Genomic DNA, 111,171 nt, shown 5'->3' with positions numbered 1-111,171 from the left:
CGGCCGTGCGGGTGTTGAGCCAGTACGAGAACAAGCCGGTGTACGTCGTGAGCAGCACCTTCGACGGCGGTTCCTGCTCCAACGGAGGGGCGCTGAGCAGCATCGGCGTGTCGTGGACGGTGCTGAACAGCCTGCTGAGGAACAACGAGGCCATCGGCAACGGCGCCAACCCGGCCAAGTCGGGCACGCCAGGCGGCGGCAGCGGCGGCGCGATCTACTGCGACGGCAACGAGTTCGCCGTCCGCATCGCCGGCACGATCATCGAGAACAACAGGGCCAACGAGGGCGGGGGCGCGATCTTCTTCGTGAGCAACAACCGCACCGGCACCATGAAGATCGAGAACTCGACCCTGCGCCGCAACCCCAGCGGCAAGTTCGAGACCCCCGGCCACCCCGGCATCTTCTTCCTGGGCGCCAACCTCTCGGCGCGGTGATCAAGAGGTTTGCGTCACCAGAGGGGCGGAATCTGACGCGAACCTCTTGATCACCGGGGCCGTCAGTAGGGGTTGCCCTGGCCTGGCGGGTTGCCGGCCAGGAGGCCGGTGGGGCGGCCGGGTTGGTGCGGGGCGGCGGAGAGGGGCGGGCTGGGGGTGTGTTCGCCACCGGCCATACCGGCGAACAGCTCCTTCAGCGCGGTCAACGCGTCGATCTTGGGTGTCCAGCCCAACTCGGTCTCCGCCCGCTCGCTGGACATCAGCGGCGCGTTCAGACCCAGCTCGACCCAGCCCGCGTCGACCGGTTGCAGCCGCGCCCGCCACGTCAGCGCCGCCGCCACCCGCAGCACCGGCGCCGCGACCGGCACGGTCCAACCATGGAAGTGCCGAGCCACCAGCTCCGGGGTCAGCACCGGGTCCGCGGCGACGTTGAAAGCGCCGCGCGCATCACCCAGAACCGCCCTGGCGTACGCGTCAGCCACGTCGTCGGCATGCACCGCCTGCATGCGTAGCCGCCGGTTGGTGGGTACGAGAGGAATCCGACCGAAGCGCAGCAGCCGTACCGGCGCGAACGGGCCGAGGAAATAGCGGGTGATCTCCACGCCGGCGTCCCGCTGAAAGATCAGCCCGGGTCGCAGCCTCACCACCCGCAGGGCCGGGTGCTCCCGCTCCAACCCGTCCAGCAGCGTCTCGACCTCGGCCTTGTGCTCGCTGTACGACGAGCCGGACACTCCGGTGGCCGGCCACCGCTCGCTGATCGGATGGTCCTTCGGCCCGGGCGCGTACGTGCCGACCGACGACGCGTACACCAGCGCCGGCACCCCGGCCCGCGCCACCGCGTCGAACACCGCCCGGCTGCCGTCGACGTTGGTCCGGCGCAGGATCCGCTGATCATGGCTGGGTTGGATCTGCCAGGCCAGGTGCACCACCGCGTCCGCGCCCGCGAAGATCTCGGCCAACTGGGCCGGAGCAGCCGGCGCGCCGATGTCGCAGGAGTGCCACTCCACCTGGTCGTACGGCGTGCCGGCATCCGGGCCAGGCAGCCGCCGGGCCACCCCGGCCAGCTCCACCCCACGCTCCCGGCGCAGCCGCCGCAGCACCGCCGTACCGACGTTGCCGCTCGCCCCCACCACCACGATCCGCATGTCCGACCCCGTACCCGCCCAGCAGGCCCTCAACCGCCGTCCCACCCGGCGCGGGGCGGTTTGATCGATGCGGTTTCGCGGATGCCGGGGTGTTCCGGCCACCCGGATGCCCCGACTTCCCGCAAGCCGAGTCAATCAAGGGCGAGGGAAGTCCGCGCTTCTTCTTACCGCGTCGGCCGGAGGTGGCCGCCAAACAGCGCGGGGCAGATCCAGCCCACGGCATTCGCCTCGGTGAGCACGTCGGTGCCCGAGTAGTCGAAGCGCACGTGCGGGAAGCGACGCAGCCGGGCCCCGGCCATGCGCGTTGGCCGCCGCTTGACCCACTCCGCCGCTCGCCCGCTTGATCCACTCCACATCGCCGACCTGGGGCCATCCCCTACCCCGGACACCGCCAGACCGCCGATCTGGTGTTGATCACGTCGCTGGCGAGGCATCGACGGCCGGCCGGAAGCCGAGAGCCGGCATCGTTGACTGTCAGGTAACCTGAGCGCGCGGGCCGCTAGCTCAATGGCAGAGCTGTGGACTTTTAATCCATAGGTTCAGGGTTCGAGTCCCTGGCGGCCCACCTTTCACCCCTTCTGAGCTGCAAAAACGCCAGCCAAAGATCATCGGGCACAACCAGGGCACAACCTAGTTCCGATCTTGGCCGGTGGAGGGTTCCCGCCGCTGGCCGTCTGCCTGCCGCAGGAGGTTGCCCACCAGGCCGCGCGGGCGGTCCTTCTTCGGCAGCCAGTGGACGTAGGTTTCCAGCGTGATCCGCAGGTTGGCGTGCCGTAGCGCCTTCTGCACCTCCTGGGGCTCGACGCCGTTGCTCATCAGCGTGGTGGCGAAAAAGTGGCGCAGGGAATGGAATGTTCCCTCCTTCGGCCAACCGGCGGCTTCGCGCCAGTCCGCCCACAGCTCCGACCAGTAGGTGTCAGTTAGCAGCTTCCCTCGGGACGAGGTGAACAGGACGGCCACCGGTCGAGTCCGCCGCTCCCCCGTGGTGATGTCGGGAAGCTCGAACTCGACAGGGCCGACCTCGTTAATGTGTGCCGTCAGTTCCTCGGCGACCACCGCGTCCAGGTCGACGGTGCCGATGGAACCGCTCTTGGGTGTCGAGAGGTAGAAGCCGCCGAAGTGCTCCGGCGAGTGCCGCAACTGCTGGACGACGTGCAGCTCTCCACGGTCGAAGTCGGCGCAGCACGGGCCGTCTTCCATACCCAGCACCTCGCCAAGTCGAAGCCCTTCCCCCGCCCCCAGCCAGATAGCGGCCCGGTAGCGGCGCGGGACCACCTCAGCGAGCTTGAGCACCTGATCACTGGTCGGAACCCACTTCGGTGCCCGCGAAAGACCACGCAGGATCTGGGCCAGTTTCACGCCGTTACAGGGATTGTCGGGGATCACCTTGTCGACAACAGCGGCGTTCATGATGGTCTTGAACAAGCCGAAGTACAGACTGACCGACGACTTCGGCGTGCCGTCATCGAGTAGCCGGCTCAGCCACGCCAGCACGTCGGTCAAGTTGACAGAGCGGATGGCCTTCTCGCCGAAGACGGGCAGGAGATGCTTTCGCAGGTTCTGCGGAATGCGCCGCCGCGTCTCGGTTGCCCAACCGGATTCCCGGGCTTCCCTCCACCGCTGCGCGTACTCGGCGAAGGTCAGTCGAGCTGCTTCCCGCTTCACCTGAACCTCGGGCGCTGCCCCTGAACGGCACTCCAGGTCGAAGGTCTCCGCGTCGCGCTTGAGATGGAACAGCTTCTCGCGGCCTTCGTTGTCGGCATCGGTGTAGCGAACCCGCCAGCGCTTGCCTCGGCCGTGCCGCTTCGAGGGGATGAACTTCTTGGTGTCCGGGTTGCGTTCTTTCAGGTACCACAGGTCATCGATTGCCATGTCAAGCCGCCCGATCTTCGAGCCACGCCCGGACGTCGGCCGGGTTGTAGCGCAGGTGACGGCCAACTTTGGAGGCACGTGGGCCGGTCCGGCGGTGCCGCCATTGGTAGAGCGTGCCGACGGGAATGCGGAGGAACGCGGCCGTCTCTGTGATCGACCACAGTTCCGGCGACGAGGTAGGGGTGGGTGCGGTCATCGTGGCTCCTTTCGGGTGATGGTGATGTAGGTGCGGCTTTCGCCGCTGTAGCCGGCGGGTCGGGTGCTGGTGCGGCAGGTGACCCGGTCGCGGCCGTAGTGGGCGGTGAGCTGGGCCGCGATGGTGGCGGCGTGGGTGGTGACGGTGGCGGTCGGGCCGATGAGTCGGACCGCGACCAGGGGGCGGGGACGTGTGGGCACGGGTGCTCCTTCCAGGTCGTGCGGGTGGGGGTGTTGCTTGCGCTGTGGAGTTGTCAAGGAACGGCTTCACTGGCGTTGACACGTACGTGTCAAGCGGCCAGGGGTTGGACCGCGCGGGCGGCGGTGAGTTCGTCGGCCAGGGCGTCGATGCCGGCGAGGTGTTGTGCGCGGGCCATGGCGGCGGCGGTGTTGGCGAGTAGGGCGTCTCCGGTGGTTATCCAGCCGGTGGCTTGGTAGCCGAGTTCGTAGATGACCCGTTCGGTCTGCTCGTCGTCCCAGGTGTGCGGGTGGCCTTCCGTGCGTCGCCAGATGGTCCGTTGGAGACGGAGGAAGCCGAGGGTGACGGAGAAGGCGCGGCTCTTGGTGGCTATGTGGCCGCCGTAGCCGAACTGGTGCGCCCACCGCCGAAGCCGCGCGTAGTCGGGGTGCTCCCCGAGGTCCCAGCACGCCCGGATGAGCCGCCCGAGGTGCGTGCCCGGGTCACCGTGAATCTCGACGGACAGGTCGTCGACGCGGCGCAGGCTCAGGCCGGTTACCTCGGTGCTCTTGGTGACGTACTTGGCGATGTACCCGGTGATCTGGGCGAGGTTGACCTCAGTGCCGGGCGCGTTGACGTGCTTGAGGTCCAGACCCTTGTCACCCCACGCGATGCGCCAACCCTGGTTGCCGTTGGCGGGGTGCGGCGCGGAGGTGTAGGCGGTCTTCACGAACGCAGCCCGGACGGCGGTCTCGAACATGTCCCGGGTGATGACGCGGGGCGGCGGAACGATGGCTTCGGGGCAGTCGGGGTTGTAGCCGTCGAGGCGGATCAGGGCGTGGTAGTGGACGACGCCGCGTACCTGGAATTCGTAGACCTTGATGTAGCGGCGGCGCAGGTCCACGCCGTGAGCCCGGCCGAGGCGGCGAAGCTCCCGGTCGGCTTGTTGGATGGTGCGGCGCCACAGCTCGGGTGCTTCGTGGTTCCAGACGACTTGGCGGGTGTGGTCGTAGCAGTTCAGGCACAACGGTTGCCCGAGGTGGGTGTCTGCGGCCTTATGGCGCTGCCCGCAGCGCAGCTCGACACCGTGGGGGCAGGTGCGGCCGAAGGGGTGGCAGACCGAGGCCCGGCAGGTGCAGCCGTCCTTCTTGCGGCAGTCCGCGGAGTGCACCTTCACGACCCGGTGATGCACCGGCCCGAACGACGGCGCGGTAGCGGTCAGGAAAATCGCGATGTGCTCGTTGAGCGGCGGGAGTCCCCATCGGTCGCCCTGGAGGCCGGCTCTGATGAGGTGGTAGGTGTCGCGGCGGTACAGCTCGGCGCAGGACGGGCACACGGCGGCGCGGCGGTTGCCGCAGGGGGTGTAGATCGCGCCGTCGGGCATGTCCTCGGTGTCGACGGTGGCCATACGGTTGCCATCGGCGTCGTTGACGTGGATCTGCCCGGCGAGGCGGATCGGGTGCTTGCAGGCTGAGGCGGCGCGGACGTGGCCCAGCCATTCGGGGTAGTTGGGGTCTTGGGCGCGGGCGCGGCCGGAGGCGACGGTGCGGGGGTCGTGGCCGCGTACCCACCCGTCGGCGGTGGGGTTGCGGGGGCCGGTGGTGGGGGTAGCCCAGGGCCAGTAGCCGGCGGACTCAGCGGAGGCTCCCGTGCCCGAAACCGTGGTGGTTTCGGGCGCGAGAGGCAACGTCGAGGACGTCACGCGGTGGCTCCCACAGCGGTGCCGTTGTCTGCCTTGTCGTTGGTGCTCGGTTGGGTGTTGAGGGCCGTCAGGATGTCGGCGGCCGTGGCGGTGGGGACGCGCAGTCGCACAGCGAGTTGACCGGGGGTGATCGGTTCACCGTGGGCCTTCTCGTGGGCGCTGGCGACGATCCGGGCTCCGGAGAGCAGCGCGGGCGCGGGGCCGGCAGTTACCGCAGGCGCGGTGGGTGCCGGGTTCGGGTCCTTGTCGGTGGTGTCCGGGGTGGGCTCGACCGTCGTCGGGGTTGTGGTGTCCTCGCCAGAGGTGGGCAGGGTTGTGGGTTCGTGGACAGGTGCGGTGATCTCGGGTGCGGGGTGGGTGGCCGGGGTCGCGGCGGCCGGGCGGACCGTCGGCGAGGCGGGGATGTCGGGTGACGATGCCTCGGCGAGGGTGGCCGGCGCAGGTGCCGGGACGGTTTCGGTGGGCCGGGTTTTGCGGTTTCCGGTGGCGAGTAGCGCGGCGGTGGCCATGAGCATCAGGCCATCGACGGCGAGGGGACCGAACCAGACGACGAGGGTTTCCTCGTTGTAGTGGTCGAGCAGTCCGGACAGGTGCCGGTAGGACACGAACGCGGCGACCAGGGCGACGGGCGGCAGCCCGACCCAGCGCAGCACGTTCCAACCCCAGCCCGTGGGCCAGGGCGTGCGGGCAAGGATCTCGATGGCGATGAACAGGAACAGTGGCCAGACGATCGCGGAGATGACCGCGCCGGGCTCCGGCGACCAATCGGCCGGGGCGTCGGTCGGGGCGATGAACGAGTGAGCGATGTTCGCGGCGACGGAGACAGTGCCGCCGGACAGTGCGCCGATGTAGGCGTAGACGCGGCCGTTCTTGGAGGTGGTCATGACGCCGCCTGTGGGGCGGGCGCGGGGGCAGGGTCGGCGAAGAGGGAGAAGCTGAGGACGACTGCCTCGACGTAGCCGGTGCTGCGCAGGTCGTTCGTGATTTTGGTGATGTCGGCCATGGAGCGGATGTGCCGGTTGCAGGGCCATTCGACGGACATGAAGCCGATGCCCTGAGGGGCCTTGTAGGTGAACGAGATCATGTAGCGGTGCATGGGGTGTCCCCTTTCAGAGGCAAGCGATGAGGAGGGCGGAGACCCAGAGGCAGGCGTAGTGAAGGGATTGGTCGGCGAGGTACATGCCGCAGACCGGGGTCTGTCGGTCGGCGAAGGCGGCGGAGCCGGTGGCGTGCAGGATCAGGCGGACCGTCCAGCGGCGGTCCAGGAGCGCGTGGGTGATGGCCGAGAAGGCCAGGCCGGCGGTGAGTCCGAGAGCGGACACCGGCAGGTCGAGCAGGGCGACGGTGACGGCGAGCATGACCGCGACCGTGAGGTGGTAGGTGCTCACGTGGATCAGGAGGTGACGCCAGCCGGCCCAGCCGGGCTCGGCTTTGTGCGAGGCGTCAGCGTCGGTTTGCACGATGTGGTCGGCGAGTTGGTGCGCCGGGATCAGGACGGCGGTGATGACCGCGAAGACGAGGGCGGGGTTCATCGGGTGACCTCCGGGGTGCAGTCGAGGCAGGAGCCGGTACGGCGGGGGATGTAGTAGGGCTTGACCTGCGCGCAGTCAGGGCAGGTGCGCCGGGCGGTGAGCGCCTTGTCGATGGCCGCGCGTTGGGCGGCGGTGGCGGTGCGCTTGGGCATCGCCAGGTCGAGGCGGAACAGGTAGGCGACGCGCTTTCCGCGACGCCACATGATTTGCGCGGCGGGGTCCTGGCCGCCGGGGCGCAGGTTGCGGGTACGCAGTTGCCGGCGGGTCAGGAGCCCGTCGGGGGCGAACTTGAAGGGGTAGGTTGGCAGGCCGTAGCGCTCGCCGGTCGGGTCGTAGAACACCATCGGGTCCTCCGAGTCGTCGGCGTCGTCCTGGTCGTGGTCGTCGTCACCGCCGGGGTGGCCGGTGGTGAAGGTGGGGTGCTCGTAGGTGTCGCGGTCGATGTCCTCGGGCAGGAACGCCGCCTGGCAGACCGCGCAGACGATCGGCCCCTCTTCAAAGGCCGTGGTGGAGATCCGCAGCTTGCGGGGGCACTCGCACTCGCACGAGACGCCGTTGTTGTTGTTCGTGCGGGTTTTGCCTTCCCCGGTCGGTTCGGGGTGGCGGTAGAACCGCAGTGCCTCAGTGAGGCCGGCGATGGTGGCCTTGTAGCGGGCGCGGGTGAGGTCGGTCAGGGTGCAGGGCGAGTAGCCGAGCTTGTCGTCCTTGCTCGTGGACAGGCCGAGTTCGGCGGCGAGGGTGGCAAACTTCTTGTTGTGCCAGCGGCCCTGCCGGGACGTGTCTTGGATGCCTCGCACGTCAGCGAGGGCATGGGTTGCTTCGTGCAGGAGCGTGGTGAACACGGCTTCCGGTTCGCGGGAGAGCCCTTCACCGGAGATGAGGATTTCGGGCAACTGCTGCTCGCCGGCCTGCCAGCGCAGGGCGGCGAAGTGGCCCCACTTCATGCCCTGACTGGGCTTGGTGGGTGAGCCGGAGCCGACCACGAGAACAGCGGCCGGGACCTCGGAGTGCTGGTCGCGGATGGCCGACCAGGCGGCTTCCAGTGCGGCGACGAGTGCGGCGGTGGAGACGGGGTTTTGACACGTACGTGTCAGGTCGGGGGTGTGGGCGGCGGTGCTCATGCGGCGGCCCTCCGGATGGTGTGCTTGCGGTAGGCGATGGCGGCGGCGCACAGCGCCTCGATGACGTCGGCCGGTTTGCGGCCAGGTGCGGTCTCCCAGGCGAAGACCGAGGTGTGCAGGCCGGCGTGACCGACCGCGATGAGGTAGGTGTTGAACCACTCGACGGCAGCCGAGTAGGTGCGCTGGTCGGCGTCGGTGATGCCGGTCAGGTACCAGCGGGGGCGGCCGAACACGGCGGCGCGGATCGCGCCGAGGATCGACGCCGGGTAGGTGCCGGTGCGGTGACAGGCGCACTTAGCGGGGCAGGCGTCGTGCGTGTCGTAGAGGCCGGTCGGGGTCCAGCCGTAGCGGCCCAGGTAGAGGGCGGCGCGATCAAGGACGGCGTGAACGTTGCCGGTCGGCAGAGCGGTGACGGTGCTCATCGGGCGGCCCGCCAGGCCAGGAAGCCAGCGCGGGTGGGGTTCTTCTCAGCCCACACGCAGGCGTCGGCGTAGGTTTCGAGGTCGTCCTCGGTGGCGTGGGTCCAGTCGTAGTCATCGGCGGCGTCGCACAGGACGTCGAGGACATCGGCGAGGATGTGGCCGGCGTGGTCGTTGAAGTCGGCGATGATCTCCCTGTCGGAAGCGCACAGCGCGCCGTAGTAGTCGTGCTCGGGTACGTGACCGTCGCGCCACAGGTAGTAGTCGGCCAGGTGCCGCAGGGCGGGATCGCAGTCCCCGTCATTCCCGTTCAGGATCGGCGTGTGGTCGCCGTAGACGGCCATTCCGATTGCGCCGGTGATGCAGGCCGGCGGAAACGCGGTTTCGGTGGTGCGGTCGTAGTGGACGCTCTTGGTCCAACCTCGGAGTTCGAGGTAGCGGGCGGCGCAGCGCAGGATGTCGGCCGGGGTCAGGTCGGCCAGCGCGGCGGTGGTGGTGGGCTGTTTTTGGGTAGGGTTCATGGCGGCCACGTCCTTTCGTGGGCGGTGGTTGGGTCGACAGACCGGGCAGCTTTCCTAGGGCCTTGGCCGGTCTGTCGGCCGTCTTCTATCGGTGGTGCAGGTGGAGCCGAAGGATCACCCGCTGCCTGCCGTCACTGACAAGAGCGGGTGCGGAGCGGAACACCAGGACGCCCGCGTGTCGGGCGATGACGGTCAGAGCGGCGATGTCCTCGCCAGTCCCGACGAGCACGAGGTCCAGGACCCGAGTCGGGGTAGCGGTCGTGGTGCTCATGCCGCTGTCCGCAGGTCAGCGGCGGCGGCGAGGCCGGAGCGGCGGCGGGTCCAGGTGGCGTAGTCGGCGACGCGGATGATGTCTTCGTCGGTCATGTAGGCGGCCTTGACACGGGTGGGGATGCCGCCTTCGGCGATGAGGTAGCCCTCGCCCTGGTTGTTCGGGTCGATGCTGTTGGACGAGAAGCCGCGGGCGTACCAGCCGTGCCCGAGCACGATGTCGGAGGACACGTCGTTGGTGCAGCGGCCAGCGAACCGCCACGCGAACAGGTCCCGCAGCGACGGCGGAATGATGTCCGACGACGGGCGCTGCGTCGCGGCGGCAACGATGATGCCGACGGCGCGACCCCGGGCCACGATGTCGCGCAGCAGCGCGGCGAACAGATCCTGGTCCTTCTTGTCGCCAGCGGTGGCGGAGAAGTAGGCGATCTCATCGCAGGCCACCAGGATCTGACCGAACAGATCGTTGGGGCCGATCTTCCGGCGACGTCGGGCCAGCAGGAACGAGTACCGGTTGTCCATCACCACCTGCACGCGGCGAAGAGTCCGGATGGCGTGGTCCATGTCCGGGCCGACGAACACGTCGGCGGCGTCCTTCCACAAGCCCAGCTCGACCTGCTTGCCATCCAGCAAGCACAGCCGCACGTCCGGGCACAGGGCCGCGTGACCGACGATCGTGTTCAACAGCGAGGACTTGCCCGCGCCGGGCTCACCGCCGATGAGGATGTTGCGGTAGATCATCGGCAGGTAGGCCGGGTGACCGAACTCGTCGATGCCGAGGAAGACCGGGTCGAAGATGGACAGGCCCGCGCCGACCGGCACCGTCTGCGGCGCGTCCGAGGGCGGGGGCAGTTCGATGGTGTCCGTGAGGTCCATGGCAGGGCTCCCGGGGTCGGTTGACACCTACGTGTCAAAGGCGGGTGGGGAGGGGAGAGCGCGGGTGGTGTGGTCCGTGAGGGTCCGTGTCCCCGCGCTGTCCCTCGATGTCGTCGCGCCGTTCGGAGGCTTGTGGCGTCACCCGAGTTCGGGTGCTCCGATCGGCAGGTTGGTCAGCGTCGGTGAGTGATGCAGACGGTGTTGCCGCAGTCTCCGCAGGTCGCGGTGAGTCGGCGGCCGTCGTCGGTGATGTCGCGCCAGTTGTGCTCGTTGCCGCAGGCAGGGCACCAGAGGCGGGAGTCTCCGGAGGTGATGCCGCCGGAGCGGCCGATAGCCAGACCCATGACGGTGAGTCCTTTCAGGCGTAGTCGGAGGGGTCGAACCCGTTCGGGCTCGTTGTGGTGGTGTTGTTGCGCGGCTTGCGCTGGCGGGGAGTGTCGGCCGGCGGGGTGGCCGGCTGGTCGGGCACGTCGGGCAGGTCGAGGCCGACAGGCGGCATGCCCGGGGAGGTGGGAGCGTTGGCCGGGACGTCGGTGGGGACGTAGTCCGGCAGCGGCGACACGATGGTGTGCGCCAGGGGTTCGCGGCGGGTGATGTCGATGCGGATCAGCGCCGCATACTTGCGGGAGGCGCGCATGACGCGGACCTCGTTGGCCCAGCACGCCACGGCGAGCTTCTGCACCTGGCCGTCCTGCTCCAAATCCCGGAGGGACAGACCGGGACGCAGCCACACCCAGACCCGCTCGCCGGCCGGGGTCGGCTTAGCGGGCAGGATCAGCGGTAGCGAGCCGTGCCGGTTGGTGGCGATGAACGCCGCGAAGCACAACCGCAGCCGGTGCCGCACGATCAGGCACCAGACCCAGGCCATGACCCGACGGCGTATCGGTGCGATCGCGGCGGGAACGCCGACGACCAGGGCGACGATGAGCAGCGAACCCCACAACGGGGCGGACTGCATCAGCGTCGTCCAGCCGTAGACGCTGGCCAGGCCGAGCGCGATTTCCGGCAGCCAGTGCCAGAAGACCCGCAGGACCGGCCACGCCACGATCAGCGCGAACACCACCGCGCCGAACACCGCGCCGATGATGACGCCGAGCAGCGCGCCCAGGATCGGGTGCAGGTAGTAGGAGGCCACCGTGGCGGCCAGGAGGCCGACCACACCGAGGGTGACCCAGAACGCGATGACGGCCCGACGACGGTACGAGCGGGCGATCGGCGCCTCTATGACAGTGACTTGACCCCCACGGTTCGACCAGCCGAACGGGGACCTCTGGCTAGACTTGGACACGACAAGTCCTCCCTAGGTAGGGACCTTGTTGGACAGGACGCGGGGTCGCAGACGACGCCAATCAACGGCGACCCCGTGTCCACCTCTTTCGCATCGGTTAGAACCGATCATCGGATCGCCTCTAGACGGCGGCGGTCTCCATCGCAGTCAGCGCCGACGCCCGGAACGCGACACCGGAGCGGACCTTGCCGTCCCGGTCGTTGACCCAGGGCAGCGCCTCCAGGTCCATCGGCACCACCGGCTGACGAACGGCCACCGCCGGCATCACCGGGCTGACCACCGTCACGTTGATGACCTCCGCGCTTCCCTCCGACAGGGCGTAAAGCTGCACCGCCCACATCGGCTGCTTCGTCTCCCGGTCGAACTTCTGCTGACCCGTCTGGTCCAGCTTCGGAACCGGGTTCACCGCGACCTCGTACGACACCCGCGAGGTGTCCAGCAGCAGACGTCCCATGACTGACTCCCTTCAACTAGGGCTCGCTCACCTTGAGCGATTGCCGGTGTTCGATGGGATCAGCCTAGCCCGTACAAAAGTACGTGTCTAGTACTTGAGTACGGGTCATCCATCAGAATCTTGGTACGAAGAAGGGCGCCCCGTTGTGGGACGCCCTTCGGTGCAGTTCGGAACGTGTGACGGTAGCTAGGCCACTCCTACGCGGTGCGCCAAGGCTGCGAGTCGGTCAGAAGGGGTGGGCTCCATCCGTAGAAGGTCGGAAACCATCGTCTCGACCACCGGGTGTCCCTTGACCTGCTCCGGGGTCAGCGCCTCGGCCTGCTCAAGCGCATCGACCGCCTCAGAGACCCTGCGGCGCTGAGTCCAGGCTTGTGCCACGTACATGAGAAGCCGAGCCTGCCGCTCAGACGATAGGACGGACGGGTCGATCCGCTCCGCCGTCCGGAGCGCAGACCCGGCGTCGCCGAGTTCGACTGCCACCGCGACCTCGTGTAGCTGGACATTGGTGGGGCCGAACTCGGTCTCGTAATCGTTGCGGTCGACCCCTAGGAGCTGAGCTGCCTCTCGCGCAACGCCAAGATACTCGTGAGCCCTCTGGTCGTCTCCCATCCGCGCAGAAGCCACAGCCAGTTGCAGATTCAGCGCGCCAAACAGCGACACGGCCGCCGGCTTGTCCGCCGATGCCTCGGACTCAAGCGCTACCGCAGACGACGATGCAGCGCTTATAACCTGCTCGAATTGCCGTCCGCCCTGAAACACCAGGGCGAGGCGGAACGTTCCAGCGGCGACCAATAGCGGGTCTCCGACCTGCTCGGCAACGAGCAACGCCCGATCGGTTGCGACCCAGGCCGCTTCATGCTGACCAAGCTTCGACAGTGCGGCTGAGAGGGCGTGGTACACCGACGCTAGCTCGGTGAGGTACGTCTTCCGCGCCTCACCTTTGGCGGATCGTGTTGCTCTTTCCAGATCCGGCAGGAGGCCCCGCAGCAGCTCGGCCAGGTCCTCGTAACGGGCGGCATGCGCGTATGTCCAGCACAGATCGGCCCGCTCGGCTGTCTGCGGCAGGGGAAGCTCTCGGTCCTTGCCCAGAATCGCGGCCATGAGGTAGCTGGTGCTTAGCACCGAACGTAGGGCGGCAGCCGCCGAGGGAACCTCGGCGCTCTCCGGGTCCGCAGTGCCCGGGGCTAGTTCGGCCATTGGGATGCCGAGCGCACCCGCAATCCGCTCCAAGATGGAGACCCGATCGATCGAACGTACCCCACGCTCGACCTGCGAAAGCCAAGCCTCAGACCGGCCGATCATCTCGGCGAACTCACGCTGAGAAAGCCCACGCTTCTGCCGCCGCGTAGCAATAAGTCGACCTTGCTCGTTGCTGTCAGGCATTCAGTGAACCGAGGCCCTTGCTAGGTCCGGGCATTAGGAACTCAACCCGCGCGTCATGCGTGTACGGTTCGCGCTCCTTGTGGAAGCGGATCACGTGAGGCTGCACCTCGTGCGCCTCGAATGCTTCTCGGTCGGCGTAGCACTCATAGAAGACTCGGGCGAGCGGTGCGCCCTCGACAGAATGCGTGGCGTAGATCAGCGTCCCCGGTTCTTGAGCACGGATCTGAATCCCAGTCTCGGCGACAAGCGCGTCAAACGCTTGAGCGCTCTCCTCGTCTCTGAGATCGAATCGCACCACTAGTGCAAACATGTAGCCAACCTTCCTGGTCCACCAAGAGTCACGACTTGTGTACGCAACTCTAGCCGTACTCTTTTTCGGCCACCCGTATTCTATTACGGGTTGGTGCGCCTGGGTAGCCGCAGATGGGATGAGATCTGCCCCAAGTGATACCTCTGTGAGAACTTTCTGTACGGGATCAAGGCGGCCCGCTTCGCAGGCCGCTCGCGCCGCCGACCAGGGGCCGACCCAACCGGGCCGCCGATCGGGGACCCCGCGCCTCTTAGCGCAAGCGCACGAGGCGCACCCCGAACGGTTGCAGCCCCGCCGGCGGCGCGAGATACGAAGAAGCCCCGGGCCGCCATAGTGATTGGCAGATCCGGGGCTTCGATGCTGAAGGCGACGACCAGGGCGTGCCTCCGGCGGGGCGCTCAGGCACTCCAGGATGGTTGGCGCGCCATCCCGACAACCTTCGTCCGGGCAGAGCCGAGTAGATGGGGCCTGCCTGGTCAAGGTCGTTCAGACAGTGGGGTGCTCCACCTTGACCAGGCAGGCCCCACCCACTCCACGATGTGCGGACGAAGGCTGACGGGATGGCTTGGAGGCGTCAGTGCCGATCAAACGTAAGTCGAGACGGTCCACGCAGCCTTCGCCAACCACCGTGGTTTATCCCGCTCCGAATTTGCGCCAGCAACACGAGTGCAAATGCGATCCATTGCACGAACTTTGCTGCCAGGATCACCGACTCTGAGATCGTTGCGTCTCCGCTCACCCGAAAACTAACGGTCGAGGGAACATGATACAAGCCCGGCTGACCAGGCACTGGTTGGGCTTTACCGGTTGGAACCTCGGCACAAGTGACCTCTGCGTCTGGCCCGAGCAACAGTCGAGCGAATTCAATTTCGATAAGAGAGCATGCCGTGGCCTGCACTACGCCGTGGTCCTGCTCGATCTCTACATTGATTGACCTGCTGTCCCAGGCGATGGTCAGGCTATCGGAAATGAACCTTGCTACGTTTGCCAAGTAGGTCGGCAAACGCAGTGCATCTGTTTGCAGGGAGCGCTCAAGCGCGAAACTACCTCGCCAGATCGACAGAGCCTTCATTAGCTTGACAAGCTTCAGTCCGTCGAAGTGTTGGAGTTCCGCCATCCATTCTTCCTCGTAGCGGCTCACGTCGCCCTCCGGTAGGCGGCGGGCGGCGGCTCTAATAACTTTGGGAGAAGCCCAAGCGCTCAGGTCGAGGAGTTCGGCGACAACCAACGATGCGATCGCGCCGAGAGCAATGCCAGCCCAAAACGCGGAGTTCATGCTGCTCCCGTCGCCGTTCCCCATGACCGGGGAGTGATGCGCCGGAGTGAGCGATCCAAAGCAGCCCGCGCAGAAGCCGCGCCATCCGCGCTCAACTGGTAGTAGCGGCGGCGAGGGCGTCCCGGTTCAACCGCCTCGTAGTCTTCCCAAGCTGACTCAAGCCACCCAATTTGCTCCAACCGAGCCAGAATCGGGTACAGCGAGCCAGTAGCGATGCCGGCCTCACGTGCGACCTCCAGGCCATAGCGGCGCTGGGAAGCTTCTTCAAGGAACACGCGCAACACCGCCTGGGTTGCGAGCGTCATACGTGGTTCTCTGGTCATGTCGAAAGTCTACACATGTAGTTCAAGGTAGCCGTAGGCGACAGCTCGCACCGTGCTTGCTCACGGGTTCGAGCCGGGGCCGAGGGATGTGAGGCGGCCCGCGTAAGCGAGATCATCGGGCACAGCTCGGGCACAACTGACGCCAGCAAGTGCCGTCAACCGCTGTAAGGCAACGGAAGACTTGACCCAGGTCAGGCCACCGATCTGCCCAATCTGACATGGTCCACAGACCGCCGGAGGGGTTCAGGGTTCGAGTCCCTGGCGGCCCACTCTTCGGCAGGTCAATAAGCCCTGGCAGCTGTCACCTCGCCTACCGCTCAGACTCACCTGAGGTACAGTTTTCTGTACTTGCTACGGAGGTGGTCATGCGGACCGTCAACTTCACCCAGCTACGGCAGAACCTGGCCGCCGAACTCGACAGGGTCATCAACGACGCGGAGGAAGTGGTGGTGACCCGGTCCGGGCACGAGCCCGTGGTGATCGTGCCGCTGGCCGAGTACGAGTCGATGAAGGAAACCGAATACCTCCTGCGCAACCCGAGCAACGCCGCCGCGTTGCGCCGATCGATGGCGGAGTTGGAGAAGGGTGACGCGGCCGAGCGGGATCTGATCGACCCGGCCACCGTGCGGGACGTCGCGTGAGGCTGGTCTTCACCGCGACGGCGTGGAGCCAGTACCTCAGCCACACCGACCGCAAGCTGGTTAAGCGCATCAACGACCTGATCGCGGACGTGATGCGCAACGAATACGAGGGCATCGGCAAGCCAGAACCCCTGCGGGGCGAGCTGTCCGGCTTCTGGTCCCGCCGGATCGATCGTGAACACCGACTGGTGTACCGGATCAGCAAGGACGACGTCGAGATCATCGCCTGCCGGTACCACTACGGAGACCGGTAGCGGCGCGGAAGCTGGGCCCTCAGCAGACGCACTCGAACGACAGGTCGCTGCTCGCCGGGACCGCGATCCAGGCCGACCGGACGGGGGCGTAGCGATGCGCCTGCGTCCGGGTGTCCGCCAGCGCAGCGGCCCGACGGGAGGGAACCTGAACCCCGTGTCGTGGGCGTCGAGCCGGTCACGGTCGATCAGATCGGCCTCGTTCTCGAAGACCATCTCCAGGTCCAGTTGCCGCAGCTCGGGCTGCCAGTGCGGGTCGTCGCGGTCAACCGACATCAGCGATAGCCAATTGTCGGGTGAACGTCAGGATCAGGCGCTTGTCGGTCCAAGACCGTCGGCCCCACTAGACGATGAGGCCATCGGCATCGAAATCCGGAGTCGGATCGACGCCGTCGACGGTCAGTTGCAGGAACTCGGCAAGGGCAGCCCAGGGCCGCCTCGACATCGGCCACAGCGTTCGGCTCGGCGCCGCGCCGTCAGGATCTGCCCGAACTCGTCAAGGCTTGTCCGCCAAGGAATGTGCACGCGGCCAGCATCCCCTGACGGCAGCGCCCAATTTCATCAGCGCCACCGGGGCTTGTTGATCACGGTCTGAACGGTGGCGTTCGGCCCCATCGACACGACACCGGACTTGGTGACCGTGTTGCCATCCTTCGTGACGGCCTCGCTGTCCTTCGAGGGCTGCCGACGTAGCGCGTTCAACGCCGTGAAGCCGGCGACGAGCAGGGCGAGCAGGAAGGCTCCGATGCCCGCGAACTGGTCGGCACGATTCAATCCTTGGGACACGAAGAAGATACCCGCGGCGACCAGCGCCACCACAAAGGCCACCGCAACCAGCAGTTTCATCGGAACCTCTCTTCCTCACAGGGAGACGGGACCTGGCCCAGACGGACGGGTGCGCCGCAGGCCCGTGTCGGTACTCGGATCGAGCGGCTGGTGACGCTGCTGCTGAGGCTGGCTCAGCCGCAGCAGGGGATCGAGGCAGGAACCTCTCTGTGGCGTTGGATGGTTCCGCGGCGCTGGCGGCTTCGACTTCTCAGGCGGCCGATTGCTGCTCGCCGCCACGGCCCGGTTGAAGCGACTGAGGTTGGTGAGCCTCTGCCGGCCGCGCTCCACCGTGCTGGTGGCGGTCAGCGTGTTGCCATAGCCGACCATCACGGCGCTTGCCAGGCGGACACGAGTGCCGCCGAGGGAGTGTGACACCGAGGTGCTGACGGAGGGGAAGTTCCTCGCGTTGCGCAGCAGGTTCAGGTCCTCGACCATGCCGAGCGCCTTCAGGAGTGGTTCTGCCATGGTGTCGCCGTCGGGGCGCGTCGCCAGGGCCGCGATGAGGCCCGGTTGCAGCAACAGCAGTTCAGCGAGGGGGATCACCGTCTCGCGGAGGTGGTACTCCGTTGTGGTGTGCACGGTCGAGCTGGCTCCCATCGCGACGACGCCGGCACGTGCCGTGTCCGTGGAGACGGGGGCGGGCAGACGGTGGCGATAGTGCTGCGGCTCCACGGGACGGTGCGGGTCGATGATGCGCTTCAGCTCGTTGAGCAGCCGTGTGGTGTTGTCGGGCGACGGGTCGTGCATCGCGCGTACGAAGGCTGCCATCGCCTTCGCGTCCGTGTAGAGGCTGCTGCAGTCGAGCGACACCCGCCGTACGTGGTAGTGATCCTTGGCCTCAAGCTTGCAGTCGTTGGCCGTGACGACGGTGGCGGAGTCGGCGAGCGTCACGTGCCCCTTGCTGAACGCGGTGAGCACTCCGGCGACGTTCACGTGACCGTGCGCGGGCGGTACGACGTGGAGCCACATCGGGGGTTGCGAAGCGTTCGCGTCGGGGGCGACGAGCCTCGCTCCCAGCTCGGATGCGAGTGAGTCCATCAACGGCTCGAGCCGGCACAGCCACTCGGTCGGGATGTCGGCGTCGTCCAGCAGGGCGACGAAGACGCGCGCCACGGCAAGGAGCGGGACGGCTGGGGCGGGCTTGCCCTCCTCCCGGTAGGACTCGACGAGGTCGTTCAGCTCGACGGCCGCCGCATGGGCCTGGTCCAGACCGACCGTCTCGTTCCGAAGGTCATGGGTCAGCCCGAGTAGCGTCGCCTGCGCCGAGGCACCGCCGTCGTCGTTGTCATCCCGCACAGGTTCGTCCGAAGAGGAATGGTCGAGATCATTCCCGGAGAAGCCGTACCACGCCCCGCGTACCGGCCGGTCCGAGCCGAATTCGCGCCTCATGACCACATAGTGTCACCCTGCAACCACTGATCGCCATGGCCTCGCCCGCCGTCACTCGCGTCGGGCGGCTCCGCGCATCGCGTACGCCATAACGCCTGTCACCGCCAGGACGGCCGCGACCACGGCCGCCGGCCGGCTGGTGTGGGGTTGGCCCGGCCAGGTGGCGAGCGCGCCCCACGTGCTCGGCTGGGGGAACATCGCGGCGCCGATCGCCCAGCCCACGGGGAGGAACCAGGCGCGGGACGCGCCCGCGACCGTCGCGCAGAGCGCGGTCAGACCCAGCAGGCCGGCGGAGTCGCGGATCACCAGCGCGGTCGGGGCGAAGCGTGCGCCGGTGGGTTGGCTGGCGAGCAGGACGACGAGTACGACCGCCAGCGCGGCCAGCAGGTGCACGGCTCTCCGCCACGGCCAGCGCAGTGCGGCCGTGCGTTCCAGGTCCTCGTCCGGGGCGGCCAGTGTGGTCGACAGGGCCGCCACCATCAGCGTGACCGTCAGTACGACGAGCAGGAGGATGACGTCACGCTCGGTGGACAGGGTCAGCCACAGCGCCCAGATCAGGGCGGCGGCGCCGACGGATGAGGCCAGTGCCAGGGGTACGCGTCGTGCGCGTAGGTGCAGGATCACCGCGACAGCAGTCCGGTGGGGTCCTGACAGGCGCGGATCGCGTCGCGTACTGCGGTCACGCGGGAGACAGCCTCCGGCGCGGGCAGCTTCTGAAGATCCCGCCACAGGGTGACCGCCTCGGCGTTGAGCTGCGGGTCCTCCTCGATCATCTCGGGGATGACGCCGACGTTGGAGACCGGCTCGCGGCCGAGCAGGTGGTAGGCGGCGGCCCGTTCGACCGCGGCGTTGCGCTCGCAGTCCGGGTCGCCGTACCCGACCCCCAGGCCGAAGACCATCTCAGGGACCACGGCGGCGGGATGGGCCAGACCGCCGTGGTCGTCGATCCGGACATCGATCATGACGACGTCGGCGTCGCGGCGGGGCACGTCCCCGATGATGAAGGCCCGGGTGTCCTCGTGCGCCTGCGTGGGGACGTTCGGCATCTTGGCGAGGGCGGCCAGGCCCTGGCGGGCGAGCGGGGTCAGCGCGTCCAGCACGTTCGCGTTGACCCGGGTGACGCAGACCTTCGGCGCGTCGTCGGTGCAGACGAGTTCGCGGGCCACGGGGTCGATCGGTGCGATGAGGCTGGCGTCGTCGCGGGGGACGAGCGCCGCCGCGACGCCAAAGCCGAGCAGCACCGGCAGGACGGCGGCCGTCGCGGCCCGCGGACCTTGCGCGACCAACAGGAGTACGCCGGCCAGCGCGAGCCCACCCATGAAGATGGCGAGCACGGCGGTGACCCGCGGGTCGATGGTCTGGAACGAATAGAACGGGGTGCTGCCGTACGCGGGCGACAGGATCGCGCCCATCCAGTCCGGCCGCATGATCGCGGTGAAGAAAACCAGCAGCACACCGGCCACGGCGAGCACGGGCGCGGTTACCAGCGCGGGTAGCAGCCGCCCGATGCCCAGGCCGAGCCAGGCCGCCGCGACCAGGGTGAACGCCCCGACCAGCGTGATGGCGACGACGTCCGGCGGGAAGTACGCGGCGGTGGACGCGATCCGCAGGCCACCCGCACCGACCACCAGCAGGAACGCGAGCCCCAGCGCGGCACCCATCGCGACGAGCACCGGAAGCATCCGGCGGGCGCGGGACCGGGGTGTGGTGGCGAACAGTTCCCCGACCTTGGCCCGGTGCTCGCGGCGGCCCTGCCACGCTCCGGCGGCGAGGGCGATCGGCCAGAGCAGGAGCAGGTACTCCTTGACGGTGAGCGTGAGGGACATCCACCCCTCCGACCAGCGGCCCGGGGCGAGGTAGAGGGCGGCGACGCCGACCGCCAGGGCGAGCAGTGCGGCGCCGGCCGCGGCGGAGCGCCGGAGTTCGATCCGAAGGACGCTCATCGGTTGGCCTCCTCGTGCCGGCGGAGCAGCGCCGAGTAGCCGCGTTCGGCGGGGCTGTCGCCGGGGTGGCGCTCGTCGCCCTCGGCGGCGAGGGCTGCGGGCGTGCCCTGCCACACCAACCGACCCTCGTTGATCAGCACCACCTCGGTACAGGCGGCGACCACGTCCTCGACGAGGTGGGTGGAGACCAGCACGCAGGCGTCCGTGCCCAGGTCGCGCAGCAGCTCGCGCAGGTCCAGGCGCTGCTCGGGGTCCAGGCCGACGGTCGGCTCGTCCAGCAGCAGCACCCGCGGGTCGTTGACGATGGCCTGGGCGACGCCGGCCCGGCGCAGCATCCCGCCGGAGAGTGTGCGGAGCTTGGCGTCGGCCTTGGCGCTGAGCCCGACGCGGTCGATCGCGCGCTGCGTGGCCGCCGGGATGTCGGGCTTCGGCATCTCCTTCAGCCAGGCCAGGTAGGACACGAACTCGCGCACGGTGAACCGCGGGTAGTAGCCGAAGTGCTGCGGCAGGTAGCCCAGCGCGCGCCGGGCCTGGCGTAGGTCGGCGCGACCATCCACCGAACTGCCGAGCAGGGTGAGCCGGCCTCCGGACGGCTTGAGCACGGTGGCCAGCGCACGCATCAACGTCGTCTTGCCCGCGCCGTTGCGCCCCAGCAGGCCGTGGACGCCGGCGCCCAGGCTCAGGTCGAGCCCGTCGACGGCCAGGTGCCGACCGGCCCGCACCTTCAGTGCCTCCGTGTGGATGGCCCAGGGGTGGATGGTGGTGGCCGTTTCGGCCATGCTCACCGCTCGCATGGTTGTTCCCTTCAGAACGAGGCTTCAGAACGAGGTGAAGCGCCGGAAGCTGTCGGCGCGCAGGAGGGTCAGGGCGGCCAGCACGACCGTGACGATGGCCCACCCACCGATGGCCGGGGGTTCCAGGAGCACCGGCAACTCGGCCGTGGCGAGGCTGGGCGCGACCACGGCGGCGGCCCAGGCGGCCATCAGCCCGATCGCGGCGCGGCGGACGCCGACGAGGGAGCCGAGCAGCAGCGTGGCGGCGGTGAAGGCCAGGCACGGCAGCAGCATCAGCGCGGGGTTCACCCGGCTGGCCCCGTACGCGGCGAGCACGGCGAGCACCGGGATGACGAGGACGAGCACCGCCGTCGTACGACGCAGGAGCATCGTCAGACCGGCCGACGGGGTGCCGATGACCAGTTCCCAGGCCGGATCGCCGCGCCTGCTCCAGGCCGCCGCGACCCCGGGCAGCGGCGCGAGGGGTGCGAGCAGCAGCACGATCGACGGCAACTCGGACAGGAAGTACGTGAGCAAGGCTGCCGTGCCGAGCACGCCGGCGGTCATGGCGACCCAGGGCAGCAGCGCTGCCACGAACCAGCGCTGCCGCAGCGGCGTACGGAGGAAAGCCCCGGACCGTGGGGCGGGACCGGCGGCGATCGCGCGGTCGACGACTGCCGCGACCTCGGCGACCAGGGCGCGCGACTCGGCCGTGGTGCTGCCGGCGAGGCGCGCCCGACAGTCGGCGCAGCTCTCCAGGTGCACCTCGATCGACCAGACGGTCGCCTCGTCGAGGGCGGCATCGCCGTCGGCGTAGCGGTCGATGTCGTTGAGGGTGGGATGCGTGGTCATGACAGTGCCTCCCGCAGGACGATCCGGGCGCGGCGGATCCGGGACTTGACGGTGTTCTCGGGTACGCCCAGCAGCACGGACGTCTCGCGGACGGTGAAGCCGTCCAGGACGGTGGCGCGCAGCACCGCGCGTACCTCGGGCGGCAGCACGGCGAGGGCCTGTTCGAGTTCCTGCCCGACCCGACCGGCGAGCGCCTCGTCCTCGGCGGCGGGTACGACCGTCTCGACAGGATGCACCTGCGGCACCCGGGCCTGCCGCGAACGACGACGGAACGCGTCCACCAGGCGGTGTGCGGCGATGGTCCACAGCCAGCCGACGGCACTGCCGCTTACCTGGTCGCCGGTGAAGCTGCCGGCCGCGCGCCAGACCGCGAGGTAGGTCTCCTGGAGGACGTCGGCGACCACGTCCGGGTCCGCGCACCGGCGTCGCAGGCGCACCTCCAACCAGGGCGCGGTACGCCGGTAGAGCTCGTCGAAGGCCCGCCGGTCGCCGCGGGCCACCCGGCGGACGAGTTCCTGCTCGTCCGCCGCGTCCAGGCTTCGTCTCACGACAGGTAAGACGACCGCACCTTCGCGATCGGGTTCCACCCCACTGTGACCGTCGTCACTATCATCTGGTCACTCGGCCGCCAATGCCGTTGCGCACCCCTCGGGTCGGCTGGTTAGGTTGGCGGCATGTCCAGCTCGTACGCGTTCCCGACGGCGTCTCCCGACGTCCTGTTCGGCGCGCTGCGACGCCGGCGGTCCGACGACCGCCCGCGCTGAGCATCCCTCACCTGCGACCGGCGGATCGAGCCGCCGGTCGACACCGATCGTCCTCGGTCCGCCCCCTTCCGTTGATCCGCGAGCGGCGGATCCGAACGAGATCGGCGTACCCATGGATCTGGAACAGCTGCTGACCGACCGGCTGACGCCGGCGTTCGCGACGGTGGCCGGCGTACCGGTGAACCCGATCGTGCGGCGGTCTCCGCGCGCGGACTTCCAGTCCGACGCGGCGCTCGCGCTGGCGCGGCGGCTCGGCCGGCCGCCGCGTGCCGTCGCCGCCGAGGTCTTGGAACACGCCGACCTGGCCGACGTGTGCAGCGTCGCGGAGGTGTCCGGCCCCGGGTTTCTCAACCTGACCATCGCGGACGAGGCCCTGGCCGGGCTGGTCCACGCGATCGCCGCCGACCCGCGCCTGGGTGTGCCGCTGGCCGCCGACCCGGAGACGGTGGTGGTCGACTACTCGGCGCCGAACGTGGCGAAGGAGATGCACGTCGGCCATCTGCGCTCGACGGTGATCGGCGACGCGGCGGCCCGGCTGCTGGAGTGGCTGGGGCACCGGGTGCTGCGGGCCAACCACCTGGGCGACTGGGGGACCCCGTTCGGAATGCTGATCGAGCACCTGGTGGACCTCGGCGAGATGGGAACAGCGCAGGAGCTCTCCGTGGGGGATCTGGACGCGTTCTACAAGGCGGCGCGGACCACCTTCAACGCCGACGAGGCGTTCCGGGAGCGGGCCCGGCGGCGGGTGGTCGCGCTCCAGGGCGGTGATCCGGCGACGCTGCGGCTGTGGCGGCTGCTGGTGGAGCAGTCGGAGCGGTACTTCATGACCGTGTACGACCTGCTCGACGTCACCCTCACCAAGCGGGACTTCCACGGTGAGAGCAGCTACAACGACCTGCTCGGCCCGGCGGTGGAGGACCTGGATCGGCTCGGCCTGCTGCGGGAGAGCGAGGGTGCGTCCTGCGTGTTCCCGCCCGGCTCGGTCGGGCGGGACGGCGAGCCGCTGCCGCTGATCGTGCGCAAGTCCGACGGCGGGTACGGCTATGCGGCGACCGACCTCGCCGCGATCCGGCAACGGACCGGCACGCTGGGCGCGACCCGGCTGCTCTACGTGGTCGGGCTGCCGCAGCGGCGGCATTTCGAGATGGTGTACGCCGTCGCCGCGCAGGCCGGCTGGCTGGTCCCGCCGGCCCGCGCCGAGCATGTCGGGTTCGGGTCGATCCTCGGCTCGGACGGGCGGATGCTGCGCAGCCGGGCCGGTGGCTCGGTGAAGCTGGTGGGCCTGCTGGAGGAGGCGATCCTCCGGGCCACCGCGCTGACCCGGGAACGGAACCCGGAGCTGGGCGAGGCCGAGGCGGCGGCGGTGGGCCGGGCGGTCGGCATCGGCGCGGTCAAGTACGCCGACCTGTCGAGCGATCGACACCGGGACTACGTGCTCGACTGGGAGCGGATGCTGTCGCTGGACGGCAACACGGCGCCCTACCTCCAGTACGCGTACTCGCGGATCCGGTCCATCTTCCGGCGGATCGGGACGGCCGCCCCGCTGGACACCGCGATCTCGCTGGCCGAGCCGGCGGAGCGGGCGCTCGCCTTCGAACTTGTCGGCTTCGGCCGGGTGGTCGGCGAGGTGGCGGAGAACCTGGAGTTCCATCACCTGGCCGGCTACCTGTACCGGCTGGCCGCGGCCTTCAGCGCGTTCTACGAGCAGTGTCCGGTGCTGCGGGCCGACGGACCGGTCCGGGACAGTCGACTGGTGCTCTGCGACCTGACCGCCCGGGTGCTCGGGCAGGGCCTGCACCTGCTCGGCATCCGAACCCCCGAACGGATGTGAACGTGCAGGGTCGGTCTGATGCGGCCACGTCATGCCTTCGGTGCCGCGCCGGCCCCCCGGGATCGGCGATTGGTCGTCGACGGGAGTTGCCAACGCCGCTCGGAACCTGGCGCAGACGGCTCACGTGGCTATCCTCTTCAGGTGCTGGTCCGTGTGGAGATCGTTGACACGGGTCCAGCACTTCGAAGGGACTAGCGACATGCCCCGTGTGGTACCGGCAGTTATCCGCGCACTCGACGTCCTCGAACTGTTCCTGGACTGCCCCCAACTGTCGGCCCGCCAGGTGATGGAGCGGCTCGACCTGCCGCGTACCACCGTCCACGAGCTGCTCGTGACACTCGAGGCTCGCTCGTACCTGATCTCCGTGCCAGGTCAACCCGTGCAGTACCGGCTGGGGATGCCGCTGTTCCAGCTGGGCGCGGCATTCGCGGGTCGGCTTGATCTGGTACGCGAGGCGCAGGGTGTCGCGCGGGACGTGGCCGCCGCGTGCGACGAGGCGGTTCACGTGGCGGTCCTGGACGGCGCCGACGTCGTCTACCTCGTCAAGTTCGACAGCATCCACCCCGTCCGGATGGTGTCCGGCGTCGGGCTGCGGCTGCCGGCCCACTGCACGGCGGTCGGCAAGGTGCTGCTGTCGGCCCTCGATCCGGAGGACCTGGACGCGGTCCTGTTGAAGGATCCCCTGCCGGGCATGACGCCGGACAGCATCACCGACCCGGGCCTCCTGCGGGAGCATCTCGACCAGGTCCGGGCGGAGGGCGTCGCGGTCGACGTCGGCGAGTCGGACAGCGCGATGCGGTGCGTCGCGGCGGCGATCCGTGATCACTCCGGTGCCGTCATCGCCGCGATGAGCCTGTCCGCTCCGATCATCCGCTGGACGCCGCAGGTGCAGGTGGAGTGGACCGGGCTGGTCCGCGAGGGCGCGGCCGCGCTGTCGGCACGCATGGGTTACCGGGCCCAGTCCCGCTAGCAAACCTCCCGCTTTTGGTTCGAAACACCATCGAAACATTGACATCGGTGACCGGGCTGCTCTAGCGTCGCACCACTCGATGCGGTATATCGAACCTAGTTCGAAATCTCGAACGGCGGTGGTCCCGTGGCACGACCGAACCGGAACATCAGCGCCACTGTCTCGGCCCTGTCGCCGATCACCTCGACCACGTCGCGCCATCCGAGGTGCGGCACCCGACAGATCTCGGGTGGCTCGGACGGAGCGTGCGCGAGCGGACGTCCCACATCGGCGGGCAGACCCGCTCGCCGCCATGGCGACCGACGAACGAACTGATCTCGACAGGCGACCCTCCGTGGTCGCCACCACAGAAGCCCAACTGGAAACACGACGATCGCGGCGTTCGCCGGGTGCGCCTTCGGCGTGCAGCCGTACGCGGCGAGATGAAGGAGGCGGGTGTCCATGGAGGACAAATCGGGTTGGTCTCGACGCGGCGTACTGGGGATGGGGGTGGGAGTGCTCGGCGCGGCAGGTCTGGCCGCGTGTGGGGGCACCTCCGAATCGCCGACCAAGGTGCAGGCCGAGGTTCCGCAGGAGCTGATCGACGCCGCCGCGTCGATGAAGGGCTCCTCGATGGGGATGTTGTCGCAGAAGCTGTACTCGACGGCGGCGAACGACGCCCTCGACAGCTCGATCAAGAAGTTCGCCGACACCACCGGCACCAAGATCGAGAACAGTCTGGTCCAGGCCGACGCGGGTGACGTGGTCGCCAAGATCGACGCCGAGGTCAAGGGCGGGGTGGCACGTGACCTGGCGTTCATGACCGACTCCCGGTTCGTCGCGCAGTTCCAGGCGCTGGGCGACCTGGAGGACGTCACCGACGTCGTCCAGGCGCTCACCGCCAAGTACGGCGAACCGTGCGCGGAGGCCAAGAACTTCTGCGTCTTCGACGGCAAGTGGTTCGCGATCCCCTACCACTTCATCGGGATCGGGTCGTTCCTGCGCAAGGACTGGATGCAGGAGAAGGGCATCACGCCCAAGGACATCTACAGCTGGGAGGAACTGCGGGACGTCTGCCTGGCGATCTCCGATCCCGGCAAGCGCCGATTCGGCTGGGGCATGACGATCAACCGGTCCGGTGACGCCAACGGCATGATCGAGGCGCTGATCAACGCGTACGGCGGGTCGATCGCCTCCAACGACGGCAGGAAGGTCACGTTCGAGTCACCGGAGACGGTGCAGGCGGTGACCTTCCTGGGCGACATCTACACCAATTCCAAGTACAAGCCGATGCTGCCGCCGGGGATCGCGAGCTGGACCGACACCAGCAACAACGAGAACTGGCTCGCCGGCATCCTCGGCTACACCCGCAACCAGTTCAGCGTCTACGCGGACTCGCGGACCAAGAAGAACCCGGTGCACGCCAACACCCACGTGTTCTCCGACTGCATCGGACCGGCCACCAACAATCCGCTGCTGCTCGGCCAGTCGCAGGGCTTCGTCGTCTTCAAGGGTGCCAAGAACCCCGCGCTCGCCAAGCTTCTGGCGCAGTACCTGGTCAGCGCGCCCGCACTGCTCGGGGTGGCGAAGGAGGCGCCCGGCCTGGTGATGCCCGCCTGGGAGAAGGTCTGGGACGCGGATCCGTTCTTCACCAGCGGCGACCCGGCGTTCCCCATGCTGCGCAAGATCACGCAGTTGCAGCTGCCGTTGAACACGAAGAACGGCCTGACCTTCCCGCAGAAGGCCAGCGCCGGCCAGCAGGCCGTCGGGTCGGCCTACGTCCTCACCGACATGATGCAGCAGGTCGTACAGGGCACCGCGCCCGCGCAGGCCGTGAAGGCCGCCCACACGAAGATGGTGCAGATCTTCAACCAGCAGGGGCTGCCGCAGTGAGGACGCTCCGTCCCGCACGGGTCCCGGCGGCGAGGGCGTCCTCGCCGCCGGGATCCGGCTCCCTCACGGCGACCCAGCGCCGGCTGGGTCGTGACTGGCGAATGGCGGCGCTGTTCCTGACGCCGATGGCCGTGCTGGTCGGCGGCCTCGTTCTCGTACCGATCGCCCGGTCGATCGTCACCAGCACCACCGAACGACACGGGCAGGAGTCCGTGTTCGTCGGCCTGGACAACTACCTGCACCTCATCGGCGACGACCAGTTCCACACGGGCGTGGTGAACTCGTTCGTCTTCACCGCGTACGCCGAGATCTTCAAGGTCGTGCTCGGGCTGGCCGCGGCCCTGCTGCTGCACCACCGACGCCGCGGGCGGGCGGTGCTGGCGGGGTTGCTCCTGGTGCCGTGGGTGGTGCCGACGGTGGTGACGGCCTTCAGCTGGCGGTCGCTGCTCGACCCCATCTTCGGCAGCGTCAACAACCTGCTCACCGCCAGCGGGATCGGGCCACTGCTGGTCGACCTGCACCTGGTCGACAGTTGGCCGGCGGGCTGGCTGTCCGACCCGTCGCTGGCGATGCCGTCGGTGATCATGGTGAACGTCTGGAAGGGGGTGCCCTTCTTCACCGTGTGCTTCCTCGCCGGGTTGAAGGCCATCCCGGCCGACCTGTACGAGGCGGCGACCATCGACGGGGCCTCGGCGTGGCAGCGGTTCGCCAACGTGACACTGCCCGGCCTGCGCCACGTGATCACCGTGACGGTGACCCTGTCGTCGATCTGGACGTTCAACAACTTCGACCTCGTCTGGCTGCTGACCCAGGGTGGTCCGGGCGACGTGACCGCGCCGTACGTGCTCGTCGCGTACTCGAAGGCGATTCTGCAGTTGCAGTACGGCGCGGGCGCGGCGGTCACGCTCGTCATGCTGCCGGTCATCGGCGGGCTGGTGTTCTTCCTGGTCCGGCTGTTGCGCCAGGATTCGGGGGCGAAGCTGCCCCGGGCACGACGCACGGCGCTGCGGGTCGGTACGCGGGTGCGCAGGGCCCTGCCGTGGGTGATCACTGCGGTGGTCACCGGCCTGCTGTTCTGGGCGTCGCCGGAGATCTTCTGGAAGGCGGCGGTCGTCCTCGGGGTGATCCTGCTGATCGCGGCGGCGGTCGGTCGGGTGGTGTCGACCCTCCAGTCGCGCGGCGGTCGCCGGTCCTCGTCGGCGGTGTCGAGCCTGGGCTCCTGGGTCGCGCTCGCCGGGCTGCTCTTCTTCGTGCTCGGTCCGCTGTACTGGATCGGCGTCACGGCCTTCAAGTCCGAGGGCCAGGTCGTCATGCGTACGGACGACCTGTGGCCGACGCCGTGGACCACCGAGCAGTTCACCGCGCTCTTCGCCAACCAGCCGTTCGGTCGCTGGTACCTCAACACCCTGCTGGTGTCCGCGGCGTCCACGGCGGTGGCGCTGGTCTGCGCCGCCCTCGCGGGTTACGCGCTGGCCCGGCTGCGGTTCCGGGGCGCGCAGGGGTTCACCGTCACCGTGCTGCTCACCTACGTGATGCCGGGCGCGCTGCTGTTCATCCCGCTCTACCAGATGCTCATCGGCGTACGACTCACCGACTCGTTGTGGTCGCTGGTGGTCACGTACCCGACCTTCACGCTTCCGTTCGCCACCTGGCTGCTGGTGGGTTACTTCTCCTCGATCCCCGTGGAGCTGGAGGAGGCTGCGCTCGTCGACGGCTGCACCCGCCTACAGGCGTTCGGCCGGGTGGTGCTGCCGCTGGCCAAGCCCGGACTGCTGGCCGTCGCGCTCTTCACCCTGACCAACGCCTGGAACGAGTTCCTCTTCGCCTTCGTGTTCATCACGAAGGACGAGTACAAGACGCTGCCGGTCGGGATGCAGTCGATGATCGCCGGAGACGTCGTACCGCAGGGGCAGCTCGCCGCGGCCTCGCTGCTCGTCAGCATCCCCGTGGTGATCATGTACGCGCTCGGGCAGCGCTTCCTGACCGAGGGGCTCACCGCCGGGGCGGTGAAGGGCTGATCGGCGGCGACATTCAGGTGTACGCGAGCAGGAAGTCGACGGTGCCCGTACCACCGGGCTGGCCCTGCGGGGTCTGGAGTGCGGGCTCGCTGTTGATGACGTAGAACCCGCCGTTGCCGACCAGGCGAGGGGTGACCGCCATCGCCTGGTGGGCCATGTTCGCCCCGGTCGGGCGTACGACGAAGTCGCGCAGCAGCGTGAACAGGTTGTCGTTCAGATTCGACACGTGCAGCACGCGGTAGGAGCGGGGGGCCGGGGCGCCTCCGCTCGTCAGGCCCCAGATCGGGACGATCTGGTTCCGCCAGTTCGCCGGGTTGTTGCTGATCAGGTTGTCGTGGGAGTTGAGCTGTGTCTGGATTCCACTGTGGATACCGGCCAGGTGGATGTGCAGTTGGTCCTGCTGGCGGGCGTCGGCGGAGTTGATCCCGAGCCCGATGTTCGGGTACACCACGTGCGACGGTTGCCCCGGTTGGGCGTTGATCCAGGCGTCCAACCAGTAGTTCGGCGCGGCGGCGGTGGCGATGAACGGGCACTCGATGCCCTGCACGCGGCAGGTCGGCACGAGCAGATAGTTGTGGGTGTTCGGCGGCGCACCGTTGAGCACCACGTAGGTGGACGTGGTGCGCAGGCAGTTGGTCGGCGGTGAAGTCCGCGTACCCAGGCAGACCTGGACCCGGTCCCAAAGGTCGAACCGGCCGCCGCTGTCGGTGGGATAGCCGCACAGCGCCGACGGCGTCGGGCAGGCGGTGCCGCCCGGGTTCGGCGGTGGCGAGGGTTGGGGTGGGCCGTCACCACCGTCGGCCATTCCGCCGTCCGCCCCGGCCAGGGTGAGAAGCCCGCCCGCGCCGGCGGCCCCGGACAGCTTGACGAACTGACGTCGGCCCATCTGATCGATCCGCCTGCTGCCGCTCATCGCCACTCTCCACCCGGGACGGTCCGAGGACGCTGCCCGACCCGAAGCCCCTGGTCAGGGTCCGGACGGGCAGGTCGGAACGTGCCGAGATTAGGACAAACTTTCACACCTCAGCGGAACGGTGGCGGCGGAGTCCCCTGATCGTGTCCGGACGAACTCTGCTCACCGCGCGAGCGGTTTCTCGAACCAGTGGTGGGCGTAGCGCTCGGTGTTGTACGGCGGGATCTCCCGGTAACCGGTCGAGCGGTACAGGGCGATCGCCTCGGTGAGATTGCGGTTGGTGTCCAGCCGCACGGCGGTCGCGCCGCGCTCGGCGGCATACCGCTCCAGCTCGCCGAGCAGCCGCCGCCCGACGCCCAGCCCGCGCACCGTGCCCGCCACCCAGACGCGCTTGATCTCGGCGGGCCCGTCGCGGTGCAGTTTGACCGCGCCGCAGCCGACGGGCTCGCTGTTGAGGGTGGCGAGCAGCAGTACGCCGGCCGGCGGGACGAGCGACGCGTCGTCGAGCGGGTTGCTCAATGCCGGGTCGAAGCCGTCGTCGAATCGTCGTCCGATCTCCCGGGCGTAGGCACGCAGGCAGGCGCGGGCCCGCGGGTCGGCGGGCGGGCACGGTTCGACGACCACCATCGACCCGACGAGCAGCCGTTCGACCTCCGCCATGGCGCTGACGAGTCGGTCCCGGCCGTGTGCGGTGAGCGGTTCGAGGATCGAGGCGGCCAGTTCGTCGGACCGCCGGTCGAGTTCGGCCCACTCGCTGTGGCCGGCCTCGGTGAGGGCGACGGTGCGGACCCGGCCGTCGCCACCGGCCTGATCGGTCGGCCCGACGGCGACGAGCCCGTCGTTCTCCAGGGCGCGCAGGAGGCGGCTGAGGTAGCCCGAGTCCAGGCCGAGCCGTGCGCGCAGCGCCGCGACCTCCGCGCCGGTGGGGCCGACCTCCCAGAGCAGCCGAGCCTGCCCGAGGGGGCGCCCCTGGGCCATGTACTCGTCGTCCAGCGCACCCACCCGCTGGGTCACCGTCCGGTTGAACCGCCGCACGGCGGCGATGAGCGCGGTGTCCATACCTCTGACTTTAGTCAGGTTTTCCGGCGCTGCGATAGGAGAAGACGCCGGCGCGGTCCAGGACGACCACCACGAGCACCACTCCGGTGGCGACCGCGCTGACCGCCAGCAGCGGCAACCGTAGGGCTGCCGCCGCGCCGGACAACGCGAACAGGGCGGCCACCCGGGGCCAGGAGAGCCGCCGGTGGATCGCCAGGGAGAACAGGATCCTCCCGATGAGGAACAGCGTGGGCCCGCCCAGGACGATCACCACCGCGATCAGGTCGCCCTCTTCCGTCGGATGGGCGATGCTCAGCTCGGCGCCGACGGCGGTGACCAGCAGGCCGCCGATCATCACGAGGTGCAGGTAGCCGGTACGGACCGCGAGCCGAGTGGGGTTGGCGTGCTCGATGGCCGGGGCCAACAGCTGGCCGGCGGGCGTCAGATAGAGCAGGCCGATCAGCACGGCGGTGGCGAACACCAGCAGGAACGCGGCGGTCGCCGGCAGGTGCAGGTCGGTGTCGGCGTACGCCAGACCGGCGACCAGGACGACCTCACCGAGCGCGATGATCAACCAAGTGGTGGTCACCCAGATCCACCAGACCGCCGTCAGCAGCAGGCCGGTCCGGAGCACGCCGACCACGTTCAGGTCGTGCAGCAGATGGTCGACCAACTGGCTGAGGGCGAGGACGAACGCCAGGTCGAAGAACAGCTCCAGGAACGAGGCGCTGAGCGGGGTGTCGCTTCCCCGCAGCAACCGTTCGGGCCGGCTCGCCATCGGCGCTCCTCCCGATGGCACGCCCTGACTCCGTTCGTACCACCCGGAGCCGGTCGCCGAAGGCGAAAGCGGGTCAGCGGCGGACGCCGACCCCGGCGTACCCGTGCGACTGAGCCGACGACCCGCCGCCCCCTCGTGTCGTTGATCCGGCTGCACCCCTCTTCAGCGCCGACCACGGTGGGGGCACCCACTCACGAGGAGGGACGCCGATGACCAGTCAACGGGAGACCGTACGGGTCGAGCACGACCTGTTCCGCGCCGTGTACGACTCGCCCGCGTCACTGCCCGGCCGGCACCGCTGGACCACGCCGGAGTCGGACGTCCGGCGTCTGGAGAAGCTGCTCGGCATGCCGCCGCGCACCATCGGCGCCCCGCTCTGGGTCAGCGGCGACGAGCCGGACTGCCCGAAGTGCGGCCGCCGGATCACCTGGTACGACATCGTCTCGTCGGCGGTAACCGGACTGCACGACAAGGGCATGATCGCCGAGGTCATCCTCGGCGACCACAAGTACGTCAACACCGAGGTCCCGGACGCCATCGCGGGGGTGTACTGCGCCGACTGCCACACCGCCATCGAGGGCCTGCGCAGCTTCAAGTGCCACAACTGGGCGTACGCCTTCGAGGCGCTGGAGGCCGTCCGGGAGCGGATGAACGGCGGACCGGGACCGGCGCAGCTCTGAACCGCCCCACCTTCGCGTTTCCAAGTTGCCTCCAAGGTGAACGCGGTATGAACGTCTGGTGAGGTGATTCATGGCCGACAACGGCAGCACGGACGTCCCAGAGATCAGCGCCGAGTGGTACCGCGACATCGTCGACGCCGCCGCCGGCACTCCACACCCGGTGCAGTGGTTCGTCGGGCACGCCACCGAGGGGGTGATCCTGCTCCTCGGCGCCCTGCTGGTGACGGCCGCGCTTCGCCGCCTGGCCGGCGGCCCGCACAACCGGGCACTCGCCCTGGTCGCGCCGCTGCCGACCCTGCTGGCGTACGCGAGCAGCGAATGGCTCAAGACGGTGGTGGACGAGGACCGGCCGTGCCGGACGGTGGGTCGGGCGATCATCGCGGGGACCTGTCCACCGCCCGGCGACTACTCCTTCCCGAGCAACCACGCGACTCTCGCCGGCGCGCTGGCGGTCACCACCCTGCTGCTCTCCCGACGGCTCGGGCTGATCGCGTTGCCGCTGGCGGCGCTGGCCGCGTTCTCCCGGGTCTTCGTGGGCGTGCACTACCCGCACGACGTGGCGGTGGGCCTGCTGCTCGGCGCCCTGGTCGCGCTCGTCGCGACCCCGCTGCTGGCCCGCCCGACCGCCGAGGCGCTGCGCCGCCGCACCGACGCCCGCCGGCCGGTGCCCGACCTGGCCGGCCGACCCCGCCCGTAGATCACTCGGGAACGGGCGGTCAGGCGGCCAGGAGGGCACCCGCCGTGCCGAGGAGCAGGAAGGGGCCGAACGGCAGGTGGGTGGTCCAGCGGACCCGTCGGGCCACCAGCAGCCCCAGGCTCACCAGCGCGGACAGCCCGAACGTGAGCAGCAGCCCGAGCACGAGGACGGGCCAGCCGTACCAGCCGAGCAGCGCGCCCACGCTGAGCGCCAGCTTGGCGTCGCCCAGCCCGAAGCCTCGGCGACCGAGCAGCACCGTGCTGGCGGCGAAGAACAGCGCCAACCCCACACCGGCGACGACGGCCCGCACCCACGGCCCCGCCCCGGCGTCGGCCAGCGCCGCCACGCCGAGCAGCAGCCATGTGCCGCCGGCGGCGGGCAGGGTGAGGCGGTCGGGTAGCCGGTGCACGGCCAGGTCGACGAAGACCGCCGGTAGCGTCCAGCCCAGCCACCAGGCCACGGCCGGCAACGCGCCCAGCGGAGGGCCGACGAGCACGAGCAGCGCCACGGCGGCGAGCGCGGCCAGCTCGACCGTGCCCGGCGGCGGCCCGACCCGGGCGCGGCACCGGCCGCACCGGGCCGCCGGGCCGAGCGCGGGCCACGGCCTGGTCAGGCTGATCGCGGCCCCGCAGGCGTCGCACCCGGTCCGGCGGGGACTCCCCGAGGGTACGGCGTGCCGCACGACGGCCAACCGCAGCGGCGGCACGACGAGCAGGGACGCCACAACCGCGGCGAGCCGGAGCCGGGCGGCACCCGCGACCGGCCCGGCCTCCGTGGCCGCAGGACGGTCGGCGGCGGACGGCTGGCCGGTCGGTTCGGCCGTCAGCGCCACGTCGACTCCACCGATCGGCGGGCCACCGTCGCAAAAGGTGAACACGGATCGTGACTGAACGTTCGCTCGGGTGTAGCGGATGGCGCGGAAAGCGACGTCCCCCAGCGGCGACTTCCGCCGCGGAGCGGGCCGCACGACATCAGCTCGCCGCTGATCCGCGGCACGGCCCACATGCCGGGATACGGGCGCGATGTCCCACTCCCGTAAGGGGCGTAGGGGTCAGGACGGATCGGCCCGCGTCGGCGAGGCAGCGCCATCGGCGATCCCTCGACCGACAGCCATCCGGAGCGCGGCACGGACACCTGCCACCACCACCCATCATCACGCAGAGTGTTCGCTTGAATTGCCTCTGTTGCATCGGCGATCGTGAGCTTATGCTCGCCCCTTGGGTGTGACGCAAGCCTCACATGGACGACCGGACAACACGGGACCTTGCATTTGTAGAAGATCCGCAACGGTGAATGCAGAAGCGCAATGAACGGCCGGATGTAGCGATCCGGGCGCGCTCTCGCATGCCCGACATCGGCGCTTCGTCGCCACGTCGGGCCATCACGAGGAGGGTTCGGCAGTGCGCGGACGGCAGCTCAGGCGAGCGGCAACATGCCTGCTGGCGATCGTGGCGGCGGCGGCGATCACCGCCTGTGGCAGCGGGCAGGAGGCGGTCGACCGTCCGACGTCGAAAGGTGCCGACGGCGTACGGGCGGATTCGGATGTCGAACGAGGAGCTGCCGAAAAGGCGGCGCTCGAGGCGTACTCCGGATATCTCACGGCCTCGCGCACGGCGAGTCGGCGCGGCGATCCGCACGCGCCGGAACTGTCCAGATTTCTCGCTGATCCACTGTTGACCCGAGTGCAATTGACCATTCGCGACGCTAAGGAGCACGGCGCGATGCGTACCGGGACTTTGAGATCCGATCCCACCGTGATCGCCGTCGACCTCGCCTCGGACCCGGCCACCGTGGAGATCCAGGACTGCCTGGACGCGACCGGTTACCGGCTCGTCTACACCAAGGACCAGCGGACCGTGCCGGGCAGCGGTGGCGGCAGACACCTGGCCACGGCCACCGCTACCCGCTATCCGGACGGCCGGTGGTTGATCAGCTCCGGCGCCGCGCACCCGGACCAGCCGTGCTGACCCGCCGCCTCCTCGCCGGGGTCGGTGTGGCGATGCTGCTGGTGGTCGGTACGACCCTGCCGGCCGCCGCCCGCCGCGCGGACCCGGGGGTGGAGTGCCCGCCCGGCCAACCGGACTGCAACGTCTGGGACGACGAGCCCGGCCACCCCGGCGACCCGGGAGGCGGCGGGGACAACGGCGGCGGCGGAGATTCCGGCGGCGGTGGGGGTGGCGGCGTCTGCCAGTGGGGCGGCCGGACGATCCCCTGCTACGACGACGTGCTGGGCTGGTTCAACAACGGCGACGGCTGCTACTACAAGCTCGCCGTGCCGCAGCCGCCGGCACCCGAAGGCCAGCAGTGGTACGTCCAGACCTGCAACGGCGGCGATCTCGGCGCGCAGGACACCGTGCTGCGGGACGGACCGCCGCCCGGCTTCGGCGCTCCGCCGGACCCGGAGGAGCTGGCCCGCCGGGCCCTCGCGTCGATCAAGCTGCTCCCGGCGCGGCTGAAGGTCGCTCCCCGCAAGGACATCGGCCCCGGCCTCGTCGGCCTGCCGGTCTGGATGTGGGCCACTCCCAGCGCCAACTACTTCGGGCCGCTGAACGCCTCCGCGTCCGACCGTGGGTTGACCGTCTCGATCGAGGCCAAGGTCGAACGGATCGTCTGGAACATGGGCAACGGCGACAAGGTCCCCTGCCTCGGCCCCGGCACCCCGTACGACGCGAAGGGCAAGTACGCCGGTAAGCGCTCCCCGGACTGCGGCTACCACGGCGGCTACCCGAAGGCCGGCACGTACCGGGTGGGCGCCACCACGTACTGGACGGTCCGGTGGTGGACCGACAACGGCACCGAGGGCGACCCGATCGCGCAGACCCGGACCAGCGGCACCGTGCCGGTCCAGATCAGGGAGCTCCAGGTGGTGACCAGGTGAGTGACCCGGTTCGACGAGCCCGACAGTCACGAATGGAGATCGAACGGTGAGTCTGGCGACGCGCAACGCGACCGGGCCGGTGGACGCGCCGGTCACCCCGCCCAAGGTGGTCCGGCAACGCCGCGTCCGCCCCGGCCTGCTGGGTCTCGCCGTACTCCTGATCGCCCTCGGTGGGCTGGGGGCCGCGTTCGCGGTCACCTCGGTCCGGGCCACCGGCAGCTACCTCGCGGTCGCCCGGCCGGTGGAGGTGGGCCGGGAGGTCACCGCCGCCGACCTGATCACCGTGCAGGTCGCCGGCGGCCAGGGCCTGCACCCGGTGCCCGCGGGCCGGCTGGACGAGGTGGTCGGCAAGAGGGCCGCCGTGGCGCTGGTGCCCGGCACCCTGCTCACCCTCGGGCAGGTCACCGACGACCCGCTGCTCGGCCCGGGGCAGCAGCAGATCGCGCTCGGCCTGAAGACCGCCCAGGTGCCGGCCCGCGAGCTGCACCCCGGCGACAAGGTGCTGCTGGTCAGCACCCCGGACGACAACGCCACCGGGGCGGCCGCCTCGGCAGGCACCCGCTTCACGGCCACCGTCATCGACATGGTCAGCCCGACGGACAACGAGAAGGTGCTGTACCTGGCGCTCCTCGTCCGGGACGTACCCGCCGTGGTGGCGCTGGCCGCCCAGGAGCGGGTCGCCGTCGTGCTGACCGAGGCGGCCTGAGCATGGCGATCATCGCGCTGGTGTCCGCGAAGGGTTCGCCCGGCGTGACCACCTCGGCGCTGGCCTGCTCCCTGACGTGGCACCGCCGGCTGGTCCTCGCCGAGTGCGACCCGGCCGGCGGGTCGATCCTCGCCGGCTATCTGGGTGGCCAGCTTGACGGTCCGCGCGGCATCGGGGAGCTGGCCGTCGGCGAACTGCGCGACGGCAACCTGGAGAGCGCGTTCTGGTCCCAGCTGGTCGACCTGGACGCTCCCCGTCGGGAGCGCCTGCTGCTGCCCGGCCTGGTCGACCCGGCGCAGGCCGGCAGTGTCACCCCGCTCTGGCAGCGCTTCGCCGACTACTTCAACGCCCTGGACCGGGGCACCCCCGGCTACGACGTGCTCGTCGACTGTGGCCGGCTGCACGTCAACGGCCCACCGTGGCCACTGCTGCGGGCCGCGTCGGTGGTGCTGCTCGTGACCCGGGCCAACCTGCCCGACCTGTCCGGGACACGGGCGGTGGTCACCGCGATCGAGCGGGACTTCGCCGAGCACCGGGTACCGCCGGGCACCCTGCGGCTGCTGCTGGTCGGCGACGGGCACGGGCGCGCCGAGATCAGTCGCGGGCTGAAGCTGCCGGTGATCGCCCGGCTGCCGCACGACCCTCGTACCGCAGGGGTGCTCGCCCTCGGTGGGACCGTGCGGGCCGGACGACCGCTGCTGCGCGCGGCGACCGCGCTGGAGGTGCCGGTCGGGGCGTTGCTGGAACGCCGGCGGGCACGGTTGGCCTGGCCGGTGCAGCAGGGGGTGCCGGATGCGGTTTGAGCCCGTCTCGGCCGATCCGCGCCAGCAGCCGCCGGGCGCGACGTCCACCGCGCCGCCGCTGGCCCCGGCGAACGGTCGGCACCACCACGTCATGGCGATGCCGCAGCCGACCCCCACCACAACGCCGCCGTCCGAGCCCCGGCCGCGAATGGACTTCCAGGTGGTCCGGGAGCTGCGGCGCGAGCTCACCGAGCGACTCACGCTGTGGCAGCGCGGCCGGGAGTTCACCGTCGACGAGGAGGACACCGAGCGGGCCCGGCTGGCCGTCCAGGTGGTCGCCGAGTACGCCGACGCGGTCCGCCGGGCCGGCACGCCGATGGCCGCCGGCGAGGAGCGCCTCCTGCTCGACCAGGTGACCGCCGAACTGGTGGGACTCGGTCGGCTACAGACCCTGCTGGTCGACGACACCATCGAGGAGGTGCACATCCTCGGCTGCGACCAGGTGCGCATCACCCGGCACGGCGGCGGCGTCGACTGGGGTGAGCCGATCGCCGACAGCGACGCCGAACTGGTGGAGATCCTCCAGGCGGCGGCGCGGCGGGCCGGCGCGACCGAGCGGTCCCTGTCCACGGTGAAGCCCACCCTCGACCTGCAACTGCCCGACGGCAGCCGGTTGGCGGCGGTGTTCCTGGTCAGCCACCGCCCGTACGCGGTGATCCGCAAGCACAACACCCTGGACGTGAGCCTCGACGACGTGGCCGGTGGCCGGGGCGACCTGGACGAGATGATCGATCCGCTGCTGCGCGACTTCTTGCGGGCGGCGATGCGCGCCGGGTTGAACATCATGGTCGCCGGGTTGGCCGGCGCGGGAAAGACCACGATCATCCGGGCCCTGATGAACGAGATCCCGCCCGACGAGCCGTACGTGCTGCTGGAAGAGAGCCGGGAGTTGCTGCCGGCGCGCCGCCGCGAGCGGCACCGGGCGGTGATGAGCTTCGAGGCCCGGGAGGGGCACGGCGAGCGCGGTTTCGACGGCCGTCCGGCGGGTGAGGTGACGATCGCCGACCTGATCCCGCTGTCGCTGCGGATGGGCGTCCTGCGGATCATCGTGGGCGAGGTGCGGTCTCGCGAGATCGTGCCGATGCTCCAGGCGATGACCACCAGCCGGGGATCGATGTGCACCATCCACGCTCGTACCGCTGCCGGCGTCGGCGAGCGGATCGTCGAGCTGGCGCTGGCGCACGGCCGCGAGATGACCGTCGACCAGGCGCGCCGGATGGCGGGCAACGCTCTCGACCTGATCGTCTACGTCACCGTCGAGGACGAGAGCGCGATCGGCGGGCGCAAGCACCGCTTCGTCTCGCACGTCGAGGAGGTGATCGGGGCCGGCGAGGCCGGACGGATCACCACCACCACCATCTTCGGCCCCGGCCCGGACGGCCGCGCGGTCCCCCGACACCTGCCCGAACGGGTCCGCGACCAGTTGCTGCGCGTGGGGTACGACGCCCGTCTGCTGACCCGGTGGATCGAAGCCGGCACGGGAGCCTGGCGACGAGCCCGACAGTCCCGACTGGCCCGGCGGTGACGTGATGGGAAACAGCCTGGAGTTGATCGCGGTGGTCTCCGGGGCCGCCTGTGTCGCGGGGCTCCTGCTGGCGGTGGTCGCGCTGGTGGGCACCCGTCGACCGCCAGGCCCCGGTCCGGGCGCGGGGCCCGGCCTGGGTCGCCTGTGGCGGGGCTCCGGCGCCACGCCCGCCGAGCGACGTTCCCACCAGGCGCTGCTGCTCGCCGCAGTGGTCGTCGGGGCGTTGGCGTTCCTGCTGACAGGGCTGCCGGTGGTGGGTCTGCTCGTGGCGGTGGCGGTGCCCGGCACACCGTGGCTGTTCGCGGTCGGTAAGGCCGAGCAGCGGGCGATCGCCCGGATCGAAGCCGTCGGCGAGTGGACCCGCCGGCTCAAGGACGTCTCGGGTACGGGCCAGGGCCTCCAACAGTCGATCATCACCACGATCGGCAGCGTCCCACCGGGCATCGAGGACGAGGTACGACTGCTCGCCGCCCGGTTGCAGGCCGGCTGGCTGGCCCGCTCCGCGCTGCTGGCGTTCGCCGACGAGATCGGCGACCCGGTCTGCGACCAGGTGGTGGCGGCGCTGATCCTGCACCTCAGCGACCGGGGTGAGCGGCTGGGTGACGTGCTCGGCTCGATCGCCGGCGCGGCGGCCGCCGAGGTGGCCACCCGGCGGGAGATCGAGGCCAAGCGCACCCAGCCGCGGTTCGCGGTCCGCTTCCTGACCGGGATGACGCTGGTGACCCTGGCGTACGGGCTGGTCAACTCCGAGTACATCAAGCCGTACGGCACTCCGGCGGGTCAGATCGTGATGGCCGCGCTCGGCGCCGCCTTCATCGGCCTGCTGGCCTGGGTCCGCTCGATGAGTCAGCCGCAGCGACCGGCCCGGTTCCTGCCGGCGCCCGACCCCCAGGAGGTCGTCGCGTGAGCGCGAACGCCACCGTGTCCGCAGGGGGTCCCCGGTGATCGTCAACTGGCTCCTCGGCATCGCCGTGTCCGGTGGAGCGGCGATCGGGTTCGGTGTCTTCCTGGTGATCCGCGAGCTGGTGCCGGCCACTCCCGCGCTCGGGCCGGCACTGCGCCGCCTGCACCAGCCTCCCGGAACGGGGCGGGTGGCCGCCCCCGCCTCCCGGCGGCTGGACTCCTTGACCGGGCTGTCCCGCTGGCTGCGACCGCCCCACCGGCAGCTCGCCCTGATCGGGCAGACCCCCGAGCAGTACGCGCTGTCGGTGCTGCTGTCCGCGTTGATCGGCCTGGCCGCGCCGACCCTGCTCGTGATGGCGCTGTTCGTGCTCGGCGTCTCACTGCCGGTGGCCGTACCGGTGCTCGGCGGCCTCGGTATGGCGTTCGTCGCCGGTCTGCTGGCGCACCGGTCGGTGCTGACCAAGGCGGACGCCGCCCGCGACGAGTTCCGCCAGGCTGTCTGCACGTACCTGGATCTGGTGGCCCTGCAGCTCTCCGCCGCGCACGGCCCGGTGCAGTCGTTGGAGCGGGCCGCGGCGGTCTGCGACGGCTGGGTGTTCGACCGCCTCCAGGAGGCGCTGCGGATCGCCCAGATGCAGATGCACGCTCCCTGGGACGAGCTGCGTGACCTCGCCGACAAGATCGGCATTCCGGAGTTGGGCGACGTCGGCGCGATCATGCGCTCCTCCGGCAGCGAGGGCGCGCAGGTGCACGAGACCTTGCGCAGTCGGGCCGACTCGCTGCGCGACCAGATCCGCACCGACAACCTGGCCCGCGCCGAGGGCGTGACCAGCAAGCTCGACATCCCGGGCGCGCTACTCGTCTTCGTGCTGCTCGGTTTCGTCGTCTACCCGTTCGTGGTCCGCATCTGAATCGAACCCCCAGTGAAGGAGTACGCCATGCCCATCCTCACCTACCTGCACGTCGTGGTGGCGGCGCGCCTCGCCGAGCTGCGCCGGGACGGCGAGCGCGGCGACAGCCCGGTCCCGACCGCCGTGATCATCATGGGTCTCGTCTTCGTGGCGACCGTCGTCACGGGCCTGGCCCTCGCCCGGGCCAGAGGCTGGATGGACGCCATCCAGGCACCCGCGAACCCGCAGTAGCCGGCATGCGCCGAGCCGCATTCCCGGGGTGGCGTCGGACGGCTCTCGCCGCCCGACGCCGCCTCGTGGCCGGCGGCCGGGAGCGGGGCGCGAACCCGGTGGAGCTGGCCGTGGTGATGCCGCTGATCCTGGTGCTGCTGTTCGCGTCGCTCCAGATGGCGGCCGTCTTCCTGGCCCGTTCCACGGCGCTGAACGCCGCCCAGAACGGCGTCAACGCCCAACGGAGGTACAACGCGTCCGACGGCGCCGGGGTGGCCAGCGCCACCCGCTTCCTGTCCACCACCGGCGACTGGCTGCTGGGCTGGAACAGGGCCGGCGGTCCGAGCTGTGTGACGAGCGAGGTCGACGTGACCTGCACGGTGACCGGCCGGTCCCTGTCGGTCGTACCCGGCGTGCGCTTCTCGATCCGACAGACCGCGCACGGCCCGGTGGAACGGGTGACAGCGCCGTGAGCCGGACCACCGAGCGCGGCTCGGTCTCCATCGAGGTGGCGGTGCTCGCGCCCGCGTTCATCGCGCTGATGGTGCTGGCGGGCGTGGCGGGCCGCAGCGCGGTGGCGGCGGAGGCCATCGATGCCGCCGCGCACGACGCGGCCCGCGCCGCCTCGATCTCCCGCAACCCGACCGACGCCCGCGAGCAGGCCCGTAATGCGGCTCAGCAGCAGTTGGACTGGCGTGGACTGAGTTGCAGCGGCGCTCCGATCCTGAGGTTCAGCGGCAGGGTCGGCAACAACGACACCGGGTTCGACAACGCCTACCACAGCGCGCTCGGCCAGAACGCGACGGTCACCGTCACGGTCGAGTGTCTGGTGTCCTTCCGCGATCTACGACTCAACGCGGTGCCCGGCATGCCCAGCGAAAACCGCATCCAGGCCAGCTTCACCTCCCCACTGGACCGTTACCGGAGCCGTCCATGACCGCCCGTACGCTCGCCGGCGACCACGGCCGCGTCAGCATCTTCCTGGCCGTGGCGATGGTCGGCGTGCTGGCCATCGTGGGGCTCTCGTTCGACGGCGCGGGCCAGCTCCGCACGCTGCAACGCGCCGACAACCTGGCCGCTGAAGCGGCCCGCGCGGGCGGGCAGGCCATCGACCGGGCCACCGCGATCGAGGGTGGACCGACGCGGATCGACCAGTCGCAGGCCCGGGTCGCGGTCGCCGAATACCTCACCGCCGTCGGCTCCACCACCAGCCACACCGTGAGCTTCCCCCGGATCGCCGGGGAGACCGTCGTCCGGGTACGCCTCACGATCACCTACCGCCGCTCGATGCTCGGCCTGTTCGGCTTGGCCGACCAGGTCACCATCACCGGCGAGGCGACCGCCCGGGCCATCACCACGGGCCCAGCCCCGGCCCCATAGGAAGGTAGGCAGCCATGTCCGCATCGGGTCGGTCCGTCGTACGGCGGACGGGACGGGTCCTCACCGGCCTCGGCGCGCTCGTCGTGCTCTTTGCCCTGGTGGCGGGCGCGCCGGTCGCGCTGCTCGCCTTCGCCGGCAATCCCCTGCCCGACCATCTGCCCACCCTCGCCGAGATGGGCACCACCCTGACCAGCCGGGACGACGGGCAACTCTTCCTGCGGGCCCTGGCGCTGGCCGGTTGGTTCGGCTGGGCCACGTTCACCTTCTCGGTCCTCGTCGAGTTGGGCGCGCAGATCCTGCGCCGGCCGGCGCCGAAGCTGCCCGGGATGAGCCGCCAGCAGAAGGCCGCCGCCGCGCTGGTCGGTTCGGTCGCCCTGATCCTCGCGGCCAGCCCGGCCGCCGCGAGCGCCGCCGCGGTCTACGCCGGCCCGGCGTACGCCCAGCCGAGCGCGTCGGCCACCACCGCGCGACTCACGGAGAGCGCGCCCCTGGGCCTGGCCGCGAGCGGGCACCGCGACGCCCTGGGAAGTGGACCGCTCGGACTCGTCGCGCCCGGCGGGCCGAGCGCCGGCGACAAGGCTGAGCCGTTGTACCGCGTCGCCCGGGGCGACTACCTCGGCGAGGTGGCCGAGCGGTACCTCGACGAGTTCGACGACTACCGGCAACTCGCCAAGCTGAACCGGTTGGACGACCCGGACCGGATTCGCCCCGGCCAACTGCTCCGGCTACCGGCGGAGGCCACCGACCAGGGCGCACGCTCGCACGCGACCGGCAAACTCGTCGGTCGGCCCGCCGCGCCCAAACCGCCCGCGCCGCGACCGGCGCCCGAGCGGTCGGTGCCGGAGCGCGCGGAGCAGGCACCACCCAGCGGTACGGAGTCGACGGGTCAGGCCCCCACGATGACCGTCGGCGCGGCCCGGGCCGGAACCACCGACCGGGTGAACCGACCCCTGGCCGTCTCCGCCGTGCTGGCCGTGGCGAGCATCGTCGGCGCCCAGATCGGCGCGGTCCTCGGACTCCGCCGTCGGCCCGCCACCGCCGGTGCCGCACCCCGGTTGACCGCGGCCGCCCGTACCCCGCGACGCCGGGCGACCGGCGGCGGCAGCTCCACCACCGAGAGCCGCAGCGCTCGGACCGGCAGCCCGGGTCGGAGCGGTGACGGAGGCCGAGCCGGCAGTGGCGCCGCCTGGGCCGCCCGTCGTGCGGCGGCGGCCACCGAGACGCCCGCCCCGCCGACCGGCACGCCGCTGGCCCTGCCCAGTCGCAGTGCCGGAGCCGTCGGCGAGTGGGACAACGACGACGGCGTCCAGGGCGGTCGGCACCGGCGCGGCTGAGCCGGCACGCGTAGCTCGCAGCCGAGGCGTCCATATCCGCGCGGACGAGCCCCGGGAGCTGAGGCCGCACAAGGCCCGACCCCCGAACGCCTCAGCCCCGCGCGGCCAATACCGGAAGCGCCGCAGCCCTCGGGCGGACGATCCCCGAGAGCTGAGGCCGCACAAATCCCGACCCCCGAACGCCGCAACCCTGCGCGGCCAACGCCGGAAGCGCCGCAGCCCTCGCGCAGACGAGCCCCGGGAGCCGAGGCCCGCACAAGGCCCGACCCCCGAACGCCTCGACCCCGCGCGGCCAATGCCCGGAAGCGCCGCAGCCCTCGCGCAGACGAGCCCCGGGAGCCGAGGCCCGCACAAGGCCCGACCCCCGAACGCCTTAGCCCCGCGCGGCCAACGCCCGGAAGCGCCGCAGCCCTCCCGCGGCAAACGCCCGGAGTCGAGGCCGGCACGGCCCCACGCCCGGGAGCGGACACCTTATAGACACTGATGCCGCACAGTCATCTTGATGACTGTGCGGCATCAGCACGTCGAGGGCGACCGGTCGCGCCGCCAGCTCCGGACCGATCCGGATCTCGAGCGGCCGAGCCTGGAGGCCGTCAGGGGAGGCGGGTCTGCAGCACGCCGTCCTGGATGCGGGTGGGCAGGATCTGCTGGTCGTTGCCGGAGGGCCCCTGCATGACCTCGCCGCCGTTGAGCCGGAACGCGCTGCCGTGCCACGGGCAGACCACGCACGCGTGGCCGTCGATCTCCTGGACCTCGCCCTCGCCCAGCGGCCCGCTCTGGTGCGGACACCGCTCCAGCATCACCGTGACCTCGTCGCCGTGGCGGTAGAGGATCACCGAGATGTTGTCGTCCACCTCGCGGGTGATCAGCTTGCGCTGCGGGAGGGTGGCCATGTCGGCCAGCGAGTGCCACCCGTCGCTCATCCGGTGCAGCTCGGACACGCTCTGGTTGACCTGGGCGCCCTGCTTGTACGCCAGGTGCCCGCCGATGTAGGCGCCGAGGCTGACGGCGGAGAGGCCGAGGAACCCGAGCGCCCTGCCCACCCCGCTCCGCCCGGAGAGCCGCGCCGCCAACGAGCCGGCGTAGAGGCCGACCCCGACGGTGTTCGCGGCGGCGTGCACGAGGCCGACCCGGCGCTGGTCCCGGGAGAGCGCCGCCCAGTCGTTCAACCCGGCGACCGCCGCCGGCAGGGCGCTGACCGTCCCCAGGCCGACCAGCACGGTCGCCGGTCGGCGCTGCCCGGGCATCAGGTCCAGCACGGCGGCACTGATCCACGCCCCGACCGGTACCTGCACCATGGCCGGGTGCAGCGGGTGCCCCAGCGTCACGCCGTGCAGCAGGTCCCGCAGTCGCCGCGGTCGCAGCGTCCCCAGGACCACCTTCTGCAACCGGTCACCTGCGCGGTCCAGCCGGGAGTCCTGCTCAACTTTCGTCAATAGCGCTCGCACGAGTACCGACTTCCCGCCCATTCCCCTCCCAAACCGGAGGCCGACGACAAACCTGCCACGTCCCCCTCCCCCGCCGATCTTGCACTTTCTGCTGCGACAAAACCGTCTCCGAGGCACAAATCGACAACCCAAAGTGCAAGATCGACGAGGATTGTGGGGGCGCGGGGCAGGCGGCATGCTGGCGGGATGGGTGTGCGGGTCGAGCACAGCGGGGTCGTTACTACCGTGATTCTGGATCGGCCGGCGGCACGGAACGCTGTCGACGGAGCTACCGCTCGGGCGCTCGCCGACGCGTTTCGCGCCTTCGAGGCCGATCCGGGCGCGGCGGTCGCCGTGCTCTGGGGTGCGGGCGGCACGTTCTGCGCCGGGGCCGACCTGAAGGCCGTCGGCACGCCGAGGGGCAACCGGGTCGAGCCGGAGGGGGACGGCCCGATGGGCCCCACCCGCATGGTGCTGAGCAAGCCGGTGATCGCGGCCATCTCGGGGTACGCGGTGGCCGGCGGCCTGGAGCTGGCGCTCTGGTGTGACCTGCGGGTCGCCGAATCCGACGCCACGCTCGGGGTGTTCTGCCGCCGCTGGGGAGTGCCGTTGATCGACGGCGGCACGGTCCGGCTGCCCCGACTGATCGGGGAGAGCCGGGCGATGGACCTGATCCTCACCGGGCGGGCGGTGCCGGCCGACGAGGCGTACGCCATGGGGTTGGTCAACCGGGTGGTGCCGCCGGGCCGGGCGCGGGCGGCGGCCGAGGAACTGGCGGCGGCGATCGCCCAGCATCCGCAGACCTGCCTGCGCAACGACCGGGCGGCCCTGCTGGCCGGCGCCGGGCGGCCCGAGGCGGAGGCGCTGGCGACCGAACTGGCGTACGGGATGGACTCACTGGCCACCGACGCGCTGGACGGCGCGGCCCGGTTCGCCGCGGGCGAGGGCCGGCACGGCACGACGCCGCCGGGAGGGTGGGACCTCCCGACGGCGTCGGCTACCGGGTGAATCAGTTGCGGTTGATGGTGAAGGTCGTCGTGGGGTTCTGGATGTCCACGGCGTTGTTGCTCAGCCGCAGGTTGGTGAAGGTGACCGACCCGACGGCGGGACCCTGCCCGGCTTCCGGCATGGGGTTTGCCCAGATGCCGAAGCCGGACTTGGCGTCGTAGGCGTCACCGCTCTTGCGGGCGCCGCTGATGGAGATGTTGGTGAAGACCGTGTCGGTGATCGGGTTCTGCGGCTGGCCACCGACGTAGTTGGTCTGGAACATGATGCCGCTGTAGGTCGGGTCGACGATGTCCACGTCGCTGACGCGGATGCCCTGGAACACCTTCGAGGCGGAGAACACCCAGATCGCCGGGAAGGTCTGCCCGCCCCAGAAGTGCCCACCGGCCCGGACGATCGAGATGTTCTCGAACTTCGTGGGCGGGCTCGCGCCGAAGCCGTTCATCGGGTATCCGAAGTCGAGCGAGCTGATGGTGATGCCGGAGTAGACGAGCGTGTCCGCGATGTAGATGTTGCGGAACGTGTTGCCGTAGCCGCCGTAGACGGCCACGCCCGCGGCCCGCCAGGTCAGCGTCGACGTCAGGTTCTCGTAGATGTTGTCCTTCATGTCGGCGCCGCCCGCGTCGATCGCCGAGAACAGCGCGAAGCTGTCGTCGCCGGTGGCCCGGGCGTCGTTGTTGCTGACCAGGTTGTTGGTGCTGCCGTTGGTCATGTTGACGCCGTCGGCGAACAGGTTGCGGATCCGCGAGTTCTTGATCGTCATGTAGTCGGTGTTGGCGCCCCAGTAGAGGCAGACCTGGTGCTCGGCCCAGATGTTGTCGATCACGATGTTCGACACGTTGGAGAAGTCGAACACCTTGCCCGGGCCGTCGATCCGCGAGGTGTAGTTGCCGAAGTACGCGAAGTTCTTGAACGACGAGCCGGCCGCCGAGTTCTCGGCCCGGAAGCCGATGTCGGTGTTCTCCTGGCCGGACGGCGCGTTGAACCGGGTGTACCAGGGGCCGGCACCGGTCACCTGGACCGCCTTGCCGTACACCTGGAACTTCGACGAGGTGGAGTAGTTGCCAGCCGGCAGGTAGACACCGATCAGGTTGCCGGTGGTGTCCATCCGGACCCGGTCCAGGGCGTTCTGCACGTCCTGGTGGGTGAAGCCGGTCGGCGTGGCGTAGCGCGCCGAGTCCGGGTTGGCGATCGGCGAGACCTGCTCGGTGTTGATGAAGTCGATCGCGTACGTGGTGGTGTTGGCCGCGTCCTTCTGCAGGCGGATCTTGCTGCCGGCCGGCACGGTCGAGTTGAGCATGACGTTGGCTTCGTCGTAGATGTGCCGCGGTCCGCCCGCGCTCGGCGAGTTCCCCGGGCTGGTCTCGTTGCCGTACAGCCAGGCGTAGCGGGACGTCAGGTCGATGGCCTTGTGGAACGTGCCGTTGACGTAGACGTTGAGCGTCGAGTTGATGCCCCCGCCACCCGACGCGTCCGGAATGGAGAAGCGGGTGACAAGCGTGTTGGTGCTGGCCCGGGTGGTGAACTCGACGTAGGCGCCGGTCGAGTTCAGGGTGACCGCACGCCGACCGGACGCCTCACCGGCCAGGTCGCCGACGGTCCGGTTCGGGCCCACGACGTTCGCGCCGCCACCGACCACGCCGTCCTCGGCCTCGTACATGTCGTACGGCATGTTGGCGCCACGCCCGACGAAGAGCGGCCGGTCGCTGGTGTTGTTGGTCTGCTTGACCGGCAGCTCGTTGCCGTCGGCGGCGAGCACGACCCGGACGGTGTACTTGCCGTTCGCGGCCGTCCAGGTGCCCAGGTTGACCGGGCCGACGGTGGCCCCGGCGTTGATGACACCGGAGTACGAGCCGGTCAGGGTACGGACCACGGTGCCGGACTCGTTGAGCACGGTGAGCGTGATGCCGTGGGAGCCGGACGCGGACGCCACGCTTCCGGCGTTACGGATCGACACGGAGAACGTGACGGTGTTGCCGGCCGACGGGTTCCCCGGCGACCAGGCGACCGAGGAGGCGACGAGGTCACTGGTGGCGACCGCGCTGACCACCAGCGGGCTGGGGTTGGAGTAGCTGTTGTTGGTGTCGTCCTGCTCGACGACGGTGTTCGACTCGTCGACCTTCGCGCTGAGCGGGTAGCTGCCCGCGTCGCGGGTGCCGATGCTGGCGCTGACCGTGGTCGACGCGCCGGCCGCAAGAGCACCGACCGACGCGGTGCCGACCCGGGTGGAGCCCAGGTAGAAGTTGACGTTGGTCGCGGCGGAGGCCGCCGAGCCGGCGTTCCGGACGGTCGCGGAGAGCGTGATGGTGCTGGTCTCCACGGGCGCGGACGGGCTGAACGACATGCCGGTCACGGTCAGGTCCGGGTTCGGCGCGGGGGTGCCGAAGACCTGGAACTCGGCCACCTGACCGGCCGGCGCACCGGTGTTCGAGGCGATCGAGAGGCGTACGTCGGCGGCGGTCGCGGAGACCGGGATGGTCACCGTGTTGCCGCTGCCCGGGTTGAACGTGTAGTTCGTCGCGCCGACCAGGGTGGTGAAGCTCGACGAGTTCTGGTCCCGGCCGAGGACGGTGATGTTCTGGGTACGCGTACCCCAGGCCGAGTCCGGGTTGAGCTTCAGCACGATCTGGCTGAGGCTGGCGTTCGCCCCGAGCTGCACGGTCAACGTGCTCGGGTTGCCGTTGCCCTCCCAGTAGGTGGCCACGTTGTTGTCGTTGGCATTGGTGGCCACGAACGTGTGCACGTACCCGGAGGCGGTGATCGGCTTACCGACCGCCAGGTTGCTTCCGGTCGGGTTGCCGGTGCCGGTGCGGGTCACCGTGTTGCTGTTCGACGACTGGTTGCCGGCCGCGTCCTTGGCCCGCACGTAGTACGAGACGGTGGCGCTGTCCGCCTGGCTGTCGGTGTAGGTCAGCGTCGAGCCGCTGACGCTGCCGCGCAGCGCGCCGTTGGCGTAGACGTCGTACCCGGTCACCCCGACGTTGTCGCTCGACGCGGACCAGGTGAGTCGGATCTGACCGCTGGCCGGCTGGGTGTACGCCAGGCTGCCCGGGGCGCTCGGGGCCTGGGTGTCGGTGCTGCCGCTGGAGCCGTACACCTCCACCTCGGAGAGCTGCGCCGCCGGCCAGCCGGTGTTGCCGGTGACCTGCACGCGTACGTAGCGGGTGCTGGCGGCGGTGAAGCTGACGGTCGCGGTGTTGCCGGTGCTCGGGTTGAAGGTGTAGTCGGCGGACGACTTCAGGGTGCTGAAGGTCGAGCCGTTGGTGGAGCCGAGCACCGACAGCGTCTGCGTACGCGTCTGCCAGTCCGACGACGGCGGCAGCTTCAGCACGACCCGGTCCACGCCGATCGTCGCGCCCAGGTCGGCCTGGATCCACTGGGGGAACGCGTTATTGGCGCTCTCCCAGTAGGTCGAGGCGTTGCCGTCGTTGGCGTTGCTCGCCACGTAGTTCTGGTTGTAGCTGCTGGCGCTCATGGTGGCCGAGAGCCCGGCGAGCAGGGCCGCGCGGGCGGAGCCCGCCGGTGCGGAGGCGGGCGTCGCCGCCGGGGCCGCGGTCGCGGGGGTGACCGCGGGAACGGCGGCGAGGAGCAGTCCGGCGAGCGTGCTGGCGAGGAGCCGGCGGCGGGCCGGCGCTCGGTCGGCTCGTGGGGCGGAACCGGGCGAGCCGGTTCGCGGGGTGCCTCGGGTGGGGCCGTTTCTGGACATCGGTCGCTACACCTCTTTCGGGGGTGGTGTGGGGTGCGTTGCCCGGTGACGGGTGCAGGGGTACGCCCGTCGTGCCGCGACAGGTGGGGGACGGTGCTGCGGCCCCCGCCCTGGCCGGGCGGGGGCCGCCGGGCTAGCTGGAGTAGACCTCGAACTCGCTGAGCTGACCGGCGGGCCAGCCCGTGTTGCCGGTGACGGTCAGGCGCAGGTAGCGCTGGCTGGTCGCCGTGAAGGTCACGGTGACCGTGTTGCCGCTGGACGGGTTGAAGGTGTAACCGGCGGACGACTTGACGGTGCTGAACGACGAGCCGTCGGTCGAGCCGAGCAGCGCCAGCGTCTGCGTACGTGTCTGCCAGGCCGACGACGGCGGCAGCTTCAATACGACCCGGGACACCGTTCGGGTCGCGCCCAGGTCGACGGTCAGCGACTGCGGGAAGGCGTTGTTGGCGCTCTCCCAGTAGGTGTTGGCGTTGCCGTCCACCGCGTTGGACCCGCCGTACACGTCGGAGTGGCTGGTCTCGGTGATCGACCGTCCGGCCGCCAGGTTGCCGGTGGGGGCAGGCGTGGTCGGGGGCGGGGTGGTCGTCGGGGGCGTGGTGGTGGGCGGTGCCGTGGTCTGCGTGCCGCCGTACACCTCGACCTCGCTGAGCTGGGCTGCCGGCCAGCCGGTGTTGCCGGTCACGGTGACCCGGATGTAGCGACGGCTACCGGAGGGCAGCCCGATCGAGACGGTGTTGCCCGAGCCGGGAGCGAAGACCCGACCGGCGGACGACGCCAGCGTGCTGTACGACGAGCCGTCGCTGGAGCCGAGCACCGACAGCGTCTGGGTGCGCTGCTCCCAGCCGGCCGGCAGCTTGAGCACCACCCGGTCGACCGAGCGGACCGCGCCCAGGTCCACGGTGACCGACTGCGGGAAGGCGTTGTTGGCGCTCTCCCAGTAGGTCGAGGCGTTGCCGTCCACCACGTTGCCCGCCGTGTAGTTCTGGTTGGTGCTGGTCGCGGTCGTCGAACGGTTCAGCGCCAGGTTCCCACCGGTGGGCGGCGGGGTCGTCGGAGGCGCGGTCGTCGGAGGCGCGGTGGTGGGAGGCGCGGTGGTGGGAGGCGCGGTGGTGGGGCCGGTGGTCGGCGGGGTGCTGGGCCCACCACCCCACTGCGGCTCCGGCCACGGGCCGCAGTACGGGGTCGAGGTGTACCAGCCCGAGTTGCCGGAGCCCTGGGTGATCTGGAAACCGCCACCCACGCAGTTGTGCATCGGGTTGCTCTGCGCGATGTTGGTGGCCCGCACGTTGGTGAACGACACCTGGCTGGGCGCCTGCACCTGGAGCGCGTACGTGCCGGCGCCGTCGATGCGGACGTTGTTGAGGTTGATGCCGCTGGTCTGGCCCTCGATCCAGTGCAGCGCGGCGTACGAGCTGTCCAGGATGTCGGTGTCGGTGATGTTGATGGTGGCCTGCTGGAACGCCTCGTTGAGAGCGGAGAACCAGATCGCCCCGACGCCGAAGTTCCAGTTGTAGTCCGAGTTGCCGTTGCGGATCAACGTGTTCCGGGCGATCGTCCAGGTGCCCCGGACCGCGGTGTCGCCCTGCACGCCGGGGTAGCGGTTGGCGACGTGGATGCCGCCGCCGTTGGTCAGCGAGTCGGCGGTCACGTTGTCGCTGATCGTGATGTTCCGACCGCCGTAGCTGACCAGGTGGTTCGCCAGCAGCGTTACACCGATGGTGTTGTGCGTGAACGAGTTGTTGACGTTCGGCACGCTCTGCGCCCACATGGCCAGGGCGTCGTCACCGGTGTTGCGGACGAACGTGTTGGTCACCGTCGAGTTGGTGACGCCGGTGTGGAAGTTCACCCCGTCCGCGGTCTGGTCCAGGATCCGGCTGTTGCGGATGGTGAAGTTGTCCATCGGCCCGTCCATCCACGCGCCGACCTTGGTGTTCTCCAACCAGAGGTTGTCGACCACCGAGTTGGTCATCGCCCCGCCCAGCGCGTTGACCTGGTCGTCGTCGATCCGCTCGCGGATGTCGCCGATGATGGCGAAGTCCCGCAGGGTGACGTTGCGGCTCGGTCCGTTCGCCTCGTGCGACCGGATCTCACCGGTGTAGCCGCCGCCGGGGACGTACTTGCCGTAGATGCCGGCCGCCCGCTTGCGGTCGGTGGGGTGCCGGCCGCCGAGCACCGAGTACCAGGGGCCGGCGCCGCGCAGGGTCACCCCGTCGACCACCACGTGGTCCCAGAGGGTGAAGGTGCCGGTCGGGATCCAGACCGCCCGGCCCTGGGCCTTTCCGGCGTCGACCGCCGCCTGGAACTTCGCGGTCGAGTCGGTCGCACCGGTCGGGTCCGCGCCGAAGTCGGTGACCACGTCGATGACACCGGACGGCTTCGCGATCGGCGCGACGACCTCGAAGTCGGCCAGGTCGATCGTGAAGGTGGGTGACTGGGCGGTCGAGGAGACCTGCAACCGGATCTTCGTACCGGCCGGCTGGGTGCTGCCGAACAACGCCCGGGTCTCGTCGTAGAAGTGGTGCGGGTTGGTGTCGCCCGGGTTGTTGTTGAACGGGTAGCCGCCGTAGTACCAGCCGTACTTCGACGTGACCGGGACCGACTTCAGCAGGTTGCCGTTGGCCCGCAGGTCGATGGTGGCGTCCCGGCCCGTGCCGGCCGAGTTGTCCGGCAGGCTGTACCGGAAGGTGACCGCGTTGGCCGGGGCGGTGAGCGTGAACTCGACGTACTCACCGACGGCGTCGAGGGTGATCGCCTCCCGGCCGGACGCCTCCGACGGCAACGTGCCGTAGCGCCGGTCCGGACCGATCTTCGTACCGTTGTGCGCGGCCTTCTCCGCCTCCTGCTCGATGAAGGGGACGGTGGCGCCTCGGCCGGAGATGTCGAAGGGGGACAACCCGGCCGCCGCGGCCGGGGTGGCACTGCCGGTGACCGCGAGGGCGGTCAGGGTGGTGGCCGCGAGCAGGGTGGCGGCGATGGCGGCCAACCCTGCCCGGGCCGGGTGTCGAAGGTGGTGCGGAGTGCCGGTGGTGTGGTTGGCCATGAGCTGCGCTCTCCCTTTCGTCAGGCAGGCCAGGTCCCCCGTGTCGGTGCGGTGTGGCGGTCCCTCGTACTCCTCTCGTGGGCTGCGCGGTGTGCGGGTGGTGTGGTGCCGGCGGCCGGGACGGGACCGCCGGCACCACGTCGGGTCGGATCAGGTCAGGGTGGCGACGTCCGCGCGCGGTCCGTCCACCGCTTCGGGGATACGCAGCCAGACGGCGGTGTCCGACGGCAGCAGTCCGTCGTCGAGTGGGCCGCTGGCCAGCAGCACCTCCCCGTCGACGGGCATCGGCACCGCCGCGTCGGTGAGGTTGACGAGGCAGCGGAAGCCGCCACCACGACTGAAGGCCAGCACGCCGTCCGGGGCGGGCAGCCAGGTCATCTCGCCGTCGCCGAGCGCCGCCTCGCCCCGCCGGACGTGGATGGCCTCCCGGTACAGCTCGAGCATCGAGGCCGCGTCGCCGGTCTGCGCCAGCGCCGTCCGGTCCTTCCAGTCGGCGGGTTGGGGCAGCCAGGGCGCCGCCGAGCCTTCGGGGCTGAACCCGAACGGCGGCTCGTCACCGGCCCAGGGCAGCGGTACCCGGCAACCGTCCCGACCGGGGTCGACGCGGCCGGAGCGTTCCCACATCGGGTCCTGCCGCAGCGCGTACGGGATGTCCTCGACCTCCCAGAGCCCCAGCTCCTCGCCCTGGTAGACGTAGACGGCGCCGGGCAGCGACAGCGACAGCAGCGCGGCGGCCCGCGCCCGACGGGTGCCCAGCTCCAGGTCGGTGGGGATGCCCTCGCGCTTGGCGGCGAAGCTGAACGTGGTGTCCGCCCGGCCGTAGCGGGTGACGTGCCGGGTCACGTCGTGGTTGGAGAGCACCCAGGTGGCCGGCGCGCCCACCGGAGCGTGGGCGCTGAGCGTGCCGTCGATGCTCTCCCGCAGCGCCGACGCGTCCCAGGCGCAGCCGAGGAAGTCGAAGTTGAACGCGGCGTGCAGCTCGTCGGGGCGCAGGTAGTTGGCGAACCGCTGCCGGTCCGGCAACCACACCTCGCCGATCAGCGCGCGGTCCGCGTACGAGTCGGCGACCCGCCGCCAGCCCCGGTAGATGTCGTGCACCCCGTCGAGGTCGTGGAACGGGTGCGGCCGGTCCGGCTCGACCTCCGGCAGCGTGCCGTCCTTCACGAGCAGGCCGGCGGAGTCGATGCGGATGCCGTCGACGCCCCGGTCGAACCAGAACCGGAGGATGTCCTCGAACTCGGCCCGTACCCGGGGGTGGTCCCAGTTGAAGTCCGGCTGCTGTGGGGCGAAGAGGTGCAGGTACCAGTCACCGGGTGTGCCGTCCGGGTTGGTGGTGCGGGTCCACGTCTCGCCACCGAACTCGCCGACCCAGTCGGTGGGTCGCTGGTCGCCGTTCGGGCCCCGGCCGGGACGGAACCAGAACAGGTCCCGCTCGGGCGCGCCCGGGCCGCCGGCCAGCGCGGCCTGGAACCACGGGTGCGCGTCGGAGCAGTGGTTGGGCACCACGTCGACGATCGTCCGGATGCCCAGGTCGTGCGCCTCCGCGATCAGCGCCTCGACCTCGGCGAGCGTGCCGAAGACCGGATCGATGTCGCGGTAGTCGGACACGTCGTACCCGGCGTCGGCCATCGGCGACGGATACCAGGGACTGAACCAGATCGCGTCGATGCCAAGCGCGGACAGGTGGTTCAGGCGGGAGCGGATACCTGCGATGTCACCGATGCCGTCGCCGTTGCCGTCGGCGAAGCTGCGTGGGTACACCTGGTAGATAACGGCTCCACGCCACCACGGACTGCTGTCTGCTGTGGACACGAGCACCTGCTTTCTGCGTCAGTACGTCGCCGGGTACGCCGGTGGCGATTGTGTGTCGGACGAACGGCCGTTGTTCGCTCCGCTGTCTTCGGTGGTGGCTATCCCTTGATGCTGCCGGCGGTCAGGCCAGACATGATGTTCCGCTGGAAGATCAAAAAGACGATAACGGTCGGGATGGCGGCGATGACCGACGCGGCGATCACGACGTTCATGGGCGTACCGCCCGCGAAGGAGTAGATGCCGACACTGACCGTCCGGGTCTCCGGTGAGGGCATGACCAGCTTCGGCCAGAGGAAGTCCTTCCAGACCGCCGTCATGGCCAGGATCGCGACGACGCCGAGGATCGGGCGGGACATCGGCAGGATGATCGACCAGAGCGTCCGCAGCGGCGTCGCCCCGTCCACCAGAGCCGCCGCCATCAACTCCTCGGGAATCGAGTCGAAGAATCGCTTCAGCAGAAAGATGTTGAATGCGTTCGCCACCAGTGGCAGCCAGATGGCGAACGGCGAGTCGAGCAGATTGATGTGCAGGATCGGCAGGTCGATCACGGTCACGTACTGGGGGACGATGAGCACCATCGCCGGGATCATCAGAGTGGCGAGCATCAGCCCGAGGATCACGTTGCCGAAGATCGGTCGCAGTTTCGACAACGAGTACGCGGCGGCCGCGTCGAACACGAGCTGGAACAGCACCGCGCCGATCGCGTAGTAGAACGTGTTGAACAGCAGCTTGGCGAGTTCCAGATTGTTCCAGGCGTCGATGTAGTTCTGCGGCTGCGGGTCCTTCGGAAACAGCGTGGGTGGGGTCTGGGCGATCTCCTGGCCGGACTTGAGCGCGCCGGTGACCATCCAGTACAGCGGCCCGAGGAAGATGAGCGTGAACGCCGTCACGACGACGACCAGCAGCGTCCAGTAGATGACCCGCCCGCGCCCGCGGCTGACCTGGGCATGGGAGATGAGGGTCCGGGTGCCGGAATCCTGTGCCATTGCGCGCCGTCCTAGTCCTGTTTCGCAGTCAGCCGCACGTACACGGCGGAGAAGCCGGCCAGCACCACGAGCATGAGCACGCCGAGTGCGGCAGCGCCGTTGAGGTCGTTCTGGAAGAACCCGTGCTGGTAGATGAGGTACGCCACGGTGGTCGCGGAATCCTCCGCGCCCGCGCCGTTGGCGAGGATCAGCGGCTCGATGAAGAGCTGCATCGTGGCGACGATCTGGATCATCGCCAGGAGCGCCAGGATGAGCCGGGTCTGCGGGATCGTCACGTGGCGGATCCGCTTCCAGATCCCCGCGCCGTCGAGTTCGGCGGCCTCGTACAGCTCGCCGGGAATGTTCTGTAGCGATGCCAGGTAGATCAGGACAGCGCCACCCATGTTCATCCAGGTGGACGCGATCACCATGGCCGGCATCGTCATGTCCGGCGACTGCATCCACTGCGACGTCGGCAGGTGCAGCGCCTTGAGGATCGCGTTGAACAGGCCCGCCTCGCTCGGGTCGTACGCGTAGAACTTGAAGAGGTACAGGGCCGAGGCCGGCGGGAGCATCACCGGCAGGTAGACCAGGATCCGCAGGTAACCCTTGGCGTGCCGGAACTCGTTGAGCAGGATCGCCACGAAGAACGGCACCGCGTACCCGAGCACGAGCGCGAGCAGCGTGAAGTAGAACGTGTTCTTCCACGCCGGCCAGAAGCTGGGGTCGGCGAGGAGACGGCTGTAGTTGTCCCAGCCCACCCAGGTCGTCTCGCCGCGCCTGGTCCGCTGGAAGCTCATCACGACGCCACGGACCATCGGGTACCAGGAGAAGACCACGAAGCAGAGCACGGCGCCGATCAGGAACGCGTGCCCGGTGAGGTTGTCCCGTACCTTGCGGCCGAGGCTCGTACGCTGCTTCGGCCCTGCCGCGTACGACGGCATCGGGCGGCCCGGTTTCCCGGGGGCCTGGGGGGCGGCGGTGATCGCCACGGCACTCTCCTGCGGAGGTCGGTGAGGCGGACGGTGGTGCGGCGCGGGGTGTGGGGGCCGGTACGCCGACCCCCACACCCGCGGATCAGCTCTGCGCGGCCAGCAGTTGGTTGACCTTGTCTTCGGCCGTCTTGAGCAGCGCGTCGATGTTCGCGTTCGGGTTCGTCAGCACACCGGACATCGCGGCGTCGAGCACCGCGTAGATCGCCTGGGCGTTACGCGGCTCCCCCTTGATCGGCACCGGGGTCGCCTCGAAGAGCGCGAAGTTGGTGGTGTCGAGGTTGGCGTTGGCCTTGCGCAGTTCGAGTTCCTGCTTCTGCACCTCGCTGCCGTTGGCAAACAGCAGCGGCTGGGGCAGACCCACCGGGTAGTTCTGCGGCTTGGCGCGCACGTAGTCGAACTGGCCCTTGCCCGGGGTCAGCTTCTGGTACGCGATCCACTTCAGACCGGCCTTGACCTGCTCGGGAGAGAGGCCCTTCTTGAAGAAGTAGCCCTCGCCACCACCGAGCGTGCCCTTCGCCGGACCGTCCTGACCGGGCAGCGGGCTCATCGCCCAGTCCTGGAACTTGCCCTGGAACTGGCTGACGATCGCCTGGGTGGCGTCCGGCGCGCCGATGAACATGCCGACCTTGTTGGCGCCGGCGTTCGTCAGCAGATCGCCCCACTGGAGAAGCTGGCGGGAGCCCATGCTGTTGTCGCCGTACCGCATGTCCTTGAGGTTCTGCAGGACCTGCTTGCCCATCGCGTTGTTGAAGTCGGCCTTCTTGCCGTCGGCCGTGAGCACCTGGCCGCCCTGCGAGTAGAGCAGCGAGGTGAAGTGCCAGCCGCCGGTGTTGCCGGCGCTGTACTCCGAGTAGCCGGCGATGCCGTTGCCGAGCCCCGAGATCTTCTTGGCGGCGGTCCGGACCTCGCCCCAGGTCTTGGGCGGGTTGTTGACGTCCAACCCGGCCTGCTGGAACAGAGCCTTGTTGTAGACCAGGCCCATCGAGTAGTTCTTCACCGGCACGGCGTAGAGCTTGCCGCCGTCGCTGAAGACCTCCTTGAGCGCCGGGTCGACGCTGTCCCAGGTGGAGATCGTGTCCTTGTTGACGTACTGCGAGATGTCCATCGCCTGACCGGAGTCGAGCACCTGCGCCAGGTCCGTCATGTAGCCGTAGAACACGTCGGTGACGGTGCCGCCGGCCAGGCGGGCGGTGAAGTCCGGCGGGTTGTTGCACTGCTCGCCGACGCTCACGCTCTTGACGATGATGTCCGGGTTCTGCTTCTGGAACTCGACGACGTCGTCGTTCCAGTTCTTCAACAGCTCTTTCTGGGCGCCGACCGGCTGGCAGTCGACGGTGATGGTGACCTTGCCGCCGGCGGTCGCGTCCTTGTCGTCACTCTTCGTGGAGCATGCCGTGAGGCTGAAGCCCAGGCCGGCCACGAGCGCCAGGGTCGCAGCCCTTCGGTATTGCGGTACGGACATCTGTCCATCCCTTCGGGAACGGGTGTCTCCGTGAGGTGCGCTGATTGCGGTGATACGGCCTGACGCCCTGTAGCTGCGCCGGAGCCAGGTGTGAGTGGAGTCACTGTAACGAGCACGACTCATTTCAGCAAGGTGTCGACGATGTTTTGAAAAGACTCGACATCAGGACGACAGAGGGCGACAGGATGCGGGATTAGACCCGTTATGCGGCTACTTGTGCATCAAGAAGGCCGCCGACCGCGAGAGCGGTCGACGGCCTTCGAGAAGGTCGTTCAGTACGCCAGGAGCGCGATCACCGGCCGGGTGCGGGCGCGGTGGAGCCGCGGACCACCAACTCCGGCTCGAACAGCAGCTCGTCCTGGAGGACGCCGGCACCCTCGATCTGGGTCACCAGCAGATCCACCGCAGCCTGACCCATCGTCTCGATCGGCTGCCGCACCGTCGTCAACGGCGGATCGGTGCAGGTCATGAACGCGGAGTCGTCGAAGCCCACCACCGAGATGTCCGTCGGCACCGCACGACCCAGACGCCGGGCGGCCCGGATCGTGCCCAGGGCCAGGACGTCACTGGCGCAGATGATGCCGGTGACGCCGCGCTCGACCAGTTTCGTCGCGGCGACCCGAGCGCCCTCCATCGAGAAGCTGGAACGCTCGACGCACTCCTGCTCGGCGACACCCCAGTCCGCGGCCTGCACCATCGCGTCCAGCTTGCGGCGGGACGGCACGTGCCCCTCCGGGCCGAGCACCATCCCGATCCGCTCGTGCCCGAGCGAGCGCAGATGCCCGTACGCCTGCTCCACCGCCACCGCGTCGTCGGTCGAGACCCGGGGAAAGCCCAGCTCGTCCACACCGGCGTTGACCAGCACCACCGGCAGGCCCCGATCGGTCAGCCGACGGTAGTGGTCGTGCCGGGCATCGGCCAGCGCGTACGAGCCGCCGGCGAAGATCACGCCGGACACCTGGTGGTCGAGGAGCATCTCGACGTAGTCCATCTCGGACACGCCGCCGATGGTGCGGGCACAGAGGGCCGGCGTGTAGCCGCGCTGGGCGAGCGTCCCGGTCACCACCTCGGCGAGCGCCGGGAAGATCGGGTTCTGCAACTCGGGCAGCACCAGCCCGACCAGGCGGGCACGCTCACCGCGCAGCTTGGTCGGCCGCTCGTAGCCGAGCACGTCGAGCGCGGTGAGCACCGCCGTCCGGGTCGCCTCGGAAACACCGTCCCGACCGTTGAGCACCCGGCTGACGGTGGCCTCGCTGACGCCTGCCTTCTTGGCAACTTCAGTCAACCGCTTGGTCACGGCCGCAATCGTACGTCACGGAAATGAAAGAAATGAACCGTGAAACGGTCAGATTTTGCTGCGCAACTGTCGCATCTTGCCACGATTCATCCGGCCGACTTCGGTCGTCGTCGTCAGGACAGGTCGCGCAGCGCGTCCTCGATGGCGCGGTGGAAGGTCGGGTACGCGTAGATCATGTGCCGCAGCTGGCTCAGCGGCACGGCCGCGTGCACCGCCACCACGAGCGCCGACAGCACCTCACCGCCGGACGGGCCGACCGACGTCGCCCCGATCAGCACGCCCTGGTCGGCGTCCGCGACGAGCTTGATGAAGCCCTCGTCACCGACGCGGTGGATCCAACCCCGGGTCGAGCTGCTCAGCTTGGTGAACCCGACCTGCACGTTGATGCCCCGGTCGCGGGCCTGCCGCTCGGTCAACCCCACGGCGCCGACCTCCGGGTCGGTGAAAGTCACCCGGGGCAGCGCGCGGTAGTCGGCGCGCGGGACGGTGCCGGCCGAACCGCTCGATCCGCTCGTGGCAAGCGCACTGGAGGAGCCCATCGCGCCGCCTACGACGCTGGCGGTCCCGCTGGCGTCCGGGCCGGCCGTCGCCTGCCGGTAGTGAGCGAGCACGTCGGACACCACGATCGCCGCCTGGTACATGGCGATGTGGGTGAACGCCCCCTCGCCGGTCAGGTCACCCACCGCCCAGATGCCGTCGGTGACGTGCATCCGGTCGTCCACCGGCAGGTAACGCTGGTGGGCGTCCACACCGACGGTGTCCAACCCCAGCTCCTCCAGATGCGCCCGACGGCCGGTCACCACGAGCAGCCGCTCGGCGGTGAACTCCGCTCCACCATCGCCGCGCAGCGTGAAACGGTCGCCGTCATGGTCGACCCGTTCGGCGCGTACCCCGGTGTGAATCTCGACGCCGTCGGCGCGCAGCGCGGCGGCGGCCACGTCGGAGGCCTCCGGCTCCTCCACGGCCAGCACCCGGTCCAACGCCTCCACCACGGTGACGCGGACGCCGAAGCGCGCGAAGACCTGGGCCAGTTCCAGCCCGATCGCGCCACCACCGAGCACCAGCAGCGACTCCGGCAGCTCCTCGACCTCGATCGCCTGGTGGTTGGTCCAGTACGGCGTGTCGGCCAGGCCGTCGATCGGCGGCACCGAGGGGCGGGTACCGGTGCCCAGGACGATGCCGTGCCGGGCCTGGAACACCTGGTCGCCGACCCGGACCCGACCCGGACCGTCGAGCCGGCCACTACCCCGGACGAACCGGCCGCCCTTGCCGGTGAACCGGTCGACCGCGACCTTGTCGTCCCAGGTGTCGGTGGCCTCCTCGCGGATCCGCTTCGCCACCGGCGCCCAGTCCGGCCGGACCTGCGCCGTGCCCGCCAGCCCGTCGACGCGACGTGCCTCGGCCAGCGCGTTCGCGGCCCTGATCATCATCTTGCTCGGGATGCAGCCCCAGTACGGGCACTCGCCGCCGACGAGGTCCCGCTCGACACCGACGACGCTCAGGCCGGCATCGGCGAGTCGCTCGGCCACCTCCTCGCCGCCGACGCCGAGCCCCACCACGACAACATCCACCAGCTCCGGCTCTGCCACCCCGACAGCATCCCCCAGCGGCACCGCCCCGACCACCGGGGTCCGGAAAAGTCGGCGGGAGCACCGCGCCGGAGCGCCTACGGTGATCGAATGCACCCACGCTTCGCCCCCGTCCGGGACTGCTTCCGCGACCTGCTGGCCTCCGGCCGGGAGACCGGCGCCAGCCTGACCATCTGGTACGACGGCCAGCCGGTGGTCGACCTGGTGGGCGGATTCCGCACCGGTGACGGGCCGTCCGGGCAGCCGTGGCGGCCGGACACACTGGTCAACGTCTACTCGGTCGGCAAGCCGGTCGCCGCGCTGTGCCTGCTGCTGCTCGTCGACCGGGACCGCGTCGACCTGGACGCGCCCGTGCAGCGGTACTGGCCGGAGTTCCGCACCCCGGCCACCGTGCGACACGTGTTGTCGCACACCGCCGGGCTGCCGGCGTTCCCGGTGCCCCGGCCGGCCAGCGCGATCGCGGACTGGGACCTGCTCGTCGGCGACCTGGCCGCCGCCGACCCCGAATGGCCGCCGGGAACGCTGGCCGGCGAGCACGCCTGGACGTACGGCCACCTGGTGGGCGAGCTGGTCCGCCGGGTGGACGGCCGGAGCGTGGGCCGTTTCCTCGCCGACGAGATCGCCGGCCCGTGGCAGCTCGACCTCGGGTTCGGGCTGGCCGAGACGGACCAACGTCGCTGCGCGGACCTGCGCTACGGCGACCCGGAGTGGCCGACCCGCAAGCTGGGCGACCCGGACACACTGCGGGCGAGGGCGTTGGGCAACCCGGCCGGTGGCCTGGATCTCGCCGTGCTGAACAGCCCGCTGTGGCGGGGGGCTCAGATGCCGGCGGTCAACCTGCACGCCACCTCCGTCGGCCTGGGCCGGCTCTACGCGGGTCTGCTGGCCGGCGGCGTCCTGGACGGCGTACGGCTGTTCAGCCCCGCCCTTCTCGACGAGGCGACCCGGGTCCAGTACGACGGCCCGGACGTGGTGCTGGACCGCCGGGTCCGGTGGACGCTGGGCATGCAGTGGGAGCCCGACCTCAGTTGGGGCATGGGCGGGCTCGGCGGCAGCAGCGCGTGGGCCGACCCGGTGCGCGGCTACACGCTCGCGTACGTCACGGCACAGCTCGCCGAGCACGACCGGGTGGACGAGCTGGCCGAGGTGCTGCACTCCTGCCTTTAGAGTCAGCGCAACCAGACCGGATCGGTGCCGGGCACGGTGAGCGGCGGCGGATAGTCCAGCGTGCGGCGAAGGTCGTCCGGCAGCTTCCACGGCTGGTGGATGGCCTTGCCCGACACCTTGGCCAACTCCGGCACCCAGCGGCGTACGTAGTCACCGTCCGGGTCGTACCGCTCGGCCTGCCGGACCGGGTTGAACCCCCGGTAGGGCTTGGTGTCGTTGCCGGTGCCGGCGACCCACTGCCAGTTGCCCGAGTTGTTGGCCACGTCGCCGTCGAGGAGCCAGCGGAAGAAGACCCGCACGCCGGCCCGCCAGTCCTGCCCCAGGTGCTTGGTCAGGTAGCCGGCGGTGATCAGCCGGGCCCGGTTGTGCTGCCAGCCCTGTGCCCGCATCTGCCGCATCCCGGCGTCCACGATCGGCATTCCCGTCCGGCCCTCGGCCCAGGCCGCGAGAGCGTCGTCGTCGTAGCGCCACTCCTCGGTGGCGCCCCGCCGGTACGCGGCCGTCGAGATCTGCGGGAACGCGGCGGTGACCTGGTAGTAGAAGTCGCGCCAGCAGATCTGCCGCACGAACGGTCCGGACCGGTCGCCGGCCCGGTTGGCCACCGACAGCGGCGACACGCAACCGAAGCGCAGGTACGGGCTGAGGCGGGAGGTGTCGTCGCCGGCCATGTCGTCGTGCTGGTCGTCGTACCGGCCCAACTCGGGCAGCCAGTCGGTGAGCCGCTGCCGGGCGACGCGCTCGCCGCCGACGGCCGCCTCCGGCGACTCCCCCGCCGGCGGCGCCGGCAACCGACCCACGCTCACCCCCTCGGGCAGCACGACCCGGCGGGGCGCGGCCAACTCCTCGCGCCACCGGGAAGCGGCCCACGCCCGGTGGTACGGGCTGAACACCCGGTAGTGGTCGCCACCTCCACCGGGCCGCAGGGCGCCCGGCTCGACGACCGTCAGCCCCGGAAAGAGCCGCAGGTGCAGCCGGTGCCGCTCACACTCGGCGCGCAGTCGACGCTCCCGGCGGCGGGCGTAGTGGCTGACATCGGCGGAGAGCGCGACAGCGGTGGCACCGACCTTGCCGGCCAGCCGGACCGTCTCGGCCACCGGGTCGCCGCGCCGCACCACCAGGTCGCCGCCGCGCTCGCGCAGCGCGTCACGCAGGTCGGCGAGCGCCTGGTGCAGGAACCGGGTGCGGTTGGCCGACAACCCGGCCAGGGCCGGGTCGAGCACGTACAACGGCACCACCCGGTCGAACGCCGCGCAGGTGGTGGCCAGCGCCGGGTGGTCGTGCACCCGCAGGTCGCGGGTGAAGAGCACGACCGCGGTGCCCCCGGTCACCGGGCCGCCGGCTGGACCGTCGGGCCCGGGATGGTGACCGGGGTACCCGTCGACGTCAGCAGAGCGCGCGCGGCCACCGCCATCCGTCGCCGCTGCGGCACCAGGGCGCGGCGGGCGAAGACGTCGTAGTCCTGTGCGGCCACCTCGTCGAGGATGCCGCCGTAGAGCGCGTACGCCGTGCGCATGCACGCCTGCGAGGCGGGAGCGAGCATGGTGATACCCGGCGCGGCGGCGGCGTAGTGCGCCTGGGCGCGGGTCACCTCGTACTCGATCAACTCGCGGGTGCGGGCCGTGCCCTGTCCCCGGTCGCGGGCCTCGACCAGGTCCTCGCGGGTGACGCCGAACTTCGCCAGGTCCTCGTCGGGGAGGTAGGTGCGGCCCCGGTCGAGGTCCTCGGCGACGTCACGGATGAAGTTGGTGAGCTGGAAGGCGAAGCCGAGCTGTCGGGCCGGCTCGCGGGCCGCCGCCGGGTCGGAGCTGCCCAGGATCGGCAACATCATGGTGCCGATCACCGCCGCCGAACCCTCCATGTAGTCGAGCAGGTGGTCGTACGTCGGGTACGAGGTGACCGTCAGGTCCATCGCCATGCTCTTCAGAAACGACGCGAAGTCGTCCCGGTCCAGATCGAAGATGGCGATCGTGTGCAGCACGGCCGGCAGCAGCGGGTCGTCAACCGACGCGCCGTGCAGGCCGGCCATGAACCTGCTGGCCCAGTCGTCGAGCAGGGCGGCCCGCTCGGCCGGTGGCAGGGCCTCGGTGCTGTCGACGATCTCGTCGGCGTACCGCGTGAATCCGTAGAGCGCATGGACATGTCGCCGTTTCCACGCGGGAAGCAGCCGGGTGGCGAGATAGTAGGTGCGGCCGTGACGTTTGTGCAGCTCACGGCACCGGTCATAGGCAGCGGTGAGATCTGTGTCCACCGGCCCTCCTCAAATATCGACGCACCAATCGACGCAACTCGTACCCTAGGGTACGCTCGCCCACATGGCCAACGACGCAGTTGCGGGCAACGCGGTACGTGTGGCACCGACCGAGCCGGGCGAGGGGGACGATCCGGTCCGCGCTGTCCTGGCCGCGTACACCCAGGACCTGATCACTGCGGTCGACGAGACCCTCTCCGCCTTCCTCGACTCCGAGGTCGACGCACTCAGCGAGATCGACGCAGCCATGGGCGGATTCGCGTCCGCCGCACGCGCGGCGGTGCTGTCCGGGGGCAAGCGCATCCGGTCCACGTTCGGCTACTGGGGCTGGCGTGGGGCGGTCGGCGGCGACGAACCGCTCCCCGCAGTCCTACCCGCGCTGGCCGCGCTCGAACTGCTGCACACCTTCGCGCTGGTCCACGACGACGTGATGGACGCCTCCACCACCCGTCGCGGCCGGCCCACCGCGCACGTCGCGCTCGCCGCCCAGCACGTCGCCGCCGGCCACCGGGGCGACCCGGACCGGTTCGGCGAGGCCGCCGCCGTGCTGATCGGCGACCTCTGCATGGTCTGGGCCGACAAGCTGCTCGCCCGCACCACCGTCAGCCCGGCCCGACTGTTCGAGGTCCGCCGCTGCTACGACCAGATGCGGGTCGAGACGGTCGCCGGCCAGTACCTGGACGTGCTCGGCGAGAACGACCCGGACAGCTGGTCGGTCGACCGGGCGCTGCGCGTGGCCCGCTACAAGACCGCCAGCTACACCGTGCAGCGACCGCTGCTCTTCGGCACCCGCCTCGCCGGGGTGCCGGCCGACGCCGCGCTGGTCACCGCGTACACCCGCTACGGGCTGGCCGTCGGTGAGGCGTTCCAGCTCCGCGACGACCTGCTCGGCGTCTACGGCGATCCGGCGTCCACCGGCAAGCCGGCCGGCGACGACCTGCGCGTCGGCAAGCCCACCACGCTGCTCATGCTGGCCCGTCAACTGGCCACGCCGAGCCAGCTCCGGGCGCTGGAGCAGACCGACGGCGCACCTGTCGAACGGCTCGCCGACGTGGTCGCCGCGACGGGCGCGGTGGTCCGGGTGGAGCGGATGATCGCCGAGCGGGTGGGCGATGCCCTGGCCGCGCTCGACAGCGCGCCGGTGGACCGGACGGCGCGTACCGCGCTGACCGGGTTGGCCACCGCCGCCACGAGCCGGCGGGCCTGATGACCGAGTATCTCGAGGAGGTGGTCACGTGCGGACGGTGACGGGACGGACGGACCGGGTGGTGGTCGTGGGTGCCGGGCTGGGTGGGCTCGCCTGCGCGCTGCACCTCGCCGGCAGCGGCCGGCAGGTGACGGTGCTGGAACGCGAGTCGGTCCCCGGCGGGCGAGCCGGGCGGCTCGCCGTCGACGGCTACGAGTTCGACACCGGCCCCACCGTGCTCACCATGCCCGACCTGATCGCCGAGGCGCTCGGGGCCGTCGGTGAGGAGCTGCGCGACTGGCTCGACCTGACCCCGTTGGACCCTGCGTACCGGGCGTACTACCCGGACGGGTCGACCCTCGACGTGCGCACCGACACCACCCGGATGGCGGCCGAGATCTCCCGGGTCTGCGGTCCCCGCGAGGCCGACGGCTACCTGCGCTTCGTCGACTACGCGCGCGAGCTGTGGCGGCTGGAACGGGCCGACTTCATCGAGCGCAACCTGGACGCGCCGACCGACCTGCTCACCGGCAACCTGCTCAAGCTGCTCACCGGCGGGGCCTTCCGCCGCCTCCAGACCAAGATCAACCAATTCTTCCGGGACCCCCGTACCCAGCGGATCTTCTCCTTCCAGGCGATGTACGCCGGGCTCGCCCCGCACGACGCGCTGGCCATCTACGCGGTCATCGCCTACCTCGACTCGGTGGCCGGGGTCTACTTCCCCCGAGGCGGCATCCACGCGGTCTCCCGCGCGATGGCCGGCGCGGCCGAGAAGCACGGCGTGCAGATCCGGTACGACACCACGGTGACCCGGGTGGAGACCGCGAACGGCCGGGCCACCGGCGTGCTGACCGCCGACGGCGAACTGGTGCCGGCCGACGTGGTGGTGCTCAACCCGGACCTGCCGGTCGCCTACCGGGACCTGCTCCCCGACGCACCCGCCCGACGCCTCACCTACTCGCCGTCCTGCGTCGTCCTGCACGTCGGCTCGCGACAGGGCTATGCGAAGATCGCCCACCACAACATCCACTTCGGACGCGCGTGGAAGGGCACCTTCGATGAGGTCATCCGCAGAGGCGAGCTGATGACCGATCCGTCGCTGCTGGTCACCAATCCCAGCCGGACCGACCCGTCGGTGGCGCCACCGGATCGGCACACCTACTACGTGCTCGCGCCCGTGCCGAACCTCGACCGGGCGCCCTTCGAGTGGCGCGGCGACCTGACCCAGCGCTACGGCGACCAGCTCATCGCGACGCTCGAGGAGCGTGGCTACGTCGGGTTCGGCGCCGGGGTCGAGGTGTTGCGCGCGATCACCCCCGCCGAGTGGGCCGAGCAGGGCATGGCGGCCGGCACACCGTTCGCCGCCGCGCACACGCTCTTCCAGACCGGGCCGTTCCGCCCGTCGAACCTGCACCGCCACCTGTCGAACGTCGTCTTCGTCGGCTCCGGCACGCAGCCCGGCGTGGGCGTACCGATGGTGTTGATCTCTGGCAAGCTGGCCGCCGGCCGGATCACGGGAGAGGGACGATGAGCAGCCGCGAGGACCATCTCGTCGAGCTGGTCGACGACGCCGGGCGAGCCAACGGCGACACCACCGTCGCCGCCGCCCACCAACCGCCGGGGCAGCTGCACCGGGCGTTCTCGGTGATGCTCGTCAACCCGGACGGCCAGGTGCTGCTGCAACGACGGGCCGCGGTCAAGACCCGCTTCCCGCTGCGCTGGGCGAACTCCTGCTGCGGCCACCCCCAGCCGGGCGAGTCGCTCACCGAGGCGGCCAACCGACGCCTGCGCGAGGAACTGGGCACCGGTCCGGTCGAGCTGACCGAGGTGGGCGTCTACGTCTACTACGCCGAGGACCCCAGCACCGGCCGGGTCGAGTTCGAGTACGACCACGTGCTGCGCGGCGAGTTCCGACCCGTCGCACCCCTGAGCCCCGACCCGGACGAGGTGGCCGAGCTGCGCTGGGCCGACCCGGCCGCCCTGGAAGCCGACCTCGACCGGGATCCCCGTTCGTACGCCCCCTGGCTGGGCGGGGTGGTGAACCGTCTGCTGCGTCCCTCAGGGTCCTCGTCGGGCGCCCCCGGCTCCACCACCACGACCCCGCCCGGATCGACGGCGGACGACGCGGTGGAGCGGTCGGGTGGCCGATGAGGCGTTGAGCGCGGGCGCCGTCGCGCGCCGGCTGGGGGTCGCGGTCACCACGCTGCGCACCTGGCACCAGCGCTACGGGCTCGGGCCCAGTGAGCACGTGCCCGGCCACCACCGTCGGTACACACCGGCCGACCTGGCCCGCCTCGAGACCATGCGCCGGTTGACCGCCGAGGGCGTCAGCCCGGCCGAGGCGGCCCGCTGGGCGCGACAGACGCCGGACCGGTCACCGCTGGACACCACCGCCCGAGGCCGGATCCGACCGGCGAGCCGCGACGGCGGCGGCGCCATCGGGGTGGGCCGCGCCGGCCCGGCGGCCCGGGGCCTCGCCCGCGCCGCCATGCGACTGGACGCGGCCGCGATCAACGAGACGATCGCGCACACGATCGCCACCAGCGGGATCATCTCCACCTGGGAGACCCTGCTGCGGCCCGTGCTCGCCGGCATCGGTGACCGGCATGTCGCCACCTCCGGCCTCATCGAGGTGGAGCACCTGGTCTCCCGGTGCGTGTCGGAGGCGTTCGCCGCGGCCAGTCGGGCCAACCCACCCGCCGGGCCCGCCCGGATCCTGCTCTCCTGCGCCGACGAGGAGCAGCACACCCTGCCCCTGGAAGCACTTGCCGCCGCGCTCGCCGAGGCCGGGGTGGGCTACCGGATGCTGGGCGCCCGGGTGCCGGTCGCCGCCCTCGTCGAAGCGGTCAACCGGACCGGACCGGCCGCCGTGGTGCTCTGGTCACACACCCGGGCCACCGCCGACCCGGCCCAGCTCAGCGCGCTGCTCGCCGCGCCCCGCCGCCCGCTGCTGATCCTCGCCGCCGGCCCGGGCTGGCGGGCCGACGGGCTGCCCGCCGGAGTGGTCCGGCCGGTCGACCTGGCCGAGGCGGTCTCGCTGGCGATGGCGGTCCGCGACTCGCTGGACCAGTCGCGAGAGGCCTGACCGACCTGTCGGCTCCCCGGTCGCTTCCACTACCGTCGAGTGGTCCGCCCACCCCGACCCTCCGGGAGCGAACAGATGCAAGCCCGCGCCGCCCTGGCGTCCGTCCTCGCCGTGGTGCTGGTCTTGTCCGGTTGCGCTCAACCAGACACTGCCATCCACGTCGCCGGGCCACCGCAGCCCGTCGAGTCGACCACCAGCCCCACCCCGAAGCCCACCCCCTCGCCGAGCGCCACCCGCGTCAAGCCCTCGAAGCCGCCGCTGCGACCGCTGCCGGCGAAGCTCCCGACCGGGCTGCGGCGCAACACCGGCGTACGGCCCGTGGCGCTGACCTTCGACGACGGGCCCAGCCCCGCCTGGACGCCCAAGGTGCTCGACCAACTGAAGGCGGCCCACGTCACGGCCACCTTCTGCGTGGTGGGCCGCGAAGCCCAGCGGCACCCGGAGCTGATCCGGCGGATCGTCCGGGAGGGCCACCAACTGTGCAACCACAGTTGGCGTCACGACCTCGACCTCGCCCGCCGACCGGCCTCCGACATCAAGGCCGACCTGGCCCGTACCAACAAGGCCATCCAGACAGCCGCCCCGGGCACGCCGGTGCCCTTCTACCGCCAACCCGGCGGCCGGTGGACGACGGAGGTCCTCGCCGTGGCCAAGGAGCTCGGCATGCGCCCCCTGCACTGGGCCGTCGATCCGCAGGACTGGGACAAGCCCACCGCCGCCACGATCGCGAAGCGGGTCCACAACGCGGCCCGTCCCGGCTCCATCGTGCTGCTGCACGACGGGGGCGGTGACCGGGCCGCGACGCTCGCCGCCTGCCCGCACGTGATCGCCGACCTGAAGCACCGCTACGGCATCACCCGGCTCAAGTAGGGCGTGTGTCGAAGTCCTCGGTCGAGCCGAGGCGGAGTTCAGGCGGCGGTCCGGCAAGGCGGAGATGGGCTCGGATACCGGTGTTGTATCCGGGCCCATCTCCAACGCGGCCGGCCGTCGTCTGGGCCCGCCGCAGGCCGGCCAGGTGCTTTGACACGCGCCCTACATGGGCTCTGACCTGCGGTTATGCGAGCCATGACGACCCCGGCCATACCGGTTTTGTCGACCGGCCAGGCATCACGTATGCTTTCCAAGCCTCCGGCGGGGCCGGATGGGAGCAAGTCCGCTTGAAGTTGCGAATGTGCAATGATGGCGGGGCCGCCCTCATCGTCTAGCGGCCCAGGACGCCGCCCTTTCAAGGCGGTAGCACGGGTTCGAATCCCGTTGGGGGCACGACCGGCGCAAGCCGGAGCAACACAAGCTAGGTCCTGTGGAGCAGTTGGAGTGCTCGCCGCCCTGTCAAGGCGGAGGTCGCGGGTTCAAGTCCCGTCAGGACCGCAGCGCTGACGCCGCGCATCGCGCGGCGTTCTGCGTATCGGAGCGTGTGATCCTGAGAGCAGTTCGATCTGCCGACGGGTAGCATGAGCCGAGCAACACGGCCAGGTAGCTCAGTTGGTACGAGCGTCCGACTGAAAATCGGAAGGTCGGCGGTTCGACCCCGCCCCTGGCCACATAGCCTTTCGCCGGGCTACAGAGGTCCCCACCAGCGAATACGCAGGTGGGGATCTTGCTTTTTTGTGCCCTGAGCGCCCTGCCTACCCCTTGATCGACTCGCTTTCGGCGAAGTCGGGGTATCGCAGCGACCGGGATACCGCGATATCGCCGAAGTCGAGTCGATCATCCGGGGCGGACGCGCTGGGCGGTGGTCACTGGTCCCCGCGGCCCTGTTGGCGGTGCTGGGCAATCCCGCCCTGGATCGCCTCCCACACGCTGCGCCCGGCCTGACGGATACTCTCGCTCGCCTGCTCGGCGAGCTGCGCCGCGCTTTGGGCCGCCGCCTGCGCCCCGCCCGCGACACCACCGCCAACCGGCCCGCCGCGCTGGTTACCGCCGTGCTGGCCCGCACCCCGCTGGCCGCCGCCCTGCTGGCCGGCACCCTGTCCGCCGCCGCGCTGGCCGGCACCCTGTCCGCCGCCGCGCTGTCCGCCGCCCTGCTGACCGCCGGCACCCTGCTGACCGCCGGCACCCTGCTGACCGCCGGCACCCTGCTGGCCGCCGCCACCTTGCTGACCGCCGCCCTGGGCACCACCACCGGTCGGCCCGCCACCAGAGGGCCCGCCGCCGACGTGGCCGCCCTCAGCCCGACCACCCTGGCCGTCCGCGCCGCGCCCCGCCGGGCCACCACCAGCCCGACCAGTGCCAGCCGGACCACCATCGCCTTGGTCGCCCCCAGCCGGACCGCCGCCGGACGGACCGCCACCGCCCGGACCACCCTCGGGCTGTCCCCTGTCACCTCGGTCGCCGGCGGGAGTACCGGACGGGCCCGGAGCGGGGGTCGAGACGGACGGACCGGCCGACGGACTCATCGGGCGGACCGGGCGTGCCGGTTCGCCGGCCCCGCCGGGTACACCCGCTTGTCGGGCCAGTTCGTCGCGGACGTTGCCGTGCTGCGCGCGGGCGGTGATCTCGGCGGCGCCGGCCGCCAACTGCTCGCTGCTGCGGTTCACGTCGTCGAGCGCACCGCCGCCCGCACGGGCGAGAGACTCGATGACCTGCGGGTTGTTGTCGATGGTGTCGAGCGCGCGGCCCAGGAGGGTCACCAGCTGCTCCAGCCGTACCCGTAGCTGCGCCTCGGCGTGCACCCCGTCGATGTCCAGTTCGACACCGTGCAGGTGGACCCGTACGCCCGCGTCGAGTTGGAGCAGGTTGGCCAGCCGGGCGCGCAGCGAGATGTCGGCGTCCAGTCCGTCCACGGCCAGCCGGATCGAGTCGACCGAGACGTTCGGGATGTCGAGGAGGACGTCCGGGTCTCCGGCGTCGGCGTCCCGCTCCGCCCGTGGGTGCTGCGCGTTCTCGCTCATGCTCTCCCGCTCCGCCCGTGCGCCGGCCCGGTCGTCCGGGCCGTCCGGCGCGGTTACCCGCTTTCCGGCGGGCCATCCCGTGCGTGACGACTCGGCAACCCACTGTCTGGAAAAGGGCACCGCGGAAGCTGCACAGCCGGGCATCAGCCGGTATGGTCCGGGCCTATGGGACAGGGGATGGCTGATCCGGCCGACATTCGGCAGGACCTGGAGCGCTTCTCCTTACGGTGCAGTCTCCTCGTCCCCGGTTCCGCCGAACGGGCGTTCGCCGTGTTCACCGATGAGCTGACCGAGTGGTGGGTCACGGAGTACACCTGGTCCGGTCCGGAAGCTCTCGCCGAGCTGGGCATGGAGCCGCGGGCCGGCGGCATGCTCTACGAGATCGGCCCGTACGGCTTTCGCGCCGACTGGGGGCGCGTGCTCACGTGGGATCCGCCTCGTCGGTTGGTCTTCGCCTGGCAGCTCGGTCCGGACCGGGTGCCGGTGCCGGATCCGGCGAAGGCGAGCGAGGTCGAGGTGCTGTTCCTGCCGGACGGGCCCGAACGGACCCGGGTCGAGTTGGAGCACCGGCACTTCGACCGGCACGGCGAGGCGGCCGAGGGCTATCGCAAGGCGCTCACGGCGGGCTGGCACGAGTTGCTCACCCGCTATCTCGCCACGGTGTCGCGCGGCCAGCACACCGCCTGAGCGGCGTCACCGGTCGAGTTGTCGACCCACCCGGCCGGTGTCCAGGTTGCGGCCGCCCAGGTGCGCGCGGCTGCCCGCTTCGGCGCCGGAGCCGAAGCCGGTGCCGCCGAGGCGTCGCGCCGGAGCGGTACGCAGTCGCGGGTACTCCTCGGTGAGCCGCCGTTGCACCCGGTCGGAGCGGTCGGCCAGCACCAGCGCCATCGACGGGGCGCCGGACTCGGTGGCCGCTGCCGACTCGGCCGCCCAGAGTCGCCCCCCGATCACCTCCGCGAAGCCGGCCAGCCAGGACCGCCGAAAGGCGGCCGGATGGTCGTCCGCCGGCACCGCCGTGGCCGCCAGGCCGTGCGCGGCCTGCACGAGCAGTGATGTGAAGAGCAGATCCACGCGTTCGAGGTCGCTGGCGAAGCCGAACAGGTGGGCGACGAACCCGTTGCCCTGCTTGCGCCGGACACAGCGGCAGCGCAGCGGCTCGGCGACCGCCGCGAGCAGGCCGACCTTGTCCCGCGCGTACGGGGCGACGATGTCGAGCACGCGGTCGCCGACCGGGTCGGTGGTCGGGTCGCGGACCGCGAGCAGCGCCCGGTCGACGCCGTAGCGGGCGATCAGCTCGGTCGCCTTGGCGGTGAACGCCGCCGACTCGGCGGGCGTGCAGGCCGGGTCCTCGGCCTGGGCGAGCAGCTTGCGCACCTTGCTGAGCATGGCCTCGGACATGCCCCCAGAGCTATCACACCCGACCGACGATCCGGGCCCACGCCGCTATTGATCGATCAGTATCATCGTCACGGTCAGCTCGTCCGTCCAATACGGACAGTCAGTTAACTGTTTCCGGAGGCCGCCTGCATGTCATCCCCGACCGCTCGCCTGCTCGCCGTCGCCACAGCCGCCGCGCTGCTCGCCAGCGGCGCACCCGCCCGGGCCGCCACGGCCAGCCCGGGCGACGACTCCACCGATTTCACCTCGGGGCCGAACCTCTTCGCCCCGCTCGCCACCTGCTACGGCGGCGCGGTCCGCTCGTTCTTCCAGACCGGCGGCTACGGCGGCCAGGCCGGTCCGTACCGCACCACAACGCGGTGCCGCGACATCAACGTCCGCAACGCCAGCGCGTACGCCACCGAAGCCTGCGTGATCTTCATCGACAAGACCAGCAAGTGCAACTACTGGACCTACCTGCCGGCCAACTCCGGCTGGACCGTCGTCGCGACGAACGTCAAGGACGGGGTCAACTTCCGGGTCCGCTTCGAGAACCTGCGCTACGAGTACGAGCCACTGGTCGCGTACCACGCCTTCTGAACGGCCCGGGCGGGCGCGGCACCCGAGGCGGGTGCCGCGCTCATCCGGCGCGACTGCGCAGGGTGGCGATCGTCGAACCGGCGAGCGTGAGCAGGCAGTCGGAGAGCTGCCCGTCGGCCGCCGCCGCTCCGAACAGGGCCTCTCCGGTCGGTACGTCCCGGTTGGCGTAGGCGCTCACGAAGCGGGCCACCCAGCGGGTGTCGTAGTCCGCCTGCTCGATGCCCGGGAACTCCAGCGCGCATCCGGTGCTCGTCGGCGCGTCACCGACCATCGTCGCGGCCAGGCACCAGGCGACCCCGTACGCCCCGGACAGGCCAGCCCGGTCGACGACGGCGTCGAACGTACCTGTCACGGCGTCCCCGTCCCCGGCCAGCGCCGAACGGAGCACGGCGGTCGCGTCGTCGAGCATCTGCTGTGGTAGGTCCGTCACCCAGCGCACAGTAGGACGGGGGGTCAAGCCATCGCCATTTCGTCACTCTGCGTGGTCAACGTGAGCTACCTACGCATTGCGCCACCTCCACGGTCCCGCGACCGGCCTCGGCACGCTAATGTGCGCAGCGGACCTTCGCCGGAGGAAGGACGACCATGCTCGTATCACGCCGCTCGCGGGTGGCCACACTGGCTGCCTGCGCGACGATCCTGCTCGCCACAAGCGCTTGCGGGGATGACAAGACCCCGGAGGGGAGCGCCCAACAGGTGCGCCTCTACGGCACGGACGGCAACATGCTCAACTCCTACCCAGCGGAGTTGAAGGAACGTGCCGACCTCGTCGACGGAATGAAGGGGACCACGCCACTCACCCCACTGCCTGACGACTTCAAGGGCCGGCTACGGTCCGTCAACCCGGCGCTGACGGACTACCTCTACGCCGCCGAGACGTACGACGCGGTGGTGATCGGTGTGCTCGCCGCCCAACTGGCCGGCAGCACCGACCCGGCCGCCATCGCGAAGCAGATCGTCGGCGTGACCAACAACGGTCAGCGCTGCGAGGACCCGGCCAGTTGCCTCACCCTGGCCCGGGCCGGGCAGGACATCGAGTACCGCAGCGTCTCGCTGACCCGCGCTGGCTTCACCGACAAGGGTGAGCCGGCCACCGCGAGTTACGCGACGCTGACCTTCGACGGCCAGCAGATCAACGACGGCAAGACCGAGTTCGTCGGCGCGGGTGCCGAGTCGGCGGCGAGCACCAAGACCCCGCCGAAGGGCAAGAAGGCACGTCCCGGTGACGCCAGCGACGACCAGAAGCCGTTGATCGTGGGCGGTCTGCTGCCGAAGACCGGTGACCTGGCGATCGCGTACCCGCCGATGGCGGCCGGCGCCGCGCTGGCGATCCGGGAGATCAACGCCGCTGGCGGCGTGCTGGGCAAGCCGGTGACGTGGAAGGACGGCGACGACGGCACCAGCCCGGCGGTGGCCAAGGCGACCGTCGCCAAGCACGTGGCGGACGGCGTCAGCATCATCATCGGCGCGGGCGCGTCGGGCATCTCCCGCGAGGTGCTGCCGGACGTGGTCAAGGCCGGGAAGATCCTCTTCTCGCCGTCGAACACCGACTCCAGCCTGACCGACGTCGAGGACAAGGGCCTCTACTTCCGTACCGCCCCGCCGGACAGCCTTCAGGGCCGGGCGCTCGCCGACGTGGTCCTGCGCGACGGGTCGCAAAAGATCGTCATCGTCGCCCGCAAGGACTCCTACGGCGAGGGTCTGCAGGCCACCGTCCGTGACGAGCTGGAGAAGGCCGGCATCGCCGGTGACCGACTCAAGCTGCTCACGTACGACCCGCCCGCCGATGCCAAGGCCCCGCCGGTGGACTTCTCCGGCGGCGCGAAGGAGATCAAGGAGTTCGGCGCGGACGCCGTCCTGATCATCGGCTTCGGCGAGTCGGCCCAGGTGATCCGGGCGCTCGCCGACACCGGGGTGCAGATCCGGCACTGAGCATCACCCGCGGACCACGACGGCCGCACCGGCTCGAGAGCCGGTGCGGCCGTTTCGTTGCCGCGTCAGCGGGCGCGGCGGCGTTCCAGGAACTCGGTCATGCGGCGGTGCTTCTCCTCGTCCTCGAAGAGCACCGCCTGACTGACCAGGTCGAGCTGCGGGTGCGCGGCGGCGGGCGCGTCGACGGCCAGTTTGGTGAGCCGCAACGCCAGGGGCGAGGCCTGGGCCATCTCGTCCAGCAGCCCGTGCGCCGTCGTCAGCAGCTCCCCGGGCTCGTCCACCACCCGGTTCACCAGACCGATCCGCAGGGCCTCCGCCGCGTCCACCCGACGGCCGGTGAACAGCAGTTCCTTGGCCCGACCTTCGCCGACGAGGGCGGGCAGTCGGTGGGTCGCGCCAGCGCCGGCCAGGATGCCCAACCGCACCTCCGGCTGACCGAACACCGCCCGGGCCGTACACACCCGAAGATCGCAGGCGTACGCCAGCTCCGCGCCGCCGCCCAGCGCCGGCCCGTCCACGGCGGCCACGCTCGGCATGGGCAGTGCCCTGATCCGCGCGAAGGCCGCCGAGTTGATCGCGGCCAGGGCGTCCGTGCGGCCCCGCTCGCGAAGCTGGCCGATGTCCGCGCCGCCGGCGAAGATGCCCTCCGCGCCGCCGGTCAGGAGCAGCAGCCGGGGGCGGGCCTCCAACTCGGCGCAGACGTCGTGCAGCTCGGCGATCAGGTCGGCGTCGATGGCATTGCGCTTCTCCGGCCGGGCCAGCGTCACCACGAGCCGGTCCGACCGCTCCTCGATCCGCAGGCCAGTCATTGCTTGACGCCGCCTTCCCAGCGGTAGAAGCCGTGCCCGGACTTCTTGCCCAGCCGTCCGGCGGCCACCATCTCCACCAGCAGCTCCGGTGGCGCGAAGCGGTCCCCGTACGCGGCCTGGAGGGTACGGGCGATGTCGAGGCGCACGTCCAGGCCGACCAGGTCGGTGAGTTCCAGCGGCCCGACGGGGTGCCGGTAGCCGAGCACCATCGCCTTGTCGATGTCGGCCGGGCTGGCCACCTGGTCGGCGACCATCCGGATCGCCTCCAGCCCCAGCGTGACCCCGAGGCGGGAGGTGGCGAAGCCGGGCATGTCGCGTACGACGACGGGGTCCTTGCCCAACCGGCCGGCGAGCGCGACGGCCGCGTTGGTGGTCTCCTCGGCGGTGGCCGGGCCGACCACGATCTCCAGCAGCGTCATCGCCCAGACGGGGTTGAAGAAGTGCAGGCCGAGGAAGTGCTCGGGGGCGTCCAGAGCCGCGGCCAGCTCGCCGATGGCGATGCTGGACGTGTTGCTGCCGAGCAGCGCCGGGTTCAGGGCCGCCGCGTCGCGCAGCACCGCCCTCTTCAGGTCCAGCCGCTCCGGCACCGCCTCCACGACCACCTCCGGAGCCGGGGCGACCTCGGCGAGGCTCGGCCGCAGGATCACCCGCTCCCGGTGCGCGGCGGCCTCGTCGGCGCTCAGCTTGCCGCGCTGTACCGCGCGCTCCCACAGGTCGGCGAGCCGGGTCAGCGCGGTCGCCCCCCGCTCCGCGTCCACCTCGACCAGCTCGACGGCGTGGCCGGCGCCGGCCGCCACGTACGCGATGCCGAGCCCCATCGTGCCCGCACCGACGACCACGAAACGATCGTTCATCACGCCTCCCTGTCCGTCCCGGTGGCGCGCGGGGTCTCCGCCACGCCGGCCCGGGTGCCCGGCCCGCTGCGCTCGCTCATGGTGCGACCCTAGACAGCCCGGGACCCCGCGCATGCGTGGGGGAGCGCGGGATCGGGTACGTACGGCCCGTCAACTCAAGGGAAGGACCGCATCGAGATGAGCCAGGCACCGGAGAGCGTCACGACCGACTCCGAGACCGTGGAGACCCGGGGCGATGATCGGGTCGACCTGCTGCGCGCCGACACCAACAACGACGGCAAGACCGACGTGTGGGTGGTGGACACCGACGGCGACGGCAAGGCCGACCTGTTCCAGTTCGACACCGACGGTGACGGCAAGGTGGACATCACCATGGTCGACCTCGACGAGGACGGCACTCCCGACGAGGTCGTCGACGGCGACGGCGGCCTCCCGCCCGAGCCGCTGCCCCCGACCGTTCAGGTCTGAGCCGTACGACGGCTCCTGCGTCCGACGCGGCGCAGGGGCCGTCGCTCAGCCGGCGAGGCGCAGGGTGGCCAGGTAGTAGGGGGCGTCGCGGTCGTCCACATCGGTCAACCGCCACCCGCTTCCGTGCACGAGCTCGGCGAACTCGTCGGGCGAGCAGACCAGGTAGTCGAACCATTCGGTGCCCAGTTCCCGGTAGCGCAGCCGGAGCCGGAGTTGGCCACCGAACCGCCCCCGGCGTCGGTTGCGCTCGTGATAGCCGGTGTGCACCGGGTCGCGGGTGCCGTACGGGTTGGTGCCGTGCGCGATGATCTGCGCCCCGGGCCGGGCCAGCGCGGCGAGCGCGGCGAGGAACACCGGGGCCCGCTCGCGGCCCTCGAACAGCCCGAGGTTGTTGCCGAGCAGCAGGAACGTGTCGTAGCGCCGCCCGTCGACGACGTGCGTGTCCACCGTGCCGTGCACCAGCCGCCGTACGCCCCGACGCCGGCTCACGTCGAGCGCGCCCGCCGACGTGTCGAGGCCGGTGACGGGTATGCCGCGCTCCTGGAGCAGCAGTGCGATCCGACCGGCCCCGGTGCCGACGTCAAGCGTCTCGCCCCGGGCCCGGTCGACGGCCCGGTGGTCGTACGGCTGCCAGTCGGCCGGCCCGTCGAGGTAGTGCGCCGCCGGAGCGCCGTTGATCAGACCGTCGTCCCGTTCGATGATCTCGATGACCGGCCGGGGCAGCCGACCGCCGACCATCGGCCGGGGGCCGACCCCGGTCGCCACGGCGAGCGCGTCCCGCAGCAGTTCACCGACCACGTCACCAATTGCAGGCTCCCCCGTCACGCCGTTCACGCTATCTGGCCGCTCAGTGGCCCGCAGCGGCCTATCCTGGCGGCGTGACCACGCTGGACCGGCTGTCGGCCGAGAAGTACATCCTGCTCACGACCTTCCGCAAGGACGGCCGGGCGGTGCCGACTCCGGTCTGGGCGGTCCGCGACGGGGACGCGTTGGCGGTGTGGACCCGCGCCGACTCGGGGAAGGTCAAGCGGATCCGCCACAACGGCGAGGTGACCGTGGCGCCGTGCGACGTGCGGGGCCGGCCGCACGGCGCGGAGGTGCCCGCCCACGCGACCCTCTACGGTGGCCGCGACACGGGCCGGGTCCGGGACCTGCTCAAGCACAAGTACCGCCTGATCGGTCGGCTGAGCCTGCTGGGCAGCCGGTTGCGTCGCGGTGAGGGCGGCACGATCGGCATCCGGGTGACGTTGACCGGCCCCGACGCGGACTGACGCGCCGACGCGGAGGACGGCATGGCGCGGAGACGGACAGCAAAAAGGGCGGAGGATCGAAATCCACCGCCCTTTTTCGGAAACCTCTATCGGGTCAGTCGCCCTGCCGCTGCTGCGGGATCTGGCCCTGTAGCAGCGCCCTGACCTCCGACTCGCGGTATCGACGGTGGCCACCCAGGGTGCGGATGGCGCTGAGCTTGCCAGCCTTCGCCCACCGGGTCACCGTCTTCGGGTCGACACGGAACATCGACGCCACCTCGGCCGGTGTGAGCAGCGGCTCTGGTTCGTGCGTTCGCGATGCCATCGGTCACTCCTCCACATGTATAGACATCGGCCGGGGTCCCGCCGGCCGACGCGTCTCCCATGGTCCGGCTAGTCCCCGATGTCCGACATGGGCCGAACGGATGAAGGTCCCTAGACGGACGGATGAACCATGCCCGATTTTTACGACTTTTACACGGCAGAAAGTACCTTATTCGGACTCATGATCACGGTTCGTGATGCGTCAACTACGAGACACCCTCGCCTTGGGAGCGCTCCTAGGGGGGATTTGCCTCAGTTGCACCGCTCCAGGAGCTGCACGGCACGCCAGCGGGCCACCAACTTGTCGTACGCGGCCGACGCCTCGTCCGCCTCTCCCCGGGACAGGCCCGCGAGGCCGCCGGCGACCAACTCCGGCGAGTCGTCGGCGGCGAGAGTCTCGTCGGAGAGCAGGTCCACGAGGCCGCCGTAGTCCAGCTCCACCACCGAACGCGGATGGAACTCCTCCAGCCAGCGGGCCGCCTCCTGGACCGCCTCGGTGATCGGCGCCTCGCCCACCGACTTGCGCAGCACCGACAACGCCCGGGACGAACGGCGGCGGGCCTTGGAGATCTCCGTCCGGTAGCGCAGCGCCCGCCGGTCCGGCTGGGTGACGAGATCCCGCTCCGACGGGTCGAAGAGCACGAACCACCGCAGGGGTACGCCCCAGGTCGCGATCTGCTCGTGCACCCGGGGCACCCCGTGCTCCAGAACCCGCGCGCCGCTGCGCCAGTCGTCGACGACCGCCCGGGCCTGCCCGGCGAGCACCGGCGGCACGAAGGCGTCAGCAAGCACCGGGGGCACCCCGTCCCGGGCGTTGAGCGCCGCCTCAGCGACCCGGATACGCAGGTTCCAGGGGCAGACCAGCAGACTGTCGTCCGTCTCCAGGACGTAGGCCTCCTCGGGCAGGTCGGGCAGGCGGGTCCAGCCCGCGCCCAACGCCTCGATCACCGCCGTCCGCTGACGGCCGGGCCCCTCGACCGGGGCGACCGCCCGTCCCTCCGAGACGTAGCGGCGCCAGTAACTCTGCCGGTCCCGGTCGAAGGCGGTCAGCGGCTCGTACACGCGCAGGTATGAAGCGAAGAGCGACGGCACCGCGCGATCCTCCCACGAACCGCACCCCCGCGCGGCCAGCGGCCGGACCGCGCGCGCCGCACCGTGAGACGGCGGCGGCGCGTCCGGCGCTCGTACGGCGGCCGATACTAGGCTCGATCACACCGGCAGCATCCCCGCCGGGGTCCACCAGGTCCGCGTCCCACAAGGAACGCACACCATCGTAGGAGCCAGTCATGGGCGTATTCGCGAGCACCGACGACCCGGTATCGACCGGTCACGAGCAGGTCGTCTTCTGCCAGGACAAGCAGAGCGGCCTCAAGGCGATCATCGGGATCTACTCCACCGCGCTGGGGCCCGCGCTCGGCGGCACCCGCTTCTACCCGTACGCCAGCGAGGACGACGCCCTCGCCGACGTGCTCGACCTGTCCCGTGGGATGGCGTACAAGAACGCGCTCGCCGGGCTGGACCTGGGCGGCGGCAAGGCCGTCATCTGGGGTGACCCGGAGCAGATCAAGAGCGAGGCGCTGCTGCGCGCGTACGGCCGCTTCGTGGAGTCGCTGGCCGGCCGCTACTACACCGCCTGCGACGTCGGCACCTACGTGCCGGACATGGACGTCATCGCCCGCGAGACCCGCTACGTGACCGGCCGCAGCGTGGAGCACGGCGGTGCCGGCGACTCGTCGATCCTGACCGCCTGGGGCGTGTTCCAGGGGATGCGGGCGGCCGCCGAGCACGTCTGGGGCACGCCGAGCCTGAAGGGCCGCCGCGTTGGCGTGGCGGGCCTGGGCAAGGTCGGCAAGTACCTGATCGGGCATCTGCTGGACGACGGCGCCGAGGTGGTCGCCACGGACGTCAACCCGAAGGCCTTGGCCTGGGTACGCGCCAACCACCCCCAGGTCACCCTGGTGGATGACTCCAGCGCGCTGGTCGCGGCGGACATCGACGTGTACGCCCCCTGCGCGCTGGGCGGCGCGCTGAACGACGACACCGTTCCGGCGCTGCGCGCCAAGGTGGTGACCGGCGCGGCGAACAACCAGCTCGCGCACCCGGGGATCGAGAAGCTGCTGGCCGACCGGGGCATCCTCTACACGCCGGACTACGTGGTCAACGCCGGCGGCGTGATCCAGGTGGCCGACGAGATCGAGGGCTTCAACTTCGACCGGGCGAAGCTGCGGGCCACCCGGATCTACGACACCACCCGGGAGATCCTGGGCCTGGCGGACGCCGAGGGTGTGCCGCCCGCGGTCGCCGCGGATCGGCTGGCCGAGCGACGGATGGCCGAGGTCGGTCGGCTGCGCACGATCCACCTGCGCTGAACTCACCCGGAGGCGGATCGACCGGGATCCGCCTCCGGGCCTCCCGTACCGCCCCGACTCGGTAAGCTGAGCCCCGGGTCACGTTTGGCGTGTTTTGCCCGGCGTCACGGGTGCTCTCCGTTCCGCTCCTTACCCGGTACACTGGGTGACGGCCGGATCGCCGCGACGCGCAGAGCCGGCTGACGGTAACCCGAGGTGCCGAACGATGGCATCCCCATGTACCGTAAGAGCCACGAGAGATGCCTGACGTCATCGGGGCCCGCCTTCGGGCTGCCCCGCATTCTGTGCGAGGGGGTCGAGCCATGGGGCGCGGCCGTGCTAAGGCCAAGCAGACGAAGGTGGCCCGGGAGTTGAAGTACCACTCCCCGAACACCGACCTCACCGCCTTGCAGCGCGAACTGGCGGGTGCTGGTAAGTCTGAGCACCACTTCGACGACGACTCAAAAGAGTTCGTCGACGACGATGATGAGAATCACGCGGACGACGACCCGGATCCCTGGGTCCGTCCGACCCGCTGACCTCTCGACGTAGCTGAGCACGCGGTAACCCCCGCGTGCTCACGCATGTGTCCTTCGGGAGCGAGATCGGTGCCGATCATCAGGGGCCTGCCCCTGGCCGGGGACCACTCCGACCGGCCGACAGGCCCCTGATCACGGCCGCCCTACCGCGGCCGGTTGTTCCAGTTGTAGAAGGTCGGGATGTTCTCGAAGTGGTTCCAGGCGCAGACGGCGCTGACGCCGTCTCCGCCCGGCACCTCCGCCCGCAGTCGCCGTGCGTCCGCGGCCTCCTGCAACAGGGCGACAAGCCCGGGGGCGGCCTCCCGCACGCGTTCGGTGACATCGTCCGGGGCATCGTCCGCTTCGCGCTCAGGCCGCCGGTGACTGGTGGTCTCGGGCATGTTGCAACACTCCCTCCAATAGGCGGATCTTGCTGTTGCGGCAGTGCTCGGTCTCCGTACCGTCAAAACGCCCCAGCTCGAAGTAACGGTTGGCGGCGTGGCCGCCACCACAGAAGCCGAAGTAGGGGCACGACACCCGACACGCTTCCACCCCCGTCAGGAACTCGCCGACCCACGCGGTCGACGTGGCACCGGCCAGGATCCGGGCCAGCGGGGTGGTCAGCACGTTCCCACTGCTGAAGTCGCCGTAGCGCGGGTCCGTGAAGCCGGCCAACTCCGGCGAGAGCACCGTCACCGAGCCGTCGTGCCCGACGGTCGGTATCGGATCCAGCCGGCGGGGCAGCACACCGTCCGCCGTGCCGTCGAGGACCGCCGCCGCGTACCGCAGCGACCACTCGACCTCGCGCAGGTGGATCCGGGGCGCCCGCCGCCAGGCCGCCACCAGCTCGGCCCAGAACGTGGTCACGGCCGCCGGATCGTGGCTGTTGTCGCGGGTGTTGACCCCTTCGGTCTCCTCGATGTTGATGCCCAGCACATCGCAGCCCAGATCGAGAAAGTAGTCGTACAGCTCCGCGGCGAGGCCCGGCGACGGCCGGGACACCACGGCCAGCGCCGAGAAGGGCAGGCCGTGGCGGCGCAACGCGGCCACGCCGCGCAGGATCCGGTCGTACGCCGGCTGACCGCCACGGTTGACCCGGTCGCCGTTGCGCTCGCGTGGCCCGTCCACGCTCACGCTCACGCGCATCTCGTGGCGGGCGAAGAACTCGCACCACTCGTCGTCGATCAACGTGGCGTTCGTCTGCACATGGTGTTCGACCTCGGGCCCGAAGGGTGCGATCAGAGCGGCCAGGTGCTCCCGGCCTGCCGCCAACGGCTCACCGCCGTGCCACACGACGGAGAAGCGTCCGGAGGCCGCCCACGGATTGACCGCCGCCGCCACCGCCTCGGCCACCGGCACCGACATGCGCCGGTCGACGGACCGAAACGGCAGGTAGCAGTACGCGCAGTCGAGGTTGCACAGGGTGGTGGGCTGCATGACGACGTACGACGGGACCACGGCCAGGCCGCGCATCCCGCTGAACGTCGGTTCTCCAGCAGCCATCACCCTCCTCCGCCAAGCCCGAGCCTTTCAGGCTAGGCGGCGCCGGCCACTCGGGTGAAGCCCTGATCAGGTACCCGTACGGTCACCGGAGAGTGATCACCCGCGGGTGTGCTGGCCCACCATCTGCACGTTGCCGGTGCCCTCGATGATCTCGCCCGCCTGCCAGGCCTCGACGCCACGGCCGGTCAGCGTGGCCAGGGCACGGTCGGCGTCCTCGGCCGAGACGATCGCGAACATGCCGACGCCCATGTTGAACGTCGACTCCATGTCCTGGTCGTCGATCCGGCCCTTCGACTGGATCAGGTCGAAGATGGGCTGCGGCTTCCAGGTGGACCGGTTGACCACCGCGTCGACGTGCTCGGGAAGCACCCGTACCAGGTTGCCCGGGATGCCGCCGCCGGTGATGTGCGACAGCGCCCGCACCTCGGCCTCCTCGATCAGCTTGAGGCAGTCCTTGGCGTAGATCTTGGTGGGGGTCAGCAGCTCCTCACCGAGGGTCCGCTGCCGGCCGAAGTCGTCGATCACGATGTCCAACCGCATCCGGGCGGCACCGAGCAGCACGTGCCGGACCAGCGAGTACCCGTTGGAGTGCAGGCCGGACGACCGCATGGCGATGACGACGTCACCCACCTCGACGCGGTCCGGGCTGAGGATGTCGGCCTCCTCGACCACACCGACACCGGTCGCGGAGATGTCGTACTCGTCCGGGCGGAGCACACCGGGGTGCTCGGCGGTCTCCCCGCCCAGCAGCGCGCAGCCCGCGTACCGGCAGCCGTCGGCGATGCCCGCGCCGATCTCGGCCACCTTGTCCGGGACGACCTCGCCGGTGGCGATGTAGTCGAGCAGGAACAGCGGCTCGGCGCCGCACGCCACCAGGTCGTCGACGACCATCGCGACCAGGTCGATGCCGACCGTGTCGTGGATGTCCATCTGCTGCGCGATGACCAGCTTGGTGCCCACACCGTCGGTCGAGGACGCCAGGATCGGGTTCTTGTACTTCTTCGTGTCCAACCGGAACAGGCCGGCGAAGCCGCCGAGGTCGCCCAGCACCTCGGGGCGCCGGGTCTCCCGCACCTTCGACTTGAGCAGCTCGACCGCGCGGTCGCCCGCGTCGATGGAGACCCCGGCGTCGGCGTACGAGACGGAGCGCTTGCCCCGCTGGCGGCCGGCACCGCCCGTCCACGGCTGGTGGTCGCTGCCAGCGCCGTTCGGGCTGCTTCCTGCGCCGCTGCGCTCGGACACGTGCGTCACGGTTCTCCCCTTTTGTGGTTCTCGGTGCCGCGCCGGCGGTGGCCGGGCCGCGCCGGTTGGTGCTACGGGCGGTTTGCGGTCACGCCACCCGGAGTGGCGACGAGCGAGCCGAAGCTCTCCGGGGCCTCCGACGTCGCGGTGGCGACCCGGCGGCCCATCCCTTCGAGGACGTGCTTGCCGATCAGATTGCCAGCCGGCAGCTCGATCGGGTACTCCCCATCGAAACACGCCCGACACAGCCGGGTCTTCGGCTGCTCGGTCGCGGCGATCAGGCCGGGAAGCGACACGTAACCCAGCGTGTCGGCGCCGATGGATCGCCGGATGCCGTCGTTGTCCAACCCGTTGGCCAGCAGCTCCGCCCGGGTGGCGAAGTCGATGCCGTAGAAGCACGGCCAACTGACCGGCGGAGAGGAGATCCGGACGTGCACCTCGAGCGCCCCCGCCTCGCGCAACATCCGGACGATGGCCCGCTGCGTGTTGCCGCGCACGATCGAGTCGTCCACGACCACCAGCCGCTTGCCGCGCACGTTCTGCCGCAGGGGGTTGAGCTTGAGTCGGATGCCGAGCTGACGCAGGGTCTGCGACGGCTGGATGAAGGTACGCCCCACGTACGGGTTCTTCATGAGGCCCGCGCCGTAGGTGATGCCGGACGCCTCCGCGTAACCGATCGCGGCCGGGGTGCCGGACTCCGGCACCGGGATGACCAGGTCGGCCTCGACCGGGTGTTCCTTGGCCAACTGCCGCCCGATCTGCACCCGCGCCGCGTGCACGTTGCGCCCGGCGATCGTCGCGTCGGGGCGGGCGATGTAGACGTACTCGAAGAGGCAGCCCTTCGGCTCCGGCGCAGCGAAGCGGGTGGACCGCAGCCCCTCCTCGTCGATCGCGATCAGCTCGCCGGGCTCGATCTCGCGCACCACGCTCGCGCCGACGATGTCCAGCGCGGCGGTCTCGCTCGCGACCACCCAGCCACGCTCCAGCCGGCCGAGGACCAGCGGGCGTACGCCGTGCGCGTCGCGGGCCGCGTACAGCGTCGACTCGTCCATGAAGACGAAGCTGAACGCCCCGCGAAGCTGCGGCAGCACCTCGAGCGCGGCGGCCTCGACCGACAGGTCGGGGCGGCTGGCCAGCAGCATGGTCACCAGCGAGGTGTCGTTGGTCGAGCCGTCCGCGACCAGGCCGCGTTCGGCGACCTCCTTCTCCAGCTCGGCGGTGTTGACCAGGTTGCCGTTGTGGGCCAGCGCGATGGTCGTGCCGGAATCGGTCGACCGGATGGTCGGCTGGGCGTTCTCCCAGTTGGACGCGCCGGTCGTGGAGTACCGGGCGTGCCCGATCGCCAGGTGGCCGCGCAGGCTGGCCAGGGTGGGCTCGTCGAAGACCTGGGCCACCAGGCCGAGATCCTTGTAGACCACCACGCCCGAGCCGTCGCTGACCGCGATGCCCGCAGCCTCCTGGCCGCGGTGCTGGAGGGCGTAGAGGCCGAAGTAGGTCAGATTCGCGACCTCTTCGCCGGGGGCCCACACGCCGAAGACGCCGCAGGCATCCTGGGGGCCAGGTCGTTGGGGGTCAAGGTCGTGGCTCAGCCGGCCGTCGCCTCGGGGCACTACCGCTCCCTCATGCTGGTCTGGACCGGCCTGGCGGGGATCACGGGGCGGATCCACACTTCTCGGCCGGGACCACTGTCGTCGCCTGACAGTGTACGCGAGTCAACGTCAATACATATAGTCACGATTTCCCTGCCCTGAGTGACGATCACCCGGACATCGGCGCAGCTAGAGGGGCAGATATGCCGAGATGTCCGCCCGCACGCCGCTCACCTGGACACGGCCATCGGCGACCGCATCCGCCCAGACGAGCCGTCCCGTGGCGAGCTCCACCCAGGTCTGCGGCGACATCTCCACCACGTTCGGCGGGGTTCCTCTGGTGTGTCGAGGACCGGGGACGCACTGGATCGCACCGTATGGTGGGACGCGCACCTCCACCGATCGGCCGGGGGCGCGCTCCGCGAGGACGGCCAACAAGGACCGGACCGCCTCCCGGAACACCGGCCGTTCGGGCGTACGCCCCTCGTCGAGCGCCGACAGAGCCGCCACGACGGCGGCGGACTTACTGTGCGGAGAGGACACGACGGGACGATACGACCCACAGGTGGAGCACCTGACGCTGGCCCTGGGTCGCGCCGATCCAGTGAGACAAGGCATAGTGGCCGACGGCGTATTCGTACCGTGATGATCCCCGGCCCGGCGCCCGCCGCCGGTCGAGGGACGTCAGCCCGGAAGGCGGTGGACGTGTCAACACACCGACGTGCCTGGAAGCAGCGGGCCGGTGTGGTCGTAGCGCTGGTTGCCGGCGCTCTGCTCGCCGTCCCCGCCACACCGGCCATGGCCGCGGAGGTCGAGGTCTCCCCCGGCTCGGTCACCGTGAACGCCGGCAGCGACGCCACGATCACCGTCCGCATCACCGGCGGTGACGATGACGAGTCGGCGAAGGTCAGCCTCTCCGGACTGCCGTCCGGCGTCACCTGCGCCAGTGGCTGCGGCGACGTCAAGCTCTCCGGCGGCGGCCTGGGCGGCCCGAAGGGGTCGGTGCTGGTCCGGATCGCGGCCAACGACAACGCGGGCGACGCGACCACGAACATCACGGTGGCGGTCGAGGCCGCTTCGGGCCCGGACACCGCCAACGTCTCGTTGACCGTCAAGGGCAAGGCCGCACCGCCGCCTCCGCCGCAGAACCAGACGGTGAAGTCGGTCTCCGGCAAGGTGGTCGTGAAGGCGAGCGGCGACGCGGTGCCGAACGCGATCGTGATCCTTCAGGACACCGGCGGTCACCGCTACGACACGATCAGCGACGGCAGCGGCAACTTCCGCTTCAGCGGCAGCAGCCAGAACCCGATCACCCCCGGTCGGATCGACGTGGGCGCGTCGGCCAACAACATCAACGCGATCAAGAGTTTCAACGCGAGCGCCGGGCAGTCGATCACCGGCCAGCGGATCAGCCTTGAGATCAAGGTCGAGGTCACGCCGAGCGCCACCCCGTCGCCCACCGCCGACGCCACCCCCAGCGAGGAGGCGACCGAGGAGGGTGCCGAGGAGCAGCCCTCCGAGGAGGCGAGCCCGGGCGCCCCGGCGAACGCCGGCAACGAGAGCGACGACGGTGGCGGCTTCGGCTCGTACCTGATCATTCTTCTCGGCGGCCTTCTCGTCGCGGCCGGCGTCGGCACGATCGTCCTGCTGTGGATGAAGCGTCGCGAGAGCGGCGACGACGACGAGCCGGCGGCGGCCGGCGCCGGCGGAGCGGTGCCGGCGGCTCGTGGAGCGTTCCGCGGTGCCGACGACCAGACCCGCGTGGTCAACCGACCCGGCGGCGGCGCCGATCCGACCATGGTCGGCGGCGCGGCGCTGAGCGAGGCACCGACGATGATGCACCGTCCGGTCGTCGACGACGTCCCGCCGGACCCGTACGGCGCGCCAGCGCAGCCCTACGGCGCGGCGGACCAGCAGGGTTGGGGCGGGACCGGCTACGACGACCAGCCCGGCCAGGGCGGCTACGGCGGCTACGGCAACGCCCCCGCCTCGGGTGGCGGCTACGGCACGGCGGCGACGCCGGACGGCGGCTACGGCGGCGCGGACGGCTATGGCGCCGCACCCGGCTCCGGCGCGGGGTACGGCGGCGCTGCGGCCCCGGATGGTGGCTATGGCGGCGCTGCGGCCCCGGACGGCGGCTACGGTGGCGCGCCCTCCTCGGGTGGCGGCTACGGCAGCCGTGACTACACCGCGCCGGGCGGCGCGGGCGGTTACCCGCCGGCTCCCGCCGGTGGGGCGGCCGGCGGTTACGGCGAGCGCTTCGACGAGCCGACCGGCCGGTACACCGGCGACAGCACGCAGTACCCGGCGCCGGCCGACCCGTACGCCACCGGCGTGTACCAGCCGGAGCAGGGCCAGGGCTACGGCGGCCAGCCCGACCCGACCACGCCGTACGGCGGCGGTCGTGGGGCGGAGCCGACGGGTGGCTACGGCCAGCAGACCAGCGGGTACGACCAGGGCGGCTACAGCCAGGGTGGTGGCGGGTACGACCAGGGCGGCTACGGCCAGGAGCCCCCGCAGCAACGCGGCGGCTACGACGACCGGGGCTACGACCAGGGCGGCTACAGCCAGGGCGGTGGCGGGTACGACCAGGGCGGCTACGGCCAGGAGCCCCCGCAGCAACGCGGCGGCTACGACGACCGGGGCTACGAGCAGGGCGGCTACGGCCAGCAGCAGCAGGGTGGCCGGGCCCGCCCGGACAGTCCCCCGCCCACCGAGCGCGGCGGCCGCCGCCTCGACTGGCTGGACGACTGACCGACACCACCCACAGCGCGCACGGCGAACGGCCGCCCGGAGATCCGGGCGGCCGTTCCCCTGTCCCCCCACCCAACCCCACCCGCCCCGCCCCGGCCCGGCCCTCACCCCGGTGATCATGAAGTTATTGCCCCGACACGCCGCGCGCTTGGGCAATAACTTCATGATCACGGGGGCGGGGCGGGGTGCCGGCAACGCCACGGGCGGGCCGGGCGAGCGGGCCGGGCGGGCGGGCGGGCCGGGCGGGCGGGCGGGCCGGGCGGGCGGGCGGGCCGGGCGGGCGGGCGGGCCGGGCGGGCGGGCGGGCCGGGCGGGCGGGCGGGCCGGGCGGGCGGGCGGGCCGGGCGGGCGGGTTCAGGCGGCGGAGAAGACGCCCTGGCGGAGGACCGGTACGACGTCGGACACGCCGACCTGGACGGCAACGTCGACGTCGGCTTCGAAACCGCCCTCGGTCAGCTCCCGACCGGAGACGCTGCCGCGTACCGCGGCGGGCACGTCCGGAGTGCTGGCCAGCGCGGCGAGCGCCATGGCCGCCTCCACGGAGAGACCGCCCGGTACCCCGGACAGCGCGTCGAGCACGCTCGCCGCACCGAGTTGGTCCTCGACGGAGGGGCGTAACGAGCCGTCCGGCCAGCGCTCTCCCGAGGCGATGACGCCGATCGGGGCGTCCGTCGTGCCGTACCCCTGGCGGCGCAGCCAACGCCCGACGGCGCGCGCGTTGCGCAGACACGCCGCGACCACCGGTAGCCCGGTGGCGCTGGCGGCGGCGCTGATGGCCGAGCCGTTCGGCGAGGGCAGCACCAGGTCCGCGACGACCGGCGCGGCGCTCAGCGCGGCGGGTGAGAGTGACCACGGGTGGTCGGCTGTCACCCGGCGACGGCCGACCGCCGCCACCGCGCCGACCCGCAGCGCGTACTCGGCGGCCTGCTCACCCCAGGGGAAGGGGTGCACCCGCATGCCCCGGGCGACCGCGACCTCCACGGCGGTGGTGAACGAGAGCACGTCCACCACCACCAGCGCCGCGCAGACCCGGCCGAGTTCGGCCGCCCCGGTCAGGCCCCAGTCGAACCTGGCGCCTGACCCGGGCTGGCCGTAGACGGCCGCCGTCAACGCCTCAGCGCTCGTCAGGCGACGGCTCGGTGGCACCGGAACCAGACTCGGACGACTGCTCCGACCCGATCGGGTCGACAGCCCCGGTCTGCGGGGACGGGCCGGCCGAGGCGATCGGCTCGGAGAGCACCTCCGACGGGTCCACCGGCTCGGCCGGCTCGCCGGGCAGCGGCACGGCCTCGACCGCGCCCGCCACGCCGGCGGCCGGGGCGGACACCTCGGCGACGGCGGGCTCGTTGTCCTCGGCGACGGCCGACGGTGCTGCCTCGGCGGTGGCGGTGCCGCCGAAGAGGCGCGGAAGCGTCTCGGTGTGCGCGGCGCGCAGCTCGTCCAGGCCGATCCGGAACTGCCCGTGCACCTCGAGCGCCCCGCCGGACGGGTCGGTGACACCGATCAGCTCGAACGGCACGCCCCGCTCGGCGCAGAGCGCCGCGAACGCCTTGTCGTGGCCACGCGGCACCGACACCAGCGCCCGCGTGGCGGACTCGCTGAACAGGTAGACGAAGGGCATCGAGCCCTCGGCGAACTGCTCCGGCACGGCGATCCGGGCGCCGACGCCACGCCGCAGGCAGGACTCGACCAGGCTCTGGGCGAGCCCACCGTCGGACAGGTCGTGCGCCGAGCTGAGGTGGCCCACCCGGGCGGCCTCGGCCAGCAGGTCGGCCAGCGCCTTCTCCCGGAGCAGGTCGACCTGCGGCGGGATGCCGCCGAGGTGCTCGTGCGTCACCCAGGCCCACTCCGAGCCGGACAGCTCCACGTTCGTCTCGCCGAGCAGGTAGAGCTGGTCGTGGTCGCCGCCGGGACGCGGGACGAAGCCCATCGGCACCCGGTCGGCCACGTTGTCCAGCACGCCCAGCACACCGACCACCGGGGTCGGGTGGATGGCCGCGGCGCCGGTCTGGTTGTAGAAGCTGACGTTGCCGCCGGTCACCGGGATGCCCAGCTCCAGGCAGCCGTCCGCCAGGCCGCGCACGGCCTCGGCGAACTGCCACATCACGCCCGGGTCCTCCGGCGAGCCGAAGTTGAGGCAGTCGGTCACGGCGATCGGCTTCGCGCCGGTCACGGCCACGTTCCGGTACGCCTCGGCCAGCGCCAGCTTGGCGCCGTTGTACGGGTCCAGTCGGGCGTACCGGCCATTGCCGTCCACCGACAGGGCCACGCCGAGCCCGGTCTGCTCGTCGAGACGGATCACGCCGCCGTCCTCCGGCTGGGCGAGCACGGTGTTGCCCAGCACGTAGCGGTCGTACTGCTCGGTGACCCAGGTCTTGTCGGCCAGGTTCGGCGACGCGATCATGCGCAGCAGAGTCTCCCGCAGCGCCTCCGGGTCGGCCGGGCGGGGCAGCGTCTCGGCCCGGTCCGCCTGGAGCAGGATCAGGTCGGCCGGCTCCCGCATCGGTCGGGCGTACACCGGGCCGTCGTCCACCAGCGAGCCCGGCGGCACGTCGACGACGAGGTGGTCCCGCCAGGTGATCAGCAGGCGACCCGGACGGCCGTCCGGCTCCGGCGCGGTGACCTCGCCGATAGCGGTGGCGAGCACGCCCCACTTCTCGCAGGTCTTGAGCACCGCGTCGAGCTTGTCCGGCTCGACGACCAGCAGCATCCGCTCCTGAGACTCGCTGGCCAGGATCTCGTGCGGGTCCATCGAGGGCTCGCGCAGCGGCACCCGCTCCAGCCAGACCCGCATGCCGGTGCCGGCCGCCGCGGCGGTCTCGGTGAGCGCGCAGGTCAGACCGGCGCCGCCCAGGTCCTGGATGCCGACGACGAGCTGGCCGTCGTACAGCTCCAGGCATGCCTCGATCAGCAGCTTCTCGGTGAACGGGTCGCCGACCTGGACGGCCGGGCGACGAGCCTCGCTGCCCTCGTCGAAGGTGGCGCTGGCCAGCACCGACACGCCGCCGATGCCGTCCCGGCCGGTCTTGGCGCCCATCAGCACGACCACGTTGCCGGGGCCGGCGGCGGCCTTGTTCTGGAGGCGGTCGACCGGCAGCACGCCCAGGCACAGCGCGTTGAGCAGCGGGTTGCCCTGGTACGACGGGTCGAAGACCAGCTCGCCACCGATGTTGGGCAGGCCGAGGCAGTTGCCGTAGCCGCCCACGCCGGCAACCACGCCGGTGAGCACCCGGGCGGTGTCCGGGTGGTCCGCCGCGCCGAAGCGCAGCGGGTCCATGACCGCGATCGGGCGGGCGCCCATGGCGAGGATGTCCCGGACGATGCCGCCCACGCCGGTCGCGGCGCCCTGGTACGGCTCGACGAAGCTCGGGTGGTTGTGCGACTCGACCTTGAAGGTCACCGCCAGCTTGTCGGAGACCTGCACGACACCGGCGTTCTCACCGATGCCGGCGAGCAGGCGGTCGCTCTGCGGAGCCTTCTCACCGAACTGGCGCAGGTGCACCTTGCTCGACTTGTAGGAGCAGTGCTCGCTCCACATGATCGAGTACATGGCCAGCTCGGACTGGGTGGGTCGACGGCCGAGGATCTGCCGGATCCGGTCGTACTCGTCGTCGCGCAGGCCCAGCTCGGTGTACGGCTGCAGCTCGCCCGGGGTGCCACCGGCGCGCGGCACGGTGTCCACGCCGTCGGTCCAGTCGGCCGTCGCCGGCTGCGCGGGAGCGGCCGCCGGGGCGGTGGGCTGCGCCGGCGTCTCGGTCGGCTGCGCCGGGGCGGAGTACGCCTCCGGAGTGTCCCGTACCGGGTCCGGATGGGTGGTCATGACCTCTCCTCGCTGCGCTCGTGCCCGCCGGGCCGGCGGTTGAGCTGACCGATGCTCACGCTGGGGTCCCCACCAGGTGCTTGAGGACCGAGGTGAAGAACCCGAGACCGTCCAGCGAAGGGCCGGTGAGCGCCTCCACCGCGTGCTCCGGGTGCGGCATGATGCCGACCACGTTGCCGGCGGCGTTGGTGATCGCGGCGATGTCGCGCTGCGACCCGTTCGGGTTGCCGCCGACGTAGCGGGCGACGACCCGGCCCTCGGCTTCGAGCTGGTCCAGCGTCGCGGTGTCGGCGACGTAGCAGCCCTCGCCGTTCTTGACCGGGATCAGCACCTCCTGGCCCGCCTGGAACGCGTTGGTCCACGCGGTGCCGGCCGACTCGATGCGCAGCACCTGGTCCCGGTTGCGGAAGTGCAGGTGCTGGTTGCGGGTGAGCGCGCCCGGCAGCAGGTGCGCCTCGCAGAGGATCTGGAAGCCGTTGCAGATGCCGAGGACCGGCAGGCCGCCTCGGGCGGCGTCCACGATCGTCTCCATCACGGGGGCGAACCGGGCGATGGCCCCGCAGCGCAGGTAGTCGCCGTAGGAGAACCCGCCGGGCAGGACGACGGCGTCCACACCGTGCAGGCTCTCATCGCCGTGCCAGAGCCGGACCGGCTCGGCGCCGGCGATCCGGACGGCGCGGGCCGCGTCCCCGTCGTCGAGCGAGCCGGGGAACGTGACCACACCGACCCGGGCGGTCACGAGCGGGCGTCCGCGGTCTCGTCGGTCTCGACCAGGCGGACGGTGAAGTCCTCGATGACCGGGTTGGCGAGCAACTTGTCGGCGATCTCCCGGGCACGGTCCAGGTCCGGTTCACCGGTGAAATCGATCTCGATCCGCCTGCCGATCCGGACTGAGGCGACGTCGCTGACGCCGAGCCGGGGCAGCGCGTTTGCGACGGCCTGGCCCTGCGGATCGAGGATCTCGGGCTTGAGCATGACGTCGACGACGACGCGAGGCACTGGGCACTCCTGACTGTGTACGCAGTTGGGTGCCTACCCACAACGGGCGAGCGCAGCCAGCGTACCTGGCAGATTCCGTCGCGGACGCACCGGCCGGGCGCAGTTCAGGCAGTGATCCACATAACCGGCGTCGAGTGCGTGCGGCAACGCGGCGCAGGCCGCCTCAGCAGGGCATATACGGCGCAGCGGGTGGCCGAATCGTTACATTGGCTGATCTCGATCAGCTTCTTGAAAACGATGCCCGCCACCCCTACAGTACATCGACATAGCTCGATGCAAGCGATGGCGGGGACCTCCCGTCGTCGCCCCCGGGCACCCGGCAACCCCGGGCCCCACCCCGCCCCAAGGAGTCCACCGATGCGCGTTCGCCCCCTGCTCACCCTGATCAGCACGGCGCTGGTCGGCGCCCTCGCCTTCGCGTCCGGCGCGTCCGCCGCCCCGGCCGGCCCCCAACCCATCATCGGCGGCGGCACCGTGTCGTCCGCCCCCTGGGCCGCCGCCGTGCTGAGCAACGGCTCGTTCACCTGCTCGGGCAGCGTGATCGCCGCGCAGTGGGTACTCACCGCCCGGCACTGCATCAGCGGCACGATGTCCGTCCGGGTCGGCAGCGTCTACCGCGCCTCGGGTGGGGTCACCCGCACGGTCAGCGCCACCTACACCCGTTACGACCTGGCCCTCATGCGCCTCTCCAGCACCGTCAGCACCTCGACGGTGTCTCTGGCGAGCAGCAACCCGCCGGTCGGCTCGACCAACTCGATCTACGGCTGGGGCATGACCTGCTACAGCGGTTGCTCCGCGTCCAGCCAGCTCAAGACCGCCACCGTCCAGGTGACCAGCACCAACGTCACCGACGCGTACGGCGGGCAGGCCATCCGCAGCACCCGGATCAACGGCAACGCCTGGCGGGGCGACTCGGGCGGCCCGCAGTTCTACAACGGCCAGCAGGTCGGTGTGGCCTCCACGGCCGACGGCTACAACATCCAGAACTACGGCAGCGTCGCGTACAACCGGGCCTGGATCACCTCGGTGGCCGGTGTCTGACGGTTAGCGCCCCTGCGGCGCGGATGGTCGGCCCCGCGCCGACCGTCCGCGCCGCGCCGTTTTGCAGCATCCGATCAGGTGAACATGGCACCCGATCGGGTCGCGCCACTCCTGACAGCATCGGAAACGTGCTGGTCGTGACGACAGAGCAACTGCCCGGCTACGAGATCCGCCAGATTCTCGGTGAGGTGGTGTCATCGATGGCCAGGACGCGAAACCCGTACCGCGAGGGGGTCAAGAACCTGCGCGGTGGCGCGTACGACCCGATGGCGCCGGACAACCTGACCCGGTGGCGTACCGACTCGGTCACCCGCCTCGGCGAGGAGGCCCTCCGGCTCGGCGCGAACGCCGTGATCGGCATGCGCTTCGACAGCCGGGACTGCGGCGAGATGTGGATGGAGATCTGCGCGTACGGCACAGCGGTCATCGCCGTACCGACGATGCCCGAGACCATGCCGGCCGACCAGCCGGCGGTGGCGGCGGACACCGCCACCGACCCGGCCTTCGCGGAGTCCCTGGGCGGCATCGCCGAACCGGCAAGCGCCCCAACCCTGAGAACAGCCGCAGAAACCCCCACCGGCGACTAGGCCCAGACCCGGTTGATTAGGACCCCCACCAGACCCGGTTGATCATGAAGTTATTGCCTCGCACATCGGCGTGTCGCGGCAATAACTTCATGATCACCGGGGCCCAGCGGACCGGGTTAGAGGATGGGGGGTGGGGTGTAGGTGGCGGCGTCGGGGTGGGTTTCCACCACCTTGGTGATTCGGCGGGTCACCGACTCCACCTGGGACCTTGCCGCTCCTACGAAGGCGGTGCGGTCGGCTACCAGGGTGTCGATGTCGGCGCGCGACAGGCCCAGGCGGCCGTCGGCGGCCAGGCGGTCGAACAGGTCGTTCTCCGGGGCGCCCTTTTCGCGCATGGCCAGCGCCACCGCGACCGCGTGCTCCTTGATCACCTCGTGGGCGACCTCCCGGCCGACACCGCGCCGGACCGCCGCCACCAGGATCTTGGTGGTCGCCAGGAAGGGCAGGAAGCGCTCCAGCTCCCGGTTGATCACCGCCGGGTACGCGCCGAACTCGTCGAGGACCGTCAGGAAGGTCTGGAACAGCCCGTCGGCGGCGAAGAACGCGTCCGGCAGGGCGACCCGGCGGACCACCGAGCAGGACACGTCCCCCTCGTTCCACTGGTCGCCGGCCAGCTCGCCGACCATCGACAGGTAACCCCGGATGATCACCGCGAAGCCGTTCACCCGCTCGGAGGAACGGGTGTTCATCTTGTGCGGCATCGCGCTGGAACCGACCTGGCCCGGCTTGAAGCCCTCGGTGACCAGCTCCTGGCCGACCATCAGGCGGATCGTGGTGGCCAGCGACGACGGCGCGGCGGCGGTCTGCGCCAACGCGGCCAGCACGTCGAAGTCCAGCGAACGCGGGTAGACCTGCCCGACGCTGTCCAGCACCCGCGAGAAGCCCAGGTGCTCGGCGACGCGGCGCTCCAGCTCGGCGACCTTGTCGGCGTCGCCGTCGAAGAGGTCGAGCTGGTCGGCGGCCGTGCCGACCGGGCCCTTGATGCCGCGCAGCGGGTAGCGGGCGATCAGCTCCTCCAACCGGTCGTACGCGATGAGCAGCTCCTCCGCCGCCGACGCGAAGCGCTTACCCAGCGTGGTGGCCTGCGCCGCCACGTTGTGCGAGCGGCCGGTCATGACCAGCTCGGAGTGCTCGTACGCGAGCCACGCCAGCCGGGCCAGGGTCGCCACCACCCGATCCCGGATCAGCTCCAGCGAGGCGCGCACCTGAAGCTGCTCGACGTTCTCGGTGAGATCCCGCGAGGTCATCCCCTTGTGCACGTGCTCGTGCCCGGCCAGCGCGCTGAACTCCTCGATGCGGGCCTTCACGTCGTGCCGGGTGACCCGCTCGCGCTCGGCGATCGACGCCAGGTCGACCTGGTCGAGCACCCGCTCGTACGCCTCGACCACGCCGTCCGGGACCGCCACGCCCAGGTCACGCTGCGCGCGGAGCACGGCCAGCCACAGCCGCCGTTCCATCCGCACCTTTTCCTCGGGCGACCAGAGGGCGACCAACTCGGGCGAGGCGTACCGGTTGGCGAGCACGTTCGGGATCGTCGTCACGTACCTCATTGTCCGTCACCCGCCCGAGCCAGCCGGGACCGGGCCGGCTCGGGCGGGAGTCCGCCCGCCCCAGGTCAGGGCAGCTCGTGGATGATCACCGGTCCAGGTCCGCCGCCGCGGGCGCGCTGAACCAATCGAGCGTCCAAGGTCCGAGATGGCAGTCACGCTGCGCGGGTCATGCGCTCTCCGGCTGGATCTCCTGGTGGTATTCCAGCTCGTGCAGGTGACCGCCCTTGATCAGGACTGACACCTCGACCGGATCCCCGTGCACGGAGTGGACCACCCGGAACTGACGGATCACCGGCACCTGTGGCGGCAGCGCCAGGATCTCCACCTCTTGGGTGGTCGGCATGCGGACGGACAGCCGGTCGACGAGGTCTCGCTGTGCGTGCCCCAGGTCGGCGAGTGCCCGGGGAATTCCGCCGACGAGCTTCTTGCGCGATGAGATTGCGGTGCCTCGGCCGATCGCGACCGGATAGTACGACCACGACACCTCCACCGGCTCGCCGTCGTGCGAGAGCAGGCGATGACGGAGGATGGCGGGCTCGTCGTCCGCGATTCCGAGAGCAAGCGCCACATCGGCGGGCGGTCGCACCTCGGCCACGTCGAGCAGATGGTAGGTGTACCCACCACGTGCGGGCGGGACGTATGCGTCGACCGCTATGACCAACGGTTCGCGATCCCGTACGTAGACCCCCTTGCCTACCCGGCTGTGGAGGTAACCCTCTGCCTTGAGCGAGGTCAGTGCCCGCTGCACGGTTGCGTTCGCCACCGAATACTGATTGATCAACTGAGCTGTCGACGGCAACTGCGACCCGGACGGCAGCTCGCCGGACATGATGCGCGCTCGGATGTCGGCAGCGATCTGCTCATGCCGCGGCCGATCGTCGCTCCTGCGAGCCAAGACGGCCTCCCTATGCGATCGACGATTCGTACCGAAGGCGACGACCTCCGGGGGTCATGGCCATGACGCTCAGCTCGACTGGCAAGCCGTCATCGGTACTGAGCACGCGACTCAGCCCGAGCACCCAGTCGTCCTCAGGTAGTTGGAGTAACGACCGTTCCACCTCGGTCGCTCTCCGCGTGTAGACGTCCTCGCTCACCCGTCGTGGCCGGTATCCCAGCTCGGCCAGCAGAGTGACTGCCCCGCCTCGAATCTTGCGGAATTCCGCAAGGCCGGTGTCGCGAGCGATGGTCGCCGGGTAGAGGGAGGTCGTCAACTCCACCGGCTGCCCGTCGAGCAACATCATTCGACGGCGTTGGATCACCGACGCATCGGCGTCCAGGTGCAGCGCAGCGGCCAACTCCGCCGCCGGAATGATCTCACTGACGTCGAGCAGACGCTGCGTACCCACTCCGCCGTTCTGCGCGGCCTCCGCACCCCAGGCTTCGGCCTCGCCGGGCCGCCGTGGGGTCACATACGGAGTGGAGACGCTGATCCATTCGAGGTCACTCAAGATCCGCTCCTTCGCCTCGTCCGAGCCATCTCACTCGCACCCACAGTAGATGCCAACGATGCGACCTTCAGTCCTTGATGCCTTTCGCATATGGCAGTAAGGTTACGTCACAGCCGACCAGTCCTACGACCGCACTTTCCTGCGGTCGTAGGTACCTGCTGCGTTCCATTCGTGACGACAGGAGCGCGAGATGACGTTCGACTGGTATCGCCTGCTCGATGCGTCGGTTGCCGCTTCGCTGGCGTACCGGATCGCGTCGTGACCCGCTGCCGGCCGCCCACCGTCCGGGTGGGTGATGTCGTCACCGTCGCCGAGCAGCACTACTGCTACGGGCTGGGTCGGCTGGTCCTGCGGGTGATAGAGGTGGGTCGACGCGAACGGCACAGCGACGGCATCTGGCTCCACCTGCGCGGCATCGAGTTGGGCGCGCCTGGCGGCCCGCGTCAGCACCGGGTGCTGGTGCGCCTGGCCGCCCTTCAGGTACGACCCGCCAGGCGGGCGGCCCAGCCCGAGATTCCTAAGCCGCACGTGCCCGTCCGGCCGACCTGGAACTGCGCCGGCTGCGGACAGGAATGGCCGTGCGCGAATCGTCGATGCCGACTGCTGGTCGAGTACGCGCACGACCGGTTGTCGATGATGTTCTACCTGGGTCTGCACCTGGCCGAGGCGGCAGTCGACCTACCTGACCTCTCCGCCGAGAGGCTGCACGCTCGATTCCTCGGCTGGACACGCCCCCGCCGATCGTGACCGAGCACGGACGGGGGCGCGATGTCCCAATGTCTCCTTCTAGAAGACATTGAGGTGGGCAGGCTCAGCGCTCCAGGATCGCGGTCACGCCCTGGCCGCCGGCCGCGCAGATGGAGATCAGCCCGCGTCCGCTGCCCTTCTCCGCGAGCAGCTTGGCCAGCGTGGCGACGATTCGCCCGCCGGTCGCGGCGAACGGGTGCCCGGCGGCCAGCGACGAGCCGTTGACGTTGAGCCGGTCGGCGTCGATGGCGCCCAGCGGGGCGTCCAGGCCGAGCCGGTCCTTGCAGAACTCCGGGGACTCCCAGGCGGCGAGGGTGGCCAACACCTGCGAGGCGAACGCCTCGTGGATCTCGTAGTAGTCGAAGTCCTGCAACGTCAGCCCGGCCCGGGCCAGCATCCGGGGCACCGCGTACGCGGGGGCCATCAGCAGGCCCTCGTCGCCGTGCACGAAGTCGACGGCCGCCGTCTCCGACCAGCTGAACCAGGCCAGCACCGGCAGGTTGTGCGCGTTCGCCCACTCCTCGCTGGCCAGCAGCACGGTGGACGCGCCGTCGGTGAGCGGCGAGGAGTTGCCGGCGGTCATGGTGGCCTGTTCCGCGTCCGGGCCCCGGGTGCCGAAGACCGGCTTGAGCGCGCCGAGCTTCTCCACGCTGGTGTCGGGGCGAAGGTTCTGATCGCGGGTCAGGCCCAGGTACGGGGTCATCAGGTCGTCGAAGAAGCCCTTGTCGTACGCGGCGGCCAACCGCTGGTGCGAGCGCAACGCCAGCTCGTCCTGGGAGCGCCGGTCGATCTGCCAGCGCAGCGCGGTCTGGGCGGCGTGGTCGCCCATGGACAGGCCGGTCCGCGGTTCGGCGTTGCGGGGGATGTCCGGCTTGAACGGCTGGAGCGGGCGCAGCTTCGCGGCGATCTTCAGCCGCTGGCCGACCGTGCGGGCGGAGTTGAGTTTGAGCAGCGTACGGCGCATGTCCTCGTTGACCGCGAGCGGCGCGTCGGAGGTGGTGTCGACACCGCCGGCGATCCCCACGTCGAGCTGACCGAGGGCGATCTTGTTGGCGACGAGGATCGCCGCTTCCAGGCCGGTGCCGCAGGCCTGCTGGATGTCGTACGCCGGGGTGTGCGGGTCGAGCCGGGACCCGAGGACCACCTCGCGGGTCAGGTTGAAGTCGCGGGAGTGCTTGAGCACCGCCCCGGCGACCACCTCGCCGACCCGCTGCCCGGCCAGCCCGTACCGGGCGATCAGACCGTCGAGCGCCGCGCCGAGCAGGTCCGCGTTGGACGCGTCGGCGTAGCGGGAGTTGGAACGGGCGAAGGGGATGCGGTTGCCCCCGATGACCGCGACCCTCCGGATGCTCTGCACGATCCGCCTCCTCGCAAGTGTTGCTCGAACCTTACTCGCCAGTAGGCTACGCCCATGACCGACAGGTACGCGAGCTTCGTCCAATCGGCCGCCGGCCGCACGCTGGTGAAGCGTCTCGGGCTGCCCGATCCGCCGCGGCTGCGCCGACACCAGCCCGGAGATCCGCTGCTACCCGGCCCGGCGCTGCTCGGCGCGGCCGACGGCGGCCGGCTCACCGAGGCGGTCAGGACGATCCTGACCACCGCCGGGGTCGAGCTGCGCGACACCGGCACGGTCGCTGCCGAGGAACGCTTCGGCGCCCTGGTGTACGACGCCACCGGCATCACCGACTCGGCGCAGCTCCGTCAGCTCTACGACTTCTTCCACCCGCACGCCCGCACCCTGCTGCCCAGCGGCCGGGTGATCGTGCTCGGCACTCCGCCGCAGGAGTGCCCGACCCCGCGCGAGGCGACCGCCCAGCGGGCCCTGGAAGGGCTGGTCCGCAGCATCGGCAAGGAGTTCGGCCGGGGCACCACCGCACAGCTCGTCCAGGTAACCCGCAACGGCGACGCCGACGGCACCCGCACGAGCCTCGAATCGACCCTCCGGTTCCTCCTCTCGGGGCGGTCCGCGTACGTCTCCGGGCAGGTCGTCCGGGTCGGCACCGGCGCGGCGACCGCCCCGGCCGACTGGAACCGCCCGCTGGACGGGCAGGTCGTGCTGGTCACCGGGGCGGCCCGGGGCATCGGCGCGGCGCTGGCCCAGGTGCTCGCCCGCGACGGCGCCCAGGTGGTCGCGCTGGACGTCCCGGCGGCCGGGGACGCCCTCGCCGCCGTGGCCAACGACATCGGCGGTACGGCGGTGCAGCTCGACCTGACCGCCCCGGACGCGCCGACCCGGCTCGCCGACTACCTGGCCAGCCGACACGGACGGGTCGACGCGGTGGTGCACAACGCCGGCATCACCCGGGACAAGACGCTCGGCCGGATGGACGCCGACCGGTGGGACCAGGTCATCGACGTCAACCTGTCCAGTCAGGAGCGGATCAACGACGTGCTGCTGGAACGGAAGCTGATCCCGGAGGGCGGTCGCATCATCGGGGTGTCCTCGATCGCGGGGATCGCCGGCAACCGGGGCCAGACCAACTACGCCACCAGCAAGGCCGGCGTGATCGGGCTGGTCGACTCGCTCGCCCCGACCCTGCGCGAGCGGGGGATCAGCGTCAACGCGGTGGCGCCCGGCTTCATCGAGACCCGGATGACCGCCCGCATCCCGCTCGTCGTCCGCGAGGCGGGCCGGCGGATGAACAGCCTGGCCCAGGGCGGGCTGCCGGTGGACGTGGCCGAGACGATCGGCTGGTTGGCCTGGCCGGCGAGCGGCGCGATCAGCGGCAACGTGGTCCGGGTCTGCGGCCAGAGTCTGCTGGGGGCGTGATGGCCAGGAAGAGAGAGCCCGCCCGGGAGCCGGACGACCTGTCGGTCCACGATCTGATCGAGGGACCGACCGAGATCCTGTCGCGGGAGACCCTGAACGCGATCCGCCGACCGGCAGCCGCCGATGCCGACCCGAGCACCGAGCAGACACACGACCTGAGCGCGTCGGCAACCGAGGCCACCACCGATCTCAGCGGCTCGGCGGCCGACGTGACCACCGACCTCAGCGCTCACGGGACGGCCGGCACCGGTGGCCGGGAGCGCGTCGAGCTGACCCGGGTGCCGGCGGCCGGGGCGCTGTACCGGCGGGCCGTGCTCGGCGCGCTGCCCGGCCTGAGCCGGGGGCGAAAGAGCAACGACCTGCCGGCGGTCGAGTTCGCCGTACGCGGCGTGCAGGTCGACCGGGCCCACCTGGCCGACTACGACCGGGTGTGCGGGTTCCGGCTCACCGACCGGCTGCCCGGGACGTACCCGCACGTCCTGGGCTTTCCACTGGCCCTGCGGCTGATGACCGCGCCGGGCTTTCCCATCGCGCTGACCGGCGTGGTGCACGTCGGCAACCGGATCACCACGCACCGCCCGATCACCGCCGACGAGACCCTCGACTTCACGACGTACGCCGAGAATCTGCGTCCGCACGACCGGGGACGGCAGGTGGACGTGGTGCTCGTCGGCTCGGTCGACGGGGAGGAGGTCTGGCGGGGCGTCTCGACGTACCTGGGTCGCGAGCGCACCCCGGGCGGGCGCGAGCGGGGCGAACGTCCCACGCCGCCCACGGCCACGGCCCGGTGGCGGGTCGAGCCCCGGGTGGGTACCGAGTACGCGCGCGTCTCCGGGGACCACAACCCGATCCACACCTCCCGGCTCGGCGCACGGGTATTCGGCTTCCGCCGGCCCATCGCGCACGGCATGTGGAGCAAGGCGCGCTGCCTGGCCGCGCTCGAGACGCGGCTGCCGGACGCGTACACCGTCGAGGTGGCCTTCAAGCTGCCCGTACCGCTGCCGAGCACGGTGAACTTCGCCCTCCTGCCGGACGGCGGGTTCGCCCTGCACGACTCGGGTGGGCGGCCGCACCTGGTGGGTCTCGTGCGCTGACACGCGCCCCTGCCGATCCGATCTGAGGGGTTGGCAGGGGCGCACGTCTACGCTAAGTTGTTCTCACAGCGAGATGTTCTCAGATTGAGAGAGACATGGTTGACGAGCAGGACTTCCTGGCCGCGTACGACCCCCGCGACTACCCGGCGGTCGCCGTGACCGTCGACGTGGTGGCGCTGACCATCCGCGACGGCGAGCTGCACCTGCTGCTCATCCGGCGCGGTCAGGCGCCCTTCGCGGGGCACTGGGCCCTGCCCGGTGGCTTCGTCCGCCCCGAGGAGGACCTGACCGCCGGCGCCCGACGGGAGCTCGCCGAGGAGACCGGGCTCGGCGGTGAGGGGCTGCGACGCGTACACCTGGAGCAGTTGGGCAGTTACGGCGCTCCCGACCGTGACCCGCGGATGCGCGTCGTCTCGATCGCCCACCTCGCGTTCGCCCCCGACCTGCCGGACGCCGCCGCCGGCTCGGACGCCGACGAGGCGATCTGGCTGCCGGTGACGGCCCTGAGCAGCCGGCAGCTCGCCTTCGACCACGGCCGCATCATCGACGACGCGCTGGAGCGGGCCCGGTCCAAGCTGGAGTACACCCCGCTGGCCACGCGCTTCCTCGCCGCCGAGTTCACGATCAGCGAGCTGCGGGCCGTCTACGAGACGGTCTGGGGTCACGCGCTGCACGCCGGCAACTTCCACCGCAAGGTGCTCTCGGTGCCGGGCTTCGTGGAGAGCACCGGCGCGAGCACCGAGCGCGGCGGCGCGCGAGGTGGCCCCCGCGCCCGGCTCTACCGGGCCGGCGACGCACGGCTGCTGCATCCAGCGCTGCTGCGGCCGGCCCGCGAGGAGACGGTGCGATGAGGACCGCCGAGGCCATCGACCTGGTCACGGCCGCCCGCACCGACGCCGACCTGTTCGGCGTCGACCAGCCGGCCCGCCGCTACCGCGAGCTGGTCGCGGCCCTGCACCCTGACCGGCTGCCGACAGACCCGGGGGTACGCGCCGAAGCCCTCGACGCGTACGTCCACGTCACGACCCGCTGGCAGGCCCGGCGGACCACCGTCCTCGGCGACTACCGGCTCGGCGCGCCGGCCCACTCGGGCGACCTGGCCGACCTGTACGACGTCGGCGACGACCGGCTGCTCAAGCTCCCCCGGCGGCCCACCGACAACGACCTGATGGCGCGTGAGGCACACGCGCTGCACACCATCGCCGAGCGCGGCGACCCGCGCTACCTGCCGTACGTGCCCCGGCTCGTCGACGAGTTCGCGCACCGCGACTCGGCGAGCGGCGCGGAACGCCGGATCAACGTGCTCGCCGGCGCGCCCGGCCTGCACGACCTCGACGAGGTGCGGCGCGCGTACCCCGACGGGTTGGACGCCCGGGACGCGGCCTGGATCTGGCGGCGGCTGCTGGTGGCGCTCGGCCTGGCCCACCGCGCGGGCATCGTGCACGGCGCGGTCCTGCCGCGCCACGTGCTGATCGAGCCGCACGCCCACGGCGTGGTGCTCGTCGACTGGTGCTTCTCGGCCCCGATCGGCAGCACGGTTCCAGCTCTCGTGCCGGGCCGTGAGGACTGGTACTCGCCGGAGGTGCCGCGCCGGCGGCCCTGCGGTCCGGGCACCGACATCGCGATGGCCAGCCGATGCATGAGCTGGCTGATGGGGCCGCGCGCACCCCGCGAGCTGGACGCCTTCGCGCAGGGCTGCCGGCAGAACGCCCTGAGCGCCCGACCCGACGACGCCTGGGGCCTGCTGCGCGAACTCGACCAGGTGCTGGACCGGCTCTACGGGCCCCGCACCTTCCGACCCTTCACCCTCTAGAGGAGCTGTCATGGGCAGTGGAACCTGGTCCACCGACGTGTACGACGCCGCCGACCGCTACCGGCGCTCGACCGGCCGGAGCGCGTTCTCCTACAGCGACAGCGGGGCCCGGACCGTGCACCCCGCGCTCGACCCCCGCGACGCGACCCGGGAGAGCCGCGACTCCGCCGAACACCCCCGCTCGACGCCCGTCGCGGTGCTCTTCGACGTGACCGGCTCGATGCGCACGGTGCCTCGTGTCCTGCAGACGAAGCTGCCGCAACTGCTCGGGCTGCTGCAACGGCAGGGGTACGCGAGCGACCCGCAGATCATGTTCGGCGCGATCGGCGACGCCACCTGCGACCGGGTGCCGTTGCAGGTGGGCCAGTTCGAGTCGGACAACCGGATGGACGACGACCTCGGCCGCATCGTGCTCGAAGGTGGTGGCGGCGGGCAGATGAGCGAGTCGTACGAGTTGGCCCTGTACTTCATGGCCCGGCACACCGTCACCGACAACTGGGAGAAGCGCGGCCGGCGCGGCTACCTCTTCGTCATCGGCGACGAGCTGGCGTACCAGCGGGTCAAGGCGCGCGAGGTGGCCGGCCTCATCGGTGACGACCTGGGCGAGGACGTGGCGCTGCGCCAGATCGTCGACGAGGTGACCCGGCGGTGGGACACCTACTACCTGCTCCCCGCCGGCAGCAGCTACGCCGGCAACACGAAGGTGCTCGACTTCTGGCGGGACCTGCTCGGGCAGAACGCCGTCGTGCTCGACGACCTGGACGCGGTCTGCGAGACCATCGCGGTCACCATCGGCCTCGGTGAACAGGCCATCGACCTGGACGAGGGCCTGCGCCACCTGGACACCGCCGGCTCGCGCGCCACCGGCACCGTGTCGAAGGCGCTGGCCCGGCTCGGCCGGGGCCGGCGGGCCGAGGTGTCGACCCTGCCGACGTTCCGCGACACCGCGGGCGGGGTGACGCGGCTGTGAGACACGTGGCGGTGGTCGACCTCGGGTACGGCGACGCGGGCAAGGGCACGGTCGTGGACTGGCTCTGCGCCACCCGCCCGGTGCACACGGTGGTCCGCTTCAACGGGGGTGCGCAGGCGGCACACAACGTCGTGCTGCGCGACGGGCGGCACCACACGTTCGCGCAGTTCGGGGCCGGCACGTTCCACCCCGGCGTCGGGACGCACCTGTCCCGGCACGTGGTGGTGGACCCGCTGGCCCTGGCCGCCGAGGCCGACCATCTCGCCACGGTCGGGGTGCCCGACGCGCTGGACCGGCTGACCGTCGACTCCGAGGCGCTGCTCGCCACCCCGTACCACCGGGCCGCCAACCGGGCCCGGGAGATCGCCCGGGGGGCCGACCGGCACGGCTCCTGCGGGCTGGGGGTGGGCGAGGCCGTCGCGTACGGCCTCGCCCACCCCGACGACGCTCCCCGGGTCGCCGACTGCCGGCATCCCGCGGTGCTGCGCCGCCGGTTGACGGTTCTGCGGGACCGGCTGACCGCCGAACTCGGCCCGCTGGACGCGCCGCCGGTCGACGACTGCCTGCCCGCGTTCACCGGGTTCGCCGGGCGGGTCGCCATCGTCGACCGGACCTGGCTCGCCGGCGCGCTGCGCTCGGGGACCTGCGTCTTCGAGGGCGCGCAGGGGGTGCTGCTCGACGAGTGGCACGGCTTCCACCCGTACACGACGTGGAGCACCACCACGTTCGCCAATGCCGACCGCATGCTCGCCGAGGCGGGACAGGCCGGCGAGGTGACCCGGATCGGCGTGCTGCGGACCGTCACCACCCGGCACGGTCCCGGCCCGCTGGTGACCGAGGACCCGGCGCTGCCCTTCGTCGACCGGCACAACCCGACGAACCCGTGGCAGGGCCGGTTCCGGTTCGGCCACTTCGACGCCGTCGCCCACCGGTACGCCCTCGCGGCGGCCGGCGGGGTCGACGGCCTGGCGCTGACCCACCTCGACCTCGCGGGTCCCGACCTGCGGATCTGCCGCCGTTACGACACGGGCGACCGGCTCATCCCGGGGCCGCCCGGCGACCTGGACCGGCAGGCCGCGCTCACCGACCGCCTGCTGCGGTCCCGCCCGGTGTTGGACGACCCGCCGGCCGACTGGGCCGAGAGGGTGAGCGCGGAGTTGGCCACTCCGGTGGTGCTGACCTCGCACGGGCCCACGGCCGACGACAAGAGCCCGCACGGGACGCTGCTCACCCCACCGGCACTGATCGGCACGCGCTGAGGCGTCTTCCGGCGACTCGGCCACCACGCCGGTCGTACCCGGCGAGCATGGGGGGATGGACGCCCTGCTCGACCTCCTCCGTGGGACGGTCACCTCGCCGTGGGTGTACCTGCTGATCTTCGGCCTCACCGCGGTCGACGCCTTCTTCCCGGCGGTGCCCGGCGAGGCCGCCGTGATCACCGCCGGGGTGCTGTCCGCCAGCGGCGGTCACCCCAGCCTGACCCTGGTGATCGCCAGCGCCGGAGTGGGCGCGCTGGTCGGCGACCACATCTCGTACGCCATCGGGCGCGGCGGCGGCGCGAGCCGGCTGGCCCGGCTGCCCGACGGAAGCCGGCGGCGGGCCAGCTCGGAGTGGGCCCGACGGGCGGTGGACCGCCGGGGCGGGATGATCCTGACCACCAGCCGGTACGTGCCGGGTGGCCGGACCGCCGTCACCCTCACCATGGGCGCGGTGGGCTACTCCCGCCGCGCGTTCCTGCTGTACGACGCCATCGGGGCGTTCACCTGGGCGGTGTACTGCGGCCTGCTCGGCTACTTCGGTGGCCTGGCCTTCGAACGGGACCCGGTGAAGGGCGTACTGGTCGGGGTGGGGGTCTCCCTCGTCGTCACGTTCGGCCTGGAGGGGATCCGCTGGCTGCGCCGCCACGCGCACCGGCGGGCCGCCTCCCGCCACTGACTGTCAGTCGGCCGGTGGACGCCAGACGACGCCGTGCAGGAGTTGGGCCGCGCCGAGCCAGGCCACGTTCATCATCCGGGTGGCCGTCTTCTCCGGGTCGGCCTCCGGGTGGTCGGCGAGCCAGTCGGCAAGTGACTCGGTCGCGCCGACCAGCGCGTACGCGACGACCTCCAGGTCGGTGGGCGCGATCTCGCGGCCCTTTACGCGCAGCGCGTGGTCGAGCATCCCGGCGACCACCTCGACCAGCCGGGCGCGCATGGTGGCCAGTTCACCGGCGAACGGCTGTTCGCCGCGGGCCTGCCGGTAGAGCACCGCCCAACCGTCACGGTGTGCGCCGACGAAGCCGAAGAACGCCTTCAGCCCTCGCCACAGCCGCTCGTCGGCCGGCAGGTCGGGGGCGGCGGCGCCGGCGATGGCCTGCATCATCCGGGTGCCCTCGCGGTGCAGGCAGGCGACGAACAGCTCCTCCTTGGTGCCGAGGTACGCGTACACCATGGGTTTGGAGATGCCGGCGTCCTCCGCGATCTCGTCCATGCTGGCGGCGTGGAAGCCGCGCCGGGAGAAGACCTTCACGGCCGCGTCGAGCATTTGTTGCTCGCGTACGGCGCGCGGTAGGCGCTTGAACGCGGGAGGCGTGGACACCTTGCGAGCATACCTACTCGTGCGTAGGGTTACGCGCGAGTAGCCAAATCTTCCGGAAGGCGCGTCTCATGACTGACTTCGACCCGGCCAACTTCGCCAACGTCGGGCCCAAGGAGTTCGCCCAGCTGGTCAAGTCCACCCCGGACGACAAGATCGCCCAGGTGATGTCCGGTGACCTGCGCGGCAAGGTCCTCGGCGAGGTGTTCGGCCGGATGCCGTCGCTGTTCCGCGCGGACCGGGCCGGCTCCACCAACGCGGTCATCCACTGGATCATCACCGGCCGCCCGGACGGCGGCAGCGACACCTACGAGGTGGTCATCGCCGACGGCAAGTGCGAGGTCAACGAGACCCCGCAGCACGACCCGAAGCTGAGCCTCACCATGGGGCCGGTCGAGTTCCTGAAGATCGTCTCCGGTGGCGCCAACCCGGTGATGATGTTCATGACCGGCAAGCTGAAGGCGAAGGGCGACCTGGGCCTCGCCGCCAACATCGCCAACCTGTTCGACATCCCCAAGGCCTGACATGGCCGAGTTCTCGCTCGACCTGAACGAGGAACAGCGGGATCTACGCGACTGGGTGCACGGCTTCGCCGCCGAGGTCGTGCGCCCGGCCGCCGCCGAGTGGGACGAACGCGAGGACACCCCGTGGCCGGTCATCCAGGAGGCCGCCAAGGTCGGCCTCTACGGCTTCGAGTTCCTCGCCACCTGCTGGGCCGATCCCACCGGGCTGTCCCTGCCCATCGCCAGCGAGGAACTCTTCTGGGGTGACGCCGGCATCGGGCTGAGCATCTTCGGCACCTCGCTCGCCGTCGCCGCCATCTACGGCGCCGGCACGCCCGACCAGATGGTCGAGTGGGTGCCGCAGTGCTTCGGCGATATCGACTCGCCGGCCGTCGCCGCGTTCTGCACCAGCGAACCCGAGGCCGGCTCCGACGTCGGCGCGATGCGCACCCGGGCCGTCTACGACGAGGCCCGCGACGAGTGGGTGCTCAACGGCCAGAAGGCGTACGCCACCAACGGCGGCATCGCCGGAGTGCACGTGGTCACCGCCTCCGTGGACCCGACGCTCGGCTCGCGCGGCCAGGCGGCGTTCGTCGTACCGCCGGGCACCCCCGGTCTGGCCGCGACCCGCAAGCTGCGCAAGCTCGGCCTCCGCGCCTCGCACACCGCCGACGTCTTCCTCGACGAGGTACGCGTGCCGGGCCGCTGCCTGCTCGGCGGCAAGGACGCCCTGGACGAACGCCTGGCCCGGGCCCGGTCCGGACAACGGGCCACCGGGCAGGCGGCGATGCGTACCTTCGAACTGTCCCGACCCACCGTGGGCGCGCAGGCACTCGGCGTGGCCCGGGCCGCCTACGAATACGCGCTGGACTACGCCAAGGACCGGGTCCAGTTCGGACGGCCGATCATCGAGAACCAGGCGGTCGCCTTCGCGCTGGCCGACATGCGGATGGAGATCGACGCCGCGCGACTGCTGGTCTGGCGGGCCTCCTGGATGGGCCGCAACAACCGCCCGTTCACCGCGGGCGAGGGCTCGATGTCCAAGCTCAAGGCCGGCGAGGTCGCGGTGTCCGTCACCGAGAAGGCGGTGCAACTGCTCGGCGGCGCCGGATTCCTGCGCGACCACCCGGTCGAGCGCTGGTACCGCGACGCCAAGATCTACACCATTTTCGAGGGTACGTCCGAGATCCAGCGCCTGGTCATCTCCCGGGCGATCTCCGGCATGCAGATCCGCTGACCGGCCCCTCCCCTGGTCCGACTGTCAGAGCGAGGGCCGCGTATTCCGGCCCTCGCTCTGACGTTGGGCACGCCGATAAGACCTAAGCCAGGCCCGACGCCATCGGCCTAAACGCACCACTCCGGCGGCGTGCACCCCGCGTCGACGAACCGGGCGGACGAGGCAGTGTCATTCTTGACATCACCGCCGAAATTGGCCCAACCGTACGGCTTGACCCGCTGCCAGCGCCCACCGTAAGTGGTGTGTTCGTAGACTCCCAGGTACTGATTGGTGTTGTTGAACACAGAGGACGCCTGGTCATTCAGGTTCACGCCGTTGTGGAACTTGTGATCGGAGAAGTTGGCGACTCCCCCACCGCCCTGGACCAGACCGGCCAGCGTGGCCGGGC

General features: G+C 70.8%; 113 protein-coding genes and 4 tRNA genes (2 of these 117 running past the window's edge). 52 read left to right on the top strand and 65 right to left on the bottom strand.

The annotated features are described in order from the left end of the window. On the top strand, positions 1 to 434 hold the 3' portion of the coding sequence (locus ACQPZK_RS01390) for a hypothetical protein (protein WP_433536544.1). The gene continues 751 nt to the left of window position 1, outside the view; only the last 434 of its 1,185 coding nucleotides appear in the window; its start codon lies beyond the left edge, outside the window; it ends in the stop codon at positions 432 to 434. Between the two features lie 62 nt (positions 435 to 496). Here ACQPZK_RS01390 and ACQPZK_RS01385 read toward each other — a convergent pair whose 3' ends face one another. Then, a complete protein-coding gene (locus ACQPZK_RS01385; protein WP_433536543.1) occupies positions 497 to 1,579 on the bottom strand; it encodes an NAD-dependent epimerase/dehydratase family protein in 1,083 nt (360 codons plus the stop codon). A 493-nt stretch (positions 1,580 to 2,072) separates the two neighbouring features. On the opposite strand from ACQPZK_RS01385, the gene ACQPZK_RS01380 reads away from it, so the two are divergent. Further along, a tRNA-Lys gene (locus ACQPZK_RS01380) sits at positions 2,073 to 2,144 on the top strand. A gap of 65 nt (positions 2,145 to 2,209) precedes the next feature. Here ACQPZK_RS01380 and ACQPZK_RS01375 read toward each other — a convergent pair. From ACQPZK_RS01375 to ACQPZK_RS01285, 19 genes are all read right to left on the bottom strand, one after another. Continuing rightward, positions 2,210 to 3,451, bottom strand: coding sequence for a tyrosine-type recombinase/integrase (locus ACQPZK_RS01375; protein ID WP_433536542.1), 1,242 nt, complete (start codon positions 3,449 to 3,451; stop codon positions 2,210 to 2,212). A gap of 1 nt (position 3,452) precedes the next feature. Then, entirely contained in the window at positions 3,453 to 3,647 is a 195-nt protein-coding gene (locus ACQPZK_RS01370) for a helix-turn-helix domain-containing protein (RefSeq protein ID WP_433536541.1), read from the bottom strand. Next, a complete protein-coding gene (locus ACQPZK_RS01365; RefSeq protein ID WP_357406871.1) occupies positions 3,644 to 3,847 on the bottom strand; it encodes a hypothetical protein in 204 nt (67 codons plus the stop codon). The genes ACQPZK_RS01370 and ACQPZK_RS01365 overlap by 4 nt, the downstream gene beginning before the upstream one ends. 89 nt (positions 3,848 to 3,936) lie before the next feature. After that, positions 3,937 to 5,526, bottom strand: coding sequence for a replication initiator (locus ACQPZK_RS01360; protein WP_433536540.1), 1,590 nt, complete (start codon positions 5,524 to 5,526; stop codon positions 3,937 to 3,939). Next, positions 5,523 to 6,410: a hypothetical protein gene (locus tag ACQPZK_RS01355; RefSeq protein ID WP_433536539.1), complete on the bottom strand. Its 888-nt coding sequence runs from the start codon at positions 6,408 to 6,410 to the stop codon at positions 5,523 to 5,525. Before ACQPZK_RS01355 ends, ACQPZK_RS01360 begins: the two co-directional genes overlap by 4 nt. Continuing rightward, a complete protein-coding gene (locus ACQPZK_RS01350) occupies positions 6,407 to 6,622 on the bottom strand; it encodes a hypothetical protein (protein WP_433536538.1) in 216 nt (71 codons plus the stop codon). Before ACQPZK_RS01350 ends, ACQPZK_RS01355 begins: the two co-directional genes overlap by 4 nt. A 13-nt stretch (positions 6,623 to 6,635) precedes the next feature. Further along, positions 6,636 to 7,058, bottom strand: a complete 423-nt coding sequence (locus ACQPZK_RS01345; protein WP_433536537.1) for a DUF3307 domain-containing protein — start codon at positions 7,056 to 7,058, stop codon at positions 6,636 to 6,638. Further along, positions 7,055 to 7,402 carry an RRQRL motif-containing zinc-binding protein gene (locus ACQPZK_RS01340; RefSeq protein ID WP_433539074.1) on the bottom strand — a complete coding sequence of 116 codons (348 nt, stop codon included), beginning with the start codon at positions 7,400 to 7,402 and terminating at the stop codon, positions 7,055 to 7,057. The genes ACQPZK_RS01345 and ACQPZK_RS01340 overlap by 4 nt, the downstream gene beginning before the upstream one ends. A 773-nt stretch (positions 7,403 to 8,175) precedes the next feature. After that, positions 8,176 to 8,601: a DUF6197 family protein gene (locus tag ACQPZK_RS01335; protein ID WP_433536536.1), complete on the bottom strand. Its 426-nt coding sequence runs from the start codon at positions 8,599 to 8,601 to the stop codon at positions 8,176 to 8,178. Next, on the bottom strand, positions 8,598 to 9,119 hold the full coding sequence (locus tag ACQPZK_RS01330; protein WP_433536535.1) for a DUF6197 family protein: 522 nt from the start codon (positions 9,117 to 9,119) through the stop codon (positions 8,598 to 8,600). The genes ACQPZK_RS01335 and ACQPZK_RS01330 overlap by 4 nt, the downstream gene beginning before the upstream one ends. 85 nt (positions 9,120 to 9,204) lie before the next feature. Further along, positions 9,205 to 9,390, bottom strand: coding sequence for a hypothetical protein (locus tag ACQPZK_RS01325; RefSeq protein WP_433536534.1), 186 nt, complete (start codon positions 9,388 to 9,390; stop codon positions 9,205 to 9,207). Beyond that, a complete protein-coding gene (locus ACQPZK_RS01320; RefSeq protein WP_433536533.1) occupies positions 9,387 to 10,265 on the bottom strand; it encodes an FtsK/SpoIIIE domain-containing protein in 879 nt (292 codons plus the stop codon). The genes ACQPZK_RS01325 and ACQPZK_RS01320 overlap by 4 nt, the downstream gene beginning before the upstream one ends. 173 nt (positions 10,266 to 10,438) lie before the next feature. After that, positions 10,439 to 10,609 carry a hypothetical protein gene (locus ACQPZK_RS01315; RefSeq protein WP_433536532.1) on the bottom strand — a complete coding sequence of 57 codons (171 nt, stop codon included), beginning with the start codon at positions 10,607 to 10,609 and terminating at the stop codon, positions 10,439 to 10,441. A 14-nt stretch (positions 10,610 to 10,623) separates the two neighbouring features. Beyond that, positions 10,624 to 11,553 (bottom strand): hypothetical protein, encoded by a 930-nt coding sequence (locus ACQPZK_RS01310; RefSeq protein WP_433536531.1) that lies wholly within the window; start codon positions 11,551 to 11,553, stop codon positions 10,624 to 10,626. Between the two features lie 121 nt (positions 11,554 to 11,674). Next, positions 11,675 to 12,007 (bottom strand): hypothetical protein, encoded by a 333-nt coding sequence (locus ACQPZK_RS01305; protein ID WP_130406273.1) that lies wholly within the window; start codon positions 12,005 to 12,007, stop codon positions 11,675 to 11,677. Positions 12,008 to 12,193: 186 nt separating this feature from the next. Next, on the bottom strand, positions 12,194 to 13,390 hold the full coding sequence (locus ACQPZK_RS01300; RefSeq protein ID WP_433536530.1) for a helix-turn-helix domain-containing protein: 1,197 nt from the start codon (positions 13,388 to 13,390) through the stop codon (positions 12,194 to 12,196). Then, positions 13,383 to 13,700: a putative quinol monooxygenase gene (locus tag ACQPZK_RS01295; protein ID WP_433536529.1), complete on the bottom strand. Its 318-nt coding sequence runs from the start codon at positions 13,698 to 13,700 to the stop codon at positions 13,383 to 13,385. The genes ACQPZK_RS01300 and ACQPZK_RS01295 overlap by 8 nt, the downstream gene beginning before the upstream one ends. 574 nt (positions 13,701 to 14,274) lie before the next feature. Then, the gene (locus ACQPZK_RS01290; RefSeq protein WP_433536528.1) at positions 14,275 to 14,976 is read right to left on the bottom strand and encodes a hypothetical protein; all 702 of its coding nucleotides are present in this window, start codon (positions 14,974 to 14,976) and stop codon (positions 14,275 to 14,277) included. Further along, entirely contained in the window at positions 14,973 to 15,299 is a 327-nt protein-coding gene (locus tag ACQPZK_RS01285) for a PadR family transcriptional regulator (protein ID WP_433536527.1), read from the bottom strand. Before ACQPZK_RS01285 ends, ACQPZK_RS01290 begins: the two co-directional genes overlap by 4 nt. A 365-nt stretch (positions 15,300 to 15,664) precedes the next feature. Between ACQPZK_RS01285 and ACQPZK_RS01280 the strand changes: the two genes are divergently transcribed. Both ACQPZK_RS01280 and ACQPZK_RS01275 read left to right on the top strand, forming a co-directional pair. Beyond that, entirely contained in the window at positions 15,665 to 15,940 is a 276-nt protein-coding gene (locus ACQPZK_RS01280; RefSeq protein ID WP_433536526.1) for a type II toxin-antitoxin system Phd/YefM family antitoxin, read from the top strand. Further along, positions 15,937 to 16,194, top strand: coding sequence for a Txe/YoeB family addiction module toxin (locus tag ACQPZK_RS01275; protein WP_433536525.1), 258 nt, complete (start codon positions 15,937 to 15,939; stop codon positions 16,192 to 16,194). The genes ACQPZK_RS01280 and ACQPZK_RS01275 overlap by 4 nt, the downstream gene beginning before the upstream one ends. Positions 16,195 to 16,752: 558 nt before the next feature. Here ACQPZK_RS01275 and ACQPZK_RS01270 read toward each other — a convergent pair. Genes ACQPZK_RS01270 through ACQPZK_RS01240 form a run of 7 tightly spaced genes read right to left on the bottom strand, consistent with a single transcriptional unit; the run spans position 16,753 to position 22,524 of the window. Beyond that, complete coding sequence (locus tag ACQPZK_RS01270; RefSeq protein ID WP_433536524.1) at positions 16,753 to 17,037, bottom strand: hypothetical protein; 285 nt, start codon at positions 17,035 to 17,037, stop codon at positions 16,753 to 16,755. Positions 17,038 to 17,052: 15 nt separating this feature from the next. Then, the gene (locus ACQPZK_RS01265) at positions 17,053 to 18,408 is read right to left on the bottom strand and encodes a hypothetical protein (RefSeq protein WP_433536523.1); all 1,356 of its coding nucleotides are present in this window, start codon (positions 18,406 to 18,408) and stop codon (positions 17,053 to 17,055) included. A 51-nt stretch (positions 18,409 to 18,459) separates the two neighbouring features. Further along, positions 18,460 to 19,032: a hypothetical protein gene (locus tag ACQPZK_RS01260; protein WP_433536522.1), complete on the bottom strand. Its 573-nt coding sequence runs from the start codon at positions 19,030 to 19,032 to the stop codon at positions 18,460 to 18,462. Continuing rightward, on the bottom strand, positions 19,029 to 20,351 hold the full coding sequence (locus tag ACQPZK_RS01255; RefSeq protein ID WP_433536521.1) for a hypothetical protein: 1,323 nt from the start codon (positions 20,349 to 20,351) through the stop codon (positions 19,029 to 19,031). The genes ACQPZK_RS01260 and ACQPZK_RS01255 overlap by 4 nt, the downstream gene beginning before the upstream one ends. Continuing rightward, positions 20,348 to 21,145: an ATP-binding cassette domain-containing protein gene (locus tag ACQPZK_RS01250; RefSeq protein ID WP_433536520.1), complete on the bottom strand. Its 798-nt coding sequence runs from the start codon at positions 21,143 to 21,145 to the stop codon at positions 20,348 to 20,350. The genes ACQPZK_RS01255 and ACQPZK_RS01250 overlap by 4 nt, the downstream gene beginning before the upstream one ends. A gap of 24 nt (positions 21,146 to 21,169) precedes the next feature. After that, entirely contained in the window at positions 21,170 to 21,976 is an 807-nt protein-coding gene (locus tag ACQPZK_RS01245) for a hypothetical protein (RefSeq protein ID WP_433536519.1), read from the bottom strand. Further along, a complete protein-coding gene (locus tag ACQPZK_RS01240; protein ID WP_396800621.1) occupies positions 21,973 to 22,524 on the bottom strand; it encodes an RNA polymerase sigma factor in 552 nt (183 codons plus the stop codon). The genes ACQPZK_RS01245 and ACQPZK_RS01240 overlap by 4 nt, the downstream gene beginning before the upstream one ends. A 328-nt stretch (positions 22,525 to 22,852) precedes the next feature. Between ACQPZK_RS01240 and argS the strand changes: the two genes are divergently transcribed. From argS to ACQPZK_RS01220, 4 genes are all read left to right on the top strand, one after another. Beyond that, the gene (gene argS / locus ACQPZK_RS01235; protein WP_433536518.1) at positions 22,853 to 24,571 is read left to right on the top strand and encodes an arginine--tRNA ligase; all 1,719 of its coding nucleotides are present in this window, start codon (positions 22,853 to 22,855) and stop codon (positions 24,569 to 24,571) included. 199 nt (positions 24,572 to 24,770) lie between these two features. Then, the gene (locus ACQPZK_RS01230; RefSeq protein ID WP_433536517.1) at positions 24,771 to 25,541 is read left to right on the top strand and encodes an IclR family transcriptional regulator; all 771 of its coding nucleotides are present in this window, start codon (positions 24,771 to 24,773) and stop codon (positions 25,539 to 25,541) included. A gap of 441 nt (positions 25,542 to 25,982) precedes the next feature. Next, positions 25,983 to 27,413, top strand: coding sequence for an extracellular solute-binding protein (locus ACQPZK_RS01225; RefSeq protein WP_433536516.1), 1,431 nt, complete (start codon positions 25,983 to 25,985; stop codon positions 27,411 to 27,413). Positions 27,414 to 27,514: 101 nt separating this feature from the next. Beyond that, positions 27,515 to 29,431 (top strand): ABC transporter permease subunit, encoded by a 1,917-nt coding sequence (locus tag ACQPZK_RS01220; RefSeq protein WP_433536515.1) that lies wholly within the window; start codon positions 27,515 to 27,517, stop codon positions 29,429 to 29,431. Positions 29,432 to 29,444: 13 nt separating this feature from the next. Here the strand turns inward: ACQPZK_RS01220 and ACQPZK_RS01215 are convergent, their stop codons facing one another. From ACQPZK_RS01215 to ACQPZK_RS01205, 3 genes are all read right to left on the bottom strand, one after another. Further along, complete coding sequence (locus ACQPZK_RS01215) at positions 29,445 to 30,344, bottom strand: CDP-diacylglycerol diphosphatase (protein WP_433536514.1); 900 nt, start codon at positions 30,342 to 30,344, stop codon at positions 29,445 to 29,447. A 162-nt stretch (positions 30,345 to 30,506) separates the two neighbouring features. Further along, positions 30,507 to 31,403 (bottom strand): bifunctional helix-turn-helix transcriptional regulator/GNAT family N-acetyltransferase, encoded by an 897-nt coding sequence (locus tag ACQPZK_RS01210; RefSeq protein ID WP_433536513.1) that lies wholly within the window; start codon positions 31,401 to 31,403, stop codon positions 30,507 to 30,509. 10 nt (positions 31,404 to 31,413) lie between these two features. Continuing rightward, positions 31,414 to 32,160, bottom strand: coding sequence for a low temperature requirement protein A (locus ACQPZK_RS01205; protein WP_433536512.1), 747 nt, complete (start codon positions 32,158 to 32,160; stop codon positions 31,414 to 31,416). Between the two features lie 209 nt (positions 32,161 to 32,369). On the opposite strand from ACQPZK_RS01205, the gene ACQPZK_RS01200 reads away from it, so the two are divergent. Together ACQPZK_RS01200 and ACQPZK_RS01195 are read left to right on the top strand one after the other, a co-directional pair. Further along, positions 32,370 to 32,840 carry a hypothetical protein gene (locus ACQPZK_RS01200; RefSeq protein ID WP_433536511.1) on the top strand — a complete coding sequence of 157 codons (471 nt, stop codon included), beginning with the start codon at positions 32,370 to 32,372 and terminating at the stop codon, positions 32,838 to 32,840. Between the two features lie 70 nt (positions 32,841 to 32,910). After that, positions 32,911 to 33,537: a phosphatase PAP2 family protein gene (locus ACQPZK_RS01195; protein ID WP_433536510.1), complete on the top strand. Its 627-nt coding sequence runs from the start codon at positions 32,911 to 32,913 to the stop codon at positions 33,535 to 33,537. Between the two features lie 19 nt (positions 33,538 to 33,556). Here ACQPZK_RS01195 and ACQPZK_RS01190 read toward each other — a convergent pair whose 3' ends face one another. After that, positions 33,557 to 34,261 carry a prepilin peptidase gene (locus ACQPZK_RS01190; RefSeq protein WP_433539073.1) on the bottom strand — a complete coding sequence of 235 codons (705 nt, stop codon included), beginning with the start codon at positions 34,259 to 34,261 and terminating at the stop codon, positions 33,557 to 33,559. 676 nt (positions 34,262 to 34,937) lie between these two features. On the opposite strand from ACQPZK_RS01190, the gene ACQPZK_RS01185 reads away from it, so the two are divergent. The 12 genes from ACQPZK_RS01185 to ACQPZK_RS01130 are packed head-to-tail and all read left to right on the top strand — an operon-like array spanning position 34,938 to position 44,187. Continuing rightward, positions 34,938 to 35,504: a hypothetical protein gene (locus ACQPZK_RS01185; RefSeq protein WP_433536509.1), complete on the top strand. Its 567-nt coding sequence runs from the start codon at positions 34,938 to 34,940 to the stop codon at positions 35,502 to 35,504. Between the two features lie 32 nt (positions 35,505 to 35,536). After that, entirely contained in the window at positions 35,537 to 36,415 is an 879-nt protein-coding gene (locus tag ACQPZK_RS01180) for a hypothetical protein (protein ID WP_433539072.1), read from the top strand. Positions 36,416 to 36,461: 46 nt separating this feature from the next. Next, positions 36,462 to 37,121 (top strand): SAF domain-containing protein, encoded by a 660-nt coding sequence (locus tag ACQPZK_RS01175; RefSeq protein ID WP_433536508.1) that lies wholly within the window; start codon positions 36,462 to 36,464, stop codon positions 37,119 to 37,121. A 2-nt stretch (positions 37,122 to 37,123) separates the two neighbouring features. Beyond that, a complete protein-coding gene (locus ACQPZK_RS01170; protein ID WP_433536507.1) occupies positions 37,124 to 37,924 on the top strand; it encodes a ParA family protein in 801 nt (266 codons plus the stop codon). Next, a complete protein-coding gene (locus tag ACQPZK_RS01165; RefSeq protein WP_433536506.1) occupies positions 37,914 to 39,449 on the top strand; it encodes a CpaF family protein in 1,536 nt (511 codons plus the stop codon). The genes ACQPZK_RS01170 and ACQPZK_RS01165 overlap by 11 nt, the downstream gene beginning before the upstream one ends. 4 nt (positions 39,450 to 39,453) lie before the next feature. Beyond that, positions 39,454 to 40,356 carry a type II secretion system F family protein gene (locus ACQPZK_RS01160; RefSeq protein WP_433536505.1) on the top strand — a complete coding sequence of 301 codons (903 nt, stop codon included), beginning with the start codon at positions 39,454 to 39,456 and terminating at the stop codon, positions 40,354 to 40,356. Between the two features lie 37 nt (positions 40,357 to 40,393). Then, entirely contained in the window at positions 40,394 to 41,263 is an 870-nt protein-coding gene (locus ACQPZK_RS01155) for a type II secretion system F family protein (RefSeq protein ID WP_433539071.1), read from the top strand. Between the two features lie 27 nt (positions 41,264 to 41,290). Then, positions 41,291 to 41,494, top strand: a complete 204-nt coding sequence (locus ACQPZK_RS01150; protein ID WP_433536504.1) for a hypothetical protein — start codon at positions 41,291 to 41,293, stop codon at positions 41,492 to 41,494. A 5-nt stretch (positions 41,495 to 41,499) separates the two neighbouring features. Beyond that, positions 41,500 to 41,946, top strand: coding sequence for a TadE family protein (locus tag ACQPZK_RS01145; protein ID WP_433536503.1), 447 nt, complete (start codon positions 41,500 to 41,502; stop codon positions 41,944 to 41,946). Next, positions 41,943 to 42,410, top strand: coding sequence for a TadE/TadG family type IV pilus assembly protein (locus ACQPZK_RS01140; RefSeq protein WP_433536502.1), 468 nt, complete (start codon positions 41,943 to 41,945; stop codon positions 42,408 to 42,410). The genes ACQPZK_RS01145 and ACQPZK_RS01140 overlap by 4 nt, the downstream gene beginning before the upstream one ends. Beyond that, positions 42,407 to 42,853, top strand: a complete 447-nt coding sequence (locus tag ACQPZK_RS01135) for a pilus assembly protein TadG-related protein (RefSeq protein ID WP_433536501.1) — start codon at positions 42,407 to 42,409, stop codon at positions 42,851 to 42,853. Before ACQPZK_RS01140 ends, ACQPZK_RS01135 begins: the two co-directional genes overlap by 4 nt. A 14-nt stretch (positions 42,854 to 42,867) precedes the next feature. Beyond that, positions 42,868 to 44,187 (top strand): LysM peptidoglycan-binding domain-containing protein, encoded by a 1,320-nt coding sequence (locus ACQPZK_RS01130; protein ID WP_433536500.1) that lies wholly within the window; start codon positions 42,868 to 42,870, stop codon positions 44,185 to 44,187. A gap of 593 nt (positions 44,188 to 44,780) precedes the next feature. Here the strand turns inward: ACQPZK_RS01130 and ACQPZK_RS01125 are convergent. Continuing rightward, positions 44,781 to 45,635 carry a DUF2231 domain-containing protein gene (locus tag ACQPZK_RS01125; protein ID WP_433536499.1) on the bottom strand — a complete coding sequence of 285 codons (855 nt, stop codon included), beginning with the start codon at positions 45,633 to 45,635 and terminating at the stop codon, positions 44,781 to 44,783. Between the two features lie 186 nt (positions 45,636 to 45,821). Here ACQPZK_RS01125 and ACQPZK_RS01120 point away from each other — a divergent pair, with 186 nt between their 5' ends. Next, positions 45,822 to 46,622, top strand: coding sequence for a crotonase/enoyl-CoA hydratase family protein (locus ACQPZK_RS01120; RefSeq protein WP_433536498.1), 801 nt, complete (start codon positions 45,822 to 45,824; stop codon positions 46,620 to 46,622). Position 46,623: 1 nt separating this feature from the next. Here ACQPZK_RS01120 and ACQPZK_RS01115 read toward each other — a convergent pair whose 3' ends face one another. From ACQPZK_RS01115 to ACQPZK_RS01080, 8 genes are all read right to left on the bottom strand, one after another. After that, positions 46,624 to 50,325: a discoidin domain-containing protein gene (locus ACQPZK_RS01115; protein ID WP_433536497.1), complete on the bottom strand. Its 3,702-nt coding sequence runs from the start codon at positions 50,323 to 50,325 to the stop codon at positions 46,624 to 46,626. A 133-nt stretch (positions 50,326 to 50,458) separates the two neighbouring features. Next, positions 50,459 to 53,365 carry a galactose-binding domain-containing protein gene (locus ACQPZK_RS01110; protein ID WP_433536496.1) on the bottom strand — a complete coding sequence of 969 codons (2,907 nt, stop codon included), beginning with the start codon at positions 53,363 to 53,365 and terminating at the stop codon, positions 50,459 to 50,461. A gap of 150 nt (positions 53,366 to 53,515) precedes the next feature. Then, positions 53,516 to 55,177 carry a glycoside hydrolase family 13 protein gene (locus ACQPZK_RS01105; RefSeq protein ID WP_433536495.1) on the bottom strand — a complete coding sequence of 554 codons (1,662 nt, stop codon included), beginning with the start codon at positions 55,175 to 55,177 and terminating at the stop codon, positions 53,516 to 53,518. 98 nt (positions 55,178 to 55,275) lie between these two features. Further along, on the bottom strand, positions 55,276 to 56,163 hold the full coding sequence (locus ACQPZK_RS01100) for a carbohydrate ABC transporter permease (protein ID WP_433536494.1): 888 nt from the start codon (positions 56,161 to 56,163) through the stop codon (positions 55,276 to 55,278). 11 nt (positions 56,164 to 56,174) lie between these two features. Next, entirely contained in the window at positions 56,175 to 57,134 is a 960-nt protein-coding gene (locus ACQPZK_RS01095; RefSeq protein ID WP_433536493.1) for a carbohydrate ABC transporter permease, read from the bottom strand. An 85-nt stretch (positions 57,135 to 57,219) separates the two neighbouring features. Beyond that, positions 57,220 to 58,599: an ABC transporter substrate-binding protein gene (locus ACQPZK_RS01090; protein ID WP_433536492.1), complete on the bottom strand. Its 1,380-nt coding sequence runs from the start codon at positions 58,597 to 58,599 to the stop codon at positions 57,220 to 57,222. A 292-nt stretch (positions 58,600 to 58,891) separates the two neighbouring features. Further along, positions 58,892 to 59,896, bottom strand: coding sequence for a LacI family DNA-binding transcriptional regulator (locus ACQPZK_RS01085; protein WP_433536491.1), 1,005 nt, complete (start codon positions 59,894 to 59,896; stop codon positions 58,892 to 58,894). Positions 59,897 to 60,009: 113 nt separating this feature from the next. Continuing rightward, a complete protein-coding gene (locus tag ACQPZK_RS01080; protein WP_433536490.1) occupies positions 60,010 to 61,485 on the bottom strand; it encodes a dihydrolipoyl dehydrogenase family protein in 1,476 nt (491 codons plus the stop codon). A gap of 90 nt (positions 61,486 to 61,575) precedes the next feature. Here ACQPZK_RS01080 and ACQPZK_RS01075 point away from each other — a divergent pair, with 90 nt between their 5' ends. After that, positions 61,576 to 62,652, top strand: a complete 1,077-nt coding sequence (locus ACQPZK_RS01075) for a serine hydrolase domain-containing protein (RefSeq protein ID WP_433536489.1) — start codon at positions 61,576 to 61,578, stop codon at positions 62,650 to 62,652. A gap of 2 nt (positions 62,653 to 62,654) precedes the next feature. Here ACQPZK_RS01075 and ACQPZK_RS01070 read toward each other — a convergent pair whose 3' ends face one another. Both ACQPZK_RS01070 and ACQPZK_RS01065 read right to left on the bottom strand, forming a co-directional pair. Further along, on the bottom strand, positions 62,655 to 63,980 hold the full coding sequence (locus ACQPZK_RS01070) for a cryptochrome/photolyase family protein (RefSeq protein WP_433536488.1): 1,326 nt from the start codon (positions 63,978 to 63,980) through the stop codon (positions 62,655 to 62,657). Beyond that, positions 63,977 to 64,900 carry a phytoene/squalene synthase family protein gene (locus ACQPZK_RS01065; protein WP_433536487.1) on the bottom strand — a complete coding sequence of 308 codons (924 nt, stop codon included), beginning with the start codon at positions 64,898 to 64,900 and terminating at the stop codon, positions 63,977 to 63,979. The genes ACQPZK_RS01070 and ACQPZK_RS01065 overlap by 4 nt, the downstream gene beginning before the upstream one ends. 64 nt (positions 64,901 to 64,964) lie before the next feature. On the opposite strand from ACQPZK_RS01065, the gene ACQPZK_RS01060 reads away from it, so the two are divergent. The 8 genes from ACQPZK_RS01060 (at position 64,965) to ACQPZK_RS01025 (ending at position 70,712) form a co-directional block, all read left to right on the top strand. Continuing rightward, positions 64,965 to 66,107 (top strand): polyprenyl synthetase family protein, encoded by a 1,143-nt coding sequence (locus ACQPZK_RS01060; RefSeq protein ID WP_433536486.1) that lies wholly within the window; start codon positions 64,965 to 64,967, stop codon positions 66,105 to 66,107. Between the two features lie 28 nt (positions 66,108 to 66,135). Beyond that, complete coding sequence (gene crtI / locus ACQPZK_RS01055) at positions 66,136 to 67,617, top strand: phytoene desaturase family protein (RefSeq protein ID WP_433536485.1); 1,482 nt, start codon at positions 66,136 to 66,138, stop codon at positions 67,615 to 67,617. Beyond that, on the top strand, positions 67,614 to 68,237 hold the full coding sequence (idi, locus tag ACQPZK_RS01050) for an isopentenyl-diphosphate Delta-isomerase (protein ID WP_433536484.1): 624 nt from the start codon (positions 67,614 to 67,616) through the stop codon (positions 68,235 to 68,237). The genes crtI and idi overlap by 4 nt, the downstream gene beginning before the upstream one ends. Continuing rightward, positions 68,227 to 69,171, top strand: coding sequence for a MerR family transcriptional regulator (locus ACQPZK_RS01045; RefSeq protein ID WP_433536483.1), 945 nt, complete (start codon positions 68,227 to 68,229; stop codon positions 69,169 to 69,171). Before idi ends, ACQPZK_RS01045 begins: the two co-directional genes overlap by 11 nt. A 75-nt stretch (positions 69,172 to 69,246) precedes the next feature. Beyond that, the gene (locus ACQPZK_RS01040; RefSeq protein WP_433536482.1) at positions 69,247 to 70,041 is read left to right on the top strand and encodes a polysaccharide deacetylase family protein; all 795 of its coding nucleotides are present in this window, start codon (positions 69,247 to 69,249) and stop codon (positions 70,039 to 70,041) included. A gap of 320 nt (positions 70,042 to 70,361) precedes the next feature. Continuing rightward, positions 70,362 to 70,434: transfer RNA gene (locus tag ACQPZK_RS01035), tRNA-Glu, on the top strand. 31 nt (positions 70,435 to 70,465) lie between these two features. Next, positions 70,466 to 70,539: transfer RNA gene (locus tag ACQPZK_RS01030), tRNA-Asp, on the top strand. Positions 70,540 to 70,638: 99 nt separating this feature from the next. Continuing rightward, positions 70,639 to 70,712 (top strand) — tRNA-Phe (locus tag ACQPZK_RS01025). 195 nt (positions 70,713 to 70,907) lie between these two features. Here the strand turns inward: ACQPZK_RS01025 and ACQPZK_RS01020 are convergent. Next, on the bottom strand, positions 70,908 to 72,062 hold the full coding sequence (locus ACQPZK_RS01020) for a hypothetical protein (protein WP_433536481.1): 1,155 nt from the start codon (positions 72,060 to 72,062) through the stop codon (positions 70,908 to 70,910). A gap of 165 nt (positions 72,063 to 72,227) precedes the next feature. Here ACQPZK_RS01020 and ACQPZK_RS01015 point away from each other — a divergent pair, with 165 nt between their 5' ends. Next, on the top strand, positions 72,228 to 72,749 hold the full coding sequence (locus tag ACQPZK_RS01015; protein WP_433536480.1) for an SRPBCC family protein: 522 nt from the start codon (positions 72,228 to 72,230) through the stop codon (positions 72,747 to 72,749). A 6-nt stretch (positions 72,750 to 72,755) separates the two neighbouring features. On the opposite strand, the gene ACQPZK_RS01010 is transcribed toward ACQPZK_RS01015, so the two are convergent. Continuing rightward, positions 72,756 to 73,460: a DUF2786 domain-containing protein gene (locus ACQPZK_RS01010; RefSeq protein ID WP_433536479.1), complete on the bottom strand. Its 705-nt coding sequence runs from the start codon at positions 73,458 to 73,460 to the stop codon at positions 72,756 to 72,758. 129 nt (positions 73,461 to 73,589) lie between these two features. Here ACQPZK_RS01010 and ACQPZK_RS01005 point away from each other — a divergent pair, with 129 nt between their 5' ends. Continuing rightward, the gene (locus ACQPZK_RS01005) at positions 73,590 to 74,039 is read left to right on the top strand and encodes a hypothetical protein (RefSeq protein ID WP_433536478.1); all 450 of its coding nucleotides are present in this window, start codon (positions 73,590 to 73,592) and stop codon (positions 74,037 to 74,039) included. A gap of 40 nt (positions 74,040 to 74,079) precedes the next feature. On the opposite strand, the gene ACQPZK_RS01000 is transcribed toward ACQPZK_RS01005, so the two are convergent. Next, entirely contained in the window at positions 74,080 to 74,469 is a 390-nt protein-coding gene (locus tag ACQPZK_RS01000; RefSeq protein ID WP_433536477.1) for a hypothetical protein, read from the bottom strand. A gap of 155 nt (positions 74,470 to 74,624) precedes the next feature. Here ACQPZK_RS01000 and ACQPZK_RS00995 point away from each other — a divergent pair, with 155 nt between their 5' ends. Then, positions 74,625 to 75,971 (top strand): ABC transporter substrate-binding protein, encoded by a 1,347-nt coding sequence (locus ACQPZK_RS00995; RefSeq protein WP_433536476.1) that lies wholly within the window; start codon positions 74,625 to 74,627, stop codon positions 75,969 to 75,971. A gap of 65 nt (positions 75,972 to 76,036) precedes the next feature. Here the strand turns inward: ACQPZK_RS00995 and ACQPZK_RS00990 are convergent, their stop codons facing one another. Together ACQPZK_RS00990 and ACQPZK_RS00985 are read right to left on the bottom strand one after the other, a co-directional pair. Then, positions 76,037 to 76,780, bottom strand: a complete 744-nt coding sequence (locus ACQPZK_RS00990) for an enoyl-CoA hydratase/isomerase family protein (protein ID WP_433536475.1) — start codon at positions 76,778 to 76,780, stop codon at positions 76,037 to 76,039. After that, positions 76,777 to 77,634, bottom strand: a complete 858-nt coding sequence (locus ACQPZK_RS00985; protein WP_433536474.1) for a 3-hydroxyacyl-CoA dehydrogenase family protein — start codon at positions 77,632 to 77,634, stop codon at positions 76,777 to 76,779. Before ACQPZK_RS00985 ends, ACQPZK_RS00990 begins: the two co-directional genes overlap by 4 nt. 177 nt (positions 77,635 to 77,811) lie before the next feature. Between ACQPZK_RS00985 and ACQPZK_RS00980 the strand changes: the two genes are divergently transcribed. After that, positions 77,812 to 78,102, top strand: coding sequence for a hypothetical protein (locus ACQPZK_RS00980; protein WP_433536473.1), 291 nt, complete (start codon positions 77,812 to 77,814; stop codon positions 78,100 to 78,102). Between the two features lie 45 nt (positions 78,103 to 78,147). Here ACQPZK_RS00980 and ACQPZK_RS00975 read toward each other — a convergent pair whose 3' ends face one another. Then, positions 78,148 to 78,927, bottom strand: coding sequence for a class I SAM-dependent methyltransferase (locus tag ACQPZK_RS00975; RefSeq protein WP_433536472.1), 780 nt, complete (start codon positions 78,925 to 78,927; stop codon positions 78,148 to 78,150). Positions 78,928 to 78,980: 53 nt separating this feature from the next. On the opposite strand from ACQPZK_RS00975, the gene ACQPZK_RS00970 reads away from it, so the two are divergent. Next, entirely contained in the window at positions 78,981 to 79,373 is a 393-nt protein-coding gene (locus ACQPZK_RS00970) for a PPOX class F420-dependent oxidoreductase (RefSeq protein ID WP_433536471.1), read from the top strand. A gap of 94 nt (positions 79,374 to 79,467) precedes the next feature. Here ACQPZK_RS00970 and ACQPZK_RS00965 read toward each other — a convergent pair whose 3' ends face one another. Next, positions 79,468 to 79,677, bottom strand: a complete 210-nt coding sequence (locus tag ACQPZK_RS00965; RefSeq protein ID WP_007073996.1) for a BldC family transcriptional regulator — start codon at positions 79,675 to 79,677, stop codon at positions 79,468 to 79,470. A gap of 251 nt (positions 79,678 to 79,928) precedes the next feature. After that, positions 79,929 to 80,768 (bottom strand): hypothetical protein, encoded by an 840-nt coding sequence (locus tag ACQPZK_RS00960; protein WP_433536470.1) that lies wholly within the window; start codon positions 80,766 to 80,768, stop codon positions 79,929 to 79,931. Between the two features lie 194 nt (positions 80,769 to 80,962). Between ACQPZK_RS00960 and ACQPZK_RS00955 the strand changes: the two genes are divergently transcribed. Both ACQPZK_RS00955 and ACQPZK_RS00950 read left to right on the top strand, forming a co-directional pair. Further along, a complete protein-coding gene (locus tag ACQPZK_RS00955) occupies positions 80,963 to 82,045 on the top strand; it encodes a Glu/Leu/Phe/Val family dehydrogenase (RefSeq protein WP_433536469.1) in 1,083 nt (360 codons plus the stop codon). A 302-nt stretch (positions 82,046 to 82,347) separates the two neighbouring features. Next, positions 82,348 to 82,563, top strand: coding sequence for a DUF3073 domain-containing protein (locus ACQPZK_RS00950; protein ID WP_007454329.1), 216 nt, complete (start codon positions 82,348 to 82,350; stop codon positions 82,561 to 82,563). Between the two features lie 143 nt (positions 82,564 to 82,706). On the opposite strand, the gene amcA is transcribed toward ACQPZK_RS00950, so the two are convergent. The 5 genes from amcA to ACQPZK_RS00925 form a co-directional block, all read right to left on the bottom strand. Continuing rightward, positions 82,707 to 82,943 carry a multiple cyclophane-containing RiPP AmcA gene (gene amcA, locus ACQPZK_RS00945; RefSeq protein ID WP_422737713.1) on the bottom strand — a complete coding sequence of 79 codons (237 nt, stop codon included), beginning with the start codon at positions 82,941 to 82,943 and terminating at the stop codon, positions 82,707 to 82,709. Then, complete coding sequence (gene amcB / locus ACQPZK_RS00940; protein WP_433539070.1) at positions 82,912 to 84,015, bottom strand: cyclophane-forming radical SAM peptide maturase AmcB; 1,104 nt, start codon at positions 84,013 to 84,015, stop codon at positions 82,912 to 82,914. Before amcB ends, amcA begins: the two co-directional genes overlap by 32 nt. A 126-nt stretch (positions 84,016 to 84,141) precedes the next feature. Then, on the bottom strand, positions 84,142 to 85,296 hold the full coding sequence (gene purM / locus ACQPZK_RS00935; protein WP_433536468.1) for a phosphoribosylformylglycinamidine cyclo-ligase: 1,155 nt from the start codon (positions 85,294 to 85,296) through the stop codon (positions 84,142 to 84,144). Positions 85,297 to 85,358: 62 nt separating this feature from the next. Then, positions 85,359 to 86,897 (bottom strand): amidophosphoribosyltransferase, encoded by a 1,539-nt coding sequence (gene purF / locus ACQPZK_RS00930; RefSeq protein WP_433536467.1) that lies wholly within the window; start codon positions 86,895 to 86,897, stop codon positions 85,359 to 85,361. Between the two features lie 168 nt (positions 86,898 to 87,065). Next, entirely contained in the window at positions 87,066 to 87,419 is a 354-nt protein-coding gene (locus tag ACQPZK_RS00925) for a sterol carrier family protein (RefSeq protein WP_433536466.1), read from the bottom strand. 102 nt (positions 87,420 to 87,521) lie between these two features. Between ACQPZK_RS00925 and ACQPZK_RS00920 the strand changes: the two genes are divergently transcribed. After that, positions 87,522 to 89,630: a carboxypeptidase-like regulatory domain-containing protein gene (locus tag ACQPZK_RS00920; RefSeq protein WP_433536465.1), complete on the top strand. Its 2,109-nt coding sequence runs from the start codon at positions 87,522 to 87,524 to the stop codon at positions 89,628 to 89,630. Positions 89,631 to 89,984: 354 nt separating this feature from the next. On the opposite strand, the gene ACQPZK_RS00915 is transcribed toward ACQPZK_RS00920, so the two are convergent. The 4 genes from ACQPZK_RS00915 to purS are packed head-to-tail and all read right to left on the bottom strand — an operon-like array spanning position 89,985 to position 94,449. Further along, entirely contained in the window at positions 89,985 to 90,740 is a 756-nt protein-coding gene (locus tag ACQPZK_RS00915) for a 2-phosphosulfolactate phosphatase (protein WP_433539069.1), read from the bottom strand. Between the two features lie 4 nt (positions 90,741 to 90,744). Beyond that, the gene (purL, locus tag ACQPZK_RS00910; protein ID WP_433536464.1) at positions 90,745 to 93,450 is read right to left on the bottom strand and encodes a phosphoribosylformylglycinamidine synthase subunit PurL; all 2,706 of its coding nucleotides are present in this window, start codon (positions 93,448 to 93,450) and stop codon (positions 90,745 to 90,747) included. A gap of 55 nt (positions 93,451 to 93,505) precedes the next feature. Beyond that, a complete protein-coding gene (gene purQ, locus ACQPZK_RS00905) occupies positions 93,506 to 94,189 on the bottom strand; it encodes a phosphoribosylformylglycinamidine synthase subunit PurQ (protein ID WP_433536463.1) in 684 nt (227 codons plus the stop codon). Further along, positions 94,186 to 94,449 (bottom strand): phosphoribosylformylglycinamidine synthase subunit PurS, encoded by a 264-nt coding sequence (purS, locus tag ACQPZK_RS00900; protein WP_007454310.1) that lies wholly within the window; start codon positions 94,447 to 94,449, stop codon positions 94,186 to 94,188. The genes purQ and purS overlap by 4 nt, the downstream gene beginning before the upstream one ends. A gap of 357 nt (positions 94,450 to 94,806) precedes the next feature. Here purS and ACQPZK_RS00895 point away from each other — a divergent pair, with 357 nt between their 5' ends. Next, positions 94,807 to 95,490 (top strand): S1 family peptidase, encoded by a 684-nt coding sequence (locus ACQPZK_RS00895; RefSeq protein WP_433536462.1) that lies wholly within the window; start codon positions 94,807 to 94,809, stop codon positions 95,488 to 95,490. Between the two features lie 23 nt (positions 95,491 to 95,513). Continuing rightward, positions 95,514 to 96,077: a YbjQ family protein gene (locus ACQPZK_RS00890; protein WP_433536461.1), complete on the top strand. Its 564-nt coding sequence runs from the start codon at positions 95,514 to 95,516 to the stop codon at positions 96,075 to 96,077. 116 nt (positions 96,078 to 96,193) lie between these two features. On the opposite strand, the gene purB is transcribed toward ACQPZK_RS00890, so the two are convergent. From purB to ACQPZK_RS00875, 3 genes are all read right to left on the bottom strand, one after another. Then, complete coding sequence (purB, locus tag ACQPZK_RS00885; RefSeq protein WP_433536460.1) at positions 96,194 to 97,618, bottom strand: adenylosuccinate lyase; 1,425 nt, start codon at positions 97,616 to 97,618, stop codon at positions 96,194 to 96,196. A gap of 175 nt (positions 97,619 to 97,793) precedes the next feature. Then, entirely contained in the window at positions 97,794 to 98,522 is a 729-nt protein-coding gene (locus ACQPZK_RS00880; RefSeq protein ID WP_433536459.1) for a GntR family transcriptional regulator, read from the bottom strand. A 10-nt stretch (positions 98,523 to 98,532) separates the two neighbouring features. Continuing rightward, positions 98,533 to 99,075, bottom strand: a complete 543-nt coding sequence (locus ACQPZK_RS00875) for a UTRA domain-containing protein (RefSeq protein WP_433536458.1) — start codon at positions 99,073 to 99,075, stop codon at positions 98,533 to 98,535. Positions 99,076 to 99,333: 258 nt separating this feature from the next. Between ACQPZK_RS00875 and ACQPZK_RS00870 the strand changes: the two genes are divergently transcribed. Further along, positions 99,334 to 99,822, top strand: coding sequence for a hypothetical protein (locus ACQPZK_RS00870; RefSeq protein ID WP_433536457.1), 489 nt, complete (start codon positions 99,334 to 99,336; stop codon positions 99,820 to 99,822). Positions 99,823 to 99,886: 64 nt separating this feature from the next. Here ACQPZK_RS00870 and ACQPZK_RS00865 read toward each other — a convergent pair whose 3' ends face one another. Beyond that, positions 99,887 to 101,179: an acetyl-CoA C-acetyltransferase gene (locus ACQPZK_RS00865; protein ID WP_433536456.1), complete on the bottom strand. Its 1,293-nt coding sequence runs from the start codon at positions 101,177 to 101,179 to the stop codon at positions 99,887 to 99,889. Positions 101,180 to 101,233: 54 nt separating this feature from the next. On the opposite strand from ACQPZK_RS00865, the gene ACQPZK_RS00860 reads away from it, so the two are divergent. The 7 genes from ACQPZK_RS00860 (at position 101,234) to ACQPZK_RS00830 (ending at position 108,404) form a co-directional block, all read left to right on the top strand. Beyond that, entirely contained in the window at positions 101,234 to 102,592 is a 1,359-nt protein-coding gene (locus ACQPZK_RS00860) for a 3-oxoacyl-ACP reductase (protein WP_433536455.1), read from the top strand. After that, positions 102,592 to 103,686, top strand: a complete 1,095-nt coding sequence (locus ACQPZK_RS00855; RefSeq protein WP_433536454.1) for a MaoC/PaaZ C-terminal domain-containing protein — start codon at positions 102,592 to 102,594, stop codon at positions 103,684 to 103,686. The genes ACQPZK_RS00860 and ACQPZK_RS00855 overlap by 1 nt, the downstream gene beginning before the upstream one ends. 95 nt (positions 103,687 to 103,781) lie before the next feature. Beyond that, positions 103,782 to 104,537, top strand: a complete 756-nt coding sequence (locus ACQPZK_RS00850; RefSeq protein WP_433536453.1) for an NUDIX hydrolase — start codon at positions 103,782 to 103,784, stop codon at positions 104,535 to 104,537. After that, complete coding sequence (locus ACQPZK_RS00845) at positions 104,534 to 105,499, top strand: serine/threonine protein kinase (RefSeq protein ID WP_433536452.1); 966 nt, start codon at positions 104,534 to 104,536, stop codon at positions 105,497 to 105,499. Before ACQPZK_RS00850 ends, ACQPZK_RS00845 begins: the two co-directional genes overlap by 4 nt. A 10-nt stretch (positions 105,500 to 105,509) precedes the next feature. Then, complete coding sequence (locus tag ACQPZK_RS00840) at positions 105,510 to 106,469, top strand: hypothetical protein (protein ID WP_433536451.1); 960 nt, start codon at positions 105,510 to 105,512, stop codon at positions 106,467 to 106,469. Continuing rightward, on the top strand, positions 106,466 to 107,728 hold the full coding sequence (locus tag ACQPZK_RS00835) for an adenylosuccinate synthetase (protein WP_433536450.1): 1,263 nt from the start codon (positions 106,466 to 106,468) through the stop codon (positions 107,726 to 107,728). Before ACQPZK_RS00840 ends, ACQPZK_RS00835 begins: the two co-directional genes overlap by 4 nt. Before the next feature lie 55 nt (positions 107,729 to 107,783). Next, a complete protein-coding gene (locus ACQPZK_RS00830) occupies positions 107,784 to 108,404 on the top strand; it encodes a DedA family protein (RefSeq protein WP_433536449.1) in 621 nt (206 codons plus the stop codon). Positions 108,405 to 108,407: 3 nt separating this feature from the next. On the opposite strand, the gene ACQPZK_RS00825 is transcribed toward ACQPZK_RS00830, so the two are convergent. Further along, entirely contained in the window at positions 108,408 to 109,046 is a 639-nt protein-coding gene (locus ACQPZK_RS00825; protein ID WP_433536448.1) for a TetR/AcrR family transcriptional regulator, read from the bottom strand. 68 nt (positions 109,047 to 109,114) lie between these two features. Here ACQPZK_RS00825 and ACQPZK_RS00820 point away from each other — a divergent pair, with 68 nt between their 5' ends. Both ACQPZK_RS00820 and ACQPZK_RS00815 read left to right on the top strand, forming a co-directional pair. Then, a complete protein-coding gene (locus ACQPZK_RS00820) occupies positions 109,115 to 109,567 on the top strand; it encodes an SCP2 sterol-binding domain-containing protein (protein ID WP_433536447.1) in 453 nt (150 codons plus the stop codon). A 1-nt stretch (position 109,568) separates the two neighbouring features. Continuing rightward, the gene (locus ACQPZK_RS00815) at positions 109,569 to 110,783 is read left to right on the top strand and encodes an acyl-CoA dehydrogenase family protein (protein WP_433536446.1); all 1,215 of its coding nucleotides are present in this window, start codon (positions 109,569 to 109,571) and stop codon (positions 110,781 to 110,783) included. Between the two features lie 107 nt (positions 110,784 to 110,890). On the opposite strand, the gene ACQPZK_RS00810 is transcribed toward ACQPZK_RS00815, so the two are convergent. Then, positions 110,891 to 111,171, bottom strand: the 3' portion of a protein-coding gene (locus ACQPZK_RS00810) for a peptidase inhibitor family I36 protein (protein WP_433536445.1). It continues 241 nt past the right edge of the window; only the last 281 of its 522 coding nucleotides appear in the window; its start codon lies off the right edge, out of view; the stop codon is at positions 110,891 to 110,893.

The sequence above is a fragment of the Micromonospora sp. CA-249363 genome (assembly GCF_050950185.1).
Classification (GTDB): Bacteria; Actinomycetota; Actinomycetes; order Mycobacteriales; family Micromonosporaceae; genus Micromonospora.
The sequence above is the reverse complement of the archived record's forward strand: the minus strand, read 5'-3'. Positions and strand labels throughout refer to the sequence as shown.

Excerpts from the sequence above, each read along its gene's own strand:
- ACQPZK_RS01270 (WP_433536524.1), bottom strand. The coding sequence starts at position 17,037 with ATGAAACTGCTGGTTGCGGTGGCCTTTGTGGTGGCGCTGGTCGCCGCG.
- ACQPZK_RS01230 (WP_433536517.1), top strand. The coding sequence starts at position 24,771 with ATGCCCCGTGTGGTACCGGCAGTTATCCGCGCACTCGACGTCCTCGAA.
- ACQPZK_RS01220 (WP_433536515.1), top strand. The coding sequence starts at position 27,515 with ATGGCGGCGCTGTTCCTGACGCCGATGGCCGTGCTGGTCGGCGGCCTC.
- ACQPZK_RS01145 (WP_433536503.1), top strand. The coding sequence starts at position 41,500 with ATGCGCCGAGCCGCATTCCCGGGGTGGCGTCGGACGGCTCTCGCCGCC.
- ACQPZK_RS01285 (WP_433536527.1), bottom strand. The coding sequence starts at position 15,299 with ATGACCAGAGAACCACGTATGACGCTCGCAACCCAGGCGGTGTTGCGC.
- ACQPZK_RS01115 (WP_433536497.1), bottom strand. The coding sequence starts at position 50,325 with ATGTCCAGAAACGGCCCCACCCGAGGCACCCCGCGAACCGGCTCGCCC.
- ACQPZK_RS01375 (WP_433536542.1), bottom strand. The coding sequence starts at position 3,451 with ATGGCAATCGATGACCTGTGGTACCTGAAAGAACGCAACCCGGACACC.
- ACQPZK_RS00815 (WP_433536446.1), top strand. The coding sequence starts at position 109,569 with ATGGCCGAGTTCTCGCTCGACCTGAACGAGGAACAGCGGGATCTACGC.
- purL (WP_433536464.1), bottom strand. The coding sequence starts at position 93,450 with ATGACCACCCATCCGGACCCGGTACGGGACACTCCGGAGGCGTACTCC.
- ACQPZK_RS01345 (WP_433536537.1), bottom strand. The coding sequence starts at position 7,058 with ATGAACCCCGCCCTCGTCTTCGCGGTCATCACCGCCGTCCTGATCCCG.
- ACQPZK_RS01370 (WP_433536541.1), bottom strand. The coding sequence starts at position 3,647 with ATGACCGCACCCACCCCTACCTCGTCGCCGGAACTGTGGTCGATCACA.
- ACQPZK_RS01130 (WP_433536500.1), top strand. The coding sequence starts at position 42,868 with ATGTCCGCATCGGGTCGGTCCGTCGTACGGCGGACGGGACGGGTCCTC.
- ACQPZK_RS00895 (WP_433536462.1), top strand. The coding sequence starts at position 94,807 with ATGCGCGTTCGCCCCCTGCTCACCCTGATCAGCACGGCGCTGGTCGGC.
- ACQPZK_RS01110 (WP_433536496.1), bottom strand. The coding sequence starts at position 53,365 with ATGGCCAACCACACCACCGGCACTCCGCACCACCTTCGACACCCGGCC.
- ACQPZK_RS01305 (WP_130406273.1), bottom strand. The coding sequence starts at position 12,007 with ATGGGACGTCTGCTGCTGGACACCTCGCGGGTGTCGTACGAGGTCGCG.
- ACQPZK_RS01075 (WP_433536489.1), top strand. The coding sequence starts at position 61,576 with ATGCACCCACGCTTCGCCCCCGTCCGGGACTGCTTCCGCGACCTGCTG.
- ACQPZK_RS01005 (WP_433536478.1), top strand. The coding sequence starts at position 73,590 with ATGTCATCCCCGACCGCTCGCCTGCTCGCCGTCGCCACAGCCGCCGCG.
- ACQPZK_RS01060 (WP_433536486.1), top strand. The coding sequence starts at position 64,965 with ATGGCCAACGACGCAGTTGCGGGCAACGCGGTACGTGTGGCACCGACC.
- ACQPZK_RS00820 (WP_433536447.1), top strand. The coding sequence starts at position 109,115 with ATGACTGACTTCGACCCGGCCAACTTCGCCAACGTCGGGCCCAAGGAG.
- ACQPZK_RS00830 (WP_433536449.1), top strand. The coding sequence starts at position 107,784 with ATGGACGCCCTGCTCGACCTCCTCCGTGGGACGGTCACCTCGCCGTGG.
- ACQPZK_RS00985 (WP_433536474.1), bottom strand. The coding sequence starts at position 77,634 with ATGAACGATCGTTTCGTGGTCGTCGGTGCGGGCACGATGGGGCTCGGC.
- ACQPZK_RS00850 (WP_433536453.1), top strand. The coding sequence starts at position 103,782 with ATGGTTGACGAGCAGGACTTCCTGGCCGCGTACGACCCCCGCGACTAC.
- ACQPZK_RS01040 (WP_433536482.1), top strand. The coding sequence starts at position 69,247 with ATGCAAGCCCGCGCCGCCCTGGCGTCCGTCCTCGCCGTGGTGCTGGTC.
- ACQPZK_RS00995 (WP_433536476.1), top strand. The coding sequence starts at position 74,625 with ATGCTCGTATCACGCCGCTCGCGGGTGGCCACACTGGCTGCCTGCGCG.
- ACQPZK_RS00860 (WP_433536455.1), top strand. The coding sequence starts at position 101,234 with ATGACCGACAGGTACGCGAGCTTCGTCCAATCGGCCGCCGGCCGCACG.
- ACQPZK_RS00955 (WP_433536469.1), top strand. The coding sequence starts at position 80,963 with ATGGGCGTATTCGCGAGCACCGACGACCCGGTATCGACCGGTCACGAG.
- ACQPZK_RS00845 (WP_433536452.1), top strand. The coding sequence starts at position 104,534 with ATGAGGACCGCCGAGGCCATCGACCTGGTCACGGCCGCCCGCACCGAC.
- ACQPZK_RS01320 (WP_433536533.1), bottom strand. The coding sequence starts at position 10,265 with ATGGACCTCACGGACACCATCGAACTGCCCCCGCCCTCGGACGCGCCG.
- ACQPZK_RS01195 (WP_433536510.1), top strand. The coding sequence starts at position 32,911 with ATGGCCGACAACGGCAGCACGGACGTCCCAGAGATCAGCGCCGAGTGG.
- ACQPZK_RS01350 (WP_433536538.1), bottom strand. The coding sequence starts at position 6,622 with ATGCACCGCTACATGATCTCGTTCACCTACAAGGCCCCTCAGGGCATC.
- ACQPZK_RS01090 (WP_433536492.1), bottom strand. The coding sequence starts at position 58,599 with ATGTCCGTACCGCAATACCGAAGGGCTGCGACCCTGGCGCTCGTGGCC.
- ACQPZK_RS01280 (WP_433536526.1), top strand. The coding sequence starts at position 15,665 with ATGCGGACCGTCAACTTCACCCAGCTACGGCAGAACCTGGCCGCCGAA.
- ACQPZK_RS01015 (WP_433536480.1), top strand. The coding sequence starts at position 72,228 with ATGGGACAGGGGATGGCTGATCCGGCCGACATTCGGCAGGACCTGGAG.
- ACQPZK_RS00950 (WP_007454329.1), top strand. The coding sequence starts at position 82,348 with ATGGGGCGCGGCCGTGCTAAGGCCAAGCAGACGAAGGTGGCCCGGGAG.
- ACQPZK_RS01355 (WP_433536539.1), bottom strand. The coding sequence starts at position 6,410 with ATGACCACCTCCAAGAACGGCCGCGTCTACGCCTACATCGGCGCACTG.
- ACQPZK_RS00920 (WP_433536465.1), top strand. The coding sequence starts at position 87,522 with ATGATCCCCGGCCCGGCGCCCGCCGCCGGTCGAGGGACGTCAGCCCGG.
- ACQPZK_RS01385 (WP_433536543.1), bottom strand. The coding sequence starts at position 1,579 with ATGCGGATCGTGGTGGTGGGGGCGAGCGGCAACGTCGGTACGGCGGTG.
- ACQPZK_RS01010 (WP_433536479.1), bottom strand. The coding sequence starts at position 73,460 with ATGTCCGAGGCCATGCTCAGCAAGGTGCGCAAGCTGCTCGCCCAGGCC.
- idi (WP_433536484.1), top strand. The coding sequence starts at position 67,614 with ATGAGCAGCCGCGAGGACCATCTCGTCGAGCTGGTCGACGACGCCGGG.
- ACQPZK_RS01245 (WP_433536519.1), bottom strand. The coding sequence starts at position 21,976 with ATGACCACGCATCCCACCCTCAACGACATCGACCGCTACGCCGACGGC.
- ACQPZK_RS01295 (WP_433536529.1), bottom strand. The coding sequence starts at position 13,700 with ATGTTTGCACTAGTGGTGCGATTCGATCTCAGAGACGAGGAGAGCGCT.
- ACQPZK_RS01250 (WP_433536520.1), bottom strand. The coding sequence starts at position 21,145 with ATGCGAGCGGTGAGCATGGCCGAAACGGCCACCACCATCCACCCCTGG.
- argS (WP_433536518.1), top strand. The coding sequence starts at position 22,853 with ATGGATCTGGAACAGCTGCTGACCGACCGGCTGACGCCGGCGTTCGCG.
- ACQPZK_RS00980 (WP_433536473.1), top strand. The coding sequence starts at position 77,812 with ATGAGCCAGGCACCGGAGAGCGTCACGACCGACTCCGAGACCGTGGAG.
- ACQPZK_RS00965 (WP_007073996.1), bottom strand. The coding sequence starts at position 79,677 with ATGGCATCGCGAACGCACGAACCAGAGCCGCTGCTCACACCGGCCGAG.
- ACQPZK_RS01020 (WP_433536481.1), bottom strand. The coding sequence starts at position 72,062 with ATGAGCGAGAACGCGCAGCACCCACGGGCGGAGCGGGACGCCGACGCC.
- ACQPZK_RS00990 (WP_433536475.1), bottom strand. The coding sequence starts at position 76,780 with ATGACTGGCCTGCGGATCGAGGAGCGGTCGGACCGGCTCGTGGTGACG.
- ACQPZK_RS00840 (WP_433536451.1), top strand. The coding sequence starts at position 105,510 with ATGGGCAGTGGAACCTGGTCCACCGACGTGTACGACGCCGCCGACCGC.
- ACQPZK_RS01180 (WP_433539072.1), top strand. The coding sequence starts at position 35,537 with ATGCTGCTGGTGGTCGGTACGACCCTGCCGGCCGCCGCCCGCCGCGCG.
- ACQPZK_RS01170 (WP_433536507.1), top strand. The coding sequence starts at position 37,124 with ATGGCGATCATCGCGCTGGTGTCCGCGAAGGGTTCGCCCGGCGTGACC.
- amcA (WP_422737713.1), bottom strand. The coding sequence starts at position 82,943 with ATGCCCGAGACCACCAGTCACCGGCGGCCTGAGCGCGAAGCGGACGAT.
- ACQPZK_RS00890 (WP_433536461.1), top strand. The coding sequence starts at position 95,514 with ATGGTCGGCCCCGCGCCGACCGTCCGCGCCGCGCCGTTTTGCAGCATC.
- ACQPZK_RS01160 (WP_433536505.1), top strand. The coding sequence starts at position 39,454 with ATGGGAAACAGCCTGGAGTTGATCGCGGTGGTCTCCGGGGCCGCCTGT.
- ACQPZK_RS01205 (WP_433536512.1), bottom strand. The coding sequence starts at position 32,160 with ATGGCGAGCCGGCCCGAACGGTTGCTGCGGGGAAGCGACACCCCGCTC.
- ACQPZK_RS01300 (WP_433536530.1), bottom strand. The coding sequence starts at position 13,390 with ATGCCTGACAGCAACGAGCAAGGTCGACTTATTGCTACGCGGCGGCAG.
- ACQPZK_RS01215 (WP_433536514.1), bottom strand. The coding sequence starts at position 30,344 with ATGAGCGGCAGCAGGCGGATCGATCAGATGGGCCGACGTCAGTTCGTC.
- ACQPZK_RS01255 (WP_433536521.1), bottom strand. The coding sequence starts at position 20,351 with ATGAGCGTCCTTCGGATCGAACTCCGGCGCTCCGCCGCGGCCGGCGCC.
- ACQPZK_RS01210 (WP_433536513.1), bottom strand. The coding sequence starts at position 31,403 with ATGGACACCGCGCTCATCGCCGCCGTGCGGCGGTTCAACCGGACGGTG.
- ACQPZK_RS01325 (WP_433536534.1), bottom strand. The coding sequence starts at position 9,390 with ATGAGCACCACGACCGCTACCCCGACTCGGGTCCTGGACCTCGTGCTC.
- ACQPZK_RS01135 (WP_433536501.1), top strand. The coding sequence starts at position 42,407 with ATGACCGCCCGTACGCTCGCCGGCGACCACGGCCGCGTCAGCATCTTC.
- ACQPZK_RS01290 (WP_433536528.1), bottom strand. The coding sequence starts at position 14,976 with ATGAACTCCGCGTTTTGGGCTGGCATTGCTCTCGGCGCGATCGCATCG.
- ACQPZK_RS01335 (WP_433536536.1), bottom strand. The coding sequence starts at position 8,601 with ATGAGCACCGTCACCGCTCTGCCGACCGGCAACGTTCACGCCGTCCTT.
- ACQPZK_RS01340 (WP_433539074.1), bottom strand. The coding sequence starts at position 7,402 with ATGGTGTTCTACGACCCGACCGGCGAGCGCTACGGCCTGCCAACCTAC.
- ACQPZK_RS01165 (WP_433536506.1), top strand. The coding sequence starts at position 37,914 with ATGCGGTTTGAGCCCGTCTCGGCCGATCCGCGCCAGCAGCCGCCGGGC.
- ACQPZK_RS01225 (WP_433536516.1), top strand. The coding sequence starts at position 25,983 with ATGGAGGACAAATCGGGTTGGTCTCGACGCGGCGTACTGGGGATGGGG.
- ACQPZK_RS01200 (WP_433536511.1), top strand. The coding sequence starts at position 32,370 with ATGACCAGTCAACGGGAGACCGTACGGGTCGAGCACGACCTGTTCCGC.
- ACQPZK_RS01330 (WP_433536535.1), bottom strand. The coding sequence starts at position 9,119 with ATGAACCCTACCCAAAAACAGCCCACCACCACCGCCGCGCTGGCCGAC.
- ACQPZK_RS00855 (WP_433536454.1), top strand. The coding sequence starts at position 102,592 with ATGGCCAGGAAGAGAGAGCCCGCCCGGGAGCCGGACGACCTGTCGGTC.
- ACQPZK_RS01265 (WP_433536523.1), bottom strand. The coding sequence starts at position 18,408 with ATGAGGCGCGAATTCGGCTCGGACCGGCCGGTACGCGGGGCGTGGTAC.
- ACQPZK_RS01150 (WP_433536504.1), top strand. The coding sequence starts at position 41,291 with ATGCCCATCCTCACCTACCTGCACGTCGTGGTGGCGGCGCGCCTCGCC.
- amcB (WP_433539070.1), bottom strand. The coding sequence starts at position 84,015 with ATGCGCGGCCTGGCCGTGGTCCCGTCGTACGTCGTCATGCAGCCCACC.
- ACQPZK_RS01315 (WP_433536532.1), bottom strand. The coding sequence starts at position 10,609 with ATGGGTCTGGCTATCGGCCGCTCCGGCGGCATCACCTCCGGAGACTCC.
- ACQPZK_RS01100 (WP_433536494.1), bottom strand. The coding sequence starts at position 56,163 with ATGGCACAGGATTCCGGCACCCGGACCCTCATCTCCCATGCCCAGGTC.
- ACQPZK_RS01120 (WP_433536498.1), top strand. The coding sequence starts at position 45,822 with ATGGGTGTGCGGGTCGAGCACAGCGGGGTCGTTACTACCGTGATTCTG.